Source organism: Falsirhodobacter xinxiangensis (genome assembly GCF_004959935.1).
In the GTDB taxonomy this organism is placed as follows: Bacteria; Pseudomonadota; Alphaproteobacteria; order Rhodobacterales; family Rhodobacteraceae; genus Falsirhodobacter; species Falsirhodobacter xinxiangensis.
This window is the reverse complement of record NZ_SMYN01000012.1, coordinates 1-96,265: the sequence shown is the minus strand read 5'-3', so window position 1 is coordinate 96,265 and position 96,265 is coordinate 1. Positions and strand designations below refer to the sequence as shown.

90 protein-coding genes and 4 pseudogenes are annotated in these 96,265 nt (G+C 65.2%); 53 read left to right on the top strand and 41 right to left on the bottom strand.

All coding sequences use genetic code 11. The annotated features are described in order from the left end of the window. The first annotated feature begins 72 nt into the window (after window positions 1-72). A complete protein-coding gene (locus tag E2K76_RS20380; protein WP_169053323.1) occupies window positions 73-225 on the top strand; it encodes a hypothetical protein in 153 nt (50 codons plus the stop codon). Window positions 226-305: 80 nt separating this feature from the next. Here E2K76_RS20380 and E2K76_RS14370 read toward each other — a convergent pair whose 3' ends face one another. Continuing rightward, the gene (locus E2K76_RS14370) at window positions 306-1,421 is read right to left on the bottom strand and encodes a glycosyltransferase family 61 protein (RefSeq protein ID WP_169053322.1); all 1,116 of its coding nucleotides are present in this window, start codon (window positions 1,419-1,421) and stop codon (window positions 306-308) included. A gap of 173 nt (window positions 1,422-1,594) precedes the next feature. On the opposite strand from E2K76_RS14370, the gene E2K76_RS14365 reads away from it, so the two are divergent. The 8 genes from E2K76_RS14365 to E2K76_RS21130 all read left to right on the top strand — a co-directional run bounded on the left by E2K76_RS14365 (window position 1,595) and on the right by E2K76_RS21130 (window position 9,456). After that, window positions 1,595-2,875, top strand: coding sequence for a hypothetical protein (locus tag E2K76_RS14365; RefSeq protein ID WP_136685044.1), 1,281 nt, complete (start codon window positions 1,595-1,597; stop codon window positions 2,873-2,875). Beyond that, window positions 2,869-3,507, top strand: coding sequence for a LamG domain-containing protein (locus tag E2K76_RS14360; RefSeq protein ID WP_136685043.1), 639 nt, complete (start codon window positions 2,869-2,871; stop codon window positions 3,505-3,507). Before E2K76_RS14365 ends, E2K76_RS14360 begins: the two co-directional genes overlap by 7 nt. After that, window positions 3,504-5,810 carry a sulfatase-like hydrolase/transferase gene (locus E2K76_RS14355; protein WP_136685042.1) on the top strand — a complete coding sequence of 769 codons (2,307 nt, stop codon included), beginning with the start codon at window positions 3,504-3,506 and terminating at the stop codon, window positions 5,808-5,810. The genes E2K76_RS14360 and E2K76_RS14355 overlap by 4 nt, the downstream gene beginning before the upstream one ends. Before the next feature lie 196 nt (window positions 5,811-6,006). After that, on the top strand, window positions 6,007-6,480 hold the full coding sequence (locus E2K76_RS14350; protein WP_136685041.1) for a carboxymuconolactone decarboxylase family protein: 474 nt from the start codon (window positions 6,007-6,009) through the stop codon (window positions 6,478-6,480). After that, the gene (locus E2K76_RS14345; protein ID WP_136685040.1) at window positions 6,470-7,327 is read left to right on the top strand and encodes a sigma-70 family RNA polymerase sigma factor; all 858 of its coding nucleotides are present in this window, start codon (window positions 6,470-6,472) and stop codon (window positions 7,325-7,327) included. Before E2K76_RS14350 ends, E2K76_RS14345 begins: the two co-directional genes overlap by 11 nt. A 72-nt stretch (window positions 7,328-7,399) precedes the next feature. After that, window positions 7,400-8,020 (top strand): FMN-dependent NADH-azoreductase, encoded by a 621-nt coding sequence (locus E2K76_RS14340; RefSeq protein ID WP_136685039.1) that lies wholly within the window; start codon window positions 7,400-7,402, stop codon window positions 8,018-8,020. Window positions 8,021-8,685: 665 nt separating this feature from the next. Next, window positions 8,686-9,186 (top strand): hypothetical protein, encoded by a 501-nt coding sequence (locus E2K76_RS20375; RefSeq protein ID WP_169053321.1) that lies wholly within the window; start codon window positions 8,686-8,688, stop codon window positions 9,184-9,186. A gap of 6 nt (window positions 9,187-9,192) precedes the next feature. Continuing rightward, window positions 9,193-9,456 (top strand): helix-turn-helix domain-containing protein, encoded by a 264-nt coding sequence (locus E2K76_RS21130; protein WP_136685049.1) that lies wholly within the window; start codon window positions 9,193-9,195, stop codon window positions 9,454-9,456. A 16-nt stretch (window positions 9,457-9,472) separates the two neighbouring features. Here E2K76_RS21130 and E2K76_RS14320 read toward each other — a convergent pair whose 3' ends face one another. From E2K76_RS14320 to E2K76_RS14310, 3 genes are read right to left on the bottom strand one after another with little or no spacing between them, the layout of a single operon-like run. Then, complete coding sequence (locus tag E2K76_RS14320) at window positions 9,473-9,832, bottom strand: RidA family protein (protein ID WP_136685036.1); 360 nt, start codon at window positions 9,830-9,832, stop codon at window positions 9,473-9,475. Between the two features lie 4 nt (window positions 9,833-9,836). After that, window positions 9,837-10,688, bottom strand: coding sequence for an NAD(P)H-binding protein (locus tag E2K76_RS14315; protein WP_136685035.1), 852 nt, complete (start codon window positions 10,686-10,688; stop codon window positions 9,837-9,839). Beyond that, window positions 10,681-11,133 carry a nuclear transport factor 2 family protein gene (locus E2K76_RS14310; protein WP_136685034.1) on the bottom strand — a complete coding sequence of 151 codons (453 nt, stop codon included), beginning with the start codon at window positions 11,131-11,133 and terminating at the stop codon, window positions 10,681-10,683. Before E2K76_RS14310 ends, E2K76_RS14315 begins: the two co-directional genes overlap by 8 nt. Before the next feature lie 58 nt (window positions 11,134-11,191). Between E2K76_RS14310 and E2K76_RS14305 the strand changes: the two genes are divergently transcribed. Both E2K76_RS14305 and E2K76_RS14300 read left to right on the top strand, forming a co-directional pair. After that, a complete protein-coding gene (locus E2K76_RS14305) occupies window positions 11,192-11,803 on the top strand; it encodes a TetR-like C-terminal domain-containing protein (protein ID WP_136685033.1) in 612 nt (203 codons plus the stop codon). Window positions 11,804-11,828: 25 nt separating this feature from the next. Then, window positions 11,829-12,197 (top strand): nuclear transport factor 2 family protein, encoded by a 369-nt coding sequence (locus tag E2K76_RS14300; RefSeq protein ID WP_281280740.1) that lies wholly within the window; start codon window positions 11,829-11,831, stop codon window positions 12,195-12,197. Between the two features lie 139 nt (window positions 12,198-12,336). On the opposite strand, the gene E2K76_RS14295 is transcribed toward E2K76_RS14300, so the two are convergent. After that, entirely contained in the window at window positions 12,337-13,356 is a 1,020-nt protein-coding gene (locus tag E2K76_RS14295) for a lysine-2,3-aminomutase-like protein (RefSeq protein WP_136685031.1), read from the bottom strand. 270 nt (window positions 13,357-13,626) lie between these two features. Between E2K76_RS14295 and E2K76_RS14290 the strand changes: the two genes are divergently transcribed. From E2K76_RS14290 to cysW, 4 genes are read left to right on the top strand one after another with little or no spacing between them, the layout of a single operon-like run. Beyond that, the gene (locus E2K76_RS14290; protein WP_136685030.1) at window positions 13,627-14,718 is read left to right on the top strand and encodes a sulfate/molybdate ABC transporter ATP-binding protein; all 1,092 of its coding nucleotides are present in this window, start codon (window positions 13,627-13,629) and stop codon (window positions 14,716-14,718) included. Window positions 14,719-14,762: 44 nt separating this feature from the next. Next, a complete protein-coding gene (locus tag E2K76_RS14285; RefSeq protein ID WP_136685048.1) occupies window positions 14,763-15,692 on the top strand; it encodes a sulfate ABC transporter substrate-binding protein in 930 nt (309 codons plus the stop codon). Continuing rightward, a complete protein-coding gene (cysT, locus tag E2K76_RS14280) occupies window positions 15,689-16,507 on the top strand; it encodes a sulfate ABC transporter permease subunit CysT (protein ID WP_136685029.1) in 819 nt (272 codons plus the stop codon). Before E2K76_RS14285 ends, cysT begins: the two co-directional genes overlap by 4 nt. After that, window positions 16,504-17,289 carry a sulfate ABC transporter permease subunit CysW gene (gene cysW, locus E2K76_RS14275; RefSeq protein ID WP_136685028.1) on the top strand — a complete coding sequence of 262 codons (786 nt, stop codon included), beginning with the start codon at window positions 16,504-16,506 and terminating at the stop codon, window positions 17,287-17,289. Before cysT ends, cysW begins: the two co-directional genes overlap by 4 nt. Window positions 17,290-17,292: 3 nt before the next feature. Here cysW and E2K76_RS14270 read toward each other — a convergent pair whose 3' ends face one another. After that, on the bottom strand, window positions 17,293-17,946 hold the full coding sequence (locus E2K76_RS14270) for a peroxiredoxin (protein WP_136685027.1): 654 nt from the start codon (window positions 17,944-17,946) through the stop codon (window positions 17,293-17,295). A gap of 181 nt (window positions 17,947-18,127) precedes the next feature. On the opposite strand from E2K76_RS14270, the gene E2K76_RS14265 reads away from it, so the two are divergent. Further along, entirely contained in the window at window positions 18,128-19,561 is a 1,434-nt protein-coding gene (locus tag E2K76_RS14265) for an aldehyde dehydrogenase family protein (RefSeq protein WP_136685026.1), read from the top strand. Here the strand turns inward: E2K76_RS14265 and E2K76_RS14260 are convergent, their stop codons facing one another. Genes E2K76_RS14260 through pncA form a run of 3 tightly spaced genes read right to left on the bottom strand, consistent with a single transcriptional unit; the run spans window position 19,562 to window position 21,916 of the window. Next, window positions 19,562-20,032 carry an RNA pyrophosphohydrolase gene (locus tag E2K76_RS14260; protein WP_136685025.1) on the bottom strand — a complete coding sequence of 157 codons (471 nt, stop codon included), beginning with the start codon at window positions 20,030-20,032 and terminating at the stop codon, window positions 19,562-19,564. Next, window positions 20,029-21,321 carry a nicotinate phosphoribosyltransferase gene (pncB, locus tag E2K76_RS14255; RefSeq protein ID WP_136685024.1) on the bottom strand — a complete coding sequence of 431 codons (1,293 nt, stop codon included), beginning with the start codon at window positions 21,319-21,321 and terminating at the stop codon, window positions 20,029-20,031. Before pncB ends, E2K76_RS14260 begins: the two co-directional genes overlap by 4 nt. 1 nt (window position 21,322) lies before the next feature. Further along, window positions 21,323-21,916 (bottom strand): bifunctional nicotinamidase/pyrazinamidase, encoded by a 594-nt coding sequence (gene pncA, locus E2K76_RS14250; RefSeq protein ID WP_220432251.1) that lies wholly within the window; start codon window positions 21,914-21,916, stop codon window positions 21,323-21,325. Window positions 21,917-22,019: 103 nt separating this feature from the next. Here pncA and trhO point away from each other — a divergent pair, with 103 nt between their 5' ends. From trhO to E2K76_RS14230, 4 genes are read left to right on the top strand one after another with little or no spacing between them, the layout of a single operon-like run. Then, window positions 22,020-22,904 carry an oxygen-dependent tRNA uridine(34) hydroxylase TrhO gene (gene trhO / locus E2K76_RS14245; RefSeq protein WP_136685047.1) on the top strand — a complete coding sequence of 295 codons (885 nt, stop codon included), beginning with the start codon at window positions 22,020-22,022 and terminating at the stop codon, window positions 22,902-22,904. 29 nt (window positions 22,905-22,933) lie between these two features. Next, window positions 22,934-24,439: a 2,3-bisphosphoglycerate-independent phosphoglycerate mutase gene (gene gpmI / locus E2K76_RS14240; protein ID WP_136685022.1), complete on the top strand. Its 1,506-nt coding sequence runs from the start codon at window positions 22,934-22,936 to the stop codon at window positions 24,437-24,439. Then, window positions 24,439-25,542 (top strand): murein hydrolase activator EnvC family protein, encoded by a 1,104-nt coding sequence (locus tag E2K76_RS14235; protein ID WP_136685046.1) that lies wholly within the window; start codon window positions 24,439-24,441, stop codon window positions 25,540-25,542. The genes gpmI and E2K76_RS14235 overlap by 1 nt, the downstream gene beginning before the upstream one ends. A gap of 7 nt (window positions 25,543-25,549) precedes the next feature. Then, complete coding sequence (locus E2K76_RS14230; protein WP_136685021.1) at window positions 25,550-26,893, top strand: S41 family peptidase; 1,344 nt, start codon at window positions 25,550-25,552, stop codon at window positions 26,891-26,893. Between the two features lie 91 nt (window positions 26,894-26,984). Here the strand turns inward: E2K76_RS14230 and arfB are convergent, their stop codons facing one another. The 6 genes from arfB to E2K76_RS14200 all read right to left on the bottom strand — a co-directional run bounded on the left by arfB (window position 26,985) and on the right by E2K76_RS14200 (window position 31,995). After that, window positions 26,985-27,407, bottom strand: a complete 423-nt coding sequence (arfB, locus tag E2K76_RS14225; RefSeq protein ID WP_136685020.1) for an alternative ribosome rescue aminoacyl-tRNA hydrolase ArfB — start codon at window positions 27,405-27,407, stop codon at window positions 26,985-26,987. Between the two features lie 239 nt (window positions 27,408-27,646). Beyond that, window positions 27,647-28,267 (bottom strand): queuosine precursor transporter, encoded by a 621-nt coding sequence (locus E2K76_RS14220; protein WP_136685019.1) that lies wholly within the window; start codon window positions 28,265-28,267, stop codon window positions 27,647-27,649. A 73-nt stretch (window positions 28,268-28,340) separates the two neighbouring features. Continuing rightward, window positions 28,341-29,240, bottom strand: a complete 900-nt coding sequence (locus E2K76_RS14215) for an esterase-like activity of phytase family protein (protein ID WP_136685018.1) — start codon at window positions 29,238-29,240, stop codon at window positions 28,341-28,343. Beyond that, a complete protein-coding gene (gene mepA / locus E2K76_RS14210) occupies window positions 29,213-30,085 on the bottom strand; it encodes a penicillin-insensitive murein endopeptidase (protein WP_136685017.1) in 873 nt (290 codons plus the stop codon). The genes E2K76_RS14215 and mepA overlap by 28 nt, the downstream gene beginning before the upstream one ends. After that, entirely contained in the window at window positions 30,082-31,401 is a 1,320-nt protein-coding gene (locus tag E2K76_RS14205) for an MFS transporter (RefSeq protein ID WP_136685016.1), read from the bottom strand. The genes mepA and E2K76_RS14205 overlap by 4 nt, the downstream gene beginning before the upstream one ends. Before the next feature lie 3 nt (window positions 31,402-31,404). Further along, window positions 31,405-31,995: an acyl-CoA thioesterase gene (locus E2K76_RS14200; protein ID WP_136685015.1), complete on the bottom strand. Its 591-nt coding sequence runs from the start codon at window positions 31,993-31,995 to the stop codon at window positions 31,405-31,407. Between the two features lie 129 nt (window positions 31,996-32,124). On the opposite strand from E2K76_RS14200, the gene E2K76_RS14195 reads away from it, so the two are divergent. The 4 genes from E2K76_RS14195 (at window position 32,125) to cysN (ending at window position 37,427) form a co-directional block, all read left to right on the top strand. Continuing rightward, window positions 32,125-32,412, top strand: a complete 288-nt coding sequence (locus E2K76_RS14195; protein ID WP_136685014.1) for a YggT family protein — start codon at window positions 32,125-32,127, stop codon at window positions 32,410-32,412. A gap of 4 nt (window positions 32,413-32,416) precedes the next feature. Continuing rightward, the gene (gene recQ, locus E2K76_RS14190; protein WP_136685013.1) at window positions 32,417-34,453 is read left to right on the top strand and encodes a DNA helicase RecQ; all 2,037 of its coding nucleotides are present in this window, start codon (window positions 32,417-32,419) and stop codon (window positions 34,451-34,453) included. Between the two features lie 155 nt (window positions 34,454-34,608). Then, entirely contained in the window at window positions 34,609-35,520 is a 912-nt protein-coding gene (cysD, locus tag E2K76_RS14185) for a sulfate adenylyltransferase subunit CysD (protein ID WP_136685012.1), read from the top strand. Continuing rightward, a complete protein-coding gene (gene cysN, locus E2K76_RS14180) occupies window positions 35,520-37,427 on the top strand; it encodes a sulfate adenylyltransferase subunit CysN (RefSeq protein WP_136685011.1) in 1,908 nt (635 codons plus the stop codon). Before cysD ends, cysN begins: the two co-directional genes overlap by 1 nt. 64 nt (window positions 37,428-37,491) lie before the next feature. Here cysN and E2K76_RS14175 read toward each other — a convergent pair whose 3' ends face one another. Further along, window positions 37,492-38,811 carry an MFS transporter gene (locus E2K76_RS14175; RefSeq protein WP_246032971.1) on the bottom strand — a complete coding sequence of 440 codons (1,320 nt, stop codon included), beginning with the start codon at window positions 38,809-38,811 and terminating at the stop codon, window positions 37,492-37,494. Window positions 38,812-38,973: 162 nt separating this feature from the next. Here E2K76_RS14175 and cyoA point away from each other — a divergent pair, with 162 nt between their 5' ends. From cyoA to E2K76_RS14130, 9 genes are all read left to right on the top strand, one after another. Next, window positions 38,974-40,140: a ubiquinol oxidase subunit II gene (cyoA, locus tag E2K76_RS14170; protein WP_246032970.1), complete on the top strand. Its 1,167-nt coding sequence runs from the start codon at window positions 38,974-38,976 to the stop codon at window positions 40,138-40,140. Between the two features lie 13 nt (window positions 40,141-40,153). Further along, complete coding sequence (cyoB, locus tag E2K76_RS14165; RefSeq protein ID WP_136685008.1) at window positions 40,154-42,145, top strand: cytochrome o ubiquinol oxidase subunit I; 1,992 nt, start codon at window positions 40,154-40,156, stop codon at window positions 42,143-42,145. After that, a complete protein-coding gene (gene cyoC, locus E2K76_RS14160) occupies window positions 42,142-42,762 on the top strand; it encodes a cytochrome o ubiquinol oxidase subunit III (protein ID WP_136685007.1) in 621 nt (206 codons plus the stop codon). The genes cyoB and cyoC overlap by 4 nt, the downstream gene beginning before the upstream one ends. Continuing rightward, a complete protein-coding gene (cyoD, locus tag E2K76_RS14155) occupies window positions 42,762-43,136 on the top strand; it encodes a cytochrome o ubiquinol oxidase subunit IV (RefSeq protein WP_181952907.1) in 375 nt (124 codons plus the stop codon). Before cyoC ends, cyoD begins: the two co-directional genes overlap by 1 nt. Further along, window positions 43,133-43,843 (top strand): SURF1 family protein, encoded by a 711-nt coding sequence (locus tag E2K76_RS14150; RefSeq protein ID WP_136685005.1) that lies wholly within the window; start codon window positions 43,133-43,135, stop codon window positions 43,841-43,843. Before cyoD ends, E2K76_RS14150 begins: the two co-directional genes overlap by 4 nt. Further along, the gene (locus E2K76_RS14145; protein WP_136685004.1) at window positions 43,843-45,084 is read left to right on the top strand and encodes an ATP-binding protein; all 1,242 of its coding nucleotides are present in this window, start codon (window positions 43,843-43,845) and stop codon (window positions 45,082-45,084) included. Before E2K76_RS14150 ends, E2K76_RS14145 begins: the two co-directional genes overlap by 1 nt. Beyond that, window positions 45,077-45,607, top strand: a complete 531-nt coding sequence (locus E2K76_RS14140; RefSeq protein ID WP_136685003.1) for a response regulator transcription factor — start codon at window positions 45,077-45,079, stop codon at window positions 45,605-45,607. Before E2K76_RS14145 ends, E2K76_RS14140 begins: the two co-directional genes overlap by 8 nt. Beyond that, window positions 45,607-46,392, top strand: coding sequence for a DUF72 domain-containing protein (locus E2K76_RS14135; protein ID WP_136685002.1), 786 nt, complete (start codon window positions 45,607-45,609; stop codon window positions 46,390-46,392). Before E2K76_RS14140 ends, E2K76_RS14135 begins: the two co-directional genes overlap by 1 nt. Window positions 46,393-46,476: 84 nt before the next feature. Beyond that, complete coding sequence (locus E2K76_RS14130; protein WP_136685001.1) at window positions 46,477-46,716, top strand: hypothetical protein; 240 nt, start codon at window positions 46,477-46,479, stop codon at window positions 46,714-46,716. Here the strand turns inward: E2K76_RS14130 and E2K76_RS14125 are convergent. Next, the gene (locus tag E2K76_RS14125) at window positions 46,713-48,683 is read right to left on the bottom strand and encodes a BCCT family transporter (RefSeq protein ID WP_136685000.1); all 1,971 of its coding nucleotides are present in this window, start codon (window positions 48,681-48,683) and stop codon (window positions 46,713-46,715) included. The genes E2K76_RS14130 and E2K76_RS14125 overlap by 4 nt on opposite strands. A gap of 84 nt (window positions 48,684-48,767) precedes the next feature. Further along, entirely contained in the window at window positions 48,768-48,974 is a 207-nt protein-coding gene (locus E2K76_RS14120; protein ID WP_136684999.1) for a DUF1127 domain-containing protein, read from the bottom strand. Between the two features lie 105 nt (window positions 48,975-49,079). Between E2K76_RS14120 and E2K76_RS14115 the strand changes: the two genes are divergently transcribed. Then, window positions 49,080-49,961, top strand: coding sequence for a LysR family transcriptional regulator (locus tag E2K76_RS14115; RefSeq protein WP_136684998.1), 882 nt, complete (start codon window positions 49,080-49,082; stop codon window positions 49,959-49,961). A 22-nt stretch (window positions 49,962-49,983) separates the two neighbouring features. After that, entirely contained in the window at window positions 49,984-50,652 is a 669-nt protein-coding gene (locus E2K76_RS14110) for a GntR family transcriptional regulator (protein WP_136684997.1), read from the top strand. Between the two features lie 10 nt (window positions 50,653-50,662). Here E2K76_RS14110 and E2K76_RS14105 read toward each other — a convergent pair whose 3' ends face one another. Next, window positions 50,663-50,887: a hypothetical protein gene (locus tag E2K76_RS14105; RefSeq protein WP_136684996.1), complete on the bottom strand. Its 225-nt coding sequence runs from the start codon at window positions 50,885-50,887 to the stop codon at window positions 50,663-50,665. Window positions 50,888-51,004: 117 nt separating this feature from the next. Between E2K76_RS14105 and E2K76_RS20370 the strand changes: the two genes are divergently transcribed. Further along, window positions 51,005-51,259: a DUF982 domain-containing protein gene (locus E2K76_RS20370; protein WP_169053320.1), complete on the top strand. Its 255-nt coding sequence runs from the start codon at window positions 51,005-51,007 to the stop codon at window positions 51,257-51,259. Here E2K76_RS20370 and E2K76_RS14095 read toward each other — a convergent pair. Then, window positions 51,253-51,483 carry a hypothetical protein gene (locus E2K76_RS14095; RefSeq protein ID WP_136684994.1) on the bottom strand — a complete coding sequence of 77 codons (231 nt, stop codon included), beginning with the start codon at window positions 51,481-51,483 and terminating at the stop codon, window positions 51,253-51,255. The genes E2K76_RS20370 and E2K76_RS14095 overlap by 7 nt on opposite strands. 237 nt (window positions 51,484-51,720) lie before the next feature. Here E2K76_RS14095 and E2K76_RS14090 point away from each other — a divergent pair, with 237 nt between their 5' ends. Continuing rightward, window positions 51,721-52,626 (top strand): arsenic resistance protein, encoded by a 906-nt coding sequence (locus tag E2K76_RS14090; protein WP_220432249.1) that lies wholly within the window; start codon window positions 51,721-51,723, stop codon window positions 52,624-52,626. On the opposite strand, the gene E2K76_RS14085 is transcribed toward E2K76_RS14090, so the two are convergent. Then, on the bottom strand, window positions 52,623-53,819 hold the full coding sequence (locus E2K76_RS14085) for an MFS transporter (protein WP_136684992.1): 1,197 nt from the start codon (window positions 53,817-53,819) through the stop codon (window positions 52,623-52,625). The genes E2K76_RS14090 and E2K76_RS14085 overlap by 4 nt on opposite strands. A gap of 97 nt (window positions 53,820-53,916) precedes the next feature. Here E2K76_RS14085 and E2K76_RS14080 point away from each other — a divergent pair, with 97 nt between their 5' ends. Beyond that, entirely contained in the window at window positions 53,917-54,864 is a 948-nt protein-coding gene (locus tag E2K76_RS14080) for an AraC family transcriptional regulator (protein ID WP_136684991.1), read from the top strand. A gap of 43 nt (window positions 54,865-54,907) precedes the next feature. Further along, complete coding sequence (locus E2K76_RS14075; protein WP_136684990.1) at window positions 54,908-56,026, top strand: HPP family protein; 1,119 nt, start codon at window positions 54,908-54,910, stop codon at window positions 56,024-56,026. Here E2K76_RS14075 and E2K76_RS14070 read toward each other — a convergent pair. Genes E2K76_RS14070 through E2K76_RS14060 form a run of 3 tightly spaced genes read right to left on the bottom strand, consistent with a single transcriptional unit; the run spans window position 56,016 to window position 58,701 of the window. Next, on the bottom strand, window positions 56,016-56,915 hold the full coding sequence (locus E2K76_RS14070) for a DNA/RNA non-specific endonuclease (RefSeq protein WP_136684989.1): 900 nt from the start codon (window positions 56,913-56,915) through the stop codon (window positions 56,016-56,018). The two genes, E2K76_RS14075 and E2K76_RS14070, sit on opposite strands and share 11 nt — an antisense overlap. Continuing rightward, window positions 56,912-57,157, bottom strand: a complete 246-nt coding sequence (locus tag E2K76_RS14065) for a hypothetical protein (RefSeq protein ID WP_136684988.1) — start codon at window positions 57,155-57,157, stop codon at window positions 56,912-56,914. Before E2K76_RS14065 ends, E2K76_RS14070 begins: the two co-directional genes overlap by 4 nt. A 2-nt stretch (window positions 57,158-57,159) precedes the next feature. Continuing rightward, complete coding sequence (locus tag E2K76_RS14060; RefSeq protein ID WP_136684987.1) at window positions 57,160-58,701, bottom strand: S8 family serine peptidase; 1,542 nt, start codon at window positions 58,699-58,701, stop codon at window positions 57,160-57,162. A 246-nt stretch (window positions 58,702-58,947) separates the two neighbouring features. On the opposite strand from E2K76_RS14060, the gene E2K76_RS14055 reads away from it, so the two are divergent. Genes E2K76_RS14055 through E2K76_RS14040 form a run of 4 tightly spaced genes read left to right on the top strand, consistent with a single transcriptional unit; the run spans window position 58,948 to window position 62,039 of the window. After that, a complete protein-coding gene (locus E2K76_RS14055) occupies window positions 58,948-59,853 on the top strand; it encodes a VOC family protein (RefSeq protein ID WP_136684986.1) in 906 nt (301 codons plus the stop codon). A gap of 1 nt (window position 59,854) precedes the next feature. Further along, complete coding sequence (locus E2K76_RS14050) at window positions 59,855-60,418, top strand: alpha/beta hydrolase (RefSeq protein WP_136684985.1); 564 nt, start codon at window positions 59,855-59,857, stop codon at window positions 60,416-60,418. Between the two features lie 4 nt (window positions 60,419-60,422). Next, window positions 60,423-61,109, top strand: coding sequence for a pirin family protein (locus tag E2K76_RS14045; protein WP_169053319.1), 687 nt, complete (start codon window positions 60,423-60,425; stop codon window positions 61,107-61,109). Window positions 61,110-61,112: 3 nt separating this feature from the next. Continuing rightward, on the top strand, window positions 61,113-62,039 hold the full coding sequence (locus E2K76_RS14040; protein WP_136684983.1) for a pirin family protein: 927 nt from the start codon (window positions 61,113-61,115) through the stop codon (window positions 62,037-62,039). On the opposite strand, the gene lpxC is transcribed toward E2K76_RS14040, so the two are convergent. From lpxC to E2K76_RS14015, 5 genes are all read right to left on the bottom strand, one after another. Then, window positions 62,036-62,905 carry a UDP-3-O-acyl-N-acetylglucosamine deacetylase gene (lpxC, locus tag E2K76_RS14035; RefSeq protein ID WP_136684982.1) on the bottom strand — a complete coding sequence of 290 codons (870 nt, stop codon included), beginning with the start codon at window positions 62,903-62,905 and terminating at the stop codon, window positions 62,036-62,038. The two genes, E2K76_RS14040 and lpxC, sit on opposite strands and share 4 nt — an antisense overlap. 91 nt (window positions 62,906-62,996) lie before the next feature. Beyond that, entirely contained in the window at window positions 62,997-64,307 is a 1,311-nt protein-coding gene (locus E2K76_RS14030; RefSeq protein ID WP_136684981.1) for an HlyD family type I secretion periplasmic adaptor subunit, read from the bottom strand. Continuing rightward, window positions 64,297-66,015: a type I secretion system permease/ATPase gene (locus tag E2K76_RS14025; RefSeq protein ID WP_136684980.1), complete on the bottom strand. Its 1,719-nt coding sequence runs from the start codon at window positions 66,013-66,015 to the stop codon at window positions 64,297-64,299. The genes E2K76_RS14030 and E2K76_RS14025 overlap by 11 nt, the downstream gene beginning before the upstream one ends. Window positions 66,016-66,067: 52 nt before the next feature. Then, the gene (locus E2K76_RS14020; RefSeq protein ID WP_136684979.1) at window positions 66,068-75,307 is read right to left on the bottom strand and encodes a carbohydrate-binding protein; all 9,240 of its coding nucleotides are present in this window, start codon (window positions 75,305-75,307) and stop codon (window positions 66,068-66,070) included. Window positions 75,308-75,821: 514 nt separating this feature from the next. Further along, complete coding sequence (locus tag E2K76_RS14015) at window positions 75,822-77,462, bottom strand: flavin monoamine oxidase family protein (protein ID WP_136684978.1); 1,641 nt, start codon at window positions 77,460-77,462, stop codon at window positions 75,822-75,824. Between the two features lie 61 nt (window positions 77,463-77,523). Between E2K76_RS14015 and E2K76_RS14010 the strand changes: the two genes are divergently transcribed. Next, window positions 77,524-78,282, top strand: coding sequence for a carbon-nitrogen hydrolase family protein (locus E2K76_RS14010; protein ID WP_220432248.1), 759 nt, complete (start codon window positions 77,524-77,526; stop codon window positions 78,280-78,282). 458 nt (window positions 78,283-78,740) lie between these two features. Here the strand turns inward: E2K76_RS14010 and E2K76_RS20855 are convergent. After that, window positions 78,741-79,142: pseudogene (locus E2K76_RS20855) on the bottom strand (DMT family transporter); the annotation flags it as partial. A gap of 263 nt (window positions 79,143-79,405) precedes the next feature. Next, window positions 79,406-79,993, bottom strand: coding sequence for a TetR/AcrR family transcriptional regulator (locus tag E2K76_RS14000; RefSeq protein ID WP_136684976.1), 588 nt, complete (start codon window positions 79,991-79,993; stop codon window positions 79,406-79,408). A gap of 103 nt (window positions 79,994-80,096) precedes the next feature. Between E2K76_RS14000 and E2K76_RS13995 the strand changes: the two genes are divergently transcribed. Then, window positions 80,097-80,483, top strand: coding sequence for a RidA family protein (locus E2K76_RS13995; protein WP_136684975.1), 387 nt, complete (start codon window positions 80,097-80,099; stop codon window positions 80,481-80,483). Window positions 80,484-80,486: 3 nt separating this feature from the next. Here E2K76_RS13995 and E2K76_RS13990 read toward each other — a convergent pair whose 3' ends face one another. The 3 genes from E2K76_RS13990 to rsgA form a co-directional block, all read right to left on the bottom strand. Then, window positions 80,487-80,855 carry a GFA family protein gene (locus E2K76_RS13990; protein ID WP_136684974.1) on the bottom strand — a complete coding sequence of 123 codons (369 nt, stop codon included), beginning with the start codon at window positions 80,853-80,855 and terminating at the stop codon, window positions 80,487-80,489. A 227-nt stretch (window positions 80,856-81,082) separates the two neighbouring features. Next, window positions 81,083-81,832 carry a type I methionyl aminopeptidase gene (gene map, locus E2K76_RS13985; RefSeq protein WP_136684973.1) on the bottom strand — a complete coding sequence of 250 codons (750 nt, stop codon included), beginning with the start codon at window positions 81,830-81,832 and terminating at the stop codon, window positions 81,083-81,085. 58 nt (window positions 81,833-81,890) lie between these two features. Continuing rightward, window positions 81,891-82,919 carry a ribosome small subunit-dependent GTPase A gene (rsgA, locus tag E2K76_RS13980; protein WP_246032969.1) on the bottom strand — a complete coding sequence of 343 codons (1,029 nt, stop codon included), beginning with the start codon at window positions 82,917-82,919 and terminating at the stop codon, window positions 81,891-81,893. A gap of 1 nt (window position 82,920) precedes the next feature. Between rsgA and E2K76_RS13975 the strand changes: the two are divergent. The 7 genes and pseudogenes from E2K76_RS13975 (at window position 82,921) to E2K76_RS21060 (ending at window position 88,760) form a co-directional block, all read left to right on the top strand. After that, window positions 82,921-83,834 (top strand): annotated as a pseudogene (locus tag E2K76_RS13975) (IS5 family transposase). 302 nt (window positions 83,835-84,136) lie between these two features. After that, window positions 84,137-84,820 carry a hydrolase gene (locus E2K76_RS13965; RefSeq protein ID WP_136684971.1) on the top strand — a complete coding sequence of 228 codons (684 nt, stop codon included), beginning with the start codon at window positions 84,137-84,139 and terminating at the stop codon, window positions 84,818-84,820. A gap of 98 nt (window positions 84,821-84,918) precedes the next feature. Then, the gene (locus E2K76_RS13960) at window positions 84,919-85,755 is read left to right on the top strand and encodes an alpha/beta fold hydrolase (protein WP_136684970.1); all 837 of its coding nucleotides are present in this window, start codon (window positions 84,919-84,921) and stop codon (window positions 85,753-85,755) included. A gap of 337 nt (window positions 85,756-86,092) precedes the next feature. Then, window positions 86,093-86,329: a DUF1427 family protein gene (locus E2K76_RS13955; protein WP_136684969.1), complete on the top strand. Its 237-nt coding sequence runs from the start codon at window positions 86,093-86,095 to the stop codon at window positions 86,327-86,329. Next, window positions 86,329-88,176 carry an amidohydrolase gene (locus tag E2K76_RS13950; protein ID WP_136684968.1) on the top strand — a complete coding sequence of 616 codons (1,848 nt, stop codon included), beginning with the start codon at window positions 86,329-86,331 and terminating at the stop codon, window positions 88,174-88,176. Before E2K76_RS13955 ends, E2K76_RS13950 begins: the two co-directional genes overlap by 1 nt. Before the next feature lie 58 nt (window positions 88,177-88,234). After that, window positions 88,235-88,588, top strand: a complete 354-nt coding sequence (locus tag E2K76_RS13945) for a hypothetical protein (protein WP_181952908.1) — start codon at window positions 88,235-88,237, stop codon at window positions 88,586-88,588. Beyond that, complete coding sequence (locus E2K76_RS21060) at window positions 88,488-88,760, top strand: helix-turn-helix domain-containing protein (RefSeq protein ID WP_136684967.1); 273 nt, start codon at window positions 88,488-88,490, stop codon at window positions 88,758-88,760. Before E2K76_RS13945 ends, E2K76_RS21060 begins: the two co-directional genes overlap by 101 nt. A gap of 22 nt (window positions 88,761-88,782) precedes the next feature. Here the strand turns inward: E2K76_RS21060 and E2K76_RS13935 are convergent. From E2K76_RS13935 to E2K76_RS13915, 5 genes and pseudogenes are all read right to left on the bottom strand, one after another. Beyond that, window positions 88,783-89,235: pseudogene (locus tag E2K76_RS13935) on the bottom strand (pirin family protein); the annotation flags it as partial. Next, window positions 89,232-90,788: an MFS transporter gene (locus E2K76_RS13930; protein ID WP_136684966.1), complete on the bottom strand. Its 1,557-nt coding sequence runs from the start codon at window positions 90,786-90,788 to the stop codon at window positions 89,232-89,234. The pseudogene E2K76_RS13935 and the gene E2K76_RS13930, both read right to left, overlap by 4 nt. Beyond that, window positions 90,785-91,465, bottom strand: a complete 681-nt coding sequence (locus E2K76_RS13925) for a pirin family protein (RefSeq protein WP_136684965.1) — start codon at window positions 91,463-91,465, stop codon at window positions 90,785-90,787. Before E2K76_RS13925 ends, E2K76_RS13930 begins: the two co-directional genes overlap by 4 nt. Continuing rightward, window positions 91,462-92,022: an alpha/beta hydrolase gene (locus tag E2K76_RS13920; RefSeq protein WP_136684964.1), complete on the bottom strand. Its 561-nt coding sequence runs from the start codon at window positions 92,020-92,022 to the stop codon at window positions 91,462-91,464. The genes E2K76_RS13925 and E2K76_RS13920 overlap by 4 nt, the downstream gene beginning before the upstream one ends. Before the next feature lie 4 nt (window positions 92,023-92,026). Then, the gene (locus E2K76_RS13915; protein ID WP_136684963.1) at window positions 92,027-92,953 is read right to left on the bottom strand and encodes a VOC family protein; all 927 of its coding nucleotides are present in this window, start codon (window positions 92,951-92,953) and stop codon (window positions 92,027-92,029) included. A gap of 166 nt (window positions 92,954-93,119) precedes the next feature. Here E2K76_RS13915 and E2K76_RS13910 point away from each other — a divergent pair, with 166 nt between their 5' ends. Then, the gene (locus E2K76_RS13910) at window positions 93,120-94,016 is read left to right on the top strand and encodes a LysR family transcriptional regulator (protein WP_136684962.1); all 897 of its coding nucleotides are present in this window, start codon (window positions 93,120-93,122) and stop codon (window positions 94,014-94,016) included. Between the two features lie 277 nt (window positions 94,017-94,293). Here the strand turns inward: E2K76_RS13910 and E2K76_RS21205 are convergent. Beyond that, a pseudogene (locus tag E2K76_RS21205) lies at window positions 94,294-94,434 on the bottom strand (IS30 family transposase); the annotation flags it as partial. Window positions 94,435-94,491: 57 nt separating this feature from the next. Continuing rightward, the gene (locus tag E2K76_RS13900; protein WP_136684960.1) at window positions 94,492-95,880 is read right to left on the bottom strand and encodes a GntP family permease; all 1,389 of its coding nucleotides are present in this window, start codon (window positions 95,878-95,880) and stop codon (window positions 94,492-94,494) included. Window positions 95,881-96,265 lie beyond the last annotated feature (385 nt).

Genomic DNA, 96,265 nt, shown 5'->3' with positions numbered 1-96,265 from the left:
ACCAACCGAAATTAGCCTCCGGCAAACCGGAGCGGTTCAAACGGCAAGCTGAAGCGCCTGTTGGCGGATGCGATGCTGGACACCATTGTGCTTGACGATCTGCTGGGAAAGCCTGACGACACCGAAAGCGCGGTGGACGCTTGCGCACTCGGGGACACCGCGCTCGGCGCGCTTACCCAGACACCAACCGCAAACTACCAATCTCAAAACGGAAAACTCTCGTGATGAATGAGGTCACGGCCAAAGCATGTAAACTATCGTTATGGTAAAGACGATGATAGGAATGAAAGCATGACGGACGCCGCTCAGATATCGTCAGACACCGTATATATCGGCGCGCCCAGCCTCTCGCTGATAGATGCCACCTCGGATTTGATCTCGTCAGCCGGTGGGTTCTGCCAGGCAGAACGATACTCTATATAATTCGCTGAATAAAGTTCCCGGGCGACGGATGGGAAATCGATTTCCGTGTATATCTCGCTCTTCTGCGAATTTCTCGCGCCATCGAATTGATATACCGCCCCGTTCAAACTGGAGATGACCAATGGGGCAATTCCCGAGAATGAACGATACTGCGTCAGGTAGTCATTGATCGCCTCGCCGGGTCGGCGAAGGATGATCGCAACTTTCGTATCAGCAGCGGAAAAACACGCGTGCAGGTGCAGGGCCGAAGAGTCGCTCGATATGACGACCTTTGCCGCCTTATACTGCGCGATCTGCTCCTCTATCGAATGATCCTGGGCATGGAATATCGCATAGCCTTCTTTTTCGAGCAGGGCTTCGAGGAAGCTTTCACCGATGTATCGACCACGTTTGGAGTATAGACGGCTGCGGGAGATGTATATCTTTTCATGGCCCGCAGGTTCGATCCCTTTGCCCCAGTTCGATTTGACGAAAGCGCGCATTTCTGGGCAGCCGGCGATCATGTCTCCAGTTCCGAATCCCTGAGGTGCGATAACGAGCTTTTCGACCCGCAGAGGGCGGGTCACACCCTTTGCTTTTGCCGTCTTGGCGCCCAGATGGCTCAGGATGGGATTGATGGGTTTCACGAATCTTTTCGGCCAGGTCACCTTTTTCTTCAAAAGAAACAGCTCGCCCTCGGCCTCCACGTGGTCATGGGCCCAGAGACGCCCCGTGCTTTCCAAAAGCATATGCCCGAAGTGGCTGTAGAGCAGCCCTCCCCAAATCCACGTTCCGTTCAGCCTTTCCTCCGGCTCTGCTGGGATCTCCTTCGGCTCAAGCGTGGTTGGGGTGGTGGAGGTGCGAAAGCACTGCCCTTCCGGAACATAAGTCCCATGCTCGTCATAGATGCCGGCGTATCGCGCGATACCTCCGGCGCTTTCGGTTCCGAAGGGAATGATCAGGGCGTTGTCCACCTCTCTGACGAAGGGCGAGAGGTTTTTCAGCGGATCAAAGGCCATCGGACGCTCCGTAGTATGCATGATGATCATAAGGGCGGCACAATCCCAACGCGAGAGAATCCGTCGCCCCGGCCCACCCGCGTGGCGACTGTTGCCAAGAGTGGCACACGCATATGGCTAGTTTTCCTTTTGCCATGCTATGACAGGCGAAGATGGCCGAGGACGGAGTGCGGATGCCCCAGAAAGGCGAGAGTGATAGCCGGGGTGTCTTGATCGCGGCGGAAAACGGTCCGGTCGTCGAATGGGACGAGTCCGGGCTGGTCATGCGTCTTTCCGACAGGGTTGTCCGCGATATTGCGCGCCGAATGCCGCGCGGAAGCGAGCAGGGGTTCGGACTGCCCGCCGATATTCTTGGCGACATCGACGCCTGGGACGTTTTCCAGCAGGGCGATTGGATCGGATTTCAGGCTCGGCTGCCCTCGGGGGTGCGGCGGTATCGGCGGCATGTCTCGGGCGGTGCCATCCTTGCCCAGACCGGAGGCAGCGTCTGGCTGCTGGCCGGGCTGGGCGGTGCGCGGCGGCAGGTCACATATCGCGAACCGCTAGGCTTTCCGCATCACGTCATCCGCGCTCCGCTGTCCGACGAAGGGGAGGCGGCGCTGGTCGTGCCCCAGCGTTCTGTCGGCCTTCAGGCGCTTGTGGCGGACAAGCTGATGGCGCGGCGGTTCGCATCCGCCCGTGCGCTGCGGACGGTTCTGGCGGATGATGTCGCCCCCCAACGGCTGCCGGAGGTGCTGGCCGGGCATGAGCGGCTGTGCCAAAGCCTCGGCCAACCTGCGCAGATATTGGCGGTCGGGATGGAGTTTGGGCCGGAAATGACGGTCGATCCGCTGGCCGCGATGGATGAGGCGGGCCGGATGCGGTTTGTCACCAGCTTCGACTGCGGCCCCTATTGGCAAGAGCCGCATCCGGCGATCTGGCGGCAATCGGCGCTGGCGCTTCGGCCCGGCATTCATGACCTGACCTTTGCGGGGGCCGGATACGCCTTTGCTCAGGATGATCTGGGTCATCCGCTGCCCGAAGGTCTGCATCACCGTGCCGCGCTGGAGGCGCTGGCCATCGAGGCGCGGCTGGCCGGAGAGGCTTGGTTCTGCCCGACCGCCTGCTTTGCCGAGGCTGAAGGCAGCGCGATCCGCGTCACCTTCAAATCCGCCAGCGATCTGGCGATCGACCGCGCCCCATGTTTCGCGGGGGGCGATATGGCGGGCTTCACCGTCGATGGGGCGGCGCTGGTCGGGGTCGGCATCGCACCGGACGACCCCCGCGCCGTCCTGCTGCACCTGGCGGCCCCGCCCGCAAATGGCACGCGTGTCGCCTATGCCCGCCCCGATGGGCGCGGCAGCCGAGACGGAGACCGCCACTATCCCGCAGGCGGCGGGCTGCGTGACCAATTCTCCCAAGACGGTTTGCACCGCTGGGCATTGCCGTTCGACATGGCGGTGACGCAATGCTGAAGCTTGGCGTCGCTGTGCCGCCTCACGTTCTGGTCTCGCAGGCCCCCGGCGATCTGCGGATGCGCGCGGACCGTATAGAAGGCCAAAGCTGGCAGGAGGCCCAATCGCCGTTCGAGCCGCGCGTGGCGCAGCATCGTGGTCGGGCAGTCCTGTCGCTGGCCGCGGGTGTGAATGGCGGGTTCGAATATCCGGGGCTGCTGGACACGCGATCCTTTGCCGTCTGCGTGATCTGGGCCAGCCCCGATGCCGTCGCCAAAAGCCTTTTGGCGGTGCGGAAGGGGCGGGGAAACAACTACCTCTATCTGCACGAGGATGCGGACGGCTCGGTCAGCCTGCAGGACGATGGCGGCACGCTTGCCCTGACGCTCCCCCCGCAGGCCGAGGCTTGGCACGCGGTCCTGATCGAATGCCGCGAGGGCCGCTATACCCTGTCGCGCATCGGCGGCCCGTCGGTATCTGCTACGGCCGCGCTGGACCTGCCCCATCCCGCCAGCTTGCTCATCGGATGCCGCGCAATGCGGCAAGGCATGGCGCGGTCCCTTGGCGACGGGCAGATCGCCGAAGTCCTCGTCTGGCACGGCGCAGCGGATACTGCGGCGCTGGCCGATTACATCGACTGGGAATATCGATGACCTTCACGCGCGACACGGCAGGCCGCAGCAACATCTGCGTCATCTGGGTGGATGACATGATCGATGTCTTCACCTGGCGGGACAGTTTCGGCGTCACGATCCGGACACCCAACCTCGACCGGCTGTTCGCCAGGGGTGTGCGCTTCGCCAATACCTATGCCACGGTCCCTCTTTGCGCCCCCTGCCGGGCCGAGGTTGCGACGGGGCTGTCGCCCTATCGCACCGGGCTGGTGGACCTGAACCGTTTCTGGCGCGATGTCCTGCCGCCGGAAAAGGCATGGGCCTTCGATCTGCGGCAGGCGGGGTTCTACAACTTCACGACCGGCAAGGTCGACAGCAACTACAAACCCATGCCCGAAGACTACCGCCGGATGCTGTTCCATGTTGAAGCCGAGGCTTCGGACAAGGGCGGGCGGACGGGTCTGCGCGAATATCTGGGCGGCAAGGGTCCGGGCATCTGCGGCGTGAACGCGCCCGATGATGACGGGTCGCAGGACGACCGTTTCTACGATTTCTGGGTGGCACAGAACGCGATCGACCATGTGTCGCAGGCCGACCCCTCGCGGCGGCACTTGATCCAGCTTGGCTTCAAGCACCCGCATTTCAACCTCGACTGCCCAGACCGCTTCTACCAGATGTATGATCCCGCCGGGATCGTCTGGCCCAGCATCGCCTCCCCCGAGGATTTCTACGGCCCGCAACCCGGTTTCGCCGTCTACGAGGCCGCCTATATCGCCAACGGCAACTGGACACCGGAAAAGGCGGGGGACGAGGGGTGGCGGCAGGTGGTCCGCGCCTATTTCGCGGCCATCAGCCATGTCGATCACGAGATCGGGCGGTTTCTGGATGCGTTGAGCACCTCGCCCATCGGCGCGAACACCACCGTCATCTTCCTGTCCGACAACGGCTTCAACCTCGGCAATCACGACAGCTTCCACAAGATGAGCCAGTGGGACAGCGCCGCGCATGTTCCGCTGTGCATCTGGCACCCGGCAATGGACCGCGGGCTGGTGGAGCAACTGCCCGTGTCGCTGCACAACCTGCCCTCGACCATCATGGACCTTGCCGGGCTGCCGCGCCGTGCGGATTGGGTGTCGGGGCAAAGCCTTCTGGGCCTAATCGATTCCAGTTTCGGCCCCTATGACCGCACGAAATCGCCCGTGACCTCGGTGTTCGGCACGCTGTCGGTGCGCCCCTCGGCACCGGGGCTGAGCCACCTGCGCTATTTCCGGTATCCGAACGGCGAGGAGCATGTCTACGATCTGGTCGCCGATCCAGGCGAGACGGTGAACATTGCGGACACCGCCCCGCTGGACGCGCTGCGCGAGGAACTGGTGCGCGGGGCGTTCGATCTGGGGATCGACCTGCGCGGGGCCGAGGTTCCGGGCGATGGTGTCAATGCGATGATGGCGGTGGACGGGTCGGTCGTTCTGGGCGGGCGGCGCGAGGGTCTGGACTATTGGGCCTATGGCGAGGCGGCGGGTGCGATCCGGGTGGCGGATGCCGACGACGGGGCCAGGAACCGGCTTTGGTATATGGCGGGGCCGGACGACTACGTGCTGCGGATGCCCGAAGGGATGGACAGTGTCCGCGTCGCCACCGTCGTCTCGCGCACCGAACAGGGCGAGCCGCGCGAGGGCAAGACCGTCCGCATCGTCGGCCACCCCCTCAGCCCATTCGAATTCGAGGCGTCCGAGCGCGTCTCGGTCGAGGTCGTCGGGTCGTCAGGGGATGACGTGATGCGGGGGCCGAAATACGGATCGGCCACGTTTCATGGCGGGCCGGGGGACGATCTTCTGATCTCCATGGCGAAGCGCCCCAAGGATGTCGCCGCCTTCTACGGTGGGCCGGGCGACGATACGCTGATCGGCGGGATCGGCCGCGACACGCTGGACGGCGGTTACGGCGACGACGTCATCCACGGCCAGGGGCAGAACCGCGTGACCACCGGGCCGGGCAACAACACCGTCTTCATCGGCGAGGGCGCTGTGCAGCTTGCGGCTGGCACGGGCCGTAACCGGATCGTGCTGGCGCCGGGCAACCACCGGCTCGCCCTTGGCCCCGGCGCGCACCGCATCACCGCAGCCGAGGGCGCGCTGACGTTGGTGCTTGCCACCGGATGCACCGCGTCGCTGCAAGGATGGAGCGCCGCGCAGGTCTATGATCTGTCGGATTGGGGCGGTGTGCGGATCGAAGGGCGACGGATCTGGTGGGAAGGTTCGTGCCTGCTGCTGCCCGACTGCCCGGAAGGGGCGGATCTGCGCTCGCAAATCATCCCGCCATCGGATCAGGATCGCCCCTGACGCGGCGGAACGCCTTGGGTTGATACCCGCAGCAGACCAAACGGCACCGCCGTCCAACCAACGGTTTTTCATCATGGACGCTCGCTGGCCCACATGCGGACTGCGCCCGAATATTTTTCATCGTTTTTTTCCGGCCCATGTCACATCGCGCTGTGCTGCATCGTCAAGCTGGTGTCAGATCGAAAAGGAGACACCGATGACACCCCGCATGACCGACCAGTTCAAACGTGCCGAAGCCGGTTTCAAACCACTGTTTGCCGTCGAGGCCGCGATCAAGGCGAGCACGCTGGAGCCGCGCCTTTTGCATCTGGTCAAGCTGCGTGCCAGCCAGATCAACGCCTGCGCCTATTGCATCCAGATGCATGTGGCCGAGGCGCTGAAGGATGGCGAGACGCCGCTTCGCCTGCACATGCTGCCCGCATGGCGCGAGGCGAGTCTTTATGACGCCCGCGAACGCGCCGCGCTGGCATGGACCGAGGCGCTGACGCTGGTGGCCGAAACCGGCGCATCCGACGATGACTGGGCGCTGGTCAAAGCCGCCTTCACCGAGGACGAGCGCGCATATCTGTCGCTGGCGATCGGCGCGATCAACCTGTGGAACCGCGTGCAGATCGGTTTCCGCGCCGCGCATGGCACCACCTTGCCGCAGGCGCAGGCCCATGCAGCCTGATCCGGTAAGCACCTTCGAGGCGCAGCGGCCCCGCCTGCTGCGCCTCGCCTACCGGATGCTGGGCAGCCATGCCGAGGCCGAGGATATGGTGCAGGAGGCTTGGCTGCGCTGGCAGAACGGCGATCACGGCACCATCGCCGAACCGGCGGCATGGCTGACGCGGGTCGTCTCCCGCCTCTGTCTCGACCAGATGAAATCGGCGCGGGCGCGGCGGGAAACCTATCCCGGCACCTGGCTGCCCGAACCGCTGATCGAGGAGCCGGACGATGCGCTGCGCCCCGACAACCTGACCCTGTCGCTGATGCTGGCGCTGGAACGGCTGTCGCCTTTGGAACGGGCGGCGTTTCTTCTGCACGACGTCTTCGGTCAGCCGATGGAGGAGGTTGCCCGCACCATCGACCGCGCCCCCGCCGCAACGCGCCAACTTGCCGCCCGCGCCCGGGCTCATGTCCAGATCGACCGCCCGCGATACGATGTGCCGCGCGAGGCGGGCGAGGAACTGGCCCGCGCCTTTTTCGACGCCTGCAAGACCGGCGACGCCGCCGCCTTGGGCGCGATGCTTGCCAGCAGCGCGACGCTGCATTCCGACGGCGGTGGCAAGGTCAACACCGTCCTGAACGTGATCGAAGGCATCGACAACCTGCTTCGCCTGTTTCAGGGCCTGTCGCGCAAGGTCGGGGACGGGATGGAATTTCTGGGTGCCACCGTCATCGACGGGCTGCCGGGCTTCGTCAGCCGCATGGGCGGCGCGATCCAGACCACCGCGCTGGAGATCGAGGACGGCCGCATCACCCGCATCTACATCACCCGCAATCCCGACAAACTGACGGGTCTGGCAATCCACTGACCCCACAGAACCGCGTGTGCGCAAGGGCTGGTCTTCCCGGTTGCCGGCAACGCATGTCGAAAGGAGATCACGATGAAATCCGCATTGTTCCTGACCGCAAGCCCGCTCGGAGCCGCCGCCTCCGGTCATACCCTCGGAAAAGAGGTGCTGGAGAGCAGGCGTCACCTGAAGGTCATCACCCGTGACCTGTCACAAGGCGGCTTTGGCCAAATCACGGCCGATTATGCAGATGCGATCCTGTCACGGGCCGAACCTGCCGCCCCCACCTTCGCGGCCTCCGAAACCTTGATCCGAGAGTTGGAGGAAACGGACGCGTTGGTCATCGCGACGCCCATGCACAACTATACCGTTCCTGCAGCGCTGAAGCTGTGGATCGACCTCGTTCTTCGGGCGGGACGCAGCTTCGGGTTCCGCGACGGGCGCAAGATCGGGCTGCTGGCCGACCGGCCGACGCTCATTCTGGTGTCCTCGGGCGGGCTGGTGCGCGCAGGTGCCATGCAGCCCGATCACCTGACGGGCTATCTGAAGGATGTTCTCGCGACCGTCGGCATCCGTGATCTGCACTTCGTCTACCTTGAGGCGCTGGCGCGGCCGGACATGGCGGAACAGACGCTCGCGCGGGCCCGGCGGGAAATCGCGACGGATAGGCGTTTCGGAGCGGAAGCGCACTGCCTTGCGGGACAGGAGGCATGACATGGTCCCAAAAGCACCCGGCGCGGCGTAGCTGGCCGGCAGGACTTGCCCCTGTCGGCCTTGAGGTTGAAAGCTGAAGGGTGATCCGTGCGAAGGAGGCCGGCTCCACCGCCGTCGCCGCCCAGAGTCGCGCGCAGGCGCAATAGCGCGGAACGAACAACACGGATGCCTGATCGGCTGGTGCAGTGGGCGCATGCCTGGCGAATCCAACCGAATGGCTGGGCAAGACGACCACCGAAATCGGGGTTCCGAAAGATCATGCCGGTCAGGCGGGGATGATGATCGGCGAAAAGGCCCGAGTGACATGACCGTGCCTCAGGTCAGCGCCGACCGTCTGGGTTTTCCGTTTCTGCTGACAGAGTCTGGCGTGCCCTTCGCAAGCATGACGAAGGCCGTGGCGGACCACCTCGTCGCGGTCACATGAAACGATCGCCACGCGGCATTCGCACGGTTGCGCATGGTGATCGAAGGGCAGGATTTGTCTCGCTGCTGGACCGGCTGGGACAGAACGTGAAGATGCTTGCGGCTGCCACGGCACAGGTGGCAATCCGCCGCTTTCCGTTCGAGGATGGCAAGATACTGGCGATCCTGATTCCGTCGCGACACAATCACGTGCTCCTGGCGCGGCGCTCCAGTCGCGACCTGCTGGATGCCACCTCGCCTCGGTGCTGGGCATCGCGCTGGAGCATTGCCATGTCGAACATGAGCGTGACTTTCGCGAGCGGGCCGAATTGCTGACCGAGATTCCGACCCAAAAGGTCAAGGCCGGAACGCTGACCCGGCGTCTCAACGCTTGCGGCCTGTCGCTGGACACGTCCCATCTGGGCATCGCGCGCACCGATCCGGTGGCGCTGACGGATTGGGCGCGGCGGTTCGAGCTTCTGGCAGGGACGCTTTTCTTGGTGCCGCGCGGGCAAGAGGTTCTGGTTCTGCTTTCCAACGAGAAGGCCGGGGCGGTGCAGCCCGTCCTCGGCGCCCCCTTGGGTCTGAGCAATGCCGTCCAAGGTTGCCCTGCGCGAAGCACGCCTTGCGGCGGCCCATGGCACGCCCGAACATGCGATCGTCAGATATGCCCAGATCGCCGATCACCTGCCTTGGCTACCCCGGTCCATCCAGGAGGCGCAGGATACCTTCCGCTGTATTCTGGGGCCGGTCGCGGCGCATGATGAACAATCGAACGCGCGCCTGCTGCAGACTTTCTGGAACAGAACCGCTCTTGGCAGGCCGCTGCGGGCACCCTTCCTGTCCACAAGACCAGCCTGACCTATCGCATCCGCCGGATCAATGAACTGACGGGGCGCCGCTCGGCAACACCGCCGATGTGGCTGCGCTGTGGCTGGCCTTGCAGGCGGCGGATATCCTCGGGCACCCGGGGCAGGACGGCCCACCACCCGAGCGATGACCGAGAAACGGTCTATCGCCTGCTCTGGTCTTAAGCCCCCGCTGCCTGCATCACTCCGGGATGCGGGCGACGACCTTGATCTCGAAATCGAAACCCGCCAGCCAGTTGACGCCAACGGCGGTCCAGTTCGGATAGGGTTGCGCGGCGAAGATCCTGTCCTTGACCTTCAGGACCGTCGCGAACTGGTTTTCCGGGTCCGTGTGGAATGTGGTCACGTCCACGATGTCCTCGAAACCCGCGCCAGCGTCGGCCAGTGTCGCCGCAAGGTGATCGAAGGCGCGCTGGACCTGCACCTCGAACTCAGGCTCCGGCGAGCCGTCTTCGCGGCTGCCCACCTGACCGGACACGAACAGAAGATCACCTGCGCGCACGGCGGCGGAATATTTGTGCTTCTCGTAAATCGCCTTCATGGCGTCATCCTTTCTGTGTCTGGAATTCGTCGCCCCACGCATCGCGGTGGCGGCGGATGAAATCGGGCAGATCGGCGGGAGACCGCCCGGTCAGCAAGGAAACAGCGTCCGTCACGCGATCCTCGGCGCCCTTGGCGATTCGCCCGTCCATTGCGGCGAGGGTCGCGGCATAGGCGGCATCCATTCCCTTGGCACGCCAGCGCGCGGCGCAGTCCTCCTCGGTCAAAGGCACATGCCTGACCGGAAACCCAAGGCCAGCGGTCAGCGCAGCCGCAACGTCGTCATAGCTCAGAGGGTCCGGTCCGGTCAGGATATGATCCCGGTTCCACGCAGCGTCCGAGGTCAGGGCGGCGACCGCAGCATTCGCGATATCCTGCGCGTCGATGAAGCCGCAACGACCTTGGCCGGTCGCGGTGAAGATCGCGCCGTCCTCGACGATGGATTGGCGGTGCTGCGTGATCAGGTTCTGCATGAACCAGCTTGGACGCAGCACCGCCCATTCCGGCGCATGCCCGGCAATCCAGGCGTGGATTTCGCCCATCATCGGCCCGCCCGGCTCCAGCATCGAGGAACTGAGCAGGACGAAGCGTGTCACCCCCTTCGCCAGCGCCGCCTCAAGGACCGGGACGACCACGCGCCCGTGATCGCTGCGGTCCGTCGGGGCGACGATGTAAACGGCCCGCGCGCCCTCCAGCGCCTTCGCGGCAAGCGCATGGTCCGTCCAATCGAAGGCGACATGATGCGGCGCGGCGGGTGCACGGGTTCCGACGCGGTGCGGAAGGCCCAGACGCGCCATGGCCTGCGCCACCAGCTTGCCGGTCGTTCCGGTGCCGCCGGTGACAAGGATTTCACCCACTTTTCAGCACCGCGTTCACCGCATCCGGCCCGCCCGTCGCGGAAAGGACGATCAGCGGGTTCCAGTAGTCGCGGTATCGGCTGATGAGGCCGTCCCGAATGTCGATGACGGAAACATAGGTCTGATCATACCGCGCCCCGTCCTTGTTCGCATGGGCCTTCGACGTGAATTCCAGCACCGCACTGCGCCCGTCCGCCGACAGGAACGCGCGGTCGAGCATCATCGCCTCGATGGTGAAAAGCTCGCCCACCTTGGGCAGGTATTCGGCAAGCGCGGTCTTGCCGTCGATGACGGTCAGGCCATCGGGCAGCGCGAACGGAAACTCGAAGCTGATGTCATCGGTCATCATGTCGAGCAGGCCCGTCGCGTCGGGCGCAATCGCGTCGCCCAGACCTTGGCGCAGCAAGGCCGAGAGGCTGGGGAAATGATCGGGGTTCGTCGTCATCGCACTTCACTCCGCTTCAATGGAACGCTATCGTTCCGTCCATGTTGGAGCCTGATGGATGGAACGCAATAGTATCGACCAAAAAGCCGCACGCAAACCCAGCGGGGCGGCGGTGATCCGCCCGGACCTGACCGATGCGCTGTTCCGCGCCTTGTTCGAGGAATGGGCGCAGACCGGCTATGCCGCGATCAGTCTGGAGCGTGTCGCCACACGGGCGGCGGCAGGCAAGGCCGCGATCTACAGGCGCTGGTCCTCCAAGCGCGAATTTGCGACCGAGGCGATCGAGCGGGCCGCGCCGATGCTTGGCGAATTTGGCGATCATGGGTCGCTGGAGGCAGATATCCTCGCCTATCTGACGATGAACCGGCGCGTGCTGCGCCACCCGCTGGTGCGCCGCATCCTGCCCGACCTTCACGCCGAACGGATGCGATCGGGCGATCTGGCCGGACTGCTGGACCATGTCGCCACCGCGCGCCGCACACTTGGTCAGGACATGCTTGACCGCGCCATCGCACGGGGGGAATTGCGCGGCGACATCGACCGCGAATTCGCGTTCGACCTTATCCCGTCGCCCCTTTACTGGCGGATGATCGTGCGGTGCAGGCCCATCGGAATGGCGGCTTTGCAACGTCAAGCCAAGGTAATCGCCACGGCCCTGCGGTCGTGCTGAGGGAGGGACAGATGGAACCTCCGACCTGAACAAGGCGAACGCGATTGCGTTCTACGAACTGATGTTCAACGACGGCCGCCCACGCGAGGCGATCGAGCGAGATGTCGGGGACGTCTATATCCAGCACAATCCCCATGTCGGCGACGGCAAGGATGCGTTCATCGAATACTTCGAACGGATGGCCGCGGAGCATCCGGCGAAATACGTGACCATCAAACGAGCCATCGCCGAAGCGGATCCGGTCGTGCTTCACTGCCATCAGGTCTGGCCGGGTGGCGACGATTACGCGGGGATCGACATTTTCCGAGTCGACGACCGCGGAAAGATCGTCGAGCACTGGGACGTGTTGCAGCCCATCACCGGGACGTCGGCCAACGACAACGGGCTGTTTTGAAGCGCGGCATCAGTCACGAGCGCCGCCTTGGAGATGGAGTGGGGAACATCCGGGGCTGACCGAGAGGCATTGGTGACCTTCGCGGATACCTTCTGACGCTTTGGAGGCGCACAGCAAGACCGACCTGCATGAGCGCCAATCACGGGTCCGCGTAGATATGCGCCCGCCCGAGATAATCCGTGATGCGGAACGGACCCTCGCCCGATACGTAAACGGGGCCGACGGGCACCTTCCCGTAGCCGCCGGGGAGGTCCAGAACATAGGTCGGAAGGCAGACCCCCGAGACGCGACCGCGAAGCGCAGACATGATCGCCTGACCTGCGGCCAGCGTCGTCCTGAAATGCCCCGTCCCGCGGGCAAGATCGCAGTGGTGAAGGTAATAGGGCTTCACCCGGTTCATGACCAAAAGGCGGAACAGCTGTGCCAAGACCTCGGCATCCGCGTTCACCCCTTGCAACAGCACGGTTTGCGACAAAAGCGGAATCCCCGCATCCGCCAGCCGCGCCAAAGCCGCGCAGGCCTCGGGCGTCAGCTCGTCCGGGTGGTTGGTATGGATGACCACATAGACCGCAGGCCGCACACGCAGCGCAGCGATCAGGGCGGTGTTCACCTTCTCTGGCGCAACGACCGGCACGCGCGTGTGAAAGCGGACCACGCCGACATGCTCGATCGCCGAAAGCCGCGCCAGCAGCGCCGAAAGACGGCGCGGCGACAGGACCATCGGATCGCCGCCCGTCAGGATCACCTCCCAGATTTCGGGGGTGCGCGCGATATAGTCGATCGCCGCGTCCAATTCCGCATCCCCGAGCGCACCGTCTTCGCCAACGGCTTCACGGCGGAAGCAGAAACGGCAGTAAACTTCGCAGGTCTGCGTCGCATGCAGGATGACCCGGTCCGGATAGCGGTGCGTCAGACCCGGCACGGGGCTGTGAACGTCATCGCCGATCGGATCGGCCAGTTCTTCGGGACGGATCGTCAGCTCTTGCGGGGACGGCACAAACTGGCGCGCCAGCCCCTCGGAATGGCCCTGCATGCCGGGGGTGATGCGGATGCGGAAATTCTCGGCAACCCGGTCCAGAACCTCCGCCTGGGAGGGATCTGCCAGACCTTCGCGGATCAGATCCGCGACTTTGGTGATGGCGGGCTTGCGCGGGGCCACGTCCGGGAACCTCTTGCGATGAAAGCGGGCTTATGCGCCCGGAACCCCCAAGATGCAAGCGTGACGCGCGCGCAAAAAGAACGCGGCTTCGCTGGCTGCCCGCTTTGCGGATGGTCCTGCCGACGGGATGCGGGGGTTTGGAATGGGGTTCGGGCCAACCCTTCGACGGGGGAAAATATTCCCCCCGCCTGCGCCAAATCCGCGCTCAGCGCGCTTGCTCGGGGGTTCCCCGCGGTCTAGCTTCCCGGAAAACGGACGGGAGGGCGCGCCATGACCATGCAGGTCACCAGCATGATGAAGCGCTTCGGCGAGACGGAGGTGCTGCGCGGGATCGATCTGAACGTCCGCGATGGCGAGTTGATCGCGCTTCTGGGCCCCTCCGGTTCCGGCAAGACGACGCTGCTGAAGATCATCGCCGGGCTGGATTGGCCGGATGCGGGCAGCCTGTCGGTCGATGGCGAGGATTGGCTGCGCGTTCGGGCGCAGGACCGCCGCACAGGTTTCGTGTTCCAGCACTATGCGCTGTTTCCGCATATGAAGGTGCGCGACAACATCGCCTTCGGGCTGAACGTGATGCCAAAGGACCGTCGCCCGCCCGCAGCCAAGATCGCGGCGAAGGTGGACGAGCTGCTCCAGTTCCTTCAGATCGCACATCTGGGCGGTCGCTATCCGGCAGAGCTTTCGGGCGGGCAGCGCCAGCGGGTCGCGCTGGGCCGGGCGCTGGCCATCGGTCCGAAGGTGCTGCTGCTGGACGAACCCTTCGGCGCGCTGGATGCCGCCATCCGCCGCGACCTGCGCCGCTGGCTGCGCGATGTGCATGACAAGACTGGAACCACCACCATCTTCGTCACCCACGATCAGGAGGAAGCGTTCGAGCTGGCCGACCGTGTCGTGGTCATGGGCGCGGGCCGCATCGAACAGGTCGGCACTGCGGACGAGATTTTCGACCATCCCGCCTCGCCCTTCGTTGCGCGTTTCCTTGGCGCGACGGTGGAACTGCCGGTGATCCTGCGCGCGGGCCGGGCCGAGGCGCCGGGGCTGGACGCGTCGATGCTGGAACGCCGCGCATTGCCCGACGGTTTCGCCACCCTTTTCCTGCGCCCGGCCGAGATCGACCTTCAGCGCGACGACGCCTCGCCCTTCCGCATTCGCCAGATCACCTCCACCGGCGCGCTTCGCCGCGTGATGCTGGACGGCACCGGCATCGTGCTGGAGGCGGAACTTCCCCGCCAGCGCGGCGCCGATCCGCTGAAAGTCGGCGATCATGTCCGCCTGCGCCCCGATGCAGGCCGCATCTTTCCGGGCGCGGCGCGCAAGGCTCCGCCCGCCCCAATCCCCCTCAAAAAGGAGACGCATCGGTGAAACTGGTTCTTGCGACCGCCCTGTCCCTGCTGGCCGCGCCGGTGATGGCGCAGGACAGCATCCTCAACGTCTCCTATGACGTCGCGCGGGAATTGTTCGTAGAGATCAATCCGGCCTTCGCCGCCCATTGGAAAGCCGATACGGGCCGCGACGTGACCATCGACCAAAGCCACGCCGGATCGTCGCGTCAGGCGCGCGCGATCCTTGAAGGGCTGCCGGCGGATGTGGTGACGTTCAATCAGGTCACCGACATCGACGTGCTGGCCGAAGGGGGCCTTCTGGGCGATGACTGGCGCGAGAGGTTCCCGAACGAGGCCTCGCCCTACTACTCGCTGCCCGCCTTCCTCGTTCGCGAGGGCAACCCCAAGAACATCGCCGACTGGGACGATCTGACCGCCGAGGGTGTGCAGGTGGTGTTCCCGAACCCCAAGACCTCGGGCAACGGGCGCTATACCTATCTGGCGGCCTATGCCTGGGCGCTGAACTCGGGGCTGGACGATGCGGGGGCGCAGGATTTCGTCAAGAAGCTGTTCGCCAATGTTCCGGTCTTCGACACCGGCGGGCGCGCGGCCACGACGACCTTTGCCGAAAACGGCATCGGCGACGTGCTGGTCACATTTGAGGCGGAAACCGCAGGCATCGCCCAGCAATATGCCGATCAGGGCTTCGTCCGCGTGACGCCGCCGACCAGCCTTCTTGCCGAATTCCCCGTCGCCGTGGTGGACGAGGTCGCGCAGCAGAAGGGCACGACCGAAGTGGCGACCGCCTATCTGAACTTCCTCTATTCCCCCGAGGCGCAGGAGATCCTTGCGAAACGATCGTTCCGCGTCCATGACGCCGCCGCGATCGAGGCGCATAAATTCCCCGAGGTGAACCTGCTGACCGTAGAAAACAGCCTTGGCGGCTGGGAGGGCGTCGCCGCGAACCATCTGGCCGAGGGCGGCATCCTCGATCAGGTCTTCGTCAACCAATGAAGCGGGTGCTGCCGGGCTTCGGCCTGAGCATGGGCGTGACGCTGACCTATCTCGGCGTCATCGTCCTTTTGCCGCTTGTCGCGCTGGTGCTGCGCGGGGCCGAGATCGGGCCCGAACGGTTCTGGGCCATCGTCACCGCGCCGCGCACGCTGGCCGCGCTGCAGCTGACGCTCGTGGCGGGGGCGATGGCGACGGTGGTGAACGCGGCCTATGGGCTGCTGATGGCCTGGGTGCTGGTGCGCTACGATTTTCCCGGCAAGCGGGTGCTGGACGCGCTGATGGACATCCCCTTCGCGCTGCCGACCGCAGTTGCGGGGCTTGCCCTGTCGGCGCTGTTTTCCGCGAACGGCTGGTTCGGCGCGCTGCTGGAGCCGATGGGCATCAAGGTGGTCTTCACCATCTGGGGCGTCGCCATCGCGATGAGCTTCACATCCATCCCCTTCGTCGTCCGCACCGTGCAGCCGGTCCTCGAAGACCTCGACCCGCAATACGAACAGGCGGCGATCACGCTGGGCGCGCATCCGTTCACCATCTTCCGCAAGGTGATCTGGCCGGTGATCCTGCCATCCTTCCTTGTCGGGGTGACGCTGTCCTTCGCGCGGTCCTTGGGCGAATTCGGCGCGGTGGTCTTCATCGCCGGAAACCTGCCGATGAAGACCGAGATCGCCTCGCTTCTGGCCGTCATCCGGCTGGAGGAATACGACTATAACGGTGCCGCCGCCATCGCGCTGGTGCTGCTGATCATCGCGCTGCTGCTTCTGGTGATCTCGAACCTGCTGCAAGCCCGCGCGCTGCCTTACAAGGCCAAGCCATGACCGCACGCCGCCTGCTGATCGCCGCTGCCCTGATCTCGACCCTGTTTCTGGTCGTGGTGCCGCTGGCCTATATCTTCAGCCGGGCCTTCGGGCAGGGCTGGGCGGCCTATCAGGCCAATATCCTGCATCCCGACACGCTGCATGCGATCTGGCTGACCGCGGTCGTGGCGGTGATCGTGCTGCCGATCAACATTGCCTTCGGCATCGCCGCAGCATGGCTGGTCGCGCGGTTCCGGTTCTGGGGGCGCGGGCTGCTGGTCCTGCTGATCGAGATTCCGTTCTCCGTCTCGCCCATCATCGCGGGCATCTGCTATCTGCTGCTCTATGGTCGACAAGGGCTGCTTGGCCCGCTGCTGCTGGAAAACGGCATCCAGATCCTGTTCGCCGTCCCCGGCATCGTTTTGGTGACGATGTTCGTCACCTCCCCCTTCGTCGCACGAGAGGTCCTGCCGCTGATGGAGGCGCAGGGATCGGAACAAGAGCAGGCGGCGGTGACCCTTGGCGCGTCGGGCTGGCAGATATTTCGCCGGGTGACGCTGCCCAACATCCGCTGGGCGCTGCTGTATGGCGCGGTGCTGTGCGCGGCGCGGGCGGTTGGGGAATTCGGCGGCGTTTCGGTCGTGTCGGGCAGCATCCGCGGCCAGACCAACACGCTGCCCTTGCAGGTGGAACTGCTGTTCAATGACCTGAACGTCGTGGGCGCTTTTGCCGCCGCATCGACGCTGACGCTGATCGCGCTGGTGGCGCTGGCGGTCAAGACGCTGCTCGACCGCCAGCACTGATCGTCAGGGCTGCTTGGCGAAGCGCAGATAGGGCAGCTTGATGTCCAGATCGCCGAACTTCTCGCGCGCCTGTTCGTCGTTCAGCGACAGTGCCACGATGACGTCCTGCCCCGGAACCCAGTTGGCCGGGGTCGCGATCGGCACGCCGTCGGTGGCCTGAACCGCGTCCAGCGCGCGCAGGATCTCGGCAAAGTTGCGGCCCACGGACATGGGATAGGAGATCGTCAGCCGCACCTTCTTGTCCGGCCCGACGACATAGACCGTCCGCACCGTCGCCGTATGGGCCGGGGTTCGCCCTTCGGTCGGGGCGTAGTATTCGGCGGGCAGCATGTCATAGGCCTTGGCCACCGTCAGCGAGGTGTCGTCGATGATCGGGAAATCGGCGGGGGATGCGGCGAAGGTCTCGATGTCCTTCTTCCATTTCTGGTGTTCCTCGACCTTGTCGACGGACACGCCAATCACCTTGGTGTTGCGCTTTGCAAACTCCCCGGCCAGCTGCGCCACCGCGCCGAATTCGGTCGTGCAGACGGGGGTGAAATCCTTGGGATGGCTGAAGATGATGCCATAGCTGTCCCCCAGCCATTCGTGGAACCGGATGGTCCCGGCAGTGGATTCGGCGGTGAAGTCGGGGGCGATGTCGTTGATACGAATGGACATGTCGGCTCCTCTGATCAGGTTCGTCTTCCGACATAAGCCGCCCTGCGGGCGTTTTCACCCTTTATCGGCACGGGTCCGCGCGAAAGGAAGGAAAGCGCCGCGCCCGCTTGTCGTGCCGGAATTTCGTTCCCCTTGCCCGCGCCGCGCCGGGATGACACGCTGCTGCAAAATGGAGGATGCGATGATCGAGAAACGCGAATTCTACATCGACGGGAAATGGGTGGCCCCGGCCAAGCCCCGCGACTGCGACGTGATCGACCCCTCGACCGAGGAAGCCGTCGCCGTCATCTCGCTCGGCGATGCGGCGGATACGGATGCGGCGGTCGCCGCAGCCAAACGCGCGTTCGAAACGTGGTCGGTGACCGCGCCCGCCGAACGCCGTGCCGTGGTCGAACGCATCCTGCAGCAATACGAGGCACGGGCCGAGGAAATGGCGCAGGCCATCAGCCTTGAGATGGGCGCGCCGATCAAGCTGGCGCGGGAATCGCAGGCACCTTGCCTTCCCAGCCACCTGAAGGCGTTCCTGACCGCGTTCGACACCATCGAATGGGTCCGCCCGCTGGGCGATCACGCCCCGAACGACCGTCTGGCGTTGGAGCCGATCGGCGTCGTCGGCCTGATCACCCCATGGAACTGGCCGATGAACCAGGTGACGCTGAAGGTGATCCCGGCGCTGCTGGCGGGCTGCACCTGCGTGTTGAAACCGTCCGAGGAAGCGCCGCTGTCCTCGCTTCTGTTCGCCGAGTTCTGCCATGACGCGGGCGTTCCGCCGGGGGTGTTCAACCTCGTGAACGGCGACGGGGCCGGGGTCGGCTCGCAGCTTTCCAGCCACCCGGATGTCGAGATGATCTCCTTCACCGGATCGACCCGCGCGGGACGTGCGATTTCGAAAGCCGCTGCCGAGACGATGAAGCGCGTTACGCTGGAACTGGGTGGCAAGGGCGCGAACCTGATCTTCGCCGATGCCGATGACCGGGCGGTCGAACGCGGCGCGCGGCATTGCTTCAACAATTCGGGCCAAAGCTGCAACGCGCCGACGCGGATGCTGGTCGAACGCCCCGCCTATGATCGCGCGGTCGAGATTGCGGCCAAGGTTGCCACGGAAACCCGCGTTGCCCCCGCCGCCGAGGATGGCGCCCATATCGGGCCGGTCGTGAACCGCCGTCAGTGGGACCAGATTCAGGGTTATATCCAGAAGGGCATCGACGAAGGCGCGCGTCTGGTCGCCGGCGGCCCCGGCCTGCCCGACGGGCTGAACCGCGGCTTCTATGTCAAGCCGACGGTCTTTGCCGACGTGACCCCCGGCATGACCATCGAGCGCGAGGAGATCTTCGGCCCTGTCCTGTCGATCATCCCCTTCGACACCGAGGAGGAGGCCGTCCGCATCGCCAATGACACGCAATACGGCCTGACCAACTACGTCCAGTCGCAGGATGGCGAACGCCGCAACCGCCTTGCGCGCAAACTGCGGTCCGGCATGGTCGAGATGAACGGCCAGAGCCGCGGCGCGGGCAGCCCCTTCGGCGGGGTCAAAGCCTCGGGCCGCGCGCGCGAAGGCGGCACCTTCGGGATCGAGGAGTTTCTGGAGGTGAAGGCGATCTCCGGCTGGGGTTGATTACGAAAGGTGGTCGCGGAACTCCGCGATCACCGCCTCATACACCGCGCGTTTGAAGGGGACGATCTTCTCCACCATCTCCTCCGCGCCGATCCACCGCCATTCGGAAAACTCCGGATGGTCGGTCGCGATCTTCACCTGATCGTCGCGCCCCTTGAAGCGATAGAGAAACCACTTCTGCTTCTGCCCGCGATACTTGCCGCCCCAGACCTTGCCCAGAAGCTCGGGCGGCAGGTCATAGGTGACCCAGCCTTCGGTCTTGGCGACGAACTTCACCAGATCGTCGGTGATGCCGGTTTCTTCCCACAATTCGCGGATCGCGGCCTCGCGCGGCTTTTCGCCATCGTCGATCCCACCTTGCGGCATCTGCCACGCGGCGGCGTTGCTGTCCAAGCGCTGTCCGGCAAAGATCAGCCCGGCATCGTTGATCAGCATGACGCCCACGCAGGGGCGATAGGGAAGATCGGTCATACGATCACCTCTTGATATTGCTGTTCGCCCACACCGAAGACGCGTTTGTAACGTTCGACCTCGGCTGCGGGGCCAAGCGATTTGCCGGGATTGTCCGACAGTTTCACCGTCGGGCGACCGTTCGCGGAAACGGCCTTGCACACAAGGCTGAACGGGTCCAGCGCCCCGTCAGGCACCAGCCCGCGGAAATCGTTGGTCAGCATCGTGCCCCAGCCGAAGGAGACCTTCACCCGGCCGCGGAACTGCGTCTGCAACTCCTCGATCTTGGCCACATCCAACCCGTCCGAGAAGATCACGAGCTTCTCGCGCGGGTCTTCGCCCCGGTCCTTCCACCACTGGATCGCCAATTCCGCCGCTGCTGCCGGATCGCCGCTGTCGATGCGGATGCCGGTCCATGTGGTCAGCCAGTCGGGCGCGCGTTTCAGGAAACCTTCCGTCCCGAAGGTGTCGGGCAGGATGACGCGCAGGTTGCCCTCGTGCTCCTCGTGCCAGTCGGCCAGCACCTGATAGGGGGCCTGCGCCAGTTCGGCGTCATCATTGGCCAGCGCGGCATAGATCATCGGCAATTCATGCGCGTTGGTGCCGATGGCCTCCACCTCGCGCCGCATGGCGATCAGGCAGTTGGACGTTCCGGTGAAAGCATCGCCCAAGCCCTCGATCATCGCCTGCACGCACCAGTCCTGCCACAGGAAGGAATGCCGCCGCCGCGTGCCGAAATCTGCGATCTTCAGATCGGGGATCTGTTTCAGCCGTTCGATCTTCTCCCACAGCTTGGTCATCGCGCGGGCATAGAGCACCTGAATCTCGAACCGGCCCATGCGTTCCAGCACCGCCCGCGACCGCAGTTCCACAAGGATCGCCAGCGCGGGGATTTCCCACAGCATCACCTCGGGCCATTTGCCGTGGAAGGTCAGCTCGTACTGGCCGTCCTTCTTCTCCAGCTCGTAGGGGGGAAGCTGCATCCCCTCGAACCACTCCATGAAATCGGGGCGGAACATCTGGCGTTTGCCGTAGAAGGTGTTGCCGCGCAGATAGGTGGACTCGCCCCGCGTCAGCCGCAACGACCGCGCATGGTCAAGCTGCTGGCGCAACTCCCCTTCGTCGATGATGTCGGCAAGGCGCACGGTCTTGGTGCGGTTGATCAGGCTGAAGGTGACGTCGGTATCCGGGCGATTGCGGAAGATCGACTGGCACATCAGCAGCTTGTAGAAATCCGTGTCCAGCAGCGAACGGACGATCGGGTCGATCTTCCATTTGTGATTGTGAACGCGGGTGGCGATATCGGCCATGTCAGTCCTCCAGCACGACGCCAGCGGCGCGCATTTTTTCGCAGGCGGCAGCCAGCGACCCGTTCAGATCGATCGCGCGGCAGGCATCCATCCGCACAGTGACGTCGAAGCCCAGCCCAACCGCGTCCAGCGCCGACCACGCGACGCAGAAATCGGTCGCAAGGCCGACCAGCGTGACCGACGACACCCCGCGCGCGCGCAGATAAGCCTCCAGCCCGGTCGAGGTTTTCTGGTCGTTTTCATAGAACGCGGAATAGCTGTCGATGGCGGCCCGGAACCCTTTGCGCAGGATCAGATCGGCCTTGTCCGTCGCCAGCCCCGGATGGAATGCCGCGCCATTCGTGCCCTGGACACAATGCGCGGGCCACAGGACCTGCGGACCATAGGGCATCTGGATCGTGCCATAGGGTTCCATCGCATGGTTTTCGGCAAAGCTCAGGTGGTTCGCCGGATGCCAGTCCTGCGTCAGCACGCGAACGGGAAACTCCTCCAACATCGCATTCACGCGGGGGACGACGGCATCGCCATCCGTCACGGCCAGCGCGCCACCGGGGCAGAAATCGTTCTGCACGTCGATGACGATCAGCGCATCCATCGGCATTCCCTCCATGAAAGCCTTTGGATCGGCGTAAGAGGCGGCGGGCGGATCGTCAATGGCGGCACTTGATTTTCACTGGATTCGGGCGCATCTGCCCGCCATGCTGACCATCGCCGCACTTTATCACTTCACCCGCTTCGACGATCCCGCCGCGCTGATCCCGCCTTTGCGCGATCTGGCCGATGCCGCCGGCGTGCGCGGATCGCTTCTGATCGCGCCCGAGGGGATCAACGGCACCATCGCCGGCCCCCGCGCCGGGATCGACGCCGTTCTGGCCGCCATCCGCGCCCTGCCGGGCTGCGCGGGGCTGGAGTGGAAGGAAAGCCATGCCGAAAAGATGCCCTTCAACCGCCTGAAGGTCCGCCTGAAGCGAGAGATCGTGACGATGGGCCAGCCGGACGTGGACCCGCTGGCCCGCGTGGGTCACTATGTCGAGGCGAAGGACTGGAACGACCTGATCCGGCAGCCCGACGTCGCCGTGATCGACACCCGCAACGATTACGAGGTCGAGATCGGCACCTTCGAGGGCGCAATCGATCCGGCGACGAAATCCTTCGGTGACTTTCCCGAATGGTGGGCGGCGAACAAGGACCGCCTCAAAGGCAAGCGCATCGCGATGTTCTGCACCGGCGGCATCCGCTGCGAGAAGTCGACGAACTTCTTGCTGGGGCAGGGCGTCGATGACGTGTTCCACCTGAAAGGCGGCATCCTGAAGTATCTGGAGGAGGTGCCGGAGGCCGAGACGGCGTGGCAGGGCGAATGCTATGTCTTCGACCACCGCGTCTCGGTGAAGCATGGGCTGGCGCAGGGCAGCTACGAGATGTGCCACGCCTGCGGTCGGCCTGTGCAGGGCAGCGATCACCCGGATTTCGAACTGGGCGTGTCCTGCGCCCGCTGCATCGGCGAATACACCGATGATGACCGCGCCCGTTTCCGCATGCGCCAGCGCCAGCGCGAGGTTGCCGAAAGGACCCGCGCGCCCTAGAACGGTGCCGGATCAACCGGAGGCCCGCCATGACCAGACCCGTCGTCCTTTGCATCCTTGACGGTTGGGGCCTTTCGGACAGCCGCGAGGGCAATGCCCCGGCGCAGGCGAACACGCCGAATTTCGACCGGCTGATGGCGACCTGCCCGCATGCAACGCTGATCACCCATGGGCCCGATGCGGGGCTTCCGACCGGGCAGATGGGCAATTCCGAGGTGGGCCACACCAATATCGGCGCAGGCCGCGTGGTGGCGATGGATCTGGGCCAGATCGACCTTGCGATCGAGGATGGCACCTTCCTTCAGAACGAAGGTCTGCTTGGTTTCGTTGCCAAACTGAAAGCGACGGGCGGGACGGCGCATCTGATGGGCGTCATCTCCAACGGCGGCGTGCATGGGCATATCCTGCATGCGCTTGCCGCCGCGCGGGCCATCGCGGCCGAGGGCGTTCCGGTCGTGATCCACGCCATTACCGACGGGCGCGATGTGGCACCGTCCTCGGCCCGCGAATTCGTGGCGCAGCTTCTGGGGGCGCTGCCGCAGGGCGTCACGGTCGGCACGGTGATTGGACGCTATTTCGCGATGGATCGCGACAACCGCTGGGACCGCGTGTCGCGCGCATGGGCGGCGATGGTCGAAGCGACGGGGAATGCCGCCCCCGATGCCGCAGCGGCCATCGCGGACGCCTATGCGCGGGGCGAGACGGATGAATTCATCCAGCCGACGGTCATCGACGGCTACCCTGGCGCAAAGGACGGCGACGGCTTCTTCTGCCTGAACTTCCGCGCCGACCGCGCGCGCGAAATCCTTGCGGCGCTGGGGCAGCCGGATTTCGACGCCTTCGCCGTGCGGTCGATCAAATGGGGCGCGCTGCTTGGCATGGTCGATTATTCCGACGCGCATAACGCCTATATGACCAGCGCCTATCCCAAACGCGCCATCGCCAACACCTTGGGCGAATGGGTCGCCAGCCATGGCAAGACCCAGTTCCGGCTGGCCGAGACCGAGAAATACCCCCACGTCACCTTCTTCCTGAACGGGGGGCGCGAGGTTCCTTTTGCGGAAGAAGACCGCTTCATGCCGCTATCGCCCAAGGTCGCCACCTATGATCTGCAGCCCGAGATGTCGGAGCCGGAAGTGGCCGAGCGTCTGGTCGCAGCGATCCGGCATGGCTACGATCTGATCGTGGTCAACTTCGCGAACCCCGACATGGTGGGCCATACCGGCGATCTGGCGGCGGCGATCGCGGCGTGCGAGGCGGTGGACCGCGGTCTTGGACAGGCGCTGGAGGCGCTGGCCGAGGTGGGTGGCGCGATGATCGTCACCGCCGATCACGGCAATTGCGAGATGATGGTCGATCCGGTCACCGGCGGGCCGCATACCGCGCATACGCTGAACCCGGTGCCGGTGATCCTTTACGGCGGGCCCCGGGGCAGCTTGCGCGACGGGCGGCTGGCCGATCTGGCGCCGACGGTTCTGCAACTGATGGGCCTGCCGCAACCGGCCGAGATGACGGGGCAGAGCCTGATCGCATGATCCTGCGCGCCGCCCTTTTGGTCCTTCTGGCATCGCCTGCCGCGGCTTCGGTCGCCGATCAGGCGCGAGTAGCCTCGGACGAATTGCAGGCGGCGGTCGAGGCGATGCAGCGCGCGACCAGCGGCGGCGACCGTGTGGCCGCGCTGACCCGCACGATCGGCGCCTATGAGGCGGGGCTGACCGCGCTGCGCGAGGCGTCGCGCCAAGCCTCGATCCGCGAGGCGGCGCTGGATATGCGGTTTCAGGCCAAGCGCGAGGAGGTCTCGCAGCTTCTGGGCGTCATGGCGCGGATGGAGGGGGAGCCGGGCCCGATCCTGCTGCTGCACCCCTCGGGGCCGCTGGGCACGGTGCGTTCGGGGCTGATCATGTCGGACGTGACCCCGGCGCTGCAAAAGCAGGCCGAGGCGCTGAAGGCCGAATTGCAGGAGATGCGCGATCTGCGCGCCGTGCAACTGGCGGCGACGGATACGCTGGCGAACGGGCTGCATACCGCGCAAGGCGCGCGGACGGCGCTGTCGCAGGCGATCTCGGACCGGACGGATCTGCCGCGCCGTTTTACCGACGATCCGGCGGTTCTGCGGGCGCTTCTGGAAAGCAACGATACGCTGGATGCCTTTGCCGCCGGGATCGCGAATGCGCCCGACGCGATGGGGCCGGGGTTCGCGGCCGAAAAGGGCAAGCTGCCGCTGCCCGTTCATGGTCAGATGCTGCGCCGCGCGAACGAGGCCGATGCGGCGGGGGTGCGCAGGCCGGGGGTTGTGCTGGCGACGCGTCCCGGCGCGCTGGTCACGAACCCGTGGGCTGCGACCATCCGCTATCGCGGGCCGCTGTCCGGCTACGGAAACGTGATGGTTCTTGAACCGGGCGACGGGTATCTTCTGGTGCTTGCCGGGATCGAAACGGTATATGGCGAAGTGGGCGAAGTTGTCGCAGCGGGTGCGCCCTTGGGGTTGATGCCGGGCGGCGATCAGGGTTTGGTGGACTTTCTTGGCACGGCGCAGGACGCGACGGGCCGCGAGGGGACCGAAACGCTTTACCTGGAACTGCGGCAGGGCACGGGCCCGGTCGATCCGGCGGAATGGTTCGCGGCAATTGTGGAATAGGACGGCGATGAAGAAATATGTTCTGGCCGCATTGGGCGGCACGGTGGCGGGGGTTCTTGTCACGACACAGGTGGCGCAGCCGCTGATCGCGCAGGAACAGACCAAAAGCGCCTCGGTCTATGAACAGCTGGACCTGTTCGGCGACATCTTCGAGCGTATCCGCAGCCAGTATGTGGAGCCGGTGGAGACCGACAAGCTGATCGAGGCGGCGATCAACGGGATGCTGACCTCGCTGGACCCGCATTCCAGCTATCTGCCGCCGAACGATTTCGACGACATGCAGGTGCAGACGCGCGGCGAATTCGGCGGTCTTGGCATCGAAGTGACGCAGCAGGACGGCTTCGTGAAGGTCGTATCGCCGATGGACGACACGCCCGCCGACGCCGCCGGCATCCAGTCGGGCGATTTCATCACCGCTGTCGATGGGGAATCGCTGTCGGGCATTCCGCTGGACGAGGCGGTGGAGAAGATGCGCGGCCCGGTCGGGTCGGAAATCATCATCACCGTGGTCCGCGAAGGCACGGCAGAGCCGTTCGACGTGTCGATCATCCGCGACACGATCAAGCTGGTCGCCGTGCGCTCGCGCCTTGTGGGCGGGCATACGATCGTGCTGCGCGTGACGACCTTCAACGACCAGACCATGCCGGGGGTCGAGGAGGAGCTGAAGGCCAAGATCGAGGAAGTCGGCGGCATGGACAATGTCAACGGCATTGTTCTGGACCTGCGCAACAACCCGGGCGGGCTGCTGACGCAGGCGATCAAGGTGTCGGATGCGTTCCTTGAACAGGGCGAGATCGTGTCCACCCGCGGGCGCAATCCGCAGGACAACGAACGCTACAACGCGACGGCGGGCGATCTGATCGGCGGAAAGCCGATGGTGGTTCTGATCAACGGCGGCTCGGCCTCGGCATCGGAAATCGTCGCGGGCGCGTTGCAGGATCACCAGCGGGCCATCGTCGTCGGCACCAAGAGCTTCGGCAAAGGGTCCGTCCAGACGGTCGTCCCGGTGCGCGGCGACGGGGCGATGCGCCTGACGACGGCGCGGTATTACACGCCGTCGGGACGTTCGATCCAGGCGCTGGGCGTGGCGCCGGACATCATCGTGCAGCAGCCGCAGGTCGATCCTCAGGCGACGGGTGAAGACGAGGACGATTCGATCCTGCCTGAGCGTTCGGAATCCAGCCTGCGCGGGGTGCTGTCGAACGATTCCATGTCCGACGAGGAGCGTGAGCAGCTTGAGGCTGAACGCGCGCTGGTCGAGGAAACCGCCAAGCTGCGGGACGAGGATTATCAGCTGGCCTACGCTGTGGATATCCTCAAGGGGCTGGCCGTCGTCAACCATCGCCCGTAACGGGGGGCGGGCTCGCTCGGGCCCCCTCCGGGGACCGCTCACTCGCCCGAACTGCCGCCCTTTGGGGCGGCAGTTTCGCATTACATAAACGTCAGTCTTCTTCGCCGACCTTGCCGCGCCCGGCCTTTACATCGCTTCGGATGGATTTTGCGGCCAGACGGCGGCGCTGGCTGCCCAGCGTCGGTTTCGTGGCGATGCGGCGTTTCGGAACCACCAGCGCCTGACGGATCAGGTCGGCCAGCCGTTCACGCGCGATCTCGCGGTTGCGGGCCTGGCTGCGGGTATCCTCGACCTGAAGGACCAGCGCGCCTTCGTTTGTCCAGCGCCGACCGGCCAGACGTTTCAGGCGGGCTTTCACGGGTGCGGGCAGGTTCGGGGATCGCTCCGCCTCGAACCGCAGTTCGACCGCGGTGGAAACCTTGTTCACGTTCTGCCCGCCCGGCGCCGAGGCGCGGATGAAGCTTTCCGTCAATTCCCAGTCTGCGATGGCGATGGTTTCGGTGATGTGCAGCATGATCAAAATAGAGAAAGGGCCGTCACGGCCGACGACCCTTTCCGAGATCCAAGGAGATGAGCCAGTTAGGAATCACCCCAATCAGTGGTCTTTCCGCAAGGGGGCTGCCCCTAGCCGATCAACCCTCCGACTGTCCCGACACCTCTCTCCAATATCACTCTAGACACTGGATCACCTCCTTTCAAATGTGTTGCCGATACCCTGAAGGTTGGCACACATCTGGTATATGTCAACGGGCTTCACGCAATTCCTGCCGTCATCCGCCGAACAATTATGCGGAAGGGCAGAAGTGCCACAAATGCGATCACGATCTTGACGATCAGGTCGGCAGCGGCAAGCGAGGCCCAGAACGGCGCGATCGGACCAACCCCCAACAACGGCACGAGTTCCGCCGCCCATGCGACATCGTTGGCAGGTTCGATGAAAACCAGCGTGGCCGAAAAGGCGATGAAGAAGAACAGGGCGGTGTCCACCATCGTTCCGGCCAGCGTGCCGATGATGGGCGCGCGCCACCAGTTCTGCGTGCGATAGCGATCGAACAGGAACACGTCGAACAGTTGCGAGAACAGGAAAGCCGCGCCCGAGGCCAGCGCCACGCGCAGCGTCACGAGGGGGCCGAACTCGCCCATGATCTGCGTGCCGATCAGCGAGCAGACGAGGCCCGTGACGAAGCCCGCCCAGACAACCCTGCGTGCCGCCGCCGCGCCATAGACGCGGTTGACGATATCGTTGACCAAAAAGGCCAGCGGATAGGTGAAGGCCCCATAGGTCAGGTAGTAACCGTAGTGGAACTGGACGGCGATGTTGGACACCACCACGATGACGGCCATCGCAAGGATGCCGGGGATCTGCGCTCGCATTCGTGTTTTCCGTTTTTTACAAGGTCGCGGAGACTTGGGAAGCGCAGGCCGATACGCCTTTCGGGCGGATTCGTCAATCGGGGATGCGGTATTCCACGATCTCGGTCCGCTGAACAACGGGGATGAAATTGTCGTCCGAGATCATCGTCAGGACCGTATCGGCCCCATCGCGCCAGACGGCGATGCCTTCCATGTTGTCGAACTGGCCAAGGCGGCTGTTCATCAGCACCCGTTCGCCCCCGCCATCCAGATCGAAGCTGCGCACGCGGGTGGAAAAGCCGACGCCCCAGAACCCGCGTTCCAGCACATAGAGCCACCCTTCGAAGATGTCGGCCCCGGTCACCAGATACCAGCCCCGGCGCGGGAAGGTGAACGGCTTGTCCCAGACCTTGCCGCGCAGGCGATAGACGGGGAAGGGGCCATCGCCCAAAGGTTCCTCGGGGATGGTGTAGAGCGCGCCGTCATCGTCGATGGCGAGCGCCTCGAGCGAGGAATTGATGGGGTATTGCAGGAATTCCGGGTGGTGCGGCAGACGGTTCGACTTTTGCGTAAAATCGGGGAAGCGCAGCACGCGCGAGTAAAGCTCGAAGCTGACATAGGCGACGCCGTCCGCGCCGATGGCCAGCCCCTCGCTGTCGGCAAACTCGCGCTGGACGGGCTTGCCTTCGTGGTCCAGCAGCGGGCGAACGGGTTCGGCGTCGATGCCGACGATGCGGCCATTCTCGCGCCGGATCGTGCTGCGCGTCCATGCCCCCCGGTCCGAGATGACGGTCATCTGCGTGCCGCTGTCGTCCAGTTCGATGGCCGAGAAACCGCCAAAGGCCGGATCGTCCATGCGCCACTGGAACGTCCCCGCATGGCCCTGACCCGGCGGCACATTCGCGCTGAGCCGCACCGCCAGAATGGCGAGTGCGACAAGGACCACAAGGGCAAGGGGAACGAGGATCAGCGCGCGCGCAAGACGTCGGAGCATTGGGAGGGGAGGTCTGCCATCGTGTATTCGCGCGGGTGCCGTGGGCGCGGCCCCGCATCGGGCTCGGTCGGTTTGGTCGGGTTCAGGTATTCGGTCACCCACCATGCCAGCGTGTCGTCGCAACCATTGCCGCCCTTGGACAGTTCGGCAACCGTCGGGCTTTGCGTCTGGCACATGCCCGCGCCGGGCGGGCATTTCAGGCGGACGTGGAAATGGGTGTCATGCCCCGCGATGGGGCGGATCTTTTGCAGCCAATGCGTGTCGGCACGGGTCGCGCTGCGGCACATCTCGATCTTCACCGCGGCGGCGACGAAGATGCGGTCCACCCGGTCGTCGCTGGCCGCCGCCCGCATCAGCGCGTGATGCGCGGGCGTCCAGTTGCGCGTGACCGACCGTTGGTCCGCCGACCGGACGGGGACGGAGCTGATGCTCTCCCGCTCGGCCCGTGTCAGGTTCAGGCGCTGCGGGGGCAGCATCCAGATGTCGGCGTCCAGCCCGATCTGGTGGCTGGCATGGCCCGAGGTCGCAGGCCCGCCGCGCGGCTGGCTGATATCGCCGATATAGAGGCCCGGCCAGCCGAACCGCGTCGCGGTGCGGGACAGGTCCTGAAGATAGGCGATCATCTCGGGCTGGCCCCAATTGCGGTTCCGCGACAGGCGCATCGCCTGCCATGTCGGCCCGGTCTCCGGCAGCGCGACCATCCCCGCGCCGCAGCCCTTGGAATAAAACCCCACGGCGGCGGGGCGGTGGGGGGACGGCGTCGCCTCGGCCCCGAACAGCCGGGCAGCGGTCTGGGCATGAAGCGGTGTCGCAGCAAGCGCCAGCGCAAGGAGAAGAAACTTCATGGGGCCTGCTCGCCTTTGGGTTTTACCCACAGTAGCAGAAGCAGCCCCAGAAGAAACAGCACGATCACGGGAACGACGCCCACGCGCTGCGATCCGCTGATCGCGGTGACGATCCCGACCAGCAGGGGCGCAAGAAATGACGTGGCCTTTCCCGCCAATGCGTAAAGGCCGAAGCTTTCCGTCAGCCGCGCCGGGTCCGATTGCCACAGCAGCATCGTGCGGCTTGCGGCCTGAAGCGCGCCGCCCGCCGCGCCGATCAGCGCGCCGATGGCATAGAAGGCGATGTCGGGCAGGCGGCTGCCCTCGGCCACGGCCATGCCGAAGACGCTGCCCCGCGACACGCCCACCACCCCCGCCGCCAGCAGCGCCAGCAGGGCGGTGCAGAAGACGATCACCGGCATGGACCCGTATCGGCTGTCGGCCCGTCCGCCGAGCCACGCAAAGATCGCCCCCGTCACCGCGGCAAGGATGCCGAAGATGCCCACGTCGCGCACCTGCCAGCCCAGGACCCCGGCGGCATAGATGCCCCCGAAGGCATAGATCCCGTTCAGCGCATCGCGATACAGCATCGATGCGCCAAGGAAGGCGGCAAAGCTGCGCCGTTTGGGCAATTCGCGCAGGTGCGCGCGCAACTCGGGCCACGCCTGGCGCGCGGCGCGGCGGACGGGGATGCCCCGGACATGCGGCACGCGCACCCACAGGAAGAACGGGATCATGAAGACCGCATACCAGATCGCCGTGAACGGTCCGACGGCGCGGGTGCCCTCGGCCGCGGCCGCGTCCAGCCCGAAGATCGGTGCGATGCCCAGCAGGGTGCGCCCTTCCGGCCCCTCTTGCAACAGAAGCAGCACGAAGATCAGCGCCACGACGCCCCCGACATAGCCGAAGGCCCAGCCCGAGCCGGAGAGCCGCCCCATATCCTCGCGCGCGGCCAGACCGGGCATCAGGGCATTGGTGAAGGTGGTCGCAAATTCCATGCCGATCATGCCGATGGAAAAGGACAGCATCACCCACCAGATGCTGAAATCCCCCGGCGCCGACCACCACAGCCCCCAGGCCCCCGCCACATACAGGACCGAGAACAGCAGGATGAAGCGCATATGCCCGCCCGCCCGATCCGCGATGGTTCCCAAGACCGGAGCCGCCAGCGCGATCAGGATGCCCGTCAGTCCAAGGCCAAGCCCCCAGACCGATTGCGCCATCGCGCCATCCCCGATGATCCGGGTCATATAGGGCGCGAAGATGAAGGTGATGAGCAGGGTGTTATAGGGCTGGCTGGCCCAATCGAAGAAGTACCAGCCCCAGATCCTGCGCATGACCTACCCCCGCTTGCGGCCGGATGAAGCGTCAATCGGGCTGGTTTCGCAAGGGAAAATCTCGGGCGGCCCCGGTTCGGGTGGCCAGGGGCGCATCGCGTCGGCATCGGACCATGCCCGCACCCAGCCCGGCAGATCGGGGCGCGGCGCGTCCAGCGCATCCAGCAGCCGCGCGGGCGGGATCATGCGGCGGTTTTCGACCACGGCGGATCGCAGCAGCATGTGACTGGTGCAATCCGTCCCGCGCCACATGCTCTGTTCGACATACAGGAACCGCTCGTCGCTGCCGATGCAGCGGGTGCGCATGACCAGACGTGTCCCGATCGTCACCCGCTTGCGGTATCGCGTCGTGTTGCCCGCCACCGTCAGACCCCAGCCGTTCCGCTTCATCACCTGCGGCAGGCCGATGCGGATGCCCATGCCGACGCGGCCCAGATCGAACAGCGTCAGCGTGCGGCCGTTGTTCAGTTCCATCCACGGGTCGATGTCGAAGGGCGTGATCAGGTGGTGCGAGACATGCGTGCCCGTCAGCGGCAACGGCCCCGCCCGCCGCGCCGCGCGCATATGCAGGGCCATGCGAAGATAGGGATACATCGGCGGCTCCTTTCGCCCCTGACTGCCGCGACATCGCGGCGCGGTCAAGCGGGACGCGGCGGAAGGTGGTTGCCCTTTCGGGCCATGCCCCTTACCTGTGATCGCGTATCCCCCCCGATGGAATGGACCATGGTATCCCTTTTCGAGATTCTGCTGCTGATCCTGCAAGTCGCGCAATTCATCATCCTCGCTCATATCATCATGAGCTGGCTGATCAATTTCAACGTGCTGAACCTGCGCCAGCCGCTGGTCTATCAGATCTGGGAAGGGCTGAACCGCCTGCTGGAGCCGGTCTATGGCCGGCTGCGGTCGTTCCTGCCGCAGATGGGGGGGCTGGACCTTGCGCCGCTGGTGGCATTGCTGTGCATCTATGCGCTGCGGATCATCATCGTGAACAACGCGGGCGCGTTCTTCTGATCCGATGACGACACCTGCCGACCTTCTGCATTCCGTCTTCGGCTTTCCCGAGTTCCGCCCCGGCCAGGCCGAGATCGTGGATGCGGTCACGGCAGGACGGAACACGCTGGCCATCATGCCGACGGGCGGGGGCAAGTCGCTGTGCTTCCAGCTGCCCGCCCTGTGCCGCGATGGGGTGACGGTGGTGATTTCCCCGCTGATCGCGCTGATGCGGGATCAGGTCCGCAGCTTGCGCGAGGTGGGGGTCGAGGCCGGGGCGCTGACATCGGGCAATACCGACGAGGAGACGGAGCAGGTCTTCCGCGCGCTGGATGCGGGACGGCTGAAGCTGCTTTACATGGCGCCCGAGCGGCTGGCGGTTGCGGAATCCATGCTGCGGCGGATCGGCGTCGGCCTGATCGCGGTGGACGAGGCGCATTGCGTCAGCCAATGGGGCCATGATTTCCGCCCCGATTACCTGCGCATCGGGGCGCTGCGCCGCGCGCTGGATGTGCCGCTGGCCGCCTTCACCGCCACCGCGGACGAAGAAACGCGGGCCGAGATCATCACCCGGCTGTTCGACGGGGTGCAGCCCGAGACGTTCCTGCGCGGATTCGACCGGCCGAACATCCACCTTGCCTTCGGGGTGAAGGACAATCCGCGCAGACAGATCCTCGCCTATGCCGCCGCGCGCAAGGGGCGGTCGGGCATCGTCTATACCGCCACCCGCGCCAAGACCGAGACGCTGGCGCAGGCGCTGCGCGAGGATGGGCACGAGGCCTGCCACTACCACGGCGGCATGGATGCCGAGGAACGCCGGATGGTCGAGGTCCGGTTCCAGCGCGAGGATGGGCTGATCGTCGTCGCCACCGTCGCCTTCGGCATGGGGATCGACAAGCCCGACATCCGATGGGTCGCCCATGCCGACCTGCCGAAATCGATCGAAGGTTACTATCAGGAGATCGGGCGCGGTGGCCGCGACGGTCTTCCGGCGGAAACGCTGACGCTTTACGGACAGGACGACATTCGCCTGCGCCGCAGCCAGATCGACGAAAGCCCGGCGCCGGTGGAACGTCGAAACGCCGACCACGCCCGCCTGAACGCGCTGCTGGGTCTGGCCGAGGCTGCGAAATGCCGCCGTCAGGTGCTGCTGCGTTACTTTGGCGAGGATGCCGCGCCTTGCGGCAATTGCGACCTGTGCGACCGTCCGGCAGAACTGTTCGACGCGACCGAGGCGGTGCGCAAGGCGCTGTCGGCGATCCTGCGCACCGGCGAATGGTTCGGCGCGGGCCATCTGATCGACATTCTGACCGGGAACGCGACGCAGAAGGTGCGCGACAAGGGCCATGACGGGCTGCCGACCTTTGCGGTGGGCCGCGATCTGTCGAAGCCCGCATGGGGTGCGGTGTTCCGCCAGATGATGGGCCGCGATCTGGTGCGCCCCGACCCGGAACGCCACGGCGCGCTGCGGATGACCGACGCCGCCGTTCCGATCCTGAAGGGCGAGGCCAGCATCGAGCTGCGCCGCGACACCATCGCTTCGGCCCAGCCCCGCACGGTGGTCAAGGCGCTGGTCGCGGACGAGGATGCGCCGCTGATGTCCGCGCTGAAGGCGAAACGCCGCGCGCTGGCCGAGGCGGCGAACGTGCCCGCCTATGTGATCTTCCCCGACCGGACGCTGGCCGAGATGGCCTCGATGCGCCCCGCGACGCTGGACCAGATGGGGAAGGTCAGCGGCGTCGGCGCGAAGAAGCTGGAAAGCTATGGCGAGGCGTTTCTGGCCGTCGTCAATCAGGACGCCGCCCCGATGCACCCGCAGCGCCGCCGTCTGGCCGGGCGCGACGCCGGCGCCGTCTTCGACCGGCTGGCGGAGGAGCATGTGCGCCTGATGCGCGGTGAGGATGGCACCGGAAAACCCCTGTCCCTGTCGCAGACCGAGCTTCGCCGCATCGCCGAGGCGCGTCCCGCGACCCTGACCGACCTTGACCGCGTGGCCGCGCTTGGGCCGCAAAAGATCGAACGCTTCGGGGAAGCTTTCCTGTCCGTCATCGCCGAGGGCTGAAACGCGGAACGATTTTCCCCGCAGGTGGGGCGCGGGGGATGCCTGTTCCATGGCGCACAGCGGCGGCAAGGCACCGTCCCTTTTCGCGGCAATGCCTTCACCGCCGCCTCCGGTTGTGGCACAGCTTGGGTTCGGAACAAGCGGCGGAACCTTCCATGGCACTTGACGAGCGGACATTGACCCACCTTCAACGGCTGGAGGCGGAAAGCATCCACATCATGCGCGAGGTGGTGGCAACCGCGACCAATCCGGTGATGCTCTATTCGGTTGGCAAGGATTCGGCCTGCATGCTGCATCTGGCGAAAAAGGCGTTCTATCCCGCGCCGCCGCCCTTTCCGCTGCTGCATGTGGACACGACGTGGAAGTTCCGCGCGATGTATGACCTGCGCGACAAGGCCGCCCGCGATGCAGGGATGGAGCTGCTGGTCCATCACAACCCCGAGGCGATGGAGAAGGGGATCAACCCGTTCGACCACGGATCGCTCCACACCGACATGTGGAAGACCGACGGGCTGAAACAGGCGCTGACGAAATACGGCTTCGATGCGGCCTTCGGCGGCGCGCGCCGCGACGAGGAGAAATCCCGCGCGAAGGAACGTGTGTTCTCGTTCCGCAGTGCCAACCACCGCTGGGACCCCAAGAACCAGCGGCCGGAGCTTTGGAACGCCTATAACGCGCGCAAGGCCAAGGGCGAGTCGATCCGCGTCTTCCCGCTGTCGAACTGGACCGAGCTGGACATCTGGCAATATATCCATCTGGAGGGGATCGAGATCGTCCCGCTCTATTTCTCGGCCCCGCGCCCGACGGTGGAACGCGACGGTCTGCTGATCATGGTGGATGACGACCGCTTCCCGCTTCGGATCGGCGAAGTGCCGGTGGAACGGTCCATCCGGTTCCGCACGCTGGGATGCTATCCGCTGACCGGCGCGGTGGAATCGACCGCCGCGACGCTGCCCGAGGTCATTCAGGAAATGCTGCTGACCACGACGTCCGAACGGCAGGGGCGGGCGATCGACCACGATGCCTCGGCCTCGATGGAGAAGAAGAAGCAGGAAGGGTATTTCTGATGACCGATACGTTCGAATACAAGGTCGATGCCCTGATCGCCGAAGACATCGACGCCTATCTGGAAACGCACCAGCACAAGACGATGCTGCGCTTCATCACCTGCGGATCGGTCGATGACGGGAAATCCACGCTGATCGGGCGGCTGCTTTACGACAGCAAGATGATCTTCGAGGACCAGCTGGCGTCGCTGTCCAAGGATTCGAAAGCCGTCGGCACGCAGGGTCAGGAGATCGACTTCGCCCTGCTGGTAGACGGTCTGGCGGCCGAGCGCGAGCAGGGCATCACCATCGACGTGGCCTACCGCTTCTTTGCCACCGACAAGCGCAAGTTCATCGTCGCTGACACGCCGGGGCACGAACAATACACGCGCAACATGGTCACGGGCGCGTCCACGGCGGACCTTGCCGTGATTTTGATCGACGCGCGGCAGGGGGTGCTGACGCAGACCCGCCGCCACAGCTATATCGTGAACCTGCTGGGCATTCCGAACGTGGTGCTGGCGGTGAACAAGATGGACCTCGTCGGCTATTCGCAGGATCGGTTCGACGAGATCGTGGCATCGTATCGCGAGTTCGCGACCTCCATCGGCATCAAGGATTTCGTTGCGATTCCGATTTCGGGGCTGAAGGGCGACAACATCGTGGACCGTTCTGCCGGGATGCCGTGGTATCAGGGGCCGACCCTGATGACCCATCTGGAGGAGGTGCCGCTTTCGGATCGCGGTCAGGCGGATCAGCCGTTCCGCATGCCGGTGCAGTGGGTGAACCGCCCGAACCTCGACTTCCGCGGGTTTGCGGGGACGATTTCGTCGGGCAGCGTGAAGCCGGGCGATGCTGTGCGGGTGCTGCCTTCGGGCAAGACGACGACCGTGAAGGCCATCGTCACCTATGACGGCGCGCTGAAACAGGCAGTGACGGGGCAGGCGGTGACGCTGACTCTGAACGACGAGGTGGACTGCTCGCGCGGGGATGTGATCTCGGTCGCGGATGCGCCGCCCGAGGTGGCCGACCAGTTCGAGACGACGCTGATCTGGATGGACGAGCACGAGATGCTTCCGGGCCGCCCCTATATCCTCCAGCTGGGCACGCAATCGGTGACAGCGACGATCACCGAGCCGAAATACGAGGTGAACGTCAACACCGCCGAACATCTGGCGGCGCGGGTGCTGAAGCTGAACGCGATCGGGGTGTGCAACATCTCCACCGACCGGCCGCTGGTGTTCGAGCCCTATGGCAAGGATCGCAGCCTTGGCGGGTTCATCCTGATCGACCGGATGACCAATGCGACGGTGGCGGCGGGGCTGATCCATTTCGCGCTGCGCCGGTCGCAGAACATCCATTGGCAGGCGGTGGATGTCAGCCGCGACGCTCATGCCGCGCAGAAGGGGCAGAAGGCGCGGGTCGTGTGGTTCACCGGGCTTTCGGGGTCGGGCAAATCCACCATCGCCAATCTGGTGGAAAAGAAGCTGCATGCGATGGGGCGGCATTCGTTCCTGCTGGACGGCGACAACGTGCGTCACGGGCTGAACCGCGATCTGGGCTTTACCGATGCCGACCGGGTGGAGAACATCCGCCGCGTGGGCGAGGTGGCGAAGCTGATGACCGATGCTGGCCTGATCGTGCTGACGGCGTTCATCAGCCCTTTCCGGTCCGAGCGGCGGATGGTGCGCGACCTGATGGCGGAGGGCGAGTTCATCGAGGTCTTCGTCGACACGCCGCTGGAGGTTGCAGAGGCGCGGGACGTGAAGGGGCTCTACAAGAAGGCGCGGTCGGGGCAGTTGAAGAACTTCACCGGGATCGACAGCCCCTATGAGGCGCCCGAGCTGGCCGAGATCACCGTGAACACGGTGGACATGACGGCGGAAGCGGCGGCGGAGTTGATCGTGGACAAGCTTCTGAAAGGCTGAGCCTTGTTACCGAAATGAAAAAGGGGGCCTTGCGGCCCCCTTTTGCGTCTGTGCTGTCGCCGGATCAGCTGCGCAGATCCAGCATCTTGTTCACCCGCAGCGCCAGCAGCGTGACCACCGCGCCCGACAGAAGGTAGGCACCCGCGGTCCAGAGGCCGAGGTTGGACGTCAGCCACAGCGCGACCAGCGGGGCGAACCCTGCGCCGATCAGCCATGCGATGTCCGAGGTGATCGCCGAGCCGGTGTAGCGGTAGGTGGTCGAGAAGCGCGAGGCGACGGCCCCCGAGGATTGGCCGAAGCTGAGGCCCAGCAGGATGAAGCCCACGATCATGTAGAGCAGCTCGCCGAGTTCGCCGCCGCTGAGCAGCAGGGGGGCGACCAGCGCGAAGACCCCGATCAGCACCGCGCTCCATGCCAGCAGGGTCCGGCGGCCGAACTGGTCGGCGATGAAGCCCGAGGTCAGCACCGCGAACAGGCCGACGATCGCGCCCACCACTTCGATGATGAGGAAGCGTGCGGGGCTTTGGTCGGTGAACAGGAAGACGTAGGAGAGCGGGAACACCGTCACCATGTGGAACAGCGCGAAGCTGGCCAGCGGGGTGAAGGCGCCGATCAGGATGTTGCGCGATTCGTGGCGAAGCGTCTCGCCCACGAGGGTGGGCTGGAGTTCGCGATTCGTGAACATTTCCTCGTATTCCGGGGTCACGACGATCCGCAGGCGGGCGAACAGCGCCACGACGTTGATCGCGAAGGCCACGAAGAAGGGATAGCGCCAGCCCCAGTCGAGGAAATCCTCGGCGGTAAGCGAATTGACGAGATAGAAGAACAGCCCCGATGCCACGATCAGACCAAGCGGTGCGCCAAGCTGCGGGATCATCGCATACCAGCCGCGCTTGTTTTCCGGCGCGTGCAGCGCCAGCAGCGAGGCAAGCCCGTCCCAAGCGCCGCCAAGCGCGAAGCCCTGACCGATGCGCAGGATGCACAGGATCCAGATCGACCAGACGCCCAGCGTGTCATAGCTGGGGATGAAGCCCATCGCCACGGTGCTGGTGCCCAGAAGGAAGATGGCCGATGTCAGCTTTGCGCCGCGTCCGTAATGGCGGTCCACCCACATGAAGAAGACGGTGCCCAGCGGGCGGGCCAGGAAGGCCAGCGCGAAGACGGCGAAGGCATAGGCCGTGCCGGTCAGCGGGTCCACGAACGGGAAGATCCGCGCCGGGAAAATCAGCACGGTTGCGATCGCGAAGACGAAGAAGTCGAAGAACTCGGACGTGCGACCGATGATCACACCGATCGAGATCTCGCCGGGATCGGCCTCGTGATGCGTGTCGGAATGAAGGTCGCGTGCGTCCTGTTCCGCTGTGGTGGAAGCCGGGGTAGTCACTGGCGTCAACTCCATTCGATTTGGTCGTTTGGCTGTCTGCCTTGGATCGAGTAGACTTTGGATTGGGCAAATTGTCCAATGTTGCATTCGCGGCATCGGGTTTATGGGCCTGCCAAGGCCGCAGTCCGGCCGCCCTGTCCGCCCTTGTCGAATGGAAAAGCCGTGAAAAGCCTTCGCTTCGCCGCCATAGCATCGCTGCTGTTTCTTGCGTCCTGCAAAGCGGTTGTGTTGTCGCCTTCGGGTGATATCGCCGCACAGCAGCGCGACCTGCTGCTTCTGTCCACGGGGCTCATGCTCCTTATCATCGTGCCGGTCATGGCGCTGGTTGTGTTCTTCGCGTGGAAGTATCGCGCGTCGAATCGAGAGGCCGAATACGATCCCGAATGGCACCATTCGACCCGGCTGGAGCTGGTGATCTGGTCGGCGCCGCTGCTGATCATCATCTGCCTTGGCGCGCTGACCTGGGTCGGCACGCACCTTCTGGACCCCTATCGCAAGCTGGACCGCATCTCGGCCGACAAGGCGATCGAGGCGGAATACACGCCCCTGCGCGTGCAGGTCGTGTCGATGGACTGGAAGTGGCTGTTCATCTATCCCGAATACGGTTTCGCGACAGTGAACGAACTGGCAGCGCCGGTGGATCGCCCGATCGAGTTTTCGCTGACCTCGACCTCGGTGATGAACGCCTTCTACATCCCCGCGATGGCCGGCATGATCTATTCGATGCCCGCAATGGAGACGAAGCTGAACGGCGTCTTCAACAACGAAGGCGTGTATGACGGCTTCTCGTCGCACTACTCGGGTCACGGTTTCTCGGGGATGCGGTTCAAGGCCCATGCGCTGGATCAGGCCGGGTTCGACCAATGGGTCGCCGATGTCCGCGCATCGGACGCCGCGCTGGACCGCGCCGAATATCTGGAACTGGAAAAGCCCAGCGAGCATGTCCCGCCGACCCGGTTCGGCACGGTCGATGCCGATCTTTACCACGCGATCCTCAACTTCTGCGTCGAATCTGGCAAGATGTGCATGGACGAGATGATGGCGCTGGACCGTCAGGGCGGCATGGGCATCGCCGGCATCATGAACGTCACCGCGTTGACGCATGACAAATACGCCCGCCGCGGCACGGTGCTGGGCAATGCGCCGATCACGGTCGATGCCTTCTGCACGGTGCTGGATTCGGAGCGCATGTATGGTGCGGCCGAAACCGAAGTCGTGCATCCCAAGGCTGCGACGCCGATCCGCGGTCACGCATTGGCGCAGCCCGCCATGTCGCTGACCCCGACTTTCACTTTGCTACGGACGCCCCGCGGCGCCGAAGCCCTCTGACGGAACCCGCACCATGACGCTTACCGAATTCATCTTCGGCCGCCTTGACTGGAACGCGATTCCCTATGATCCGATCGTCCAGCTGACCTTCGTGGCTGTGGCGCTCGGCGGGATCGCCCTTGTTGGCGCGCTCACCTATTTCAAGCTCTGGGGCTATCTCTGGAACGAGTGGTTCACTTCGGTCGACCACAAGAAGATCGGGATCATGTACATGATCCTCGGCCTTGTCATGCTGCTACGCGGTTTTGCCGATGCGATCATGATGCGGGTCCAGCAGGCGATCGCCTTCAACGGGTCCGAAGGGTATCTGAACGCGCACCACTACGACCAGATCTTCACGGCGCATGGCGTGATCATGATCTTCTTCGTAGCGATGCCGTGGGTCACGGGCCTGATGAACTATGTCGTGCCGCTTCAGATCGGTGCGCGCGACGTGTCCTTCCCGTTCCTGAACAACTTCTCGTTCTGGATGACGGCGGGCGGGGCGATCATCACCATGATCTCGCTGTTCATCGGCGAATATGGTCAGACGGGCTGGCTGGCCTTCCCGCCGCTGTCGGGGATCGGGGCGTCGCCCTATGTCGGCGTCGATTATTACATCTGGGGCCTTCAGGTCGCGGGTGTCGGCACGACGCTGTCGGGGATCAACCTGCTGGTCACCATCATCAAGATGCGCGCACCGGGCATGACCATGATGAAGATGCCGATCTTCACCTGGACCTCGCTGTGCACGAACGTGCTGATCGTCGCGTCCTTCCCGGTGCTGACGGTGGTTCTGGTGCTGCTGTCGCTTGACCGCTACGTGGGAACGAACTTCTTCACGAACGATCTGGGCGGCAACCCGATGATGTATGTGAACCTGATCTGGATCTGGGGCCACCCGGAGGTCTACATCCTGATCCTGCCGCTGTTCGGGGTGTTCTCGGAAGTCGTGTCGACCTTCACCGGCAAGCGCCTGTTCGGCTATACCTCGATGGTCTATGCCACGGTCGTGATCACGGTTCTGTCCTACCTCGTCTGGCTGCACCACTTCTTCACGATGGGGTCGGGCGCGTCGGTGAACTCGTTCTTCGGGATCACCACGATGATCATCTCGATCCCGACCGGGGCCAAGATCTTCAACTGGCTGTTCACCATGTACAAGGGCCGCATCCGGTTCGAGCTGCCGATGATGTGGACGGTCGCCTTCATGCTGACCTTCACGGTCGGCGGGATGACGGGCGTGCTGCTGGCAGTGCCGCCGGCGGACTTCGTGCTGCACAACTCGCTGTTCCTGATCGCGCACTTCCACAACGTCATCATCGGCGGCGTCGTGTTCGGCCTGTTCGCGGCGATCAACTTCTGGTGGCCGAAAGCCTTCGGGTTCAAGCTCGACCCGTTCTGGGGCAAGGTTTCCTTCTGGGGCTGGGTCGTCGGCTTCTGGGTCGCCTTCACGCCGCTTTACGTTCTGGGCCTGATGGGCGTCACGCGCCGCCTGCGGACCTTCGATGATCCGAGCCTGCAGATCTGGTTCCAGATTGCGGCAGTCGGTGCTGGTATCATCGCCATCGGCATCGGTGCCTTCCTGATCCAGATTGCGGTGTCGATCTGGAAACGCGACCAGCTGCGCGATTTCACGGGCGACCCGTGGGGTGGGCGCACGCTGGAATGGGCAACGTCTTCACCGCCGCCGGACTACAACTTCGCGTTCACGCCGGTCGCGCATGATGTCGATGCCTGGCACGACATGAAGGCGCGGAACTATCAGCGTCCTACGGCTGGCTTTGCCGAGATCCACATGCCGCGCGGAACCGGGGCGGGGGTCATACTGTCGGCCTTGGCGGTGATCTGCGGCTTCGCGCTGGTGTGGTATATCTGGTGGCTGGCGGCGCTGTCGTTCATCGGGATCGTCGGCTATGCGATCTATCACACCTTCGACAACGACCGCGATTACTACATCCCCGTGGATGAGGTGATCGAGACCGAGCGCAAGCGCGAAGCCCAACTGGCGAGCCTGAAAGCATGAGCACGATCACCCTTCCCAAAGACCGGGCAACGTTCCATCTGCCCGAGGAGCCGCATCATCCCGAAGGTCACAGCACCATGCTGGGCTTCTGGATCTATCTGATGAGCGACTGCCTGATGTTCGCCGTGCTGTTCGCGGTGTTCGCGGTGCTGGGCAACAACTTCGCCGCCGGGCCGGGTCCGAAGGACCTGTTCGAGCTGGAGCTGATCGCGCTGAACACGGCGATGCTGCTGTTCTCGTCCATCACCTATGGCTTTGCGATGCTGGCCATGGTGAAGAACAACAGCCGTCAGGTGCTGATCTGGCTGGGGGTGACGGGCCTGTTCGGCCTCGCCTTCCTTGGCATCGAACTTTACGAGTTCCACCACCTGATCCATATCGGCGCGACGCCGCAGCGGTCGGCCTTCCTGTCGGCCTTCTTCACGCTGGTCGGAACGCACGGGCTGCACGTGACCTTCGGCATTATCTGGCTGGTCACGCTGATGGTGCAGGTCCACAAGCGCGGGCTGACGGCGGCCAACCAGCGCCGTCTGGGCTGCCTGAGCCTGTTCTGGCACTTCCTGGACGTCATCTGGATCGGCGTCTTCACCTTCGTCTACCTGATGGGGATGATCTGATGGCTTCTCATTCGCATAACGACGCGCATCACGACGGCCATTCGCATGGCTCGATGAAATCCTATGTCATCGGTTTCGTGCTGTCGGTGATCCTGACGGCGATCCCGTTCTGGCTGGTGATGACCGGCGGGCTGGAAAGCAGGGGCTGGACGGTCGCGGTCGTGGTCGGCATGGCGGTGGTGCAGATCATCGTTCACATGATCTTCTTCCTGCACATGACCTCCTCGGCCGAGGAGGGGTGGACGATGACGGCGCTGATCTTCACGATCATCGTGGTTGTCATCATGCTGGCTGGCTCGATCTGGGTCATGTATCACATGAACACCAACATGATGCCGGGTCACGACATGGACCTGATGAGCGTTCCGCAGTGACCGAGGCAGGGCCGGAACGCGCGCCGCGATCGGCCCTGACGCTTGCGGTGCTTGGGGTGCTTGCCGCCCTTGGCATCGTTCTGCTTCTGGGGCTGGGCATCTGGCAGGTCCAGCGCCTGTCCTGGAAGACCGACCTGATCCACCGGGTCGAGGCGCGGCTGGCGGAACCGCCGGTGCCGGTGCCGACCGGGCCGGTCACGCAGGCGGCAGACGAATATCGCCGTGTGACGCTGTCGGGTCGTTTCCTTTATGAAGACACCGTATTCACGCAGGCAGTCACGGCCATAGGCGGCGGATTCTGGGTGCTGACCCCGATGCAGACCGCGAATGGCACCTATCTGGTCAACCGCGGCTTCGTGCTGCCGGAACAGCGCGCTGCCATCCCTTCGTCCGAAGGCGAGTTGACGGTGAACGGGTTGCTTCGCATGACCGAACCGGGCGGCGGCTTCCTGAGGCAGAACGACCCTGCGGCGGATCGCTGGTTCTCGCGCGATGTGGCGGCCATCGGCGCTGCCAAGGGTGTCGATCTGCAGCCCTTCTTCGTCGACGCCGACCGGACGGGCGATCTGCCCATCGGCGGGTTGACGGTGGTCAGTTTCCGCAACAACCACCTCAGCTATGCGCTGACATGGTTCGGTCTGGCCCTTGGTCTTGTCGCCGCGACGGTCTATGTCGCTCGGCACGAGAGGCGGCTCAGGCGCGGTTGATGGACCAGACCACCGATGGCAGGGATCTTGCGCTGCTGGTGCAGTTGCGCTGGCTGGCGGTGGCGGGTCAGATCGCGACGATCCTTGTGGCACATAACATCATCGGAATCCGCCTGCCGCTTTTGCCGATGGGGCTGGTGGTGGCGGTGCTGGTCGCGGTCAACCTGATCAGCCTGACGCGGCTGCGGCGCTGGAAATGGGCGCTTCCGGTCGAATTGCTGATCGACGTTCTGGCGCTGGCGACGCAGCTTGCGCTGTCGGGCGGTGCGACGAACCCGTTCACCACACTGTTTCTCTTGCAGATCACCCTGTCGGCGGTGCTGCTTCCGCGCGAGATAAGCTGGTCGCTGGTCGGGTTGATGAGCGTGATCTTCGCGCTGTTGACGGAATTTCACCTGCCGCTGGTTCTGCCCGAGGGGATGGAGTTCTTTCCCGTCTATATCGGTGGCATGTTCGTCGGGCTGACGCTGGATGCGGTGCTGATCGTGGCCTTCGTCACGCGCGTCGCCGCCAACTTGTCGGACCGCACCGCGCGGCTGGAACGCCTGCGCCAACGCGCCGCCGAGGAGGATCACATCGTCCGCATGGGCCTGTTCGCATCCGGCGCGGCGCATGAACTGGGCACGCCGCTGGCTTCGATCTCGGTGATCCTTGGCGATTGGCGTCGCAGCGTGACCGACCCCGAACAGCGCGAGGATATTGCCGTGATGCAGCGGGCCGTGGATCGGTGCAAGGCCATCGTGACGGGCATCCTGATGACCTCGGGCGAGGTGCGGGGCGAGGCGCCGCGCGTGACCGGAGTGCGTGCCTTCGTCGGGGAATTGGCGCAGGAATGGGCTCAGGGGCGCAACTTTCACGGGCTGGTGCTGGAGGACCGCTTCGGCGATGATGTCCCGATCGTCTCGGACGCCACGCTGAAGAAGATGTTGATGAACGTGCTGGACAATGCGCATGAGGTGTCGCCCGACTGGGTGGCGCTGGAGGCTGCCCGTTCGGACGGGGATCTGGTGCTGACGGTGCGCGACCAGGGGCCGGGCTTCTCGCGGGAAATGCTGGCGGATTTCGGGCGGCCCTATACATCGACCAAGGGTGCTGCGGGGCGGGGACTGGGACTTTTCCTTGCCGTCAGCGCGCTGCGCAAACTGGGGGGCGATGTATCGGCCCATAATGCCGATGACGGTGCGGTGGTGACGGTGCGCCTCCCGCTGGCCTCGCTCGCGTTGGAGGAGGACGATGTCTGAAGGTCTGATGCTTCTGGTCGAGGATGACGCCGATTTCGCGGCGACCCTGAAACGGTCGCTGGAAAAGCGCGGTTTCGGGGTGGTGACGGCCAGTGGGCCGGACATGCTGGACGCTGTGCTGGAGACGCATCACCCGACCCATGCGGTCGTCGATCTGAAGCTTTCGGGCGGCTCGGGGCTGGTCTGTGTTGACCGGCTGCACAAGCACGACCCCGAGATGCTGATCGTGGTGCTGACCGGCTTTGCCAGCATCGCGACGGCGGTGGAGGCGATCAAGCTGGGCGCCTGCCATTACCTGACCAAACCTTCGAACACCGACGACATTCTGGACGCCTTCCAGCGCAGCGAGGGCAACACCTCGGTCGAGGCGGGCAACATGCCGACCACGATCAAGACGCTGGAATGGGAACGCATCCACGAGATGCTGGTTGCGACGGATTTCAACATCTCGGAAACGGCGCGGCGGCTGGGAATGCACCGCCGCACGCTGGCCCGGAAACTGGAGAAATGGCAGGTGCGGTGATGGCAAAGGTGCGCGTGGGGATCGGCGGCTGGATATTCGAGCCGTGGCGGGGCAGCTTCTATCCCAAGGGCCTGCCGCAGTCGCAGGAGCTGCACCACGCCTCGCGCCAGCTGTCCAGCATCGAGGTCAACGGCACCTATTATCGCGCGCCGTCGCCGGACACCTATTCGAAGTGGCACGACGAGGTGCCCGATGATTTCGTCTTTGCGCTGAAGGCCCCGCGATATGCCACCAACCGCAAGGTTCTGGCCGAAGCCGAGCCGTCGATCACCCGGTTCATCGAAGGTGGCATCGCGCGACTTGGCCCGAAGCTTGGACCGATCAACTGGCAGTTCATGGCGACCAAGAAATTCGACCCCGCGGATTTCGAGGCGTTCCTGAAACTGCTGCCGCCCGAGGTGGATGGCTTGCCCCTGCGCCATGCGGTCGAATTGCGGCACGACAGTTTCGCGGTTCCCGAGGCGGTGGGAATGATGACCCGGCACAACGTCGCCATCATCTGCGGTGCCGATTCGGAGCATCCGTTGATCGCCGATCCGACCGCCGATTTCGTCTATGTCCGCGCAATGGGCACGACCGACGCGCATGAGGAAGGCTATTCCACGCAGGCGCTGGACGATTGGGCGCGGCGGGCGAAGTCATGGGCGGAAGGGCACCTGCCGCAGGACATGCCCTTGCTGACCAAGCCCGAGCGCAAACCGCGCGACGTTTATCTGTATGTCATCTCGGGCGAGAAGGCACGGAATCCGGCGGCGGCGGTTTCGATCATTAACCGGTTAAGATAACGTCCATATTTGTCATCCTCAGGCCCCATTTCGGACACAGGCCGGTCCTACTGACCGCGCCATTGATTTAGTGAGTTTTCCGAAATGACCGATACGAACATCGAATTTCCCGCCATCGCCCCGCTGCCCCGCGCCGAAAAAACGCCGCAGGTCGAAACCGCGATGGACCGCCTGCGGCGCCTGGAAGCCAGCCTGACCGATGACAGCCAGGGCTGGCTTGAACGGCAGGACGCGCAGGGCGAGGTCGACATCCGCAACCTGACCCGCGCCGGAATGGTGCTGGCGGCGCTGTCCGCCGCCTTCATGCTGTGGCTGCTGTTTTAACCCGTCAACGAGACGTAGTGCAGGTAGCGGTCGTAATGGGCCACGATGTCGGCGATGATCTCTTCCTTGTCATAGCCGAAGATGTCGTAGCCGCGACTGCCCTGCGCAAGGAACACCTCGGCGCGGTAGTAACGGTTGCGGCCCCCTTCGCCGCGCGCGGTGTCCGTCAGCGCAAAGGCCGGGATCGGCTGGCTGATCGGGCGGATGCCATAGACGAAATCGCTGATGTTCTCGCCAAGGTTCACGCGCAGGGCGACGCCCTCCTCGGTCGTCTCGACATTGGCGGCATGGCCACGTTTGCCCAGTTCCGCCTGAACCGCCTCCAGTGCGGGGATGACGGTGCCATCCACGAAGCGGTCCACCTGCGCGCGGCGCGGGTGGCTGACGATGGCGCCAAGGCGGCGGCGCCAGACCGCGCTTTCATTTCCGATCAGCGGGGCCGCGGGAAGGGCGGCGCTGGCGGTCAGGGCAACCTCGTCCGACAGGCCCTTCCAGATGCCGAAACACATGAAGACCATCACGATCGACAAGGGTGCCGCCGCGATCACCGCCGCCATTTCGACGGCGTCGAGGCCGCCCGCCAGCAACAGACAGCCCGCGACCCCGCCGCAAATCAGCGCCCAGAAGACGCGCAGCCAAAGGACCGGCTCCTCGTCGCCCTTCGACGTGATCATGGCGATGACCAGCGCCCCAGCATCGGATGCGGTGATGAAATAGATCGCGACCAGCAGGCCTGCGAGCCATGCGAGCGCGGTCGAGAATGGCATGTATTCGAACACGGTGAACAGCGCGATGGGCATGTTTTCCGCCACCGTGGTGGAAATCGCCCCCTGCGCGGTGTTCAGGTCCAGCCAGATCGCCAGATCGCCGAAGATCGTGAACCAGATGCAGGTGAAGCCCGCCGGGGCGAACAGCACGCCCAGAAGGAATTGCCGGATCGTCCGCCCGCGTGAAATCCGGGCGATGAACAGCCCAACGAAGGGCGACCACGACATCCACCAGCCCCAGTAGAACAGAGTCCATGACCCCACCCAGGCTGACTCGCCCGGCTCGTAGGCATAAATGTGGAAGGTGCGCGAGACGAAGCTGTCGATATAGAGGCCGATGTTTTCGACGAAGCTTTGCAGCAGGAACCGCGTCGGCCCAAGGATCAGGATCAGCCCCATCAACACGAAGGACAGGATCAGGATGAATTCCGACAGCCGCCGGATGCCGTTGTCCAATCCCGTCGCCACGGTGATCGTGGCGAGCACCGTCACGATGGCGATCAGCACCAGCTGGATGCCCGTCGACTGCGGCAGGCCAAGAAGATAGGTGCCGGTTGCGTTCAACTGCGCGACGCCGAGCCCCAGTGAGGTCGAAAGACCTGCCAATGTGCCGACCACGGCAAAGATGTCGATCATGTCGCCGATCGGCCCGTTGATCCGGTCGCCCAGCAGCGGCCGGAAGGCCGAGCGGATGACCAGCGGATCGCCCCGGCGGAAGCCGAAATAGGCCAGTGCCAGCCCCATCACCGCATAGATCGCCCAGGCGTGGACACCCCAGTGGAAGAAGGTGATGCTCATCGCGTCGCGGGCGGCGGCGGGGGTGCGGGCGTCTGCGTCCGGCGGGGCCTGGAAATGCATGATCGGTTCGGCCACGCCATAGAAGACGATGCCGATGCCCATTCCCGCGCTGAACAGCATCGCGATCCATGTGCCATAGCTGTAGTCGGGAACGGATTCGTCCGGCCCCAGTTTCACCTTTCCAAGCGGGCTGAAGGCCAGCCAAAGAAGAAAGATGACGAAGCCGCCGACGGCCAGCATATAGAACCAGCCCATCTCGCGCACGATCCAGCCATTGGCGGCGGTGAACCATGCGGACGCAGCCTCGGGTGCAAGCGACGCAAACAGGATCAATGCAAGCGAGATGACGGCAGAGCCGAAGAATGGCAGGGGGGCGACCCCCCCTGGTGTGAACCTTTTCATGACACTGTTCCCTTCTGTCCTTCACCACCTTCGCGGCGTTGGACCTAAGACTAGGGCCACATTGTCGCAGGGGAAGGCCGGGGCCTAGTGACGCCAGTTCGTCGGGACGTCCCAGCGGGCAGCCTCGGCTTCGGCCTGATTGCGCGTCAGACCGATATCGGCCAGCCGGGCGTCGTCCAGTTGCGACAGCTTGATCCTTTGGCGGCGCGCCTGATGGGCAAGCAGCAGGCGGCGCCAGAGGCCGCGCAGGCCGGGTGCGGGAGCGGGACGAGAGAGCGATTTCGCGACCATCGTGGTTTTCCTTTCATGCCGGGTCGTCGTGCTTGTCAGGATTGCCACGGGTTGATAGATTATCAAAATGAATGGTTGTTAGGTCGATCATCACAGAAAGCGATCATGGCGCGAAATCTTGACCTTGGGGCCCTGCGCTCGCTTGTGACCATCGCCGATGTCGGCGGGGTAACGCGGGCAGCGGGGTTCCTGAACCTGACGCAATCCGCCGTATCGATGCAGATCAAGCGGCTGGAGGAATCGATGGACCTTCAGCTTCTGGATCGGGGTCAGCGGCAGGTCGGCCTCACCCCGGCGGGCGAGCAGCTTGCCAGCTATGCCCGTCGCATGCTTGCGCTGAACGACGAGGTGCTGACCCGCCTGACCAACGACGCCTTCGAGGGCGAGATCGTGCTGGGCGTGCCGCATGACATCGTCTATCCGGGCATTCCGCGCGTGATGCAGCTGTTTGCCGCGGCCTTTCCGCGAGTCAGCGTGCGGCTCATCTCGTCCTATACCACGGCGCTGAAGGCCCAGTTTGCGCGCGGCGAATGCGACGTGATCCTGACGACCGAAGATCGCACCGACCCCGAGGGCGAGGTTCTGGCTGAGGTTCCGCTGATCTGGGTCGGTGCGCCGGGCGGGGTAAGCCATCGTCATCGCCCTCTGCGGATCGCATTCGAACAGGGCTGCGCCTTTCGTCCGGGCGCGATCGAGGCGCTGGACCGCGCTGGGATCGATTGGACGGTGGGGGTGGAATCCGACAATTCGCGGACCATCGAAGCGACGGTCAGCGCCGATCTTGGCGTGACGGCGGTGCTTTCAGGCTGTGAAGGGCCGTATATGGAGCCTGTCCCGGCGGGCCTGTTGCCCCCGTTGCCGACGAAGCGCATCAACATCTATGTCGGGCGCCCGTTTCGCGACCGCCCCGTCTGCGCCCCTTTCGTCGCGATGATCTGCGACCAGTATCGGCGCGAACAGATTGCCGAGGCGGCGCCCGCGGCCTAGTCTTCGCGCAGGAGGGGCGGATATGCAGGCAGAAGGCGAGTTCGAGACCCTTGCCCAAGGGATACATGCGACGCTGCGTCGACGCATCATCGATCTGAACCTGTCCCCCGGCGCGGTGCTCCACCCCAAGGCGCTGGCCGAGGAGCATGGAACCAGCCCCACCCCGGTGCGCGAGGCATTGATCCTGCTTCAGCAAGAAGGGCTGGTCCGCATCCAGCCGCAATCGCGCACGGTCGTGACCCATATCGGGCTGGCGCAGGTGCATGAGGCGCATTTCCTGCGCCTTGCTGTCGAAACCGAGGTGACGCGCGAACTGGCGGGCGAATGCCGGCAGGAGGTGATCGCCCGCGCCCGTTCTGCCATCGCGATGCAGGACGGGGCCGCGACGGCCGGGGCGCAGGATGCCTTTCGCGCCTTTGGCGACATGTTCCACGCCACGCTGTTCGGGGCGGTGGGCAAGGAAGGGCTGCGCGCCATCCTGCATCGCCGATCCGCCGTGATGGAACGTATGGAGCATCTGCACCCGTTCGAGGGGGATGACGCGATTCTGGACGCGCATGACCGGATCGTCCGTGGAATCGCGCTTCGGGATGGGGATGGTGCCACGGATGCCATGCGCCGCCACCTGAACCCGGTGATGAGCCATGTCGACAGCCTTCAGCGCCGTTTTCCGGGGTATTTCGCGCCCTGAGGCGGCTCAATCATGCTAGGGGAATCACGTCGAAGCGGATACGCATACGGCGGGCGGCGACCTCGAAAATGTCGTTCTGCTGATCTTCGGTGAAGGGCAGCGCAAAATGACGATAGGGATGGTTTGCGGGCAGACGGTCCTGAATTAGTTTGAACAGATCCTGAAGGATTGCGTGATAGGGTCCGATAATCACATCCGTGACGTCGTCCATCTGGTATCGCAGCAGGAAAATCATCACAGGCACCCTGGTTCCAATGGCATCCCGACCGTAAAGGGAGATAACATTCAAAGCCGCTTCGTTCCAACTTCGGGCGTAACCCGGCGTTTCAATTCAATTGCCAGTAGGTTGATCGTGCAGCGTGTGTGGAATCAAGAGATTATTTTTGTAAGCCTGGAAACCGGGCGGGTAACGGTGCTTCAGGATACTGCTGCTGCGGTGACATATTTCAGCCATTATTGGAAATCGGCAGAAACGCCGGAATTCTTTGCAGCGGCCCGCGCCTGCTATGCCGTGTTGGATGGATATGGCGATCCGGAGAATGCTCGGATTGCAGTGCTTGCCGCGCTGAAATCGGTCGGGATCACCCCGGGGCCGGCAGGTCAGTGAAGGCGCGCACTCTCGACGCTGAACCAGATCGACACCAGCCCGTCGGCGGCCCGGAAAATCTCGCGCTGCTGACGGCGGTCGAAGGGCTGCGACAGGGCACGATGCGGATGGACCAACGGCAGAAGTGACGCCAGCATCGTGATGAAATCCTGCATGACCGAATGCTCGCTTCCCCGGATCAGCCCCGGCACGCCGTCGAGTCGGTAGTGGAGCACACATGTCATCGGGAAGATCCAGCATAGAGGTTAACGGCGGGAAACTAGGGCCGGCTTCGGCGAATGCAAGCAGGGGTTGCGTGCTGGGCGATTCTTAGCGAAATGGTGGGTCGTGCTTTGCGAATTGGTCATTTCCCTTGCAAAGCGGTAAGACAATATGACTGCCCGAGCATCGGTTAATTTGATCCGCGCATAAAGGTGTGCCGAATATGCGTTTTCGGCAATTCGATGAAAGGAAGTTTGTTAATGCGCGAGACGCTGGAAAACCGACAGATCTGGATTTACCTCGCGTCGATTGTGATCGCCTTCGTGGTTCCGGGGTTGGCGGATTTGCGTTGGCTGGAACCGGCATTGGGCTTCATGCTGTTCGTCACCTTCCTTCAGGTTCCGTTGGCCAATATCCATGCGGGATTTCGGCAGGGACGTTTTTTGTTGGCGTTGCTGATCGCGAATTTCGTCCTCGTTCCGGTTCTGGTCTTTGTTTTGGTGGCGTGGGTGCCGGACGATGGGCTGCTGCGATTGGGGATCGTGATGGTGCTCCTTTGCCCGTGCATCGATTACGTCATCACCTTCACGCATTTGGGGCGGGGCGATGCGCGATTGCTGCTGTCCGCGACGCCGATCCTGCTTCTGGCGCAAATGGTCCTGCTTGCCGTCTGGCTTGCATTCAGGCCCGGAGAGGGCGTCTTTGCCTTCGGCCCGTTTCTGGACGCATTCCTGTGGCTGATCGCGGTGCCGCTGATGCTGGCGACGGGGGTGCGTGCGTTCGGCGGGCGAAGGCTGAACGACGGCCTTGGCGCCATGCCTGTTCCCGCGACGGCGCTGGTGCTGTTCATCGTCGTTTCCGCAACGATCCCGGCGCTGGCCGGCGCGGCAGGACCGGTTCTTGCGGCCCTGCCGGTCTATGTCGCCTTTGCGATTCTGGCGCCGGTGGTCGGCTGGGCCGTGGCGCGACGCTTCGGCCTGCAGGCGGGGGCTGCCCGCGCGGTGGCCTTCTCGGCCGGGACGCGGAATTCATTGGTGATCCTGCCGCTGGCCTTGGCGGTGCCGGGTGGCGGGGCGATCCTCCCCGCCGTGATCGTGGCGCAGACGCTGGTCGAGTTGCTGGCCCAGCTTGTCTATATCCGCGCGATCCCCAGACTGGTGCGCTAGGCCCGCGCGCTGGCGGGGCTGCGCACGCCCAGTGCGATCAGGCCGCTGGCAACCACCAGAACCGCACCGCCATAGGTATAGACGCCGGTGGCTCCTGCGGTGTCGAAGATCAGCCCGCCCGTGCCCGCGCCTGCCGCGATGGCGAACTGGATCGCCGCGACGATCAGCCCGCCCGCGCTTTCGGCCTCGTCCGGGGCGATGCGGGTGTTCCAAGTCGTCCAGGCGACCGGAACCCCGCCAAAGGCCATGCCCCAAAGCGAGACCAGCACCAGCGCCAGCACGGATGCGCCCGTCAGGCCCGACAGCGCCAGCGCGCTTGCCCCGGCCAGAAGCGGCATCGCCGCCAGCGTGAAGCCAAGGCTGCGGCGGATCAGCGGCCCGGCCAGCAACGTGCCGATGAAGTTCGCGATCCCGAAGCCCAGAAGGAACACGGTGATCCAGCCGACATCCGCAGCCAGCGCCAGTTCAAGGAAGGGCCGGATAAAGGTGAACAGCGCGAAATGCCCCATGAAGACCAGCGCGACACAGGCGATCCCCTGCCACACGCCGGGGCGCAGGAGGACGGCCAGCAGCGTGCCAAGGCCCGCGCTGCCCGTGGCCGCCATCGACGGTAGGGTCAACCACTGCGCAATCAGGCCAAGCGCGCCGAAGCCCGCGCTCCACAGGAAAACCTCGCGCCAGCCGATCGCCGCGCCCAGCCAGCTGCCCAAGGGGGCTGCAACCACGGTGGCAAGCGAAACGCCCGCAAAGATCAGCGACAGCGCCTTGGGCACATCGGCGGGCGGCACCAGCCGCATCGCGACGGCGGCGGACATCGTCCAGAACCCGCCGATGGCGACGCCCAGAAGGATGCGCCCGAACAGCAGCACCGGAAGGTTCGGCGCCAGCGCCACGAGAATGTTCGACGCGATCAGCAGCACCGAAAAGCCCAAGAGCACTTTGCGGCGGTCGATGCCGCGCGTCAGCACCGCAAGGAACAGGCCCGTCAGCAGGGCGATCAGGGCGGTTGCGGTCACGGCCTGCCCGGCCATGCCTTCGCTGACGCCAAGATCGACGGCCATCGGGGTCAGAAGGCTCATGGGCAGGAATTCGGCGGCGATCAGACCGAAGACGCCGACGAACAGGGCATAGACGGCGGGCCAGCGGGCGGTGTCGGGCGCGTCGCCCACGGGATGCGGGATGTGTCCTTGCATCGGTTGTCCTTTCGAAGCGGGGAGGAAGACGAACCTAGCCGCGGATCGGCGGACGTGCTATGATAGGATCGCCGCCATTTTTGATCGGACGTCCGGAATGCTGGATCACCTGCCGCCCATCCCCCGCCATGACATGATGAGCGAGCTGCTCATGGGGATGCGCCTTTACGGCGTCGCCTATCGCCGCCTGCGCCTTGCCGCCCCGTTCGGGATCGGCTTTGGCGGGGTCGAGGGGAAGGCGCAACTGCATTTCGTGGCGCAGGGCCGCGCCGTGCTGCGAATGGGGACCGAAACGCGGGTGGTCGGCTGCGGCGATGCCGTCTTCCTGCCGCGTGGCGAGGCACATGCGCTGGTGTCCGAGGATGGCGCCTCTATCCGCGATCTGCACGACTTCGCCGCCGCCCCGATCTGTGCGGCGGTCGATTCGGTGTCCAGTTGCCCCGAAGGGACCTGCCGCACCAAGGACACGATCATCTTCAGCGGCTGCATGGATTTCGACCTTGGCGCGATGCATCCTTTGGTCGGGATGATGCCGCGGGTCATGCAGCTTGGCCTTCTGGCCGAACGTCAGCCGGAAATCGTCCCGATCCTCGAGGCGATGGAGCGGGAGGCGCGGACCGAGCGTGCGGGGTTCGCCGGCATCCTGTCGCGGCTGGCGGATGTGGTTGCGGCCTCGATCGTGCGGGGCTGGGTCGAATATGGCTGCGGCAGCGCGTCGGGCTGGGTGGAGGCATTGCGCGATCCGCGCCTTGGCCGCGTCCTGCTTTCGGTCCATCGCGATCCCGGCCGGAACTGGACGGTGGCCAGCATGGCGGCGGAAATGGGCGCATCGCGCACCGTCTTCGCCGAACGATTCCTTGCCGTGACCGGGGTGACGCCGCTGCGCTATGTCTCCGATCTGCGGATGCGGTTGGCGGGGCAATGGATCGCCCGCGACGGCATGGGGATCGAGGAGGCGGCGCATCGGCTTGGCTATGGCTCGCAAGCCGCGTTCAGCCGGGCGTTCAAACGCGTGACCGGCCAGCCGCCGGGGCGCATCCGCTAGGCTTGCAATTCCCGAGCCGCAGCGCGACACCTTCGGCATGAGGATGCAGTTTCCACGCGGCTTCGGGCCATCCATCGCGCGGCAAAACCTGCGCGACGTGCTGCGCGCGGGGGCGGGGGCATTGTTCGGCTTTGCCTTGCTGGCGCTGGCTTTCGCCGGGGCGCCGGACCTGCGGACGGGGCTGTTCCTGATCGCGCCGTTCGGGGCTTCGGCGGTGCTGGTCTTTGCCGCGCCGAACAGCCCGTTGGCGCAGCCCTGGTCGGTGGTGGTGGGCAATACCGTCGCTGCCTTGGTCGGCGTCGCGGCCTGTTTCCTGATCGACGATACGGCGCTTCGCGTGGCCTTGGCCGTGTCGCTGGCCATTGCGGCGATGCTGGCCTTTCGCGCACTGCACCCGCCGGGCGGGGCAGTGGCGATGACGGCGGCGCTGGCGCCGGACCTGATCCATGAGATCGGCTTTCGTTTCGTGCTGACTCCGGTCGCGGCGGGCAGCGCGGCGCTGGTGCTGGCGGGGCTTGCATGGGCGCGGGCCACTGGCCGTCACTATCCCCTGCGCCAGATGGAAGTGACCGAGCCGCCCCCCACCGCCCGCGTCGGTCTGAGCGAGGGGGAGTTGAACGCGATCCTCCAGAGCTATCGCCAGTCGCTGAACCTTGGCGCGGCGGATCTTGCGCGGCTGATCGGCGCGGCAGAGATGCAGGTCGCCAGCCACCACTCCGGCGCCATGACGGCGGGCGATATCATGTCCCGCGATCTGGTCACCGTCGATCCTGACACGCCCATCGGCGAGGTGGCGGAGCTGTTCCGCCGCCACGGCTTCACCTCGATCCCGGTGGTGCAGCAGGGCGACAAGTTCCTTGGCGTGATCTTTCAGATCCACCTGATCCGCCGTGCGCGCGAGGATGCGCTGCGGCTGGATCGCGGCTTCGGTGCGGCGATGGCGCGGCTGACCGGGCGGCGCGAGCATCCGGTGCGGGCGGGCGACATCATGGGGACGGCGATGCCGCGCGCCCTGCGGACCACCCCCGTCGCGGCGCTGCTTCCGATGATGGCCGAGGGGCATTGCGACGCGGTGCCGGTGCTGGACCGGGGCCGCATCATCGGCATCGTCACCCGCACCGACATGATCGCGGCGCTGGCCCGCCGCAGCCTCAGCGGCTGAGATAGAAGTCCGAGACGCTGCGAACGCGGATTTGGAACGCCTCGCCCCCGGCCATGACGTCATGTTCGGCAAAGGCTGCAAGGTCCAGCCCCGTCTCCTGCGCGATGGAGGCGACGGAGACCTGCGTATCTTCGAAATCGCCGAAGACGAAACGGGCGGAGGGGCGCGGCAGGTGGTCCATCTGGCTGCGCCGATAGCCGATGGTGGTCAGCTGCCCGGTTTCGGCATGGATGAAGGCCAGCACCTTCCAGAAGGCGGTGGGGATCTTGCGGTTGTAGTAGACGGGATCGTCCTCGGCCAGCACCGGGCCGGTGATGACCGTGACCTTCAGGTTCGCGCGGTCGGCATTGTCCAGAACGTAATTTTCAAGGTCCAGCCAGATGCCGCCGTTGAATCCCTGCCGCTGCGGCGCGACGTTGGTGATGTGGAAGGTGTCGGCATCGGCCTGTTTCGCGGTTTCGCGGTCGCCCCAGTTCGGGTCTTCGCGCCGGGTCATGTGGCCGCGGCTGAACAGCCCCCGACGTTCGTCGCCATAGCCTTCGCGCAGGTTCTGGAACCGGTTGTCGATGCGCGGATCGCGCCGCCATGTGTCGGTGCGCGGCACGTCGCGGTCCGACAGCTTGCCGTCGATGTTGCAGGCGCTGAACAAGGGCAGCGCGCGCGAGGCCGACATCAGGACCGAGAAGTGGGTGTATCTGATCTCGGTCCCGCCGCCTTCGACCGGGACCAGATCGTCCGCCCATGCCCCGGCACCCGGCAAAGGCAGCGGATCGCCCGGAATGAAGGCGGGGTCATATCCGCCGCGCCCGTCATAGCTGTCCAGCGGGCGCAGGGATTCGGTGACGCGGAGGTCGTCCGCATCCGTCAGGGGGCCAAAGCTGCGGATCATCTGCGGAACTGCGCCTTCGGTGGGTTCAGGGTCAGCACCTTTTCGGACGAAAGCTGCCAATGCGCCATGCCGCCAAGGCACGCCTCCACCTCGCGCCGCGTGGCGGTCACACGGACGGTGCCGGGAAGCACTTCTTCGGCCGACAGCGGGCGCAGCGTCGCCAGAAGCTCCGCCGTTTCCTCAGGTGCCGGGTCGTGATCGTCGGCATAGACGAGCACGTAGTTCTTGCGTTGCGCCTTCATCGTCAGGACCCCAGATCGATCAGCCCGCCGCCTTCGTAATCCTTGCCGAAGCCGATGGGTTCCGCATGTTCATTCGCCAGCCTTACGATATCGTCGGATCGCTGCTGGTTCCGCTCTGCCGACAGGATATCAGGATTTCGCGACAAAATCCTTGCAATCATGCCCGCCGCCGCCGGACAGGCCATGGATGTGCCATCCATCACCCCACGCGCGGCCTCGTTCACCCAGGATATAATGCCCACCCCCGGCCCGATGAAGTCCACCTCCGGCCCGATATTGCTGAAATTGGCGAAGAAGCGGTCGTTCTTCGGCTTCGGCTTGTCCGCCACATTGCGCCCGGTGGTCGCGCCCTCGGGCCAGGCATCCATCGCGCCCCCGGCGGATACCGCCAGAACCACCCCCGATTTCGCCGGATAGGACACGGGCGACATATAGTCGTTCCCCGTGGCCGCGACGCAGACGACGCCCATCGCCCGCGCCCGCCGCACCTCGCGCGTGATCGAGATCGGCTCGGACGCCTGCCCGAGGCTGAGGTTGATGATGTCGCAGCCATCGTCCACCGCCTGCCGGATCGCGCGCGCGATGGCAAATTCGCTGGCGCCGCCACCGCCCGCCTCGAACACGCGGTAGGCGTGCAGATCGACCTCGGGCGCGACGCGGGCGACGATCCCGGCGACATGGGTGCCGTGGCCGGTGCCGTTGTCGAACCATTCGTCCGCAGGCTCCGTCCCCGTGGTGTTGAGGCCGAGCGTGATATTCAACCCCTCGGCCCGGTCCACTCCGGTATCGACGATGGCGACCTTCACGCCCTTGCCGTCGCCCTTCTCCGGCGCGGCCATCATCCGGGCAAGGCTGTCCTCGAACCGTTCCGCAAGGGGGGTCAGCTTCAGGGTCACTTCCGTTTCCGTCTCGGACACTTTCGTATCCTCGATCCCGCCCGGCCAGTATCCGGCCAAGGGTGAGCAGATGATCGCGTCGATCACATCCTGTCCGGCCGGAAGGGCGGTTTCATACCGCCCCTTTGCATCCGTCACCGCATCGGCGATGCCGAATCCCCGCCGCGCGTCCAGCACGATGGCGACGGATGCCCCGGCCACCGGTTTGCCCGTTTCCGCATCGACGCAGGTCAGCACCAAAGTCTTCTTCGACCGGAAGGCCGAGGGTTTTGCATGCCGGCGGATCACATCCGTCCGCCGCAGCTTCAGGAACCGCAGCACCAGTTCGGGACGCACCCGCAGCCCCGGATAGGTGCGTTGCAGCGCGAAAGCCTGATCCGGTGTCATGCTGACCAGCGACGCCTCGTTCTGGCCGATGGAATCGATCAGGCGGATGCGGCCCGCATCGGTGTCCAAGAGGCGAAGGCGCGGGCGGACGGGCGGCTCGTGCCCATCCTCGGCCCCGCCCGGAACGCTGGCGGCGCGAAGACCACCCTTGCCGAACAGCTTCTGGTGCATCCGGTGGAAGAGGTTGAAACTCGTGGTCTCCATCCGGTCGTTGAAGACGTTGTCCTCGGGGACGATGACGTATTTCCTTGGCCGTGCCATGATCCACCCCTTTTGCGGCTGGGGGCATCTGACCCCGAATCCCGCGCCCCTACAACCCCGCGCCTGCCAGCCCGGCACCGAGGGCGGGGTCATCGCCGGCGTCCGGGATGCCCCTCGCCTGCGGCGGCAAGGAACGGCCGCATCACCCTTATTATTGCTGGAGGTGGAATAGTGAATGGCGAATTATAGCCGTTAAAGACAGGCGCGAAAGCGGTCATCTTGGGCGCAACAGAACAGGAGTTCACCATGCTTCCGATCAATGGCCTTCACCACGTCACCTCGCTTGCCTCCGATCCGCAGGTCAACAGCGATTTCTTCACCAAGGCGCTGGGGCTGCGGCGCGTGAAGAAGACGGTCAACTTCGACGCGCCCGACGTCTATCACCTCTACTATGGCGATGCCGCTGGCACGCCGGGCAGCGTGATGACCTATTTCCCCTTTCCGCATATCGCCAAGGGCCGCCATGGCACCGGCGAGGTGGGCGAGACGGTCTTTGCGATCCCGCGAGGCAGCCTTGGGTTCTGGAAGGACCGTCTGGTTGGCGAGGAAGCGACCAGCTTCGGCGAGACGCGCCTGCGCTTCGCTGGGCCGGATGGCGACCAGTTCGCGCTGGTGGAGACGGACGACGCGCGCGAAGGCTGGACCGGGACGGTCGATGCCGACCACGCGGTGCGCGGCTTTCGCGGGGCAAGCCTGCGGCTGCGTGACGGCGGGGCCACGGGCGAATTGCTGCGTTTCATGGGGTATGAGCAGGAAGCGACCGAGGGGAACCTGACCCGCTGGCGCGTGCCGAATGGCAACGGGGCCGACGTCATCGACATAGAAACGCTGCCCGGCACCGAATCCGCGCGTCAGGGCGGCGGCTCGGTCCATCACATCGCCTTCTCCACCCCCGACCGCGCCTCGCAGGACGAAGTGCGCCGTGCGCTTCTGGACACCGGCTGGCAGGTCACGCCGCCGATCGACCGGGACTATTTCTGGGCGATCTATTTCCGCACCCCCGGCGGCGTGTTGTTCGAGGTGGCGACTGCCGAGCCGGGGTTCGACCGCGACGAATCCTTTGCCCATCTGGGCGAGGGGCTGAAACTCCCCACCCAGCACGAGCCGCTGCGCGCAAGGCTGGAGCAACATCTGCAACCGATCGAGGACTGACATGCACGCCATCGTCACCAAGGGCACGCCGACCATCTTCGCCTTTCATGGCACGGGCGGCGACGAGCATCAGTTCGCGGGCCTCGTCCGCGAATTGTGGCCGGGCGCGGGTCTGGTCGCGCCACGGGGCGAGGTGTCGGAACATGGCGCGAACCGCTTCTTCCGCCGCACCGCCGAGGGCGTCTATGACATGGACGATCTGTGGGCGCGCACGGATGCGATGACCCGCTTCGTGCGCGGCCATGCGGGTCCGGCCTATGCCTTCGGGTATTCCAACGGCGCGAACATCCTTGCGGCGATGAGCTTCAAGGCACCGGACCTGTTCGCCCGCGTGGCGCTTCTGCATCCGCTGATCCCTTTCGCGCCGCCGCCCGCCGCTTTCGGCGGTCTGCCGGTGCTGATCACCGGCGGGCGGCGCGATCCGATCTGTCCGCTGCCGATGACCGAGGGGCTGGCGGGCTACTACGAAAACCAACAGGCTGAAGTCACCCTGCACTTGCATGAGGGCGGGCACGAGATCCGCCCGTCCGAAATCACCGCCCTTCAGGGCTTCTTCAAGGACTGATCCGATGATCCTGATCCACGAGAACATGAGCCGGGGCCGCACCCGCAAAGGCTGGGCCGATGCCTTTCACAGCTTTTCCTTCGGCGAGTTCAAGGACCCGACCCGCATGGGTTTCGCCCGCCTGCGCGTGCTGAACGAGGATACCATCGTGCCGGGGTCCGGCTTCGCGCCCCACGATCATGCCGACATGGACATCCTGACGGTCGTTCTGTCGGGCCGCATCCGCCACGAGGACAGCCTTGGCAACGTGGCCGAGATCGCGCCGGGAGAGATGCAGCTGATGCGCGCAGGGTCCGGCGTCACGCATTCCGAGGTCAACGCCTCGGACACCGACCCGGCGCATGTGCTGCAAATCTGGCTGATCCCGGATGCGGCGGGCGGGGCGCCGTCCTATCAATCGGCACCGTTGACCGAGGGGTTGCTTGCCTCGCGCGATGGCCCGCTGGTTCTGGGGTCCGACACGCGGATCACGCTGCTGCGGCCCAAGGACGGCGCGCGCACGCGGATCGAGGTGCCCGAGGGTCGCGCGGTCTTCGTCCAGATCGTCGAAGGTTTCGCGCGGATGGAGGGCGAGCGGCTGGTCGCGGGCGACGGGCTGCAACTGACCGAAGCGCCGCCGGAATTGCATTGGCAGACCGACGGCGCGATCCTGATCTTCGACATGCCGACCGAAAGCTGGCAAGGAGCCTGAGACATGAGCTGGAATCCCACCCAGACCCCCGAATGCCCCGAAAGCCTCGACAGTATCGAGACGCTGATCATCCCCCGCGCCCGCGATCTGGGCGGGTTCGAGGTGCGGCGCGCCTTGCCCGCGCCCAAACGCCAGATGGTCGGGCCGTTCATCTTCTTCGACCAGATGGGCCCGGCCGAGTTCCTGACCGGCGGCGGGATCGACGTGCGGCCCCATCCGCATATCGGCCTCGCCACCGTCACCTATCTTTACAAGGGCGAGTTCCACCACCGCGACAGCACCGGGGCCGACCAGATGGTCTATCCCGGCGAGGTGAACTGGATGATCGCGGGAGAGGGCGTGACCCATTCCGAACGCACATCGGAAGAAATGCGCACCAAGCCGGGATCGCTGTTCGGCATCCAAACATGGGTCGCGCTGCCCGAACATGCCGAAGATACCGGCGCGAGTTTCGAACATCACGGGCAGGAGGCGCTGCCCTTCATCGACGAGGGGGGCAAGCAGGTGCGGCTGATCCTCGGCTCGGCCTGGGGGGAGACCGCGCCGGTGAAGACCTTCACCGAGACCTTCTATGCCGATGCCGTTCTGGCCGCGGGTGCGAAGCTGCCCTTGCCCGACAATCACGAGGATCGCGGCGTTTATGTCACCGAAGGATCGGTCATCGTCGCGGGGCAGGTGTTCGAGGCGGGGCGCATGATGGTCTTCCGTCCCGGCGACCGGATCAGCCTGACCGCTGGCCCGCTGGGCGCGCGGCTGATGGTTCTGGGGGGCGAGACGCTGAACGGGCCGCGCTACATCTCGTGGAACTTCGTCGCCTCAAGCGAGGAACGGATCGAGGCGGCGAAGGAGGCGTGGCGGCAGGGCGATTTCACCCATGGGCGTTTCCGTCTGCCGCCCGGCGATACGGCGGAGTTCATCCCCCTGCCTTAAGCCGCGATCGGGGCCGCTTCCTCGACCAGACGGTAGGCGCCCGGCGTGACGAACAGCTTGCGAAGCAGCTCGTTCGTCAGGCTGTGGCCGGCCTTGTGCCCGTGGTAATGGGCGATCAGCGGATAGCCTGCCAGCGCCAGATCGCCCACCGCGTCCAGCATCTTGTGGCGCACGGGTTCGTCATCGTGGCGCAGACCGCCCGGCGACAGGACGGCGTCGCCTTCGACAACCACCGCGTTGGTCATCGTGCCGCCCAGAGCCAGACCGCGCGAGCGCATCAGTTCCACATCCGCCATGCGGCAGAAGGTGCGGCTGTCGGAAAGCTCGTCGATGAAGCTGCGGCTGTCAACGCGGGAAAAGCGGCTTTGCTTGCCAATGGCGGCATCGGGGAAGTCGATCTCGAACGTCATGGTGAAATCGTGCGAGGGCGACAGGCTGGCCCAAGCGTCGCCGCGTTCCACGCGCACCTGACGGGTGACCTCCAGATGTTGCAGACGGCCCGGCAGCGGGCGCATCCCGGCAGCGCCGATCGCTTCGACGAAGGGCAGGGCCGATCCGTCCATGATCGGGATCTCTGGCCCGTCCACGTCCACGATCACGTCGGTCACCGCCAGCGCGGCAAAGGCCGCCATCAGGTGTTCGATGGTGGAAATGGACACGCCCGAAGGATCGACCAGACGGGTGCAAAGCGGGGTCTGTTCGACATTGTGCCACAGCGCCGCGATATCACGTGCGGGGACCATGTCCGAACGGCGGAACAGGATGCCCTTGCCCGGAATGGCAGGGCGGACATGGATACGCACCGGGCGGCCGGAATGAAGGCCGATCCCGTCGATGGTCACTGTCCTTTGAACTGTCCGGCGCATGTCATGCTCCTCTTCTTCTGTCATGGAAGATTTAGGAACATTCGTATTTTAATGGAATGGGGGGAGCCGTCACATAAAGTGTCGGACTGTTTCAGCTTTCCCGCATGGCGTGTCGAAGCTGTTCGGTGATCGGTTCCATGATATATTCCGCGATGTTACGGCGGCGCGTCTCCACCAACGCCTCGACCGGCATGCCGGGGCGCAGGACCGAAGCGTCGATCATGGCCAGCCCTTCGGGTTCGATTTCGATTCGCGCGGTATAGAAAGTCTGCCCCGTCATCTGGTCGGTGGACAGGTCCGCGGTCACGTCGATCACGCGGCCCGGAAGCTCGGGGATCAGGCGGGTGTTCAGCGCCGTCATCCGCAGCCGGGTCATCTGGCCGGGATGGACCTGTTCGATATCCACCGGCGCGATCCGCGCCTCGACCAGCAGCCGCTCGCCCATGGGGATCACGCGGACCAGCCGCTCGCCCGGCCCGATGACGCCGCCGACGGTGTGGACGGCCATTTCGTGCAGCATGCCGTCGAAGGGGGCGCGGATCTCCAGCCGGGACAGGCGATCCTTGGCGCCGATATGTTCCTGCCGCAGCTTGGCGATCTCGCGCCGGATCTTGTCCAGCTCGGTCAGGACGGCTTCGTCGAACTGCTCGTCCACCTCGGCCATGGCCAGCGCGGCGGCGGTGACGCCGCGCGCGGTTTCGGCGATTTCCGCCGCGACCGAAGATTGGCTGCCCATCAGCGAGGCATTTTCGCGCCGCAGGGCGCTGAGCGCGGATTCCACGATCAGCCCCCGGTCGTGCAGGGTCTGGGCGGTGGAAAGGTCGCGCGAGATCAGGGTCAGGTTTTCCGCCACAGCGCCCTTTTGCGCCTCCAGCGCGGCGATCTGTTCGGCATATTGCCCCATCTGTTCGCGATACTGGCCCTTGCGGCTTTCGCGCGCATCGCGGCGGCTGACGAAGAGCGCCGATTGTCCCTCCAGCAACAGCTTCAGCCGGGGCGAGGGGGCGTTCGTGACCTCGGGCGGCCAGACGATGTCGTCCAGCCGCGCCTGTTCGCTCATCAGCCGTGCCTCTTGCGCCAGAAGCGTCTGGAGTTCCGATTCGATGATGTTCAGGCTCGCCTCGGCCACGGTGCCGTCCAGCCGGAACAAGGTCTGGCCCGCATGGACGCGCTGTCCTTCCTCGACCAGAATCTCGGCGACGGTGCCGCCTTCGGCGTGCTGCACATCCTTGGCGCGGCCCGCGACGATGACCTTGCCGATACCGATGACGGCGCCGCTGATCTGCGCCTGCGTCGCCACCGCGCCAAGGCCGCCCACGACGACCAGCGCGACCAGAAGCGCGGCCTGGATCTGCCGCCGGGTGCCGCGGCGCAGGCCCGCTTCGATATCCTCAAACCGCATGGGGCACCTCCTTGGGGCGCAGGGGCTGGACGAGGGGCTGTACGGCGGCGGCTGCGACCTCGTCCCGGTCGCCGAACGCGACCTGCTGGCCGTTCTGCACGCGCAGCAGCTTGTTCACCGTGGCCAGCACGTTGGTCCGATGCGCCACGACGACGACGATGGACCCGGCCTGACGCATGCGGATGATCGCCTCGGCCAGCGCCTTCTCTCCCTCGGCGTCCAGATTCGAGTTCGGCTCGTCCAGCGCGATCAGGAAGGGGCGGGCGAACAGCGCGCGGGCAAGGCCGATGCGCTGGCGCTGACCCGCCGAAAGCCGCGCGCCGCCCTCGCCGATGCGCGTGCCGTAGCCGCCGGGCAATGCGCCGACCATCTCGTGTATCCCGGCCAGCGTGGCGGCTTCGACCACGGCGGTCATGTCGGGATCGGCGTCGAAACGGGCGATGTTTTCGGCCACGGTGCCGTCGAACAGTTCCACATCCTGTGGCAGGTATCCGACGATGCGGCCCCGGTCATCTTCGGTCCATTGGTCCAGCGTGCCGCCGTCGAAACGCACCGCGCCGCGCAGGGCGGGCCAGACGCCGACCATCGCCCGCAGCAGGCTGGTCTTGCCCGACCCCGACGGGCCGACGATGCCCAGCGCATCCCCGGCCTTCAGCGCAAAGTCGACGCCCTGCAGCAGCGGGCGCTGTTCGCCCGGCGCGGCGGCGACCAGCGTTTCCACCCGCAGGGCGGCGCGGGGCAGGGGCATTCCGGGCAGGCCGTCATCCTTTTCCGTCTGGGCCAGCACCTTGTCCAACCGCTCGGCCCCCTGCCGCGCGGCGACCAGAACCGGCCATTGCCCGACCGCCTGTTCGATGGGCGACAGCGCCCGTGACATCAGGATGGACGAGGCAATCATCATCCCCGGCGAGATCTGCTGGCGCAGCGCCAGATAGGCGCCCAGCCCCAGCATCGCCGATTGCAGCACCATCCGCAGCGTCTTGATCGTGGTCGAAAACAGCGCGCTGCGGTCCGAAGATTTCCCCTGCGCCGATGTGAACCCACCCAAAAGTTCCGCCGCGCGGGATGCGATGCGTCCGCCCATGCCCATCGCCGCGATCACTTCGGCATTGCGTCTTGCGCCTTGGGTGATCCGGGCCTGTGCCCCGCTGGCCGAAGCAAGGTCGCGAGCGGGTTGGCGCGATGAAAACTCGTTTACCACCACCAAAACGAATATCACCGCGCCCCCCGCCAGCGACAGCGCGCCAAGCAACGGGTGAAACAGGAACAGAAGGCCGAAATAGAGCGGCGTGAACGGCACATCCAGAATCGAGGCCGGAGCGGGCGAGCCGAGGAAGCGGCGCACCGCGTCCATGTCCCGTTCCGGCGCTGCATTGGCGGCGCGCTGGCCCATCGCAAGCGGCAGGCGCAGGTTCGCGCGCAGCACCGGCCCCGACAGCCGCGCATGAACGCCAAGGCTGGCACGGGTCAGCGCCCGCGTCCGCAGAAGGTCCAGCAGCCCGTTCGTCGCATAAAGCAGCAGCATCAGCGCCGTGATGACCAGCAGCGTCGGAACCGACCCCGAGGCCATCACCCGGTCATAGACCTGAAGCATGTAGATCGGCCCGGTCAGCGCCAGGATGTTCAGCACGGCGGTCAGCGCGAACAGGCCCCAAAGGGCGTTGCGGAAGATGCCTGTGGCGTCTGCGACACGTTTTACCGGGGTCATGGCGGGCCTTCAGGGTGAAAGGATGCCCGGCCAGCGTTGGCCGGGCATGGGGTCACAGGTGCAGATCGTATCCGGGCAGGTCCGGATGCGGATCGGGCGCAATGTCGGGCGTGTCCACCGGATCGGGCAGCCCCCCGAGGTCCATCGCGGCAAACAGATCGTCGAAGATCGGCGCGCCCACATCCTCCAGCGCCATCATCGCCATGGCCGCAGGGGCGGCCGGCGCGGTCAGCGTGAAGGACCGCAGATCCATGACGTAACCGTTCGAGGCGAGCGGCCCGTTCAGCGTCAGCCGGATCGTCTGCAGACCCGCCGAGAGCGGAATGCTGATCGGCGCGCTGGCGGCGAAGGGCGTGCCGGTGGTGAAGGCGTTCCCGCTGGGGTTGCCATCGGCCAGCGAAACCGTGCCCAGCGCGGTGCCGTTTTCAAGCGACACCGCCACCGTCGCCCCGGCGACCGGAGTGCGGGCGTTCACCGACATTGTATAGTTCCCCGCGGTCGGCACGTTCACCGTGTATTCCAGCCACTCGCCCGGTTTGACATAGCTGATGTCGGTCCCGACCACCTCGACCGCGCGGCCGGGGCGGAAGGTGGTGTTGCCGCCGTCCAGTCCCGCCGTCGTGTCGGAATGGGCAACGCCGTCGCCGCCCTCGTCGAAGTTCACCGCCTGAACCGTCAGCGTGCCATTGGCAAAGGACGGCGCGGTGCCGCCATAGGGGGCCTGCGTGTCGAAGAAATCGACGATCCCGTCTCCATCCTTGTCCAGTTGCAGCGCATCGTTGATCCGGTCGCCATTCGCATCCTCGGCGGCGGTCAGGACGTGGGGTTTCACGTTCTTCACGATGAACATGTGGTCGTTATAGTCGTAGTTGCCCGCGCCCGGATAATCCTGAAGCGCGATATAGGTGCCGGGGATCACCTTGCCGTCCGCGCCCTTCGCCTCGAAGAAGCGGATCAGGTGGCCTTGGCTGGGCGACACGAGGTTGCCGAAGTTCGGGTCCAGATCGTTGGCCTTGGGGTCGGTCCAGCTGGCATAGGTGGGCCGCCCGTCCACGGTGATGTGCAGACCGAAGGGCGTGTTCGCCGTGATGCTGCCGCGCGCGACAGATCCGCTGTCGCCCGCGCCCGCCTTCAGCCCGTCCGGCAGCACCGTCTGGCCCTGCTGGTCGTCATTGGCGAACAGGTTCGTCGTATTGGCGGACCCAAGCGCGTGATAGCCCAGCCGCGCGACGTTGCCTTGGGTCAGGAAGGCGCCGATCTGGATGACCTCGACCGCCTTGGACGCATCCAGCTTGGCCAGATAGGGCATCAGCACCTCGTCGCCGATGGTTTCGACCTTGCCGCCATTGGCAAGATCGCCCTGCGCGATGTCGGTGGCATAGCCGAATGCCTCGACGATCTGGGCGGCGGTGGGTTCGGAATCGCGCTCCGAGAATTCCTGCGCCAGACCCGACAGCTGGATCACGCGCGGCGGCCCGAACGCGCCAGAGCGGATGGTCAGGCTGCCCTCGTGCAGATCGGCCCCGGCGGCGGTCCCGGCATGGGTGCCGGTGAAGCGCACGGTGATCTGCGCGCTGGCCCCCGCGGCAAGGCTGGTCGGCGGCGTGCCAACGATCTGGAACGCGCCCGTCACGTCGATCCCGGCGATGGCAAGGGCGCCGATGCCGTCATTGGTGATGGTGAAGGTCGCCTCGTTGCGGAACTGCTGGTTGCTGACCGGCTGGTCGATGCTGGTGAACACCAGCCGCGCATCCGCCGCCGCATCGTCCAGACCCGACACCGCGATGGAGTTGCCGAAGCCGACGGGGGTGACGCCCTCGATCACGAACAGGTTGTCGTTATAGTCGTAGTTGATGCCGGTGTAATCCATCGCGCCAAGGAAGACGTTGGGGATGACGTTCCCCGCCGCATCCAGCGCCTGGAACAGCTTGACCGTGTGGCCCTGCTGCGCGCCCGGCACCTCGACCCCGCCGCGGGGGTTCAGGCGCGGGTCCGAAGACAGCCCGTCCACGCGAATGCCGAACAGTTCGGTCCCTTGCCATCCATCCGGGATGTCGGCGCGGGTGAAGGTCTTGGTGGCGAAGTTCGTGTCGGTGGACCCGTTCGGCAGCAGCCGCTGGTTGTCCGTTCCCTGATGGGTCGAGAACACGGTGTGGCTGTTCTTGTTGCCGGGGTTGTGGATGCCAAGCTGAGCGCCGCCCGGCCCGTGCAAGGCCGCGATCTGCGTGATCTTGGCCGAGGTATAGCCGTCCGCGATCTTCCAATAGGGCGACAACACCTCGGTCTCGTCCGTCTGGGCGAAGACGTCCTTGGTGGACATGGTCGAATTCTCGCCCCCGCCGCGCAGGGACAGCCCCTCGATCCGGTTGCCGAAGCCGAAGATCTGCCAGACCTCGTTCAGGTTCGGCTCCATCCCGCTTTCCCATTTCGACTGCCAGAAGCCGGACAGGTTCACCTCGGCAAAGGGTTCGGCGCCGTTGGTGACGAGCTTCAGCTTGCCGTTGAAGACGGTGGACGTGGCGTCGATGTTGCTGGTGGGGGGCGTGTATTTCGTGCGGTCGAACAGCACCTCCACATCCAGCGATGCGCCGGGGGCAAGGGTCAGCCCCTGAAGCGCGCCGGGATTGGCCAGTTTGAACGGGCCGTCCAGCGTGGCCGACAGGATCGCCAAAGGCTCGGTGCCGGAGTTGGAGATGCGGACGGTGCCTTCGTCCTTCATGTCGCGGTTGGCCTGACCGGGCATCACCGCGTTTTCCAGCCACGAGAAATGCAGCCGGTCATCGAAGAAGGCGGGATCGAGGCTCTGGATCGACAGCTTGCCGCCGTCGCCCGCCTGTTGCGCGATGTCGAGGTAGTCCAGCGCATTCGCACCGGGGGCGGAGGAGATCAGCCGAAGTTGATATTCCGTTCCCGCCTTAAGCTCGGTGAAGACCGAGGTTTCGCCAGCCGTCGGGAAGCCCGTCGATCCGACCTGCACCCCGTTCAGATACCAGCCCAGCGTGCCACCGTTCGGTGCGCCCGCATTTGCCGCCGTGTCCAGCTTGTAAAGGCCGTCCTCGGCCACGGTGAAGAAGAAGTCGGACATGGTCGGGCCGACGACATCGGCGCTGCCGTCGGTCGTCTCCAGCTCGATCCGGCCCGACCCGTCGATCGCGGCGGGATCGCCCGCCGCGTTGATCGGCTCTTGCGAGACGCGCAGGTAATCCACGTTCGGTGCGACGCCGCCCGGTGCGGTGATGGTGATCGTGCTGGTCCCGGCGGGCAGCGTCACCACGGCGGGCTGCGGCCCCCAGACGGATTCGTTCGCGTTGGAATTGCCCGCGAAGGCCAGCGTGCCGACCGACGCGCCATTGACCGCCAGACCCATCGGGCGCGGGGCCTTGGACGTGGCCAGCGCATAGATCACGTCGATGCTGTAATCCCCGGGTTCGGCGACCGATACGGTCCATGTCAGGGTTTCGGTGTCGGGGCCAAGGAAGTCGATGAAGCCCGTGCCCGACTGGTTGCGCCCGCTGCCGGTGGCAGGTGCGCCGGTGCTGGCGGCGTTTTCGGCTTCGTATTTGGTGAAGGTCACACCATTCACCGTTTCCGTGCCGTCATTGGGGGCCTGCGGCTCCTCCGGCTCCTCGGTGGGGGCGTTCGGAACCAGCACTTCCAACTGGTCGATGTTCGGCCCGGTATTGGCGGTGGACCGGAGCGTGACCTTGTTGACCCCGGCGATCAGGTTCGCCGGAACCTCGATCACCGCCCATGTGCCGAAGCTGCCGGTGGATGCGAAGGCCTGCGTTCCGATGACGGTGCCGTTCACCTCGACCGACAGCGGCCGGTTGCCGGACCCGTTGGAATAGCGGAAGCGCAGCAGGGCCGAACCCGCATCCTCGGCGTCGAAGGTGAAGGTCAGGAAGTCGTTGTTGGTCGATCCGAAATCGGCATAGCCGCCGGGGATGCCGTCATTGCTGTTGGTGTTGCCATCGGTGCCATAGGCGCCGTTCCACAGCCCGTTCGTCATGCCGGGCTGGGTCGTGGGTTCGGGGTTCGACGCATCGCGGATCACGATCTGCCCGCCGGTGGTGGGGATCGTGACCGAAGTGCCATCGCCGGGGGTGCGATCCTCGGCCTGGATTGTCACCAGCGTCTGGAATTCCGGCGGTGCGCCCAGATTGAAGCTGAGGCTTTTCGACGCCGTGTTCTGCGCATCGTCGATCACCGTCAGAACGGCGGTCGTGGCCCCCGCCGGCAGCGCGGCAAGGTTGGCGGTGAAGCGTTTCTGCGCGTCCACCGTCACCGTGATCTCGGGCTGGCCGTTGAAGGCCACGCGCAGCGCGGTGATGTCGGCATCCAGACCGTCCACCTGAAACACCGCCGCCGCCGGGTTGGACAGATCCACCGCGACCAGTGCCAGATCGCCGCCCTCGTCCGCCGTGTTGTCCACGATCACGTTGCCGGGCACGGGGGTCAGCAGCACGATCTGGCTGGCCCCGGTCGAACGGTTCAGCGTCATCAGGTAAAGCTGGCCGGTGATCGGGTTTTCGATGATGTCCAGCGGATCGATATAGTTGTTGATGACCTCGCCGTTCGGGCGGCGCAGCACGTCGTCGCCGATGATCTTGCCCGCGGCGTCCAGCTGGATCATCCGCAGGTTATCCCCGCGCGAGAATTGGGCGAAGATCAGCGCCCCCTTCAGCGTGGCACCGAAGGCGTTGCCCTTGTATTCGATGGCCCCGTTCGGCGAACGGCTGTCGCCGAGGCTGTAGGTCCCGCCCAGATCGTAATTCGCATCCGGCAGCACGCCCGGCACATAGCCGTCATAGGAGACGCTGCCCTCGGTGACGGGTGCGACCTCGTTCGGGTCCAGACCGCCGGTGGGGTTGCCGCCGTTCAGGATGTACTCGCCGCGCAAAGTGTTGGGATGGCCGTAATATTTGCCCTCCTTCACGTTGAACAGGTAATCGGGCTGCAGGGGCGCGCCGGTGACCTCGGTGTCCAGCCCCGGCTGGTTCGGATCGCTGGGCGTGTTGCCCAGGGCGCCGCTGCCGTTGGTGGGCAGATAGAGGTTGCCGTTGGAATGCCACACCAGATCATAGGCGTTGCGGATGCCGGTCGCGAAGATCTTGGCCACCGCATCCGGGGCATAGGGGTTGTAGAAGCCCGGATAGGTGCCGTCGTCGTTGAACCCGTCCTCGTTCGCGCGGAAGGTCGGGTCTTCGGGGTCGCTGGGTTCGGTCTGCACGCTGAATCCGCCATCGGGGGCGTCGCGCGTGTGGTCGATCTCCAGCACGGTGGCGTTCAGCAGGCGTTCGGGGCGGCCGCCCCATGCGGTGTCGATCCCCCCCGTCGCCGTGTTCGACCCTTGCGAGAGATAGAGCAGGTGGTTCGGCTCGCCCGGCTGGCCCGCATCGGGGTTGGCGCGGAATTCGAGGCTGTTGGTGACGTGGTCGCCCCCCGAACGCGGCAGCCCGGTCAGATAGGTTTCAATCGTGGCGGTGGAGAAGGACTGCGCCTCGCCCAGCGTGATCTTGGACACCCGGCCCGAGAATTCGGGCGTGTCGAAGGCCTTGGCCTCGCGCGGGATGGGGGCGTTGTCGGTGATCCAGATGGTGCTGGGGTCTTCGGGATCGAAGGTGAAGCCGACGATGCCCCGGCGCTCGCCCTCGGGGGCGGCGAAATGGTCGAGGATCAGGGATTCCTTGCTGGATTTGTCGATGCTGCCATCCGCGTTGACGATCCAGCGGTGGATTTCCCCGGTGATGGTCGCGACATACAGCTTGCCGTCGGGGCCGAATTCGACCGTGGTGAAGCCGCCCGCGCCATCGGCGAAACCGTTCAGCTGGGTGCTGGTGTTGAAGGCGACTTCCTTCGGTTGCAGCTCCGGCATTTCGCCGGTCACGAAGCTAGTGGTCAGGTCCTGCATCTGGCGCAGCGGTGCGGATTCGTCGGCAAGGTTGCCGAGGTCCAGCACGTTCTCGATCTTCAGCGTGTAGGAGGTGAAGGGCTTCAGCGGGTCGATGGGCCGCACGTTCAGCGTGTCCGCCCCGCCCGAGATCTGGATCGCCACCGGAACCTCGATCCCGGTCAGCGTCTCGACCAGCTTCACGCCGTCGGTATAGGCGATGTTCGGGCCGCGATAGCCCTCGCCCTGAAGCGCGACGCCCACGGCGAAGACGGAGGTGGGATCGACGCCGGTGGGCAGTTCGCCGTTCGGGCCAAGCGCGATGGACACCTCGCCGCCCTCCAGCGAATCCGCGATGGGGGCGATGAAATAGGAATAGTCGGCATCGGCGGGACGGTCGTCGGTCGGGGTCAGATCCTCGATCCGTTCAACCTCCAGCCACTGGATCTCGGTGTTGATGCCGCCGATGGAATCCAGCGTCAGGCGGCCATCCGTCACCGTCACGGCCTTGGTGATGATGTTGGACTGGTATGTGCCGCCATTCGACGTGCCCGGGGTCCAGTTGGGCATCGCCGCCTGCCCCTCGATGTTCAGGGCATAGGTGCTTTCGAACGCGCCGCCCGTGTCACCGATCGAAACCTTGACCAGATAGGTGCCATTCTCCAGCGCCATTTCCCAGGCGCGGGCGCTGCCCGCCCCGTCGGCGGTGTTCTCGAACCGCGCGAAGGTCTTTTGCAGGTCCGACGCGCCGGGGGTGTTGCGAACGGAATGCGCGCCCGAGGGCTGCGCCGACGCGATGGTGCCGTTGGCCGTCCCGTCCGCAACCGAAGCTTCGGTCACCCAGCCATAGCTCTGGCCGTTCCCGCGCGCGCCGAAGGCTGCACCTGTATCGGCCAGATAGCCTGCGGGCGTCTGGAACCCTGCGGGCTGGAAATTGATCTTGGCGACCGGCTCGAAATAGATCTGCTCGCGCGGGTCCACCGGGCCGGTGTCTTCCTGCGTGATCGTCACGTTGTCGAGGTTCGGCGCGTTCGTGATCGTATTCGCCAGAGAGATCGCGTTGGTCCCGGCCCCGAGGGTCAGCTTGACCGTCACCTCGGCCCAGTTGGACCAACCGCCGGTGGGCGGGAAGGACACCGTCTGCACCACGCCGCCGACGCTGATCGCCATGGGCCGGTCCGCGCCGCCGCCATTGGCATAGCGGATGGTCATCTCGTAGCTGCCCGCATCGGGCACGGTCACGTTGAAGGACGCGCGGTCGCCGATATCGTTGCCAAGGTCCAGATAGCCGGACCCCTCGTATCCCGGACGCAGCCCCTCGGCCGTGAATTCGCGGCCGGGGCCGGAGTTTCCGGCATTCGCCCCCGGCTCGCGGATGGTGGCGTCGCGGCGGGTGGAATCGCCGTCGGTGTCGGTGATGGTGAAGGTTTCGGCCTCCAGCGTAACCTCGAACCCGCCGGGTGCGCCGCCCTCGATCAGGATCGAGGTGCTGGAGCTGGCGGTGTTTCCGACCTCGTCCGTGACGGTCAGGGTGACGCCGTGGCTGCCGGGGGGAAGCGTCGATCCGTCAAAGGTGAAGCTGCCATTCGCGTTCGGCTGCACCACGGTTTTCGGGCCACCGTCGATGCTGATCTCGACCTTGACGATGTCGGGATCGATGCCTGCCAGCGTGAACGGGATCGCGGCGGCCTCCTCGGCCGACAGGGACGCGTTCGGGCCGGTCAGCGCAAGGTTGCCATCCTCGTCGGCCGAGGTGTCGGGAACCAGCGGACCTGTGCCGGCCTCGGTGATCTCGATCCGGTCGAAGTTCGGGCCGTTGTTGCGCCCGGCGGGGATCGAGAAGCTGATCGTGTTGACCCCGGCCTGAAGCGTGATCGCCTTGGTCAGAAAGCCCCAGTTCATGAAGCCCGCGGTCGCGTCGTTCGCGTTGGTGCCGGTGGGTGGGAAGCCCGTCAGCTCTGCCGCGCCGCCGTTGATCACGAGGTTCAGCGCACGGTTCTGCTGCCCCGCCGCCGTCTGCGAGGCGTAGCGGATGTTCAGATCGTAGGTGCCGGCCTCGGCCACCGTGATCGTATAGGTGACGGTGTCGCCCGGATCGTCGCCCCAGTCGAGATAGCCGGTGCCGCTGAAGCCGGGGCGCAGGGTGCCGTCGGGTTCGGGCGCGGCGGCGGTCACGTTGCGCGTGGTGGTGCTGTTGGTGTTGACCGGGCCGGGGGTCAGCGTGCCGGATTCGGCCTGCACCACGACGGGGGTGAATTCGGGCGCTGCACCCGCCACGGTCACGTCGAAGCCGACCGGGGCCGAAGACAGCGTGCCGTCCGAGGCCAGCACCTCCAGCGCGTAAGTGCCGGGCGCGACGGTCCCCGCGACGGAAAGCGTGCCGTTCGACAGGGTGATCCCGGCAGGAGCCTCGCCGCCGCCCGCAAGGCGCAGGGTGTATGTGACGGCGGTGCCTTCGGGATCGGTGGCGCCAAGGGCCGCGGCGATGTCCACGCTGGCGGTTTCGCCCTGATCCAGCGCGATGTCGGCAACGGCGGCATCGGCCTTCAGGACCGGCGCTTCGTTCACGTTCTGCACGGTCACGACAAGGTCCGAGGTGACGGGCGTGCCGTTCGGCGGGGTGGTGGTGATTGCGACGGTGACGCTGGCCGCCGCCTCGTGATCCAGCGAGACGCCGGGGGCGAGGCGCAGCTCGTTCCCCTCGATCACGAAGCGCGGATCGGCGGTGGTGAAGGTGCTGCCCGCCGTGGCAGGGGTCAGCGTGCCAACGACGGCTCCGGCGGCATTTTCGGTGACGTCGCCGCCCGACAGGCTGACCGGGACGGTGAAGCTTGGCGTCGCGCCCGGCGCGGTGATCGCCAGCGCGTCGATGTTCGGCCCGTTCAGGCTGGCGCTGCCGATGGCCAGCGCGATGCTGTTCGCCCCGGCCTGAAGCTGCACCTCGACCGTCTGGACGGCCCATTGGTTGAAGCGTTGGGCAGAGGCGGTGCCGGCCGGCCAGCTTTTGGCGAAGGGCAGCGATCCGGCGGCGATGCCGTTGGTCGAAAGCAGAAGCGGGCGGTTCGCATCGCCGCCATTGGCGTAACGGAAGTGGAGAGTGTAGGTTCCGGCCTGGGGCACGGTGAAGTCGAACGTCACCTTGTCACCCGCCGATCCGGCAGCAGCCCCCATATCGACATAGCCGGTTCCGGTATGGCCCGGACGCAGGCCGTTCACCGCACCGGCGGTTCCAGCGGGTTCCGGGTTTGCGGCATCGCGCACCTGCGTGTCGTTCGCCGTCAGCGCTGGAGGCGGCGAGACCCCGTCGCGGCTGATGTCGAGCAAGGTCGCGCTTTCAGCCTGAACCAGTCGTTGCCAGCCCTGCGGGATCGCTGCCGCCGCCACCGGATTGTTGTCTGCCATAGTCACCCCTCGCACACTCGTAACGACGCCGACCCATGGCCGGACGCTCTTGTCTTGCTTAACAAGTCTTGGTTCCCGTCAGGATGCGCCGCGACACGGGGTGTGGCGGCGTTCAATTCGGGTCATGTCTGGATTTTTCCGAGATACCGGCGCTGAAAGCATTCCGGCATTGATCGAGCAAATGTCTTGCTCCGATGTCTCCTTCGAAACCATGGACTCGTTAACAAATTACATCCGCGAAGTTTATCTGATCGCAGGCGATTCCCAAGCGGATTTTTAGCGCGAGGGGGCATCCCTCCCAATTTGCAAAACCCCCGCCGTGACTGTCGAAACATGTGCGAAGGTGACGTGGCGCGTAAATCCTTTTGCGTGCAACGACATGGTTCGGCCTTTGTCGCCATGGCCCGGCATATTCCGCCGGGCGACGCCAATCTTTGGCAGGCGGTATTGCGCCTGTTTGATCGGCAGATGCCAAATGCCCGTGCAATTCCGGTGGCTGTTTCGTGCCGCGTCGTCAGGTCAGCGCGACGGGGCCGCGCTCGGGGTAAATATCCCCCGGCCCCGGATTGCCCGGCGCGCTTTGCCCACCAAGATGGGTCATCACGCCCCATACCGCGTTCAGCGCCGTCTGCACGGCGCCCTCGACCCATGCGGGGGTCCAGCTGATCCCGTCGCCCGCAAGGAAGATGCCGCGCTGCTCGGGCGGCATGTTGCCTTGCATGAAATGCCCATACATGCGGTGATTGTAACGGTAATGGCCCGGCAAAGCGCCCTTGAAGGCGCCAAGGAAGTTCTCGTCCGCCTCCCAGCTTATGCAGATCGGCTCGCCCTTTATGTGGCTGGCGATGTCCACGCCGGGATAGATCGCGCCCAGCGCCTGGAGCGCCAGATCCACCCGCTTTTCCGCCGAATGCGGCAGCACTTTCAGCGCATCCGTCATCCATGCATAGGACAGGCAGATGACCGAAGGCCGGTCCGGCCCGTTGTCGAACAGATATGTGCCGCGCGTCAGCCGGTCGGTCAGGGTCATCGACATCAGCGGGCGGCCCGTGACGGGGTCGGGGTCCTTCCAGAACGGGCGATCCACCATCACGAAGGTCTTGGCGGCCTGCATGTATCGGGTGCGGTCCAGCGCCATCCACAGCTTTTGGTCGAACAGCCGTTCCTCGGTGCGGATGGATGTGGTCAGCAGGTGGCTCTGGCAGGTTACCACCACCGCGTCGTAACGGTCGCGGCGGCCCCAGCGGTCGGTGACGCGGATCTGCCCTTCCGGCTCGCGGTCCAGCGCGGCAACACGGCCCCGCGTCGCGCCGCCGTTCAGCGCGGCCAGCGTGGTGCCCTCGGGCCAATGGGCGCAGGCGGGCGCGTCATGCCACAGTCCTTTGGGCATCTGCTGGACGCCGCCGATCACCAGCCGCTGGTCGTCGTCCAGCCCCAGAAGGTTCACGCGCAGGATTTCCAGCATCGAATTGGGGAAATCGCTGTCCCAGCCGCCGGTGCCGAAGCCGACCTGCCCGAACACCTCGCGGTGGCGGAACCCAAGGCCGCGGAACGAGGCGGAGGCGGTGACGAAATCATAGAAGGTCCGCTCGTCCCACATCCGCACCAGCGGGTCCCAGATGTCCTTGATCCGGGCGGGGTCGCGGTCGATGACGGCGCGGCGCAGGGCGGCGAAATCCGCGCCCTCCTCCAGCGCGGCGGCATAGGCGTCGGCGACCTCGCGATACAGTGGCGGCAGATCGTCTGCGGTGCGGGCGAAATGAGTCTCGCCCTCCAGATCGATCACGGTGCTTCCGGCGGCTTCGGTCAGGGGGTTGGGGAAGGGCACGGTCTCCAGCCCGAGGCGGTCCAGATAGTGGAAGAACGCGGCAGAGGAGGCGGGAAACCGCATCCCGCCCAGCTCTGCGATCACGTCGGTCGTGCCCTCGAACACCTCGGACCGGAGGCGACCGCCGAAGCGCCCGGCCTCATACAGGATGGGGCGCAGGCCAAGGCGCATCAGCTCGTATGCCGCGACGATCCCGGCCGCGCCCGCGCCGATGATGGCGATGGAACTGCCGTGGCGTTCGGGCGGCAGGCTGCCGAGGCCCGCCGGATGGCGCAGCCAATCGTCATAGGCGAAGGGGAAATCGGGGCCGAAGGCTGTCAGTGTCATGCCGGACCTTGGATCGTTGCACGCGGCAAGGTTAGGCTGGGGCGGCAAGGAAGGGAATGGCATGAAGCTGGCACTGTATCAGGGACCGTCGCCGGCAGGTGACGTCGAGGCGGCGTTCGCGCGGATGGAGGCGCTGATTTCGGCGGCCTCTGCTGCGGGGGCGCGGATGCTGCTGTTGCCCGAGCTGTTCCTGCCGGGCTATGGCCAATCGCCATTTGCGCAGGCGCAGCCGCTGGACGGGCCGTGGATGGCGCGGATCGCCGGGATGGCGCGGGCGGCGGGTTGCGGCGTGACCTTGGGCTGGGCCGAGGCGGCAGAGGGTGCGGTCTTCAACGCCGCCAGCGCCATCGGCCCGGATGGGGCGCTTCTGGCGCATTACCGCAAGATACAGCTTTATGGCGATATGGAGCGCGGCTGTTTCCGACCCGGCAACGCGCCGCCGCCGATCTTCGATCTGGACGGGGTACGGGCGGGGCTTCTGATCTGTTACGACATCGAATTTCCGCAGCATGCAGCCGACCTTGCGCGGCGGGGCGCATCGCTGCTTCTGGTGCCGACCGCCAATCCTGCGGGCTTCGATCACGTGCCGCGCATGCTGGTTCCCGCCCGCGCGCATGAAAACCGCCTGATCGTCGCCTATGCCAATCTGTGCGGGTCCGAGGGCGGTCTGGATTACGGCGGCGGCTCGGTCGTGGTGGGGCCGGATGCGGTGCCTCTGGCGACGGCGGGGCGGGCGGAGGCGCTTTTGATCTGCGATCTGCCGCAGGATTGGCCGGGCGCGGTGCTGTCGACGCAGGACCGCGATCTGCGCCGGATCTGACGCGCCTCGATCATCGGCAGCGCGGCACCGATCAGCAGCAGCGCAAGCGCCGGAAGGAAGGTCGCCGCCAGCCTCGATCCGAAGATCAGCATGTCGGCCAGAACCACCCAGAGGAGTGAGACATAGTCCAGCGGGGCAAGCCGCGACGCCTCGGCATGGCGGAATGCCAGCGTCATCGCGATATGGGCAAGCCCGCCGAACAGTCCGCTTCCGACCAGCAGCGCCATCTCGCGCCCGTCCGGCACGGTCCAGCCCGAGGGCAGCGTCGCCAGCCCGCCGACCATGCTGGCGACGGCGAAATAGAAGGCGATGGCCCCTGCCGATTCCGACAGCGCGAGGTTGCGCACCATCACCAGCGCGGACGCCACCAGCGACGCCGTCAGCACCCCGAGCGCATACCCCGTCACGCGCGTGCCGTCCCATGTGGCCCCGGCAAGATCCGGCGCGACAAGCACCGCGACGCCCGCCAGCCCAAGGACCAGCGCCGCGATCCGCATCGGGGTCAGCACCTCGCGCAGGAAGATCGCGGCCAACACGGCGGTGAAGGGCGGCGAGAGATAGCTGATCAGCGTCGCCTCGGCCACCGGAAGCCGCGCGATGGTGGCGAAGGAGGCGAACATACCCGCAGCGCCCAGCGCGGAACGGAACAGATGGCCGAAGGGCCGCCGCGTGCGCAGCCCGCCCGGAAACTCGTTCCGCAGCCATAGAAAGACGGTCAGCGGGATCAGGGCGAACAGCGAGCGGAAGAAGACGATCTCGCCCAATGGCACGGCGGGCAGCGATTTCACGCAGATCGCCATGCCGGTGGCGAAGACCCCCGACAGCAGCCGAAGCTGTATTCCCAAATTGGTTCGATCCATCCCGGCCCCGCTTCCCGTCCGAGGTGGAACAGGCATCGGACCAAGCGTCAAGGCCGGGATCTGCGCGAAACGGGAGGAAGGTGCGCGGCGATCCCCAGGGAGGAGGAGGGGGATCGCCGCTGATCTCCGATGCCCAAGGGAGGAGGAGGGCGTCGGGAACTTTCGGGCGGGCGTTTCAGCCTGCCGTTGGGCGCTTTATGCCGCTGGTTGCGGAAACTTACCAATGCCCTTTCGCGATGGCCGCCTTGCGTCTGGGGAATGGGTCAGCCGCCGACCTTGAGGCCGGAGGCAAGGTGCGTGAACACCTCGATCGCCTTGGGAAGTGCGTCCTGCGGATCGGGGTTCGCTGCCACCCAGAGTGCTGCGTTCAGGGCGGCCCCGCTCAGCAGCCGGGCGGCGGCGTCGATGTCCACGGGCCGCATCACCCCGGCTGCGACCAGTTCCGCAATCTTGTGGCGCGTTGCGTCCAGGCAGGCGTTCTGGCTTGGCCATTGAGACGGATCGCCCAGAAAGGCGGGGCCGTCCAGAAGCACGATACGCTGCACTTCGGGGGTCAGGGCCATCCGGATATAGGCGGCGCCTTCAACCAGCATCCCCTGCCATGGGTCGGGATGCGCCTCGCCCGCGGCATGGGCATGGGCGGCGATCTCGCCGTCGATCTGGGCGACGACGGCGGCAAGCAGGCCCTTCTTGTCGCCGAAATTGTGATACAGCGCGCCGCGCGTCAGCCCCGCCGCCGCCGTCAGATCATCCATCGAAGCGGCGGCGAATCCGTCGCGCGCAAACGCCACCCGCGCCGCGGCGATCAGCTTGGCGCGGTTTTCCAGCATCGTTTCGGATCTGCGGCCCATGAGCGATCTCCATGTTGACATACGAAGCGTATGTCATATCTGATATACGTGACGTATACGAGATATGCGTCCGCAAGTGAAGCACGGAAGACGGAGACAACTCATGGCACGCGACGCAATCTTTCCCGCCGGGCGGCACGCCCTTTATGAAAAGCACGGCTATTCCGCCGCCGTCCGGTCGGGCGATCTTCTGTTCGTCTCGGGGCAGGTGGGAAGCCGCGAGGACGGCTCGCCCGTGCCGGACTTCAAGGGACAGGTCGAACAGGCGTTCGAGAACCTTCGCGCGGTGCTGGCAGCGGCGGGCGGCACCCTGGACGATATCGTGGACGTGACGACCTTTCACACCGACCCAGAGCGGCAGTTCGACGCCGTGCTGGAGGTCAAGAACCGCGTCTTCCCTGACAAGCCCTATCCCGCGTGGACGGCGATCGGGGTGAACTGGCTGGCCGGCTTCGATTTCGAGATCAAGGTCGTTGCGCGGATCGCCTGACGCTCAGCGGTCGTGACTGTAACGATGCTCGACCGGAAACGGCGGCAACCAGGATTCGCGCCGCACCGTCCAAAGCTCGTAGGTGGGGGTCAGCACGTTGGGCGTGTCGAGCGATCCGAGCATGACCTCCACCTCGTCATTGCTGCGGGCGAAGACAGACGAGCCGCAGGTGGGGCAGAAGGCGCGCCCGCGAAAGGCGTGGAAGGCACCCTCGATCGTGACCGCGGTCGCAGGAAAGACGGCGGAGGCGTAGAACAGCGCGCCGTGATGCTTGCGGCAGTCGAGGCAGTGGCAGATCCCGACCCGGTTGGGCTGCCCCACCGCGACGACGCGCAACGATCCGCAAAGACATCCGCCGGTAAAGCGATCCATGCCACATCCTTCCCCGACGAGCGGGGGGGCGTCAAGGGATCAGGCATGAATGGATCGCGTCCTGCCGGGGCGTCGGGCGCAGCCTCTCGCCCCTTGCAGGCAGAGCGTCCCGGGTCCGCGCGCAGGGGGTCGCTCCTCACCCGGTGTCTCATCTCGGCCTTGCGCCTGCCACTGCCCGCCTTGAACGACGAAGTCCGCCGTTCAGGGCGGGCTTGCAACGGCGTCAATCAGTCCGCCAGCGTCAGGATCATCGGGCCGCGCCGGGTTGCGACGACCGTGTGTTCGTATTGCACCGCCGGCGCGGGCGGATGGCTGTAGAGCGTCCAGCCGTCCTTCCCCTGAGTCGCCATGATCCCGCCGATGGACAGGAAAGGCTCCACCGTCACGACCATCCCATCCGCCAGCCGCCGCTTGTCGCCGCGCGTGGGCCATGTGGCGATTTCCTGCGGGTATTCGTGCAGCGACCGCCCGACGCCATGGCTGGCAAGGTTGCGGATCAGGGTATAGCCGCGCTTCGACGCGAAATCTCCGATGGCGCGGCCGATGCCCGCGACGGGCTTGCCCGCGCCGACCTCTGCTATGCCGATCTGCATGGCACGCCTGCCGTCGCGGCAAAGCCGATCAAGCGCAGGTGCGACAGGGCCGACCCGGAACGTCGCGCCGGTGTCGGCGAAAAACCCGTTCTTCGACGCGGAGACGTCGATGTTCACCAGATCGCCCTGCGCGATCTTGCGGTCGCCGGGGATGCCGTGGGCGATCTCCTCGCTGACGCTGATGCAGGTCGCACCGGGAAAGTCATAGGTCGATTGCGGGGCCGAGATCGCGCCCTCCCGCTCCAGAAACGCGCGGCCGATCTCGTCCAGTTCGCGCGTGGTCATGCCGGGCTCCAACGCGCGGCCCATGGTCTGCAAGGTTTGGGCGACGATGCGGCCGATGACCTTCATGCCGTCGAGTTCGTCTTCGCGGGTGATGGTCATGACAGGTTCCTTTTGCGGCGGGTCATATCAGATCCGGCCGTTTGCAATTCCGCGGGCGTCAGCGGCGGCGCCCTGTGGGCAGCGTCGTGCGGTTGCCGCGGGGGCCGGTCTGCACCGGAGTGTTCGCGCGGTTCTCGTCGGCCAGCTTGCGCCAGCGGTCCACGCGGCTTGCGTCAATCTCTCCTCGGGCGAGCGCGGCCTGCACGGCGCATCCCGGCTCGTGCGTGTGGGTGCAGTCCCGGAAACGGCAATGGGGCGCGAGTTCGGTGATCTCGGTGAACAACTGCTCCAGCCCGGCGGCGGCGTCGCTGATATTGAGGCTGCGCATCCCCGGCGTGTCGATGACCTGCGCACCGCTGGCGATTGCATGCAGCGAACGGGAGGTGGTGGTATGCCGCCCCTTGGCGTCACTGTCGCGGACGCTTCCGGTCAGCTGCGCATCATCCTCGCCCTTGTCTGCAAGCACGTTCAGCAACGAGGATTTTCCGACACCGGACGAGCCGACGAGCGCCACCGTCTGGCCCAGCCCGCACCATGGCGCCAGAACCTGCGCCGCCTGTGCCGAGGTGGCGTCCAGTGCGACCACGTCCACCCCCCGCTGCAGGCCCGCGACCTGATCGCGATAGGGGGCGACGTCGGGGACGCGGTCGGCCTTGGTCAGCACGATGACCGGGTTCATCCCGGCTTCGTTCGCAAGCGTCAGATAGCGTTCGATGCGGGCGGGGTTCAGATCCTCGTTGCAGGAGGTGACGATGAACAGCGTGTCCACATTCGCCGCGATCAACTGCGGCACGCGCCCGCCTTCGGTGCGCCGTTTCAGCAGCGTCTTGCGGTCGAGCCGGCGGATCAGAAGGCCGCTGCCAGCTTCGGCCAGAACCCAGTCGCCCACGGCATATTCAGAGGTGTTCGTTCCCGGTGCCAGCATCAACCGGACCGGCCCTGTCGGCGAAACAGCCGTCATCCGTGCGCGATGCACGGTCGCGATGCGCAGCGGAACCAGTGCGGCATCCGCCGCGTCCAACTGGTCCGCGAAGAAGTCCTGCCATCCGAGCGATGCAAGCGAGACGTGATGAGATGCGGTTGTCACGATCCCTGCATGCGTCCGATCGCGCGCCTTTGCAAGTCCGAAGCGCCGACGCTGGCATCACCTGTGGTTAGATCGATCTGACATGTTCTGGTGGGATGCTGGTGCGACAGGTAAACTTGGTCGTGATGCTGCGATCCACTCCTGCCTGACGATGAAGGTGCTGTTCGGCATGGCGCTCAGACCGACGACAGGGTTCGTCGAGAGCATGTTGCGGCTGATTGGTCTGAACTGGCAGGCGCCCTTTATCGGGCGATCCTCAGTTCAGCACGCTGTCACGACGGCAGAATACCCTGCAGGTGAACATTCCTTATCGTGGTTCGAACGCCCCCCCTGCACCTGCTGGTCGACAGCACCGGGATCAAGGTTGAAGGTGAAGGCCCGCAAGCATGGCAGTTTGAAACGACGCGCTCGCCATTGTCCTCGGACCATTGGCGGACATGGCTCGCGGCGCAAGCTCCACATCGGTATCGACGCGAAACCGCTGGAAATCCGCGCGGCCGAGTGCACCACCAGCAACGTGGGTGATGCGCCCATGCTACCCGACTTGCTCAACCAGATCCCGCCTGAACAGGAGATCGCTACCGTCACCTCCCATGGCGCTTTCGCCGCCCGAGGCGCCGCCGCGATCATCCCGCCCCGCAAGAACGCCAAGCCGTGGAAGGCCGACACCGCCGGGCCATCGCCCGCAACGAGATCCTGCGCACCTCGAAGCGGGTTGGCCGCCCCATCGGGCGACGATCGAGCGGCTATCACCGCCGAAGCCGGGCCGAAACCAAAATGCATTGCGTCAAGCTGCTGGGCCAGCGCCTGTCCGCCCGGGACTTCGGCCGTCAGGTCCCAGAGTTCCAGATCCGCGTTGCAGTCCTGAACGGCTTCACCGCGCTCGGCATCCCCGTCACGCAAGCCATGCGATAAGTTTAGCCGGGGAAAGGACAGCCCCGGCCTTCAGCTGATTTTTGGGCGACAGAGCCGATGTGACACGACATATGCGCGCCCTGCACAATCCGTGCGATGCGAAGCGCGACGTGGCTACGGCCAGCCTTCTTGAATTTTGGATCGACCAGGCCGGGGAAAGCCGCTGGTTCCTGCGCGAGATATCCCGCTGATTATTCCGATAATCGTAATTCAAAGCTAAAAACTATTGCGATTATCAACCCGATTTTTCTGGGGCACCTTCTCCTCACAAGCACTTCAACCCTCCAACAAGGACCACCGACATGACCGGCAAACTTGAACTCCTGACCCCGACGAACAGCCAGATCATCTTCATCGATCACCAGCCGCAGATGGCCTTCGGTGTCCAGTCGATCGACCGTCAGGTGCTGAAGAACAACACCGTGGCGCTGGCCAAGGCGGCGCAGATTTTCGGCATCCCGACCACGATCACGACGGTGGAAACCGACAGCTTCTCGGGCAAGACCTATCCCGAACTGCTGGACGTGGTGCCGGATGCGCCGCTGCTGGAGCGGACCTCGATGAATTCGTGGGACGATCAGAAAGTGCGCGACACGCTGGCCGCGAACGGTCGGAAAAAGATCGTCGTATCTGGCCTGTGGACCGAGGTCTGCAACAACTCCTTCGCGCTATCGTGCTTGGCCGACACGGATTACGAGATCTACATGGTCTCCGATGCGTCGGGCGGCACCAGCAAGGAAGCGCACGACATGGCGATGCTGCGCATGATCCAGGTTGGCGTCATTCCGGTGACGTGGCAGCAGGTGATGCTGGAATGGCAGCGCGATTGGGCGAAGCGCGGCACCTATGACGCGGTGATGAACGTGGTGCGCGAACATTCCGGTGCCTATGGCATGGGCGTGGACTATGCTTATACAATGGTTCACGGCGCCCCCGCCCGCGGCAACCACACGGGTGAAACGCTCGCCCCCGTTCCGGCGGCATGATCCTGTCGTTGAACCGCCGCGCGCTTCTTCTGGCAGCCGCGGCCACTATCACGCTTCCGCTTCTTCCGGCCCTTGCCGGCAAACCAGAGGATGCCACCATGAACTTCGTTACCACTACCGACGGCACCGAGATCTTCTTCAAGGACTGGGGTCCGAAAGATGCCCAGCCGATCATGTTCCACCACGGCTGGCCCCTGAGCAGCGACGACTGGGACGCGCAGATGCTGTTTTTCGTCGCGCAGGGCTTCCGCGTGATCGCGCATGACCGTCGCGGCCACGGCCGTTCGTCGCAGGTGTCGGGCGGGCATGACATGGACCACTACGCCGCAGACGCCTTCGCGGTGGTGGAGGCGCTGGACCTGAAGAACGTTGTCCACATCGGCCATTCCACCGGCGGGGGCGAGGTTGCCCGCTATGTCGCCAAACACGGCCAGCCTGCGGGGCGCGTGGCGAAGGCCGTGCTGGTGTCCGCCGTCACGCCGTTGATGTTGAAAACCGATGCCAACCCCGATGGCACCCCGATGGAGGTGTTCGACAGCTTCCGCGCCGCCCTTGCCGCCAACCGCGCGCAGTTCTTCCGCGATGTGCCCGCAGGCCCCTTCTATGGTTTCAACCGCGAGGGTGCTGTGGTGCAGGAAGGCGTGATCCAGAACTGGTGGCGTCAGGGCATGACGGGGTCGGCAAAGGCGCATTACGACGGGATTGCAGCCTTTTCGGAAACCGACCTGACCGAGGACCTGGAGGCAATCACCGTGCCGACATTGGTCCTGCATGGCGAGGATGACCAGATCGTGCCGATCAAGGCTGCCGCCGAACGGGCGATCACCCTGTTGCCGAACGGCACGCTCAAGACCTATCCGAGCTATTCGCACGGGATGTTGACAGTGAACGCCGATGTGCTGAACGCCGACTTGCTGGCCTTCATCAAGGGCTGACCAGCCCTCGGATGCCGCCGTGGCGGCATCCATTTCCTTTCAGGATCACATGACATGTCCCCGACCCCTGCATCTGCGGGCAGCTCTCCGCTGCCGAGCCTTCTGCTGCTGTTCTCCGTCTCTACCGTCATCATCTAGGGCTGAGCACGTCCGGGCGCATGCAGGTTCCGGCGTAAGGGCAGGTCTGATGCGTCCAAATGGCCGCACCGGATTGAACGAATGCGGCACGATCATTCAAGATTTCCGGCGCCTTGCCGTGGGATAGGTGAAAACCGCATGGTCCCCAAGGTCATTGCTACGCCCAATACCGACGTCTCGCCATCAACTGGAGAATGACATGAAAATATATCTCGTTTCCTTGGCGTGCGGGCTGCTCGTCGGCATCATCTACAGCCTTTTGCATGTCCGCTCGCCCGCGCCGCCGGTTGTGGCGCTTATCGGGTTGCTTGGCATCCTGCTGGGTGAACAGGCGGTGCCTGTCTATCGCTGGTTGACGGCCGAAGCCTCGCCCAAACACAGTCTGAACCACGTCTTCGGCGAACTGCCGAGCGCGCACGACAAGAGGACATCCTGATGCATCCCGACCTGATCCTTCACAACGCCCGCATCACCACGTTGGACCGTGCCGCGCCCACCGCGACGGCCGTGGCGATTTCGGACGGGGCATTTACCGCCACGGGCGGTGATGCCGAAATCCTGAAGCTGGCGGGGCCGCAGACCCGCCAGATCGACATGGGTGGGCGGTCCGTCCTGCCCGGTCTGATCGACAACCACACCCATGTCGTGCGCGGCGGCCTCAACTACAATATGGAGCTGCGGTGGGACGGGGTGCGGTCGCTTGCCGACGCAATGGCGATGCTGAAGCGGCAGGTGGACATCACGCCCGCGCCGCAATGGGTCCGCATCGTCGGCGGCTTCACCGAACACCAGTTCACCGAAAAGCGCCTGCCGACGTTGGAGGAGATCAACGCCGTCGCCCCAGACACGCCGGTGTTCATCCTGCACCTTTATGACCGCGCCCTGCTGAACGCAGCCGCGCTGCGGGCCGTGGGCTACACCAAGGACACGCCCAACCCGCAGGGCGGGGAGATTCAGCGCGATGCACGCGGCAACCCGACGGGGTTGCTGCTGGCCAAGCCCAACGCGGGCATCCTTTATGCCACGCTGGCGCGGGGGCCGAAGCTGCCCTTCGATTACCAACTGAACTCCACCCGCCATTTCATGCGAGAATTGAACCGGCTGGGCGTAACGGGCGTGATCGATGCGGGCGGCGGGATGCAGAACTATCCCGAGGATTACGAGATCATCCAGAAGCTGCACGACGACGACCAGCTGACGGTGCGCCTTGCCTACAACCTGTTCACCCAAAAGCCGAAGGAGGAGAAGGAGGATTTTCTGGCGTGGACCAAGTCGGTCAAATACCGGCAGGGCAGCGACTATTTCCGCCACAACGGCGCGGGCGAGATGCTGGTCTTTTCCGCCGCCGACTTTGAGGACTTCCGCGAACCCCGCCCCGATCTGGTCCCCGAGATGGAGGGCGAGCTGGAGGATGTGGTCCGCATTCTGGCCGAGAACCGCTGGCCGTGGCGGATGCACGCCACCTATGACGAAACGATCAGCCGATCGCTGGATGTGTTCGAAAAGGTGAACCACGACATCCCGCTAGAGGGGCTGAACTGGTTCTTCGACCATGCCGAGACGATCTCCGACCGCTCCATCGACCGGATCGCGGCGCTTGGCGGCGGGGTCGCGGTGCAGCACCGCATGGCCTATCAGGGCGAATATTTCGTCGATCGCTATGGCGCGCGGGCGGCCGAGGCGACGCCCCCCGTGGCGCGGATGCTGGACAAGGGGGTGAATGTCTCGGCCGGGACGGATGCCACGCGGGTCGCCAGCTACAATCCGTGGGTGGGGCTGTCGTGGCTGATCTCGGGCCGGACGGTTGGGGGACTGCGGATCACGCCGGAACGCAACACGCTGGACCGCGAAACGGCGCTGCGGATGTGGACGGAAAAGGTCGCGTGGTTTTCGAACGACGTGGGGCGAAGGGGTCGGATCGCGTCCGGTTACCTTGCCGATCTGGTGGTGCCGGACCGTGATTTCTTCGCCTGCGCCGAGGCCGATATTCCCGACACCACATCGGATCTGACGATGGTGGGCGGCAGGATCGTCTTCGCCAAGGGCGATTTCGCCGATCACGACGCCCCGATCCCGCCCGCCATGCCCGACTGGTCGCCCGTGCGGCAGTTCGGCGGCTATGCTGCCTGGGCCACGCCGCCGCAGGTCGCTGCAAGCTGCGGTTGCGCATCCTCCTGCGGGGTCCACGGCCATGACCATGCCCGCGCGTGGGGCGGCAAACAGCCTGTGTCGGACCTGAAAAGTTTCTGGGGCGCCCTTGGCTGCGCCTGCTGGGCGGTGTGATCATGCTATCCGATGGGCGCTTCTCGCCCTCTGCGCGGCTTATGTCCAAGGGCCGTCGATGAAGATCGCAGCCTTCGCAGGCGCGCAGGCCGAGATGGCGCTTTTCGGGCTCCACCCGACCGCCCTCATCGCGATCCTTGTGATCGCGTTCGACTCGCGGCCTCGGCGATGGTGGTGTCGGGCTGGGGCGGCGTCCTGCGGCATTGGCGATTTCGGGGTTTACGCTGTTGGCCACGCTGCTGCCCTGCGGTTCCGGGACCTGCTCGCGGGCAGCCCCGAGCGGATGATGGCCATGAACGCCTTTTTCGAGCATGTCGGACTGGCGGGGGGCTTCGTTCTGGTCGCCGTCGCACCCTTGGGTGCCGCGGAGAAACGGTCGACCCTTGAGTGGCCACGGACGAAACTGTCCTGACATCGTCCGCTCTGGCAGGGCCGCTTTCCTCGCCCTGCCGAAGCGGTTACACTGCGGTCCGTTTGCCGACATCGCCATGGATTGCGGTTTCGCGGATCAAAGCCAATTCACGCGCATCTTCTCACAGATGATAGGTATGTTGCCCGGGCGATGGCACCGTGCCTTGTCCTGAATTAGATCTGGCGGTGGCGGCGCCAGTCCGAAGGTGTCTCGCCAAGATGATCTTTGAATATCCGCGTCAGGTGGCTTTGGTCCGCAAACCCGCAAAGATGGGTGCGCATCTCCTCGGAGGTGCTTTCGGAATGGGTCACGCCCTCGCCCGCGATCATCCAGTTCACCTCGCCGGGATAGACCATCTGGTCGGCGCCGGTGCTGTCGCGGTGGTGGAACTCGCCCTTGTAAAGATAGGTGACGGTGGCGAGGCCGATATGCGGATGGGGCCGCACGTCGATCCCGCCGCCGGTCAGGAACTCGGCGGGGCCCATCTGGTCGAAGAAGATGAACGGCCCGACCATCTGGCGTTTGGGCGCGGGCAGCGCACGCCGCACCTCGAACCCGCCCAGATCGCGGGCGCGGGGGATGATCAGCGTCTCGATGCTGTCGAGGCTTTCGGGGCAGTCAGGGGTCTGGGTGGGATTCCAGCTCATGGCTTGATCCTTCCGGTGGTGTGATGGATGTCGGGCGGGGTGGTCAGCAGGGCGCGGATCTCGTCCTGCAGCGCCTTTTCGGTGATGGACACACGGTCATGGTGGCGAAGATGCGACAGCCATGACGCTTCGTGCCAGCTTTCATAGACGCGCGTGGGCACCTTGGTGTCATGGCGCAGCACCCAACCGAACGCCCCATGAGCGCGGCGGCTGGCCTTCTGGCGCTGCATCAGCAGGACGAAGCGGTCGTGGTGTTCCTCGGCCACGTCATAGGCGATCCAGATCGTGGTGGGCGCGTCGTCCTGCGCAGTGTCGGGGGTGGGCCAGTGATGGGCGGGGGCGTGATCCTCGGCCAGACCGGACAGACGCGCCCACAGGGTCAGCGGGATCGCGACCAGCACGCCTGCCGCTGCAACCAGCAGCGCCGTGGTGATCGAGGCATGTGTCGCCACGGCCCCCCAGCCAAGGCTGCCGACCGACATCGCCCCCGAGAATACGGTCAGGTAGATCGCCAGCCCCCGTGCCCGCACCCAATCGGGCAGCGCGGATTGCGCCGCGACGTTCAGGCTGGACAGCACGGCGATCCACGACGCCCCCGCGATCAGCCCCGCCAGCAGCGCCGGAACCACACCCGGCACCAGCGCCAGCGTCACCAGAACCAGCGCGGTGCCGACCGTTCCCAGCACCACCGTGCGGTCCGGCCCCAGCTTGGCGCGCAGGCGTGGCAACAGCAGCGCACCTGCCACAGCCCCCACACCTACGGCGGCCAGCAGCCCGCCGTAAAGCCCCGCTCCGCCCTCCAGCACGACCCGCGCCACTAGCGGCAGCATGGCCCAAAACGCGCTGGCGAACAAAAAGAACGCAGCCGCCCGCACAAGCACCAGCCGCAGCGCGCGGGTATGCGCGGCATAGCGTAGCCCCGCCACCATTGCGCCGATGACATGTTCGGGGGGCAGCTTGCTTTCGGCCTCGGGCGCGGGTTTCCACCAGATCAGCGCCGCGATCACCACCAGCGTGGAGATGGCGTTCAGCGCAAACGGCCAGACCAGCCCGAACGCCGCGATCAGCACCCCCGCCACCGCAGGCCCGATGGCGCGGCTGATGTTGATGCCCATCGAGTTCAGCGCCACCGCCGCCGTCAGATCGCCACGCGGCACCAGCTTCGGCACGATGGCCTGCCATGCGGGCGCGATGAAGGCCGCGCCGCTGCCCAGAAGGAAGGTGAAGACCAGCAGCAGCACCGGCGTCATCGCATCGGCCTGCACCACGGCGGCAACGGCGAAGGCCACCACCGACAGGCCGATGTTCACGACCAACAGCAGCTTGCGACGGTCCACGATGTCGGCCACAGCCCCCGCAAGGATCGCGAACAGGAACACCGGAAGCGTCGTGGCCGCCTGCACCATCGCCACGATCTGCGGTGAAGGAGCGAGCGAGGTCATCAGCCACCCCGCCCCCACGTCGTTCATCCATGTGCCGATGTTCGACACGACGGTGGCCACCCAGAGAACGGTGAACGCCCTCTGGCCGAACGGAGCCCAGGCGCCGGTCATGTCCAACGCTCCTGCGGCATGTCGAAGATCAGGATGGCACCGTCGGTCTGCCACGCCAGCGCGGGAGGCGTTTCGGTCAGTTGCAGCCCGTCACCGGCCACAAGACGTTCGCCCTCCATCCGCGCCATACCCTCGACCAGTTGGACGAAGACGGCGCGGTGGGGGCCGACCTCGATCTGCGTCGCCTCGCCGTCCTTGGGGCGCAGCAGGGTGATGCGGGTGTCCGACCCCAAAACCAGCGGCCCCTTGCGCGAGGCCAGAAGCCCCGTCGCCAGCGGCGCCGACTGATAGGACGGCGCACCGCCCGCGACGTCGGGGATCAGCCAGATCTGCAACACATGCGCGGGTTCGATGTCCGAGGCGTTCACCTCGGAATGCGTGACGCCCGATCCGGCGCGCATAAGTTGCATCTCTCCGGGGGCGATCTCGGCCACGTTGCCGAGGCTGTCCTCGTGCCGGATGCGGCCCGACAGAACCAGCGTTAGGATGTCCATGTCGGCGTGATCGTGCGGGGCAAAGCCCGAACCGGGCACGATGGTATCCTCGTTCAGCACGCGCAGGCGAGCAAAGCCCATGCGGGTGGGGTCGAGGAAATCGCCGAACGAAAAGGTGTGGAACGCATCCGCCCAGCCCTTGCGGGTGCGGCCGCGGCTCATGTTTTCATGGATCAGGATCATGGCATCAGTCCTTTCAGGGCGGTGAGTTCGGCGGGCCGGATTTCGTGTCCGCCGTCATGCAGGTGCAGGGTCAGGTCGGCGCCGTGGTCGCGGTAATATTGCGCCAAGCCTTCGGTCAGCGGCAGCGGGCAGATCGGATCATGCCGTCCGCCGGTGATCAGCACGGGCAGGCCCGCGAACGTGGCAGGCGGCGGCGCAAACGGGATCAGCGGGTGCAGCAGCGCGATGCCGTCGAACAGGCCCGGAGCGGCAAAGCTCATGTTTGCAAGGATGTTCGCGCCGTTGGAATAGCCGAAGGCGTAGCGTGGGCCTTTGTGGCTGCGGATGAAGGCGATCATCTCCTCCGTCCGCGCAGCAAGGTCGGCCATGTCGTAGACGCCCTCGGCCGTGCGGCGGAAGAAGCGGCTCGCGCCGTGTTCGCTGACCGCCCCGCGCGGGGCGACCAGACCGGCATCGGGCCACAGGTCGGCCGCCAGCGCCGCGAACTGACGCTCGTCGCCCCCCGTGCCGTGGAACGCAAAGACGGTGGGCCAGCCTTGGGTGATGAGGGCGTGCATGGGGTCAGTCCTTGATGGGGGACAGATGCGCCTCGATGCGGGGGCGCAGGTGTTCGTGCTGGGTCGGAAGCTTCAGCGACTGGCCAAGTTGGGCCAGCGGTTCGTCACGGTCGAAACCGGGCTCGTCGGTGGCAACCTCGAACAGCACACCGCCGGGGGTGCGGAAGTAGATCGCCCAGAAGTAGTCGCGGTCTATTGGGGGCGTGACTTGGTATCCGGTGTCGATCAGGGCCTTGCGGACCTCTGCTTGGGCCGCGCGGTCGGGCACGGCAAAGGCGATGTGGTGGACCGATCCCGCGCCTTGCTCGGCATGCTCGGCACCGGGCAGCGTCTCGATATCGACGATGTCGGCACCGTTGCCTTGGATGCCATAGCGCGTCACGCCGTCATCGGTGCCGATGCGGTCATACCCCATGAAGCGCAGCAATTCGCCCGTGGCCCCTTCGTCGCGCAGACGCAGGGTGGCACCACGAAACCCGCGCACGGCTTCGGCCTCGGCAACGCGGCCGGTCCAGCTTTTGCGGAGATCGCCGTCAACTTCGGTCAGGGCCAGCCCGTCGCCGTCGGGGCCAAGGAAGCGCAGGCGTTTTTCGCCAAAGGTTTCGGTTTCGACCAGCCCTTGGACGTTTTGCGCGAGCAGACGGTCTTTCCAGAAGGCGAGCGTGCCCTTGGGAACCGAGAATGCCGTCTCGCCGACTTCGCCTATGCCGGGGCGGCCCTGGCCGATGTTGCGGAAGGGGAAGTAGGTCATCACCGAACCGGGCGTGCCCTGTTCGTCGCCGTAATACAAATGATAGGTGCCGGGGTCATCGAAGTTCACTGTCTTTTTCACGCGGCGCAGGCCAAGCGTGCGGGTGAAGAAATCGCTGTTCGCCTGCGGGCTGGAGGCAATTGCAGTGACGTGATGCAGGCCTTGGATCTGAAGGGTCATCGAAAGCTCCTGTGTTTCGCGTTGACCTGAAGATGGCGCATCGTGATACCTGCGATAACTCTAATAATTTGGCTTTCAAAATTACCGAATGTGCAATAGCCGTCCCAAGTCAAGCGAACGCTGCTTTCGTGTATTGAACGATCGTGACACTGGAAGGGACGACACCATGGGCGAAATCGAGGATCTGCGGTTGTTCTTGGCCGTCGCGCGCGAAGGCAGCTTCGTCGGTGCGGCGCGCGCCCTCGGGATGACGCCGCCTTCGGTCACGCGGGGCATCGCGGCGCTAGAGGACCGGCTGCGCGTGCAACTTTTTGTGCGGACCACGCGGCGGGTATCTCTGACCTCGGCAGGGGCGGCCTATGCCGCGCGGATCGGGCCAGTGGTGCAGGATCTGCAGGCCGCGACCGAGGAGCTGCGCGAACAGCATGGCGAGACCGCCGGCATGATCCGGCTGACCGCGCCGCTGGCCTTTGGTGCGCGGCTGCTGCCCGACCTGATCGCGCAGTTCCGCGTGCTGTATCCTGCGGTCAGCTTTTCGGTCGCGCTGTCTGACCGGTTCGTGGACAGCATCGATGACAGCTTCGATCTGGCGATCCGCATCTCTCGCCCCTCACGAGAGGTGCTGAGCATCTGGCGCAAGATCTGCAGGGTAGAGCGGGCGATGGCCGCATCGCCCGCCTACATCGCCGCCGCTGGATTGCCGAACCACCCGCAGGATCTGGCCACCCATTCCTGCATCGCCCATGACAGCGAAGCCATTGCCGAGACATGGGAGCTGACGGCGGGCGAGAAAACCCACCGCGTCCGCGCCGGGTCGACCATGGCGGGCAACAATGCCGCTTTGCTTGCAGGCTTGGCGCGCAATGGACAAGGGATTGTCCTGCTGCCTCGGTTCATGCTGATGGATGACCTTGCCTCGGGGCGGCTTGTCCAGGTTCTACCCGGGTGGTCGCCGCCCGACCTTTGGCTCACGCTCTATTATCCGCCTTACGACCGCCTGCCAGCAAGGCTTACGCAGTTCTCCGATTTCGTGGCGAGCAATGTGGAACTGATGGGGATGTAGAGTCCTGCGGATGACCACTTTCCCACTCCCGCCGCAGGCGAGATGCCGCAAAGCCACCAGTCGGCTTCCGTCAAGCAGACGTGACCACAGGCTTCCCCCACGTGGAAGCGAATGGCGGGTTTGTCCCATTGGGCAGCCCAAGGCCGCGGCCTCTGATAACCTCGTTAGTGGGTAGGCTGCCTTGCCCTCTTCATAGGTCGATTGCCTTTGAAACGGCAGGGCCATCGTCGATCTCTATCCCAAGGTATGGAACCGTGCCGGCCATCGCAGTGTCGGCAACGTAGCGGTAGATCGGCTCGTGGCAGACGCGATGCGGTTGGCCTTCCTGCTTGAGGCGGCCGGCGATCGGTTCCGGCGACCAGCCACTTCGCAATCGGTCGATCACCGCTGCACACGGGTCGGGTTTGCGGATCAGCTTGCAATGCGGGGGCCTGCAGTATTGGCGCATTTCCACGCCGCGCTCCAAGGGCGCGCATCAGAACGACCCAAAAGTCCCGCCAAGCGCAATGACCACGACTATAGCCACGACAGGAATTGCCACCGCGACCATGGCAATGTCAGGATAGGATTTGCGGTGGTTCAGCCCCGTAATCGCAAGAAGCGTGATGACGGCGCCGTTGTGCGGCATACAGTCAAACCCGCCCGAGGACAGCGCAGCCACGCGGTGCAGCAGCTCGGGGCTGATCCCTGCAGCCTCGCCCAGTCTGGCATAGGTTTCGCCCAACGTCTCCAGCGCGATGGACAGCCCGCCCGAGGCCGACCCCGTGATCCCCGCCAGCGCATTGATCGCGATGGCTTCGGAGATCAGCGGATTGGACGGAAACAGCCCGGTGACCCCAGCCGTGATGATGGCAAACGCCGGAAGGCTTGCAATGACCGAACCGTATCCGACCTCGGACGCGGTGTTGAAGATCGGCAGGAACGAGCCTGCAACCCCGTTCGACAGCGCATCGTTCAACCCGCCGGACAGGCGCTGCCAGTTGATCGCGATGAGCACCAGCACCGCCGCGAACAGCGACGCGATGATCGCCCAAGTGCCCCGCACATCGTTTAGCCCGATGTTTCCGAAGCGATCCTCGGCAAGATAGCTCGTGTCCATGGAGGGAAGGACGAACTGCGTCAGGATCAGGTTCAGACCGATCACGACGACAATGGGTAGGGTGGCAAAAAAGACGCTTGGCAGGTCATCCGCACCTTCCATCGCACCGCCGGACGCGGAATACTGATCCTCCTCACCATAGCCGTGGCCAGCAGCAGTGGCCGCGGAGATACGCCGGTTCAGCCACCAGACGCCGCCCACAAACATTATGACTGCGGCAATCATGCCCAGCCCCGGTGCCGCAAAGGCGTCGGTGCCGAAATAGGGTGCGGGGATCGCGTTCTGGATAGCAGGCGTTCCGGGAACCGCCGTCATGGTGAACGTGAACGAGCCAAGCGCCAGCGCCGCCGGAATGAACCGTTTGGGATGACCCGCGCGCACGAACAATGCCGCCGCGATGGGATAGACGGCAAAGGCCACGACGAACAGCGAGACGCCGCCATAGGTGAGCACACCGCAGGCGATGACCACAGCCAATGCGGTCTGACCGCTTCCCACCCGGTTGGTGATCGCCTCGGCCAAGGCACGCGCGCTGCCGGTCACCTCCATCAACTTGCCGAACACCGCCCCGAGCAGAAAAAGCGGGAAGAACTGGACGATGTATCGTCCAAGTGCGGGCATGAAGACTTGCGTATAGGTCGCAAGCAGTGGCGATCCCGACAGCAATGCGGCCAAAAGCGCCAACAGCGGCGCAAGGATCAGCACGCTTATGCCCCGATAGGCCAGATACATCAGCAGCAACAGCGAAATGACGATCCCGAACATGCCCTTGGCCCTCCAGCGTTTTCCGGCTCGAGCGTATATTCCCAGCCTCACAGGTCAATCGACACTCATGCGCAGTCACGCTTGACGTAGCGGAACCTGCGGCCCACCTCGACGATCGATTGGCTGGCAACGACACGGCCAAGTCCTGAAGTCCGAGGCTTGCTCGTCAGAGATCGTGATCTCCGCAGCCTTGGCGCATGTCATGGATCTTCAGCAAACGCCACCGGAAGTGCCGTGGGCGGGAAACAAGCGACGATCTATCCCGACTGGACGTAGCCCGGAGGATGGATCGACAGGCGCGCCGAGCGACGGGCAGCCGAGGAAACCGCAATACCGCCTGCCGAGTAGAAAAGAGCCCTTGGACGAAGCCGCTCCGCGGCATTGG

What these genes read in the sequence shown, in the direction of transcription:
- E2K76_RS20380 (WP_169053323.1), top strand. Translation starts at nt 73, where the DNA reads ATGCTGGACACCATTGTGCTTGACGATCTGCTGGGAAAGCCTGACGAC.
- E2K76_RS14370 (WP_169053322.1), bottom strand. Translation starts at nt 1,421, where the DNA reads ATGGCCTTTGATCCGCTGAAAAACCTCTCGCCCTTCGTCAGAGAGGTG.
- E2K76_RS14365 (WP_136685044.1), top strand. Translation starts at nt 1,595, where the DNA reads ATGCCCCAGAAAGGCGAGAGTGATAGCCGGGGTGTCTTGATCGCGGCG.
- E2K76_RS14360 (WP_136685043.1), top strand. Translation starts at nt 2,869, where the DNA reads ATGCTGAAGCTTGGCGTCGCTGTGCCGCCTCACGTTCTGGTCTCGCAG.
- E2K76_RS14355 (WP_136685042.1), top strand. Translation starts at nt 3,504, where the DNA reads ATGACCTTCACGCGCGACACGGCAGGCCGCAGCAACATCTGCGTCATC.
- E2K76_RS14350 (WP_136685041.1), top strand. Translation starts at nt 6,007, where the DNA reads ATGACACCCCGCATGACCGACCAGTTCAAACGTGCCGAAGCCGGTTTC.
- E2K76_RS14345 (WP_136685040.1), top strand. Translation starts at nt 6,470, where the DNA reads ATGCAGCCTGATCCGGTAAGCACCTTCGAGGCGCAGCGGCCCCGCCTG.
- E2K76_RS14340 (WP_136685039.1), top strand. Translation starts at nt 7,400, where the DNA reads ATGAAATCCGCATTGTTCCTGACCGCAAGCCCGCTCGGAGCCGCCGCC.
- E2K76_RS14320 (WP_136685036.1), bottom strand. Translation starts at nt 9,832, where the DNA reads ATGAAGGCGATTTACGAGAAGCACAAATATTCCGCCGCCGTGCGCGCA.
- E2K76_RS14310 (WP_136685034.1), bottom strand. Translation starts at nt 11,133, where the DNA reads ATGACGACGAACCCCGATCATTTCCCCAGCCTCTCGGCCTTGCTGCGC.
- E2K76_RS14305 (WP_136685033.1), top strand. Translation starts at nt 11,192, where the DNA reads ATGGAACGCAATAGTATCGACCAAAAAGCCGCACGCAAACCCAGCGGG.
- E2K76_RS14290 (WP_136685030.1), top strand. Translation starts at nt 13,627, where the DNA reads ATGACCATGCAGGTCACCAGCATGATGAAGCGCTTCGGCGAGACGGAG.
- E2K76_RS14285 (WP_136685048.1), top strand. Translation starts at nt 14,763, where the DNA reads ATGGCGCAGGACAGCATCCTCAACGTCTCCTATGACGTCGCGCGGGAA.
- cysT (WP_136685029.1), top strand. Translation starts at nt 15,689, where the DNA reads ATGAAGCGGGTGCTGCCGGGCTTCGGCCTGAGCATGGGCGTGACGCTG.
- cysW (WP_136685028.1), top strand. Translation starts at nt 16,504, where the DNA reads ATGACCGCACGCCGCCTGCTGATCGCCGCTGCCCTGATCTCGACCCTG.
- E2K76_RS14270 (WP_136685027.1), bottom strand. Translation starts at nt 17,946, where the DNA reads ATGTCCATTCGTATCAACGACATCGCCCCCGACTTCACCGCCGAATCC.
- E2K76_RS14265 (WP_136685026.1), top strand. Translation starts at nt 18,128, where the DNA reads ATGATCGAGAAACGCGAATTCTACATCGACGGGAAATGGGTGGCCCCG.
- E2K76_RS14260 (WP_136685025.1), bottom strand. Translation starts at nt 20,032, where the DNA reads ATGACCGATCTTCCCTATCGCCCCTGCGTGGGCGTCATGCTGATCAAC.
- pncB (WP_136685024.1), bottom strand. Translation starts at nt 21,321, where the DNA reads ATGGCCGATATCGCCACCCGCGTTCACAATCACAAATGGAAGATCGAC.
- pncA (WP_220432251.1), bottom strand. Translation starts at nt 21,916, where the DNA reads ATGGATGCGCTGATCGTCATCGACGTGCAGAACGATTTCTGCCCCGGT.
- trhO (WP_136685047.1), top strand. Translation starts at nt 22,020, where the DNA reads ATGCTGACCATCGCCGCACTTTATCACTTCACCCGCTTCGACGATCCC.
- gpmI (WP_136685022.1), top strand. Translation starts at nt 22,934, where the DNA reads ATGACCAGACCCGTCGTCCTTTGCATCCTTGACGGTTGGGGCCTTTCG.
- E2K76_RS14230 (WP_136685021.1), top strand. Translation starts at nt 25,550, where the DNA reads ATGAAGAAATATGTTCTGGCCGCATTGGGCGGCACGGTGGCGGGGGTT.
- arfB (WP_136685020.1), bottom strand. Translation starts at nt 27,407, where the DNA reads ATGCTGCACATCACCGAAACCATCGCCATCGCAGACTGGGAATTGACG.
- E2K76_RS14220 (WP_136685019.1), bottom strand. Translation starts at nt 28,267, where the DNA reads ATGCGAGCGCAGATCCCCGGCATCCTTGCGATGGCCGTCATCGTGGTG.
- E2K76_RS14215 (WP_136685018.1), bottom strand. Translation starts at nt 29,240, where the DNA reads ATGCTCCGACGTCTTGCGCGCGCGCTGATCCTCGTTCCCCTTGCCCTT.
- mepA (WP_136685017.1), bottom strand. Translation starts at nt 30,085, where the DNA reads ATGAAGTTTCTTCTCCTTGCGCTGGCGCTTGCTGCGACACCGCTTCAT.
- E2K76_RS14205 (WP_136685016.1), bottom strand. Translation starts at nt 31,401, where the DNA reads ATGCGCAGGATCTGGGGCTGGTACTTCTTCGATTGGGCCAGCCAGCCC.
- E2K76_RS14200 (WP_136685015.1), bottom strand. Translation starts at nt 31,995, where the DNA reads ATGTATCCCTATCTTCGCATGGCCCTGCATATGCGCGCGGCGCGGCGG.
- E2K76_RS14195 (WP_136685014.1), top strand. Translation starts at nt 32,125, where the DNA reads ATGGTATCCCTTTTCGAGATTCTGCTGCTGATCCTGCAAGTCGCGCAA.
- recQ (WP_136685013.1), top strand. Translation starts at nt 32,417, where the DNA reads ATGACGACACCTGCCGACCTTCTGCATTCCGTCTTCGGCTTTCCCGAG.
- cysD (WP_136685012.1), top strand. Translation starts at nt 34,609, where the DNA reads ATGGCACTTGACGAGCGGACATTGACCCACCTTCAACGGCTGGAGGCG.
- cysN (WP_136685011.1), top strand. Translation starts at nt 35,520, where the DNA reads ATGACCGATACGTTCGAATACAAGGTCGATGCCCTGATCGCCGAAGAC.
- cyoB (WP_136685008.1), top strand. Translation starts at nt 40,154, where the DNA reads ATGACGCTTACCGAATTCATCTTCGGCCGCCTTGACTGGAACGCGATT.
- cyoC (WP_136685007.1), top strand. Translation starts at nt 42,142, where the DNA reads ATGAGCACGATCACCCTTCCCAAAGACCGGGCAACGTTCCATCTGCCC.
- cyoD (WP_181952907.1), top strand. Translation starts at nt 42,762, where the DNA reads ATGGCTTCTCATTCGCATAACGACGCGCATCACGACGGCCATTCGCAT.
- E2K76_RS14145 (WP_136685004.1), top strand. Translation starts at nt 43,843, where the DNA reads ATGGACCAGACCACCGATGGCAGGGATCTTGCGCTGCTGGTGCAGTTG.
- E2K76_RS14140 (WP_136685003.1), top strand. Translation starts at nt 45,077, where the DNA reads ATGTCTGAAGGTCTGATGCTTCTGGTCGAGGATGACGCCGATTTCGCG.
- E2K76_RS14135 (WP_136685002.1), top strand. Translation starts at nt 45,607, where the DNA reads ATGGCAAAGGTGCGCGTGGGGATCGGCGGCTGGATATTCGAGCCGTGG.
- E2K76_RS14130 (WP_136685001.1), top strand. Translation starts at nt 46,477, where the DNA reads ATGACCGATACGAACATCGAATTTCCCGCCATCGCCCCGCTGCCCCGC.
- E2K76_RS14125 (WP_136685000.1), bottom strand. Translation starts at nt 48,683, where the DNA reads ATGAAAAGGTTCACACCAGGGGGGGTCGCCCCCCTGCCATTCTTCGGC.
- E2K76_RS14120 (WP_136684999.1), bottom strand. Translation starts at nt 48,974, where the DNA reads ATGGTCGCGAAATCGCTCTCTCGTCCCGCTCCCGCACCCGGCCTGCGC.
- E2K76_RS14115 (WP_136684998.1), top strand. Translation starts at nt 49,080, where the DNA reads ATGGCGCGAAATCTTGACCTTGGGGCCCTGCGCTCGCTTGTGACCATC.
- E2K76_RS14110 (WP_136684997.1), top strand. Translation starts at nt 49,984, where the DNA reads ATGCAGGCAGAAGGCGAGTTCGAGACCCTTGCCCAAGGGATACATGCG.
- E2K76_RS14105 (WP_136684996.1), bottom strand. Translation starts at nt 50,887, where the DNA reads ATGATTTTCCTGCTGCGATACCAGATGGACGACGTCACGGATGTGATT.
- E2K76_RS14095 (WP_136684994.1), bottom strand. Translation starts at nt 51,483, where the DNA reads ATGACATGTGTGCTCCACTACCGACTCGACGGCGTGCCGGGGCTGATC.
- E2K76_RS14090 (WP_220432249.1), top strand. Translation starts at nt 51,721, where the DNA reads ATGCGCGAGACGCTGGAAAACCGACAGATCTGGATTTACCTCGCGTCG.
- E2K76_RS14085 (WP_136684992.1), bottom strand. Translation starts at nt 53,819, where the DNA reads ATGCAAGGACACATCCCGCATCCCGTGGGCGACGCGCCCGACACCGCC.
- E2K76_RS14080 (WP_136684991.1), top strand. Translation starts at nt 53,917, where the DNA reads ATGCTGGATCACCTGCCGCCCATCCCCCGCCATGACATGATGAGCGAG.
- E2K76_RS14075 (WP_136684990.1), top strand. Translation starts at nt 54,908, where the DNA reads ATGCAGTTTCCACGCGGCTTCGGGCCATCCATCGCGCGGCAAAACCTG.
- E2K76_RS14070 (WP_136684989.1), bottom strand. Translation starts at nt 56,915, where the DNA reads ATGATCCGCAGCTTTGGCCCCCTGACGGATGCGGACGACCTCCGCGTC.
- E2K76_RS14065 (WP_136684988.1), bottom strand. Translation starts at nt 57,157, where the DNA reads ATGAAGGCGCAACGCAAGAACTACGTGCTCGTCTATGCCGACGATCAC.
- E2K76_RS14060 (WP_136684987.1), bottom strand. Translation starts at nt 58,701, where the DNA reads ATGGCACGGCCAAGGAAATACGTCATCGTCCCCGAGGACAACGTCTTC.
- E2K76_RS14055 (WP_136684986.1), top strand. Translation starts at nt 58,948, where the DNA reads ATGCTTCCGATCAATGGCCTTCACCACGTCACCTCGCTTGCCTCCGAT.
- E2K76_RS14050 (WP_136684985.1), top strand. Translation starts at nt 59,855, where the DNA reads ATGCACGCCATCGTCACCAAGGGCACGCCGACCATCTTCGCCTTTCAT.
- E2K76_RS14045 (WP_169053319.1), top strand. Translation starts at nt 60,423, where the DNA reads ATGATCCTGATCCACGAGAACATGAGCCGGGGCCGCACCCGCAAAGGC.
- E2K76_RS14040 (WP_136684983.1), top strand. Translation starts at nt 61,113, where the DNA reads ATGAGCTGGAATCCCACCCAGACCCCCGAATGCCCCGAAAGCCTCGAC.
- lpxC (WP_136684982.1), bottom strand. Translation starts at nt 62,905, where the DNA reads ATGCGCCGGACAGTTCAAAGGACAGTGACCATCGACGGGATCGGCCTT.
- E2K76_RS14030 (WP_136684981.1), bottom strand. Translation starts at nt 64,307, where the DNA reads ATGCGGTTTGAGGATATCGAAGCGGGCCTGCGCCGCGGCACCCGGCGG.
- E2K76_RS14025 (WP_136684980.1), bottom strand. Translation starts at nt 66,015, where the DNA reads ATGACCCCGGTAAAACGTGTCGCAGACGCCACAGGCATCTTCCGCAAC.
- E2K76_RS14020 (WP_136684979.1), bottom strand. Translation starts at nt 75,307, where the DNA reads ATGGCAGACAACAATCCGGTGGCGGCGGCAGCGATCCCGCAGGGCTGG.
- E2K76_RS14015 (WP_136684978.1), bottom strand. Translation starts at nt 77,462, where the DNA reads ATGACACTGACAGCCTTCGGCCCCGATTTCCCCTTCGCCTATGACGAT.
- E2K76_RS14010 (WP_220432248.1), top strand. Translation starts at nt 77,524, where the DNA reads ATGAAGCTGGCACTGTATCAGGGACCGTCGCCGGCAGGTGACGTCGAG.
- E2K76_RS14000 (WP_136684976.1), bottom strand. Translation starts at nt 79,993, where the DNA reads ATGGGCCGCAGATCCGAAACGATGCTGGAAAACCGCGCCAAGCTGATC.
- E2K76_RS13995 (WP_136684975.1), top strand. Translation starts at nt 80,097, where the DNA reads ATGGCACGCGACGCAATCTTTCCCGCCGGGCGGCACGCCCTTTATGAA.
- E2K76_RS13990 (WP_136684974.1), bottom strand. Translation starts at nt 80,855, where the DNA reads ATGGATCGCTTTACCGGCGGATGTCTTTGCGGATCGTTGCGCGTCGTC.
- map (WP_136684973.1), bottom strand. Translation starts at nt 81,832, where the DNA reads ATGACCATCACCCGCGAAGACGAACTCGACGGCATGAAGGTCATCGGC.
- E2K76_RS13965 (WP_136684971.1), top strand. Translation starts at nt 84,137, where the DNA reads ATGACCGGCAAACTTGAACTCCTGACCCCGACGAACAGCCAGATCATC.
- E2K76_RS13960 (WP_136684970.1), top strand. Translation starts at nt 84,919, where the DNA reads ATGAACTTCGTTACCACTACCGACGGCACCGAGATCTTCTTCAAGGAC.
- E2K76_RS13955 (WP_136684969.1), top strand. Translation starts at nt 86,093, where the DNA reads ATGAAAATATATCTCGTTTCCTTGGCGTGCGGGCTGCTCGTCGGCATC.
- E2K76_RS13950 (WP_136684968.1), top strand. Translation starts at nt 86,329, where the DNA reads ATGCATCCCGACCTGATCCTTCACAACGCCCGCATCACCACGTTGGAC.
- E2K76_RS13945 (WP_181952908.1), top strand. Translation starts at nt 88,235, where the DNA reads ATGAAGATCGCAGCCTTCGCAGGCGCGCAGGCCGAGATGGCGCTTTTC.
- E2K76_RS21060 (WP_136684967.1), top strand. Translation starts at nt 88,488, where the DNA reads ATGTCGGACTGGCGGGGGGCTTCGTTCTGGTCGCCGTCGCACCCTTGG.
- E2K76_RS13930 (WP_136684966.1), bottom strand. Translation starts at nt 90,788, where the DNA reads ATGACCGGCGCCTGGGCTCCGTTCGGCCAGAGGGCGTTCACCGTTCTC.
- E2K76_RS13925 (WP_136684965.1), bottom strand. Translation starts at nt 91,465, where the DNA reads ATGATCCTGATCCATGAAAACATGAGCCGCGGCCGCACCCGCAAGGGC.
- E2K76_RS13920 (WP_136684964.1), bottom strand. Translation starts at nt 92,022, where the DNA reads ATGCACGCCCTCATCACCCAAGGCTGGCCCACCGTCTTTGCGTTCCAC.
- E2K76_RS13915 (WP_136684963.1), bottom strand. Translation starts at nt 92,953, where the DNA reads ATGACCCTTCAGATCCAAGGCCTGCATCACGTCACTGCAATTGCCTCC.
- E2K76_RS13910 (WP_136684962.1), top strand. Translation starts at nt 93,120, where the DNA reads ATGGGCGAAATCGAGGATCTGCGGTTGTTCTTGGCCGTCGCGCGCGAA.
- E2K76_RS13900 (WP_136684960.1), bottom strand. Translation starts at nt 95,880, where the DNA reads ATGTTCGGGATCGTCATTTCGCTGTTGCTGCTGATGTATCTGGCCTAT.